The sequence below is a fragment of the Halorubrum trapanicum genome, from assembly GCF_017873555.1.
GTDB classification, from domain to species: Archaea; Halobacteriota; Halobacteria; order Halobacteriales; family Haloferacaceae; genus Halorubrum; species Halorubrum trapanicum.
On sequence record NZ_JAGGKE010000003.1, the window covers coordinates 169,834 to 279,997 of the forward strand.

Sequence of the window (110,164 nt, forward strand, 5' to 3'; positions counted from 1 at the left end):
TCGGTCTCGTCGGGGGCGTGCTCGCGGGGGACGGGTTCCCGTCGGTCGCGACGGGGACCACGGCGCGACTCGCCGGACGGCTCTTCGGCGTCGCCGCCGTCTATCTCACCCCCGCGGTCGTCACCGTCGTCGGCGTCGGCTACGTCGTCGCGACCGGGACGATCCCGAGCGCGCTGAGCGGCGTGGGACTCGCGACGCTCGCGACCGTCGCGCTCCTCGTCACGGTCGTCTGCGCGTACCTCTTCCCGTCGGCGGCGGCCGTGAGCGTTCGCGAGGGACTCCGCGCCGGCCTCCGACGGGACGCTCTCCGCGGGACCGCCTCCAGTTCGTACTTCCTCGCGTGGGTCGGCGCGACGGTCCTCGTGGTCGTCGCGTGGACCGCGCTCGCGACGACGGCCACGCGGAGCGTCGCCGCGCTCGTCGCGCTCGCGTGGAGCGCGTACGCCCACGTCGCCGCCGCGGCGCTGCTCACCGAGGGGGTCGGCCGGACCAAGTACTGGTGACCGGGACGAGCGAACCGTTCGAAAAAAACCGCGTCGACGCGTGACGCCGGTCAGAGATCGATCTGCTCGGCCGCGTCCTCCATCGACCGGTTGTGGAGCGCCTCGCCCGTGGCGCGGTCGAAGAGGTGGACCGCGTCCTCCGGGATCCGCGCGGTCACCGTGTTCCCCTCGCTGACACGGTTGAACCCGTCTATCGTCGCGACGAGCGCCTCCGCGTGCTCGGGGTCGGCGTCGGGGTCGAAGTGGAGGTACACCGTGTTCTCGTCGCCCATCGGTTCGACGACGTCGACGGTGGTCTCGAACTCATGGTCGCCCGCCTCGTCGACGAGCTCGACGGCCTCGGGGCGGATCCCCAAGACGAGGTCGGTCACGTCACCGAGATCCGACCGGACGTCCTCGTCGATCGGGTACTCGAAAACGTCGGCCACCAGCCGGTCGCCCTCCAGCGTCACGTCGAAGAAGTTCATCGACGGCTCGCCGAGGAAGCTCGCGACGAACTGGTTGGCCGGCTCGTGGTAACACTCCAGCGGCGTCGCGACCTGCTGGAGCTCGCCCGCGTCGAGGATGGCGATCCGATCGCCCATCGTCATCGCCTCCGTCTGGTCGTGGGTGACGTACACCGTGGTCACGCCGAGGTTGTTCTGGAGCCGCTGAAGCTCGGTCCGCATCTCCGCGCGGAGCTTCGCGTCGAGGTTGCTGAGCGGCTCGTCCATCAGGAAGACCTCGGGATCGCGGACGATGGCGCGACCGAGCGCGACGCGCTGCTGCTGGCCGCCGGAGAGGTCGGTCGGCTTTCGGTCGAGCAGCTCCGAGATGCCGAGCATCTCGCCCGTCTCGGACACCATCTGGTTGATCTCGTCGTCCGGGAGGTCGGTCGACTCCTCGAGACCGAACGACATGTTCTGCCGGACGCTCATGTGCGGGTAGAGCGCGTACGACTGGAACACCATCGCGATGTTCCGGTTCTGTGATTTCACGTCGTTGACGACGCGGTCGTCGATGCTGAGCGTGCCGGCGGTGATCGTCTCCAAGCCGGCGATCATCCGGAGCGTCGTGGACTTCCCGCAGCCGGACGGACCGACGACGACGAGGAACTCGCCGTCGTCGATCGACATCGAGACGTCGTCGACCGCGACGATCTCCTCGTCTCCGTCCTGGAACGTCTTCGTTATCGAGTCGAGTTCAAGCGTTGCCATATCTTTGAGTTGTGGTCGGTGTCGTGTAGTCGTTTTCGCGCCGCGCCGCGCCGCAGTCCGCACGCCCCCGTCTCGGGCGATGCCCGTCGCCGGACGAGTTTGGCGTGCGGGTCACGCCGCCACCCCCTCGGCGAACTCCTCGCCGAACAGGATGTACACCGCAAGCGTCGGCAGCGCCGCGAAGAACGCCCCGGCCATCCGGAGCGCGAAGTCCTGCCCCTCCAGCGAGGTCCCGAGACCCGCCAGGATCAACACGACGGGCGCCGCGGGGCTCGATTCCGTCGAGACGATCACCAGCGTGAAGAGGAGGTCGTTCCAGATCTGGGTGAACTGATAGATGAGGACGACCGCGAACATCGGTCCCGACAGCGGGAGGACGATCCGCCGGTACACCCGGCGGAGCGTCGCCCCGTCGAGGCGGGCCGACTCGATCATCTCCTCGCTCATCGTCTTGTAGTACGTCCGGAACAGGAGCGTACAGATCGGGATCCCGTAGGCGACGTGGGTGATCACCAGTTCGATGATGCCGGCGTAATCGTTCGGAATGCCGAGCGCCCAGACGAACGAGAGCGCCTCGCCGAGCTGGACCCACTGCGACCAGAACTGGGTCAGCGGGACCAGCACGGCCTGGTACGGGATGAATATCCCGGCGATGATCAACATCAGCACCACCGCCTTGTACGACTTCTTCCACGTCGGGATCGTCAGTCCGTACGCGGTGATGCTCCCGACGAACGCCGAGATAACCGTCGCGGGCACGGCGTACAGCAGGCTGTTCCCCATTCCGCGAAGCAGGGCGTCGATCGCCGACCCCCACTTCTCGAAGGTGAGTCCCGACGCTCCCGGCGGAGCGAACGGCGCCGTCTCGACGATCGCCGTGCCGGTCTTGAACGAGGTCACCAGCCCGGACTCGATGGGGACGAGGTAGAAGGCCGCCGCCAGCAGCAACACGATGTACAGCGCGGCGTCCTCGATCGTCACTCCCTCGAGATTCCAGCGGACATCTGTCGTCGCACCGCCGTCAGTTCGAAGTTCTCCGTCACTCATAGGTTGTCCCTCCGGTACTCGTACACGAGGTAGGGGCCGATGACGCCGAGCGCCATCGCGAACAGGACGATGGCGATCGCCGACCCGTACGCCCAGTTGAGGTTCGCGTACGCCTCACGCACCATCTTCGTCGCGAGGATGTCGGCGCCGTTCGGTGGCCGGTACCCCCCCGACAGCGAGTAGAGGAAGTCGAAGGCCTTCATGCCGAACACCATCAGCACCACGGCGGCGCTGATGGTCGCGCCCTTCAGCTGGGGAATGATCACGCGCCAGTACATCTTCAGGGTCGACGCGCCGTCGACCTTGGCGGCCTCGTAGTGTTCGCTCGGAATGGCTCGAAGCCCGGCGAGGTACACGACCATCGCGTACCCCGAGAACTGCCACATCAACGCGAAGATGACCGCGTAGAGGACGATGTTCTGGTTGCCGAGCCAACTCACCGGGCCGAGTCCGACGGTGCCGATGACGCTGTTGGCGATCCCGTTGTTGTAGTTGTAGATCCACAGCCAGAACTGCGCCGTCACCACGAACGAGAGGCTCATCGGCAGGAGGTAGATCGTCCGGAACGTGTTCTCGAACCGGATCCCCCTGTCTATCAGGATCGCCAACAGGAGACCGACCACGAGCGTCCCCGCGGTGAACGCGACGAGCAGAATGAGCGTGTTGATCGCGGCGTCGACGAACCCGGAGTCCGCGAGCGCCCGGGTGTACATCTCGAGGTCGAGATTCGAGTAGTCCGGCGCGTTCTCGAAGCGCTGGTAGTCGGTCAGCGAGATCAGCAGGTTCCAGATGACCGCACCGTAGACGAACAGTCCCATCAGCAGGAACGGCGGCAGCCAGAAGATAGACGACTCGATGAAGTCGCTCCCGAAGTGCCGGTCCAGCGCCGCTTCGACACGAGTCCGGAAGTCCCGGTCCGGTTCGGGCGCGGACCCGGCGGCGCCGTCGTTCACGACGCCGCCGTCCGTGCGGACCGCATCCTCGTCGTCCCCCAAGGAGGGCCTGATCGTCCGGTACAGTCGACGGTAAAAATCGAGCATCTGGTCGTGCTCAGTTCGACACCGCGTCCAGGAAGCCGGTCGTCGCCGCGTCGACGTTGTACGGGCCGGTGAACTCCGAGGAGATGACGTCGTTGAGCGCCGTCATCGTCTCGGAGGGAACGCCGAGTCCGTGCTGGAGGTTCGGCGGCCGGTACTCCGCGTTCGCGAAGTCCTCGGCCGTCTCCTGGAGGTACGGACCGAACTCGTCCATGCTCACGTCGGTCCGGGTCGGGATCGAACCCTTGTACTGGTTGAACGCGATCTGGGCCTCCGGACTGCCGGCGAACGCCGCCCAGGTCTTCGAGGCCTCGGGCGTCGGGTTGTTCGCCGGGTAGATGAACGAGTCGAAGTGGAGCGTGTACATCCCCTCCGTGCCGGGGAACGTCTTGAAGCCCCAGTCGTCCTCGTAGTCGAAGTCCTCGGCGTTCCGGAACGCGCCCGCCGCCCAGTTACCCTGGTGGATGAAGGCGGCGTCGCCGTTGATGATGTTCTGGTTCGACTCGGTCAACGCGATCGAGGACGCGTCGTCGCTGATGTAGTTCTCCAGGATCTCCGCCGTCGTCTCGAACGCCGACCGGACGGCCTCCTCGTCGCCGTTGCCCTCGAGGAAGTCCATGTACGGCTGGTAGCCGCTCTCGCCGAGCAACACGGCGCCCCACAGCTGGGTGGTCGTCCAGGTGCCCGCCATCGCGTGGGTCATCGGGATCGCGTCGGTCTCGTTCGAGACCGTCTCCAACGCGTCGATGAGCGCCGAGGGGCTGTCGAGCGAGCCGACGTCGACCCCCGCGTCCTCGACGACGGAGACGTTGTAGAAGAGGCAGTTCAGCCGGTGCGAACCGAGCGGCACGGCGCGGTAGCTGCCGTCCTGCTGGTGGAGTTCCGTGGCCTCCTCGACCATCACGTCCTCGAAGTCGTTCTCCTCCCAGACGTCGTCGACGCTGCCGAGGACGCCCTGGTAACGGAGCAGGTTCGGGCCGGGCCAGCCGGCGAACGCTCCCGGCGGGTCGTCGCTCTGGAGCCGGTTCGCGACCACGGCGTCGAGGTTCTGGTTACCGCCGCCCCCGATGGGGTTCATATCGAGACCGGTGTCGGGGTGCGCCTCGTTGAACGCCTCCTCGAGCGCCTCGGCCGCCGCGGCCCCGTCGCCGCCGGTCCACCCGTGAAGCACCTCGACCGGGTCACCGCTGCCGTCCCCCCCGTCGCCGCCGGAACAGCCGGCGATCCCCACGGTTGCGAGGCTTCCCGCGCCAGCTACGTAGTGGCGACGGGTGAGTCCGTTCTCCGAATCTGCGCTGTTGTCACGTGACATGTACCCACTCGTTCGGATGGACCATACTTAACGATTGATGTTCATTTACTCGGTGTACTATTAAAAAACACAGGCCAATTCAAAGCGCCGAAAGAGTCCTATAAGTCCGTTTGCGGCGGTGAAAACGACTGTCGGACCGTCACCGACACCCTAATTTTAAACGATTCGCATGGGGGCGATCGTAACGAATTGACGGCCGACTCCGGTTCGGGGCGCGCTCTCGGCGCTGCCGTCGAGAGCGCGCCCCGTCTCGGCGCGCCGACCGACCGATTCTTGACCGCGCGGCCCCCACTCGACGGTAATGCAGGGACCGCTGTGGATAGACACGCACGCGCCCGCCCTCGACGAGATCCGGCAGGACGAGGCCCGCGACCGCCTGCGCCGGGCCGTCGACGAGCCGATGAACCTCGTCGTCCAGGGACCGCCGGGGGTCGGGAAGACGGCGGCGGCGCGGGCGCTCGCCGACGCCTCCCACGCCGACCCGGACGCCGACCTGATCGAGATCAACGTCGCCGACTTCTTCGGCCGGACGAAAAAGGAGATCCGGACGGACCCGCGGTTCGAGGGGTTCCTCGAAGGGCGGAGCGGTATGGCGAAACGCGACATGATAAACCGCGTGCTGAAGGAGTCGGCGTCGTACGCGCCGATGTCCGGCGAGTACAAGACGGTCCTGCTGGACAACGCGGAGGCGATCCGCGAGGACTTCCAGCAGGCGCTGCGCCGCGTGATGGAGAAGCACCACCGGACCACCCAGTTCGTGATCGCCACCCGCCAGCCCTCGAAGCTCATCGCGCCGATCCGGTCGCGCTGTTTCCCGGTCCGCGTGCGCTCCCCGACGACCGACGAGACGATCGACGTCCTCGAAACGATCTGCGACCGCGAGGATGTCGACTACGACGGCGACGGACTGGAGTTCGTCGCCAGCGCGGCCGGCGGCGACCTCCGGGAGGCGATCCTCTCGGCGCAGGCGACCGCGGTCGAGGGCGACGAGATCACCATGTCGACCGCCTACGAGACGCTGGGCGAGGTCGGCGACGACGACGCGCTCCGCGAGGCGCTCGCCGACGCCCGCGCCGGCGAGCTGAAGGACGCGCGCTCGACGCTCGACGACCTCCTCGACGAGGGGTACGACGGGGGGGAGCTGCTCCGCGAGACCCTCCGGGTCGCCCGCGCCGGCTCCGAGTACGGCGGCGACGACCTCGCCCGGCTCCACGCGCTCGCGGGCGAGGCCGACCTCGACATGTCCGATGGGCTGGACGACACGACCCACCTCGTCCACCTGCTCGCGGCGTGGGCCGCGGGGCGGACCGAGCTCTCGCCCGCGCTGCGGGACGCGGAGGTCGGTCCGTGACCCGAACGCCGCCGCTCGCCCGGTTCCTCCCGTTTCCGGTGGTCGACGCCGCGTGGGACCTGGCGCTCGTCCCGGCGCTCGCGGGCGCCGTCGCGCTGCCCGTCCTCCCGCCGGTCGGGGTCGCGCTCGTCGCGCTCGCGCTCGGCGTCCTCTGGTTCCACCGCGACCCGGAGCGCGACCCGCCGACGGGCGAGGAAACGGTACTCTCCCCGGCCGACGGCACCGTCTCGGTGGTGCGCGAGGAGGGGTCGCGGCTCCGCGTCGGCGTGTTCATGAACGTCACCGACGTCCACGTCAACCGCGCGCCGCTCGCGGGCGAGGTCCGCGAGGTCCGCCACCGCCCCGGCGCGAACCGCCCGGCGTTCGACAAGGAGTCGGACCGCAACGAGCAGGTCGCGGTCGATTTCGGGGAGTACGAACTGCTCGTCATCGCGGGCTGGTTCGCCCGCCGGATCCACCCGTCGGTGGAGCCGGGCGACCGCGTCGAGCGCGGCGACCGCGTCGGTCACGTCTCGTTCGGCTCGCGCGCGGACGTGGTGTTGCCGGCGGACGTGACCCGCGAGGATCTGCTCGTCACCGAGGGCGACAGCGTCCGCGCGGGCGAGACGATCATCGCGGAGCGGCCGGGCGCGGCGTCGGATCTCGGATAACGGATCGCGCGCGAGCGACGCCCCGGTTCGGGCATACGCTTTTGTTTCGCGGCGGTGACGTTTCCCGCGTATGTCAGACGAGACCATCCACGAGTCGAGGCGGTCGCGGACGCGACAGGGGCTGGCCACGTACCTCCGGCGGATCGCCCGGGCGCTGGGCCGGGGCGATCCGGTGCCGGTCGACGAGGCCGGCACGGTGACGGTCGACGCGGCCGCGACCGGCGACGTCGAGGTCGAACTCGAACGTCAGGAGGGAACGGTTCACTTCGAGGTCGAGATGGAGTGGCCCGACGAGGCGGCGGCCGTCGACGAGGACGCGGCCGCGAGCAAGGCGACGTTCGAGCTGTACGCCGACAGCGCCGACGAGTACCGCTGGCGGCTCCGCCACGACAACGGGAACATCATCGCGGACGGCGGCGAGGGGTACGCCGACAAGCGCGACGCGGGGTCGGGGATCGAGAGCGTCCAGCGGAACGCGCCGGGCGCGCACGTGATCGACGTGTCCCGCGACGAGGAGGCGCCCGACGAGGGCGGCAGCGACGCCACCTTCGAGCTGTTCCGCGACAGCGCCGACGAGTACCGTTGGCGGCTCGTCCACGACAACGGCAACGTCATCGCCGACGGCGGACAGGGGTACGCCTCGAAGCAGAAGGCGAAACAGGGGCTTCGAAGCGTCAAGTCGAACGCGCCCGGCGCGGCCGTCGAGGAGACCGACGAGTAGCCGTCGGCGGCCGCACTCCCGCTCGCGGCGGTCTCCACGACCGCGGACCGCACCGCTTATTCGCCGGCCCTCACTATCTCGGGCCGACATGGACGCGCTCGACGCCAAGTACCCGTTCTTCGCGAGCGCCCGCGAGGCGGTCGCGGAGGCCGCGGTGTCGCTGCCGGAGCTCGTCGCGGCCGACGCGCCGGCCGTCGAACGCGCCCGCGAGCGCGTCGAGCGCGCCCTCCTCGAAGGGACGGTCGCCTCCGAGAGCGGCGCGTTTCCGGGCGAGTCGGCGTACGACACGCAGGCGGAGCTGCTCTCGTACCCCATCGCGCGGATCCTCGTCTCCCTGCTCGACTCCGCCCCCGCCATCGAGAAGTACGCCGCCGCGGAGGCGGCGACCGCGATGGAGCGGATCCGCCGCGACCTCGACACCGACGACGAGCTGCGGTCGGTGTCGTCCGCGACGGTCGCGCTCGACGACCTGCTCGCCGAGTTCGACCTCGCGGGCGCCGTGCGTCCCGACCCGGGCTCCCCGGCCGGGGTCCGCGGCGGCGCGGTCGGCGGAGGTTCGGGGGCCGGCAGCGGCGCGGCGACGGTCGGGAGCGGCGCCGGCCGCGACTCGGACCACTACCGGATCGCCGTCGGTCCGTACCTCCGGCTCACCTCGCCCGAGTGGGGCGACTCGTGGCGGCTCGTCAACCGCGCGCTCGCAGACGGGACAGTGCGCGTCTCTCGCGACGAGCTGCTCGCGGCGCTGGAGGCCGCCGTGGAAGACCGCGTCGCCGATGGGCTGCCCTTCGAGCTGGCGGCCGACGAGGGGATCGCCGCGGCGCTGGAGTCGCGCGTCGCCGACCTCCGCCGGCTGCTCTCCGAGCGGACGTACGCGGAGCCGCCGGACGTCGTCGCGCCCGCGCTGTTCCCGCCGTGTATGACGAACCTGATCGAGAAGGCGGAGCGCGACGCCGCCCTCTCTTCGGCCGAGTCGTTCGCGCTGATGGCGTTCCTCGTCGGCATCGGGATGACGCCCGACGAAGTCGTCGCCTTCTGCGCGGACACGAGCCTCGACGCGGAGGGGATCCGCTACCAGACCGAGTACCTGACCGACGAGCGGGGGACCCAGTACCCGCCGCCGACCTGCGAGACGCTCGCGAACTACGGCATCTGTCACAACGAGGACGACCACATGCAGGTCGCGGCCGATCCCCTCTCGTACTACGAGAAACGGGTGGGCGCGACCGACGAGGTGACCGACTGGCGGGCCGGTCGCGAGACGGACGAACCGAGCGAGGCGTAAATCCGATACGCCGCCCGAGGAGGGCGGAGAAGGAGCGGACGACGGCCCGGCGTCCCTACGACTCGTCGCCCGTGCGCATCAGGTACGTTCCGACGCCGGCCATCAGCAGGACGAACCCGGCCAGAAGCGCGACGAGCGCGAGCGCTCCCGCCTCCGGGAGAGCGCTCGATCCGCCGAAGGTAACCCCGATACCGACCAGCCCGGCGATGAACACCGCGGCCGCCGCCAGCGAAACGGTGATCTGCCGACGGAGCTCCGCGTCGATTTCCATGGCTGCGGCTTCCCGTCGCCGCTAAAAAAGGACTTCGATGGGCGCTCCGCCCGTCCCGTTCAGTTCGCCAGGTGAGTGATGTCCCGCCGCAGGCTGTACCCGCGCGGCACGCCGACGATTTTGAGACAGTCGCCGCACAACACCCGCTCGTAGTCGCGGTTGGTCTCCTTCTCCAACAGGGAGACGTCCGCGAGCGGGAACACCGACTCGCACCGATCGCACTCCGCCTTGTCGCCGTCGACGATCTTCATCAGCTCTCCGTTTCCGAGATCGGTATATAAACTCGCGGACGGCGTTATCACTCCGGATATCGAGTCCGATAAAAATCGGGTGGTCGGGAGTCGGTCGACGCGTCGGGGGTCGGCGGTCCTCCGGCGTTAGCCGAAGAGCTCGCCGAGACCCTCGCCGCCGTCGCCGTCTTCCTCGTCGTCGTCGGCCGCTTCCTCGGCGGCGTCGGCCTCGTCGGCCTCGTCGTCGTCGTCGGCCTCGTCGGCGGACGCGTCGCCGTCGGCGGAGCCGCCCGAAGCGGCGCCGGCGGCGGCGGGGGCCGCGGCGGCCGTCTCGATGGCGTCCTCGATGTCGACGTCCTCCAGCGCGGCGACGAGCGCCTTGACGCGGGACTCCTCGACGTCGACGCCGGCGGCTTCGAGCACGCCGGTGACGTTGTCTTCGTTGATCTCTTCGCCAGTCTCGTTCAGGATGAGCGCAGCGTAAACGTATTCCATTTGTGTGTACCTCGTGTTATCCGAACATCGCGCCGAGTCCGTCGCCGCCGTCGCCGCCGTCGTCGTCGGCGTCGTCGTCGGTCTCCTCGGCGTCTTCCGTTGCTTCGTCCGCCTGTTCCTCCTCCTCGTCGGCGTCGTCGTCGGCCGGCTCCGTCGCCGGCGCGGTCTCGACGCCCTGAAGCTCCTCGGGGAGCGCCTCCTCGTCGTCGATCTGCGTCGCGAGCGCGCGCAGCTGGGCGTCGGCCTTCCCGATCAGGTCGGGCACGACGTCCGGGCTCTCGATCTCCGCGAACAGGCCGACGGACTTCGCCTCGCCGGACGCCTTCGCGAGAAGGATGCCGGCGGTGGCGGCCGTCGGGTACGCGGCGTTGACCGAGAGGTTGCGCGCGGCGGCCGCGGCGGACTGGATGTCCGCGCGGTACTCGTCGACGTCGAGTTCGAGCTCGTCCGGCTCGAATAAGACGCCCTCGGAGTAGACGGCGCGCAGGTCGAGACCGACCTCCTTCGGCTCGATGCCGAGCTCGACGAGGACGTTCGCGAGGTCGTCGTCGACGACCTCGCCCTCCTCCAGCACGGTCGAGTCCTCGGTCACCTTGATCGAGCCGTCCTGGATGCGGGCGGCCGCGCCCACGGTCTGAAGCTCGCCGACGAACGGTCCCGGGTCGACGCCGGTGTCGCCCTCGGGGATCACGATGTCGTTGGGGGCCACCTCGCCCGCGTTGATCGGGGCGGGGGTCTTCGAGGCTTCGAGCTGCTTGAAGAGACCGAACGGGTTGTCGTTGGTGCCGACGAGCGCCACCTGACCGCTGACGTACTCCGTCAGCGCCTCGACCCCGTCGTCGACCTCCTCGAGCGCTCGGTTCGTGAGCGTGTTGCGGCTCATGCGGACGGCCGCCGAGCCGTGAAGCTCCCGGCGCATGGCCTGGAGCTGCCGGCTCGGAATGCCGGCCACGCCGACGATCCCGATGGACTGGTAGGAGTCGATGAACTCGACGAGTTCGCCGACCTCCTCGCGTTTCCACTCGGGGATCGTCTCGGTCTTGCGGACCGAGCTCATACGGGCACCTCCTTCGCGGGACCCATCGTGGTCTTCACGTAGATCCCGTCGATGTTGAGCGGTCCCTTCTCGAGGTCTGCTTCGAGTCGCCGGATGATAACGTCGATGTTGTCCGAGATCGCGTCGGCGCCCATGTCCTCGGCGCCGACGCGGGTGTGGAACGTGCGCCGGTCGCGCGACCGGAGCTGCACCGTGTTCTTCATCCGGTTGACTGTGTCGACGACGTCGTCGTCCGGCTGCAGTGGGGTAGGCATCTTCCCGCGCGGACCGAGGACGGTACCGAGGTACCGACCGATGTCCTGCATCAGGCTGGCTTCCGCGACGAAGAAGTCGGTATCGTCGGCCAGATCCTTTGCGCGGTCGTCGTCGTCTCCGAGGTCTTCGAGGTCGTCGCTGTCGAGCACTTCGTCAGCGACCTCCTCTGCGCGGACGGCGGTTTCGCCCTCCGCGAAGACGACGATCTGTGTCTCCTGCCCCGTTCCAGCCGGCAGCACGACGGACTCGTCGATACGGTTCGACGGATCGTTGAGGTCGAGGTCTCGCAGGTTGATCGCGATGTCCACGGTCTCGCGGAAGTTCCGCTCGGGCGCATCGTCGAGTGCGAGGGTTACGGCCTCTTGTATTGTGTCTGCCATTTTCACCTCCGTAGTACGCAGGTCGCTCCTACGGGTCAGTGAAACAGGCGAAGCCTGTCTCAACGGAGAATGGTTCATCGGAGGGTTAAAAGCGTCGAACTGCCTGTCTCCGTGTGAACCGGCGACAGGGCCGCTCCGCGGCGGTCGCGCGGTCGACCCCGGTGCCATCGTTCGCGGCCGCCGCCTCGGCGTCCCGCCCGCCGCCGTCGCCGTCGCGGATCGGGTTCGACGCTCGTCGAAGCCGAAAACGTCGGATAGGGGAACCCTTTTGACGGCGCTCGCCGACCCACGAGGTAATGACGCAGGGTGGTCCGCCGTGACGATGGACGACCGTATCGAGGACCTCCGCGAGCGCCGCGAGCGGGCGGCGAAGGGCGGGGGCGAAGACCGGATCCAGTCCCAACACGACAAGGGGAAGATGACCGCCCGCGAGCGGATCGACTACTTCCTCGACGACGGCACCTTCCACGAGTTCGACCGGTTCCGCACCCACCGCAACCACACGTTCGGGATGGAGGAAAAGCAGATCCCGGGCGACGGCGTGGTGACCGGCTACGGCGAGGTGAACGGCCGGAAGACGTTCGTGTTCGCGCACGACTTCACCGTCTTCGGCGGGTCGCTCGGCGAGGTGTTCGCCGAGAAGGTGTGCAAGGTGATGGACAAGGCGATGGACGTGGGCGCGCCCGTCGTCGGTCTCAACGACTCCGCAGGCGCCCGGATCCAGGAGGGGGTCGCCTCCCTCGGCGGCTTCGCGGAGATATTCCGGCGCAACACGGAGGCCTCGGGCGTGATCCCGCAGATATCGGCGATCATGGGGCCGTGCGCGGGCGGCGCGGTGTACTCGCCCGCCATCACGGACTTCACGTTCATGGTGAAAGACACCTCCCACATGTTCATCACCGGGCCGGACGTCATCGAGACGGTCACCGGCGAGGAGGTGAGCTTCGAGGAGCTGGGCGGCGCGGTGACCCACTCGTCGACCTCCGGCGTCGCGCACTTCGCCGAGTAGAGCGAGGAGGAGGCGCTCGACGACATCGCACGCCTGCTGTCGTACCTTCCCGCGAACAACGTGGCGGACCCGCCGCGCGTCGAGCCGTGGGACGACCCCGAGCGCGCGGACGACGAGCTCGCGGAAATCGTCCCCGACGCGCCCCGGAAACCGTACGACATGAAGGACGTGATCGGCAGCGTCACTGACGAGGGTTCGTTCTTCGAGGTCCACGAGAACTTCGCGAAGAACGTCGTCGTCGGCTTCGCCCGCCTCGACGGCCACTCCGTCGGCGTCGTCGCGAACAACCCCCGCGTGAACGCCGGCACGCTGGACATCGAGGCGAGCCAGAAGGGCGCGCGGTTCGTCCGGTTCTGTGACGCGTTCAACATCCCCATCGTCACCTTCGAGGACGTGCCCGGGTTCATGCCCGGAACCGATCAGGAGCACAACGGGATCATCCGCCACGGCGCGAAGCTGCTGTACGCCTTCTCGGAGGCGACCGTCCCGCTCCTCACCGTCATCACCCGGAAGGCGTACGGCGGCGCCTACTGCGTGATGTCGTCGAAACACATCGGCGGCGACGTCAACTACGCGTGGCCCACCGCGGAGATCGCGGTGATGGGACCGAAGGGCGCCGTCAACGTCCTCTACCGCGAGGAGCTGGCCGAGGCGGACGACCCCGACGCGCGCAGACAGGAGCTCATCGACGAGTACCGCGAGGAGTTCGCGAACCCCTACACCGCCGCCGACCGCGGCTTCGTCGACGACGTGATCGAGCCGACCGAGACGCGCGCCCGCCTCGTTCAGGACCTGAAGATGCTGAAGGGGAAGAGCTCGGATCAGCCCGCGAAGAAACACGGCAACATCCCGATCTGATGGCGGCCGACGACGAGGCGGCCGACGGCGAGGCGGCCGTCGGCGAACGGACGGCTCCGGAAACGGCCGCGCTCGCCGGCCTGTCGATCCCCGACGACGCCGGCGACGACGAGACGGCCGCCATCGCCGCGGCGGTCGCCGCGCACCTCAGAGACGGCGAACTCGCTGCCGCGGCCGCCGCGGCCGACGCGGACGACGGCCGCGACGAGGACCGGTGGGGACTCGCCGCCCGGATCGATCGGCTCCACCGCCGCCGAGTGCGCGTTCCCGCCGACGCGCCGACGGATCCGTGGACGGCGGCCCGTCGGAGCGACCGGTTCTGAGCGGTCGGCCACACTACGTCTGCGGACCCGATCGAGCGACCCGACAATAATACATTTCCTGACACGTCGAACGGAACTGCCGGACGCAGAGACGTCCGGCCGCGCGCATTCCCCCGACAGCGCGGCGTCAACCCGTCGCGCCGTCGACCCGGCCCTGAATCAGGGCGCGTTCGTAGATACGTCCACTGACATATATATCTGTGGTAAAGAGTCTCGCGGGCGGTCGTTCAGCGGGGGCCTTCGTTGCCGGACGACTCGTTAGCAGATCTCTCGTCGCCCGCGGTCTCGCTGGTCGACTCTCGCTCGTCGCCGAGGCTCGTCGGTCTGCCCCGGCCGCCGAACAGGCGGTTGAGTACGGCCGGGACGACGACCACGAAGGCGAGGAGCGCGCCGATCCGGATCGGCAGCGATGCGTCGGTGGCCACCGTGAGTCCGAGGTAGACGGCGGCGCCGACGAGGACCGACGGCAACACGTACGGGTTTCCCGCGTCGAGCATACCTCATCGTGGCGCCCGCGGTCCCCTTAACGGCCTCGGCACGGACCGACAGAGTTTGGTAGCAGTTCGTGGAAGAACCGACAGGAATGTTCGATAAGGTTCTCGTGGCGAACCGCGGCGAGATCGCGGTCCGGGTGATGCGGGCCTGTGCGGAGCTGGGCGTCGACACCGTCGCCGTCTACAGCGACGCCGACAAGCACGGCGGCCACGTCCGGTACGCGGACGAGGCGTACAACGTCGGGCCCGCCCGCGCGGCCGACTCGTACCTCGACGGCGAGGCCGTCGTCGAGGCGGCGCGGTCGGCCGGCGCCGACGCGATTCACCCCGGCTACGGCTTCCTCGCGGAGAACGCCGACTTCGCCGCGCGCGTCGAGGCCGCCGCCGGGATCACGTGGGTCGGTCCCGCGAGCGACGCGATGGAGCGGCTCGGCGAGAAGACCCACGCCCGTCGCGTGATGGACGACGCCGACGTGCCGATCGTCCCCGGGACGACGGAGCCGGTCACCGAGGTCGAGGCCGTCACGGAGTTCGGCGACGAGCACGGCTACCCCGTCGCGATCAAGGCCGAGGGGGGCGGCGGCGGCCGCGGGATGAAGGTCGTCGAGAGCGCTGACGAGGCCGCAGAGGCGCTCGAATCCGCCAAGCGCGAGGGCGAGGCGTACTTCTCGAACGACTCCGTCTATCTCGAGCGATACCTCCAGACCCCCCGCCACGTTGAGGTTCAGGTCGTCGCGGACGACCCGGCCGCGGGGTCCGGCGACGCGAGCGGCGACGCTGACGCCTCGGTGACGGAGACCGACGTGGTCCACCTCGGCGAGCGCGACTGCTCGCTCCAGCGCCGCCACCAGAAGGTGATCGAGGAGGGTCCCTCTCCCGCCCTCTCCGACGAGCTGCGCGAGAAGATCGGGGAGGCCGCCCGCCGCGGCGTCGCCGCCGCCGACTACACCAACGCCGGGACGGTGGAGTTCCTCGTCGAGGAGGACCCCGACCGCGACCCGGACGAACCGCTCGGTCCCGACACGCCGTTCTACTTCCTCGAAGTCAACACCCGGATCCAGGTCGAACACACCGTCACGGAGGAGCTGACGGGGATCGACATCGTCAAGGAACAGCTCCGGGTCGCGAGCGGCGAGGGCCTCTCCGTCTCGCAGGACGACGTGGAGCTGGAGGGCCACGCCATCGAGTTCCGGATCAACGCCGAGGACGCCGCGAACGACTTCCAGCCCGCCAACGAGGGGTCCCTTGAGACGTACGACCCGCCGGGCGGGATCGGCGTGCGCGTCGACGACGCGCTCCGGCAGGGCGACGAGCTGGTCACCGACTACGACTCGATGATCGCGAAGCTGATCGTGTGGGCCGGCGACCGCGAGGAGTGTCTCGCCCGCTCGAAGCGCGCGCTCACGGAGTACGATCTGGAGGGCGTCGTCACGATCGTCCCCTTCCACCGGCTCATGCTCGACGACCGGCGCTTCGTCGACGGCACGCACACGACGAAGTACCTCGACGAGGAGCTGGACGCCGACCGCGTCGCCGACGCGCAGGAGAAGTGGGGGACGGAGTCCGCCGCCGCGAGCGACGGCGACGACGAGGCGGTGACCGAGCGCGAGTTCACTGTCGAGGTGAACGGCAAGCGCTTCGAGGTCGAACTGGAGGAACGCGGCGCGCCCGCCATCCCGGTGCCGGAGGGCGACGCCGGGGGCGGCGGTGGCGGCCAGCAGCGCCCGCCGCAGGCGAAATCCGACGACGGCGACGACGGCGGCGTCGACGTCGCGGAGGGCGGCGAGGCCATCGACGCGGAGATGCAGGGAACGATTCTCTCGGTCGACGTGGCCAAGGGCGACGAGGTCGCCGCCGGCGACGTGGTCTGCGTGCTCGAGGCGATGAAGATGGAGAACGACGTGGTCGCCGAGCGCGGCGGCACCGTCGCGAGCGTCCACGTCGACGAGGGCGACAGCGTCGACATGGGCGACGTGCTGATCGTCTTGGAGTAGCCGGGGCGGCCGATTTCGTCGCCGCCCGTCGCCGAGCCGCGCTGATCGACCGACGGGATTTAACCGACCGCCCGAGAAGGAATCGGCATGGAGCCGGTCGACGACTGGCGCGCGGCGATCGCGGAGGCCGGGGAGCTGACCGGCCCGATCGCCGCGGCCATCGTCGAGGCCCACGGCGACCGCGGGCAGCGCGCGATCGAGGCCGTCGGCGAGGGGCGGGTGAAGGAGTACCGCGATTTCACCGTCGTCGTCGGTCACGAGGACGAGTACGTGATCGAGGACGGCGAGTGTACCTGCGCGGACGCGACGTACAACCTCGACCCCGACGACCCGGACGAGCGCTGCTGGCACGCCATCGCGGTCGATATCGCGGACGCGATCGACGCCGTCGACCACCACGACATGTGGTACTCCGAGGTCCGCGAGTTCCTGTGACGCTGTCCTCCCGCCCGTGAGCCGCCGCGTCGCGAATCCCCGCATCGAATCAGCCGCCGCTCGGCCGCGTGAATCGCCTGTTTTCACGAATCTCGGTCAGAGAGTCGAAAACGTTTACAACGGCGGCCGGTCTCCCCTACGGTATGGCGGACTGTCCACTCGCCGACGACTGCCCCAGCTTCGACGAACGGATCGAGGGGATGGGGTGCCAACACTACGGCAACAAAGGCGGCGCGGAGTGGTGTAACCACTACGACATGCCGATCTACGAGCTGAAACAGCAGCCGGTCCAACCCGGCGAGGTGGTCGTCGTCGAGGTCGACGACATCCACGAGAGCGGCGCCGGCGTCGGGCGCACCGACGACGGGTTCATCGTCCTCGTCGACGGCCTCCTCCCCCCGGCGCGCGCCGAGGTCAAGATCCACCGGGTGAAATCCAGCCACGCGACGGCGGAGAACGTGATCGAGCGCCTCCCCGACGACCCGGACGCGGAGGAGTCCGACGACGAGACCGCGGACGCCGACGCCGACGCGGACGACGAGGAGCGTAGCCGCCGCGACCGCACGGACCGCGAACGGCTCGGCAGCCGCGAGAACTTCTGGGGCAAGTGACGGCTCCCGGGGCAGCCCCGCCCCACGGACAGTCCGGACGCCGTCGATTCCCGCCCGATCCGCGCTTCCCCCACCCGCGCCCGCCGCGCGAAACCGCCGTTTTTTGACCGCCCGGCCCGTCGGTGAGCCTATGGTGGCAGACGACGAGCGGCCGGACCCGGCGGACGTCGACGCCGACTCGATCCTGGAGCGAGCCGGGTTCGACGCCGACGAGAGCGTGCTCACCCGCCGGCAGGCGGAGGTGCTGGCGCTCCGCGAGCGCGGGCTTCGGCAGTCCGACATCGCGGACCGGCTCGGCACCTCGCGCGCGAACGTCTCCAGCGTCGAGGCCAGCGCCCGCGACAACGTCGAGCGCGCCCGCGAGACGGTCGCGTTCGCGGAGGCGCTGTCGGCCCCGGTCCGCGTCGAAATCGAGACCGGGACCGACCTCTACGACGCGCCGAAGCGCGTGTACGACGCCTGCGACGAAGCCGGCGTGAAGGTGAACCAGACAGCGCCCGAACTGATGCGGGCGATCGGCGACCGCGCGGGCGACGCGGTCCGCGGCCGCGAGGTCCGTCGCCGGCTGTTCGTCACGGTCGCGGCGGACGGACAGATCCGGGTCCGACGGCCGTAGCGCCGACCGCCCGGCCGCTTCATCGGCTCCTTACTCGCCGTCGATCCGTTCCGCGACGCCGACCAGCGTCGCGCCCGCGGTGACGGTCGCCTCACGGGCGACCGAGTACGCGATCCCGTCGCGGTCGGCGCACGCGACCTGGAGCGTCTCGAACGTCGTCGGGTCGAACACCTCGCCGACGCGATCTCCCTCCGTCACCCGGTCGCCGACGGCGAGGTCGGGTTCGGGGACGAACAGCCCCGAATCCTCGGCGATCACCCGTCCGAGGTGGTTGCGCGCGACGACGCCGTCCCACGGATCGGGGTCGCCGTCGAGCAGCCCTTCGCGCCTGAGGACGCCGAACATCCCCCGAACGCCGGTCTCGACCGCCGCCGAGACGACCTCCTTGCTGTGGGCGAGTTCCGGCGTGATCGTCGGAATGTCCTCGCGCGTGGCCGCGACTCTGAGCTTCCCGGCGAACCCCCGCTCGTCCCACTCGGTGTCGGCGTCATCGCCGGCCGCCTCCGCGAGCAGCAGGTCGGTGCCGAACGCCTCAGCCAGCCCGCGACAGGCCTCGTCGCCGCGCATGTACACCGTATGCGTCGCCATCGACGGCGAGCCGGTGTGGAGATCGACGATCGCGTCCGCCTCGCTCGCGAACGCCCAGAGCCGGGCCGCCATCCGCTCGTGGAGCGACCCCTCGGCGTCCCCGGGCCAGCAGCGGTTCATGTTCGGCTGCCGCGAGTCGAGCGACTCCGGGGTCGTGTACGAGACGCGGTCGAAGGTGAGCGGGTCGGCCACGGGGACCGTCACGAGCGTCCCGGCGAGGTCGGCGGCGGTCGGTCCGTCTCCGCCCCCGGCTTCGGCCGCGTCGCCGACGAGCCGGTCGTGGAGCCGCCGGAGGACCGCGGCGCCGTTCACCTCCCGGCCGTGCTGGGCCGCCTGCGCGTACACCACGGGCGCGTCGCCGGGCGCGTCGAGTTCGGGACCGTCGTCGCCGTCGACGAGTTCGCCCTCGCCGTAGGCGTGGACGGTCGTCCGGATCGGTACGCCCGACGGGAGCCGCGCGAGGGTGAGGCTGCGACTGGTGTGCATGCGCCCGACTCGGGACGGCTCGGGGTTATACGTCGGGGGTGCGGGCGCGGAGCGGTCGCGGCGCTCTCGGTTTCACGGCGCTCTCGGTCCCTCGGCCGTCGGGACCGCGGACGCTAAGGCCGTGGCCCGCGCATCCCGTCCCATGCGGGTCACCCTCCTCGGGACGGGCGACACGACGGGGACGCCGACCGTCGGCTGCGACTGCGACACCTGCGAGGCGGCCCGCGAGCGCGGGGTGTCGCGGTCGCGCTTCTCCGTCCACGTCGCCAACGAGCGCACCGGCGAGTCGCTGCTCGTCGACTTCAGCCCCGACTTCAGACAGCAGTTCCTCGCGGCCGACGTTCCCCTTCCCGACGCCGGGCTGGTGACGCACATCCACTTCGACCACCTCGACGGGCTGGGGAACGTCTACCGGCTCGTCGACGGGCTGCCGGTCCACGCGCCCGCGGAGACCGACCCGGCGACCGACGAGAGCGTCGCGGAGACGATCCGCGACAAGTACGACTACCTCGAAGACCGGATCGGCGTCCACGCCCGCGACCCGTTCGAGCCGTTCGAGACCTGCGGGTTCGAGGTGCGGTTCGTCCCCGTCGACCACCCGCCGCTCTTGTGTTACGGCGTCGCGATAGAGGACCCCGAGACGGGCGCGAAGCTCTCGCTCACCGGCGATACCAGCTACGACGTGCCCGAATCCTCCCGCGAGGAGCTGTCCGACGCCGACCTGCTGCTCGCCGACGCCATCGTGCCCGCGTCCCTCTGCGAACACCACCCGATCGGCGGGCGTCACGAGGGTCCCGACGGCGTTCCGCGTACCTTCGGGACGAAACACATGACCCGCGAGGGCGCGCTCGCGCTCGCGGCGGACCTCGACGCCGACCGGACGCGGCTCGTCCACCTCGCGCACTACTACCCCGCCGACGAGGCGTTCGAAGAGCCGCTGGCGGTCGACGGGGAGGTGTACGAGCTGTAGGCTTTTGCCTCGCTGGCACGTAGCACGGTCGAGATGGGACCGAGACGCGGCGTCGGCGAGCGAGTCCGCGACGCGCTCGACCGCCTGGAGCCGCCGCCGCGCGCGGTCGACTGGTCGCTGTTCGCCTTCGTCGTCGCCGAGGCGGCCACCGGGCTGATCTCCTTTACCGTCGGCGTCCCCGAGGGGTGGCCGCTGTTCTGGCTCCACCGCGCGCTCGGGGCCGGGATCGTCGCGCTGCTCGCGTGGAAGCTCGCGCGCGTCCGCCGCAGACTCACCGACCCGGCCCTCTGGCGGCGGTCGACCGCGCTCTCCGTCCTGACGCTCGTCGCCGCGCTCGGCGCGCTCGGAACCGGCGTCGCGTGGGTGTTCGGTCTCGACGTGCGGCTCTCCTACTGGACGCTCCTCTCGGTCCACGTCGGCTTCGGCCTCGCCTTGGTCCCGCTCGTGGCCGCGCACGCCGCCACCCGGTTCCGGCTCCCCCGCCGCGTCGACTTCGAGCGCCGGCGGACCGCCGTCCGCTACTTCGCGCTGCTGGCCGCGGGCGGGGCGACCTATCGGCTCCAGCAGGGAGTCAACGACGCGCTCGACACCGCCGGCGCCGACCGCCGGTTCACCGGATCGCAGCCCCGCGAGGGCGCGGGGAACGCCGCCTTCCCGATCACCTCGTGGGTCGCGGACGACCCCGACCCGATCGACCGCGACGACTACCGGCTCCGAGTGGACGGCCTCGTGAGCGACCCCGTCGAACTGACCGCCGCAGACCTCGCCGCCGGCCACGAGATGGAGGCCCTGCTCGACTGTACGAGCGGCTGGTACACGGTGCAAGAGTGGGGCGGGATCCGCGTCGGCGACCTGCTCGACGCGGCCGGAGAACTTGACGCCGACGCGGCCTACGTCCGGTTCACCTCCGTGACGGGGTACCGCTGGAGCCTCCCGATCGACGAGGCCGAAGAGGCCCTGCTCGCGACCCGCGTCGGCGGCGAGCAACTGAGCCACGGGCACGGTGCGCCCGCGCGGCTGGTCGCGCCCGATCGGCGGGGGTTCCAGTGGGTGAAGTGGGTGACGCGCGTGGAGGTCCGCTCCGAGTACGACCTCGGGCAGTGGGCCGTGACGCTGGTGAGCGGGTTCGAGTGAGCGGCGGCCACGTTCACGACCGCGGAGCGCCCGGTTACTCGTACTCGCTCCCGACGACCTCGCGGATGCGCTCCGCGGTCACCGGGCCGACGCCGTCGACCTCCAGCAGGTCGTCCTCGGGCGCGGTCATCACGGCCTCGACGGTGCCGAAGTGTTCCAGCAGGGTCCGCGCCGTGACCGGGCCGATGTCTGCGATGGCGGAGACGACGTACTCCTGCTGTTCCGCCCGGGTCTTCGTCGTCTTCTCGCCGTGGACGCTCACCTCTCGGTCGCGCGTTTCCTGCTCCCGCTTGGCGACCGTCGCGAGCAGTTCGGTGGTGTCCTCCTCGTCTTCGGTGCGGAGCACGCTCACGTCGAAGTCGACCGCGAGCGACGCGAGCGCGCCGCGGATCGCGTTCGGGTCGATGTCGCGCTGGCCGTAGAGGTTCGTCCCCTCGACGACCATCACGGGGCGGGCGTACGCCCGCGAGAGCTCGCCCACCTGCTCGAACATCGAGCGGTCGGAATCGAGCATCGAGTCGACGAAGTCGGCCGCCGACTTGCGCTCGACCGCGACGCGGTCGGAGAGCACGTAGTCGCCGACCGCGAGCGTCTCCAGCCGAGTGACCAGGCCGTCTCGCGTCGAGAGGTCCTTCGCGATCGAGGAGTCGAGCTCGCGCTGATCGACGACGACCTCGACCCCCTCGTCGACGCCGGCGGTGGCAACGACGCCGTCCTCGTCGGCCGCCGCATCCTCGTCGGTCGCGACGGCCTCGTCGCTCTCCCCGCTCTCGTCGTCCTCCTCGTCTTCACTCTCGCTCGCCTCCGCCGCGAAGTCGGTGAGTCCGGCGTCGGCGTCCTCAGCGTCTCCGCCGTCCGCGTCGCCCGACTCGTCGCCCCCGCCCGCGCTCTCGTCGACTTCGGTGCCCGCGTCGCCGCCCTCGCTCCCGGACCCCCCGCCGAACGCGTCGAGGCCGGCCTGCCCGTCGTCGCCGACGGAGTCCTCGATGTCGTCGGTGGCCTCCTTCAGCTCGGCGAGCTGGCTGGCCATCTTCTTCTCGCGGCGGCGGGAGATCCAGAAGAACGCCTCGTCGCGGGTGTCCTCGGCCATCAGGACGACCACCTTCCCCTCAGCCTGTCGCCCGGTCCGACCCTTGCGCTGGATCGAGCGGATCGCGGTCGGGACGGGCTCGTAGAAGCAGACGAGGTCGACCTCGGGCACGTCGAGTCCCTCCTCGGCGACCGAGGTGGAGACGAGCACCTCGAACTCGCCGGCCTTGAACTCGTCGAGCGTCTCCTGCTGTTGTTTCTGGCTCATCCCGTCGGAGCCGTCCTTGTCGCCCTGGCCGACGAACTTGCGGGTGTCGAAGCTCGCGGAGAGGAACTCCACGAGCGCCTCGGCGGTGTCGCGGGACTCCGTGAACAGGATGGCGCGCTCGCCGCCGTCGATCCCGAGCGTCTCGGCCAAGAGGATCCGGGCCTTCGAGAACTTCGGGTGAAGCCCGTCGAACGACTCCGCCTTCCGCATCGCTTCTCTCACTTTTGGGTCGGCGACCATGCGCTGGCTCGCCTTCGAGGCGCCCGACGAGCGCGCGGCCTCGCGCTGGCGCTCGAAGTAGCGCCGGACGGACTCGACCGACTGCGTCTCGACCAGCTCGGTCGCGCGCCGGAGCTTCATCACCTCGGCGTGGGTGCTCATTCCCTTGTACCCGTCCGACTGGTCGTTGTCCATCATCTGCTTCAGCTTCCCCCGCATCTTGTTGAGGTCCTTCTGCGAGAGGTCGGGGTTCGCCGTGTTCGTCACGCCGAGTTGCTTCAGCTTCTCCAACCGGTCCGTGATCACCTCGTTGAGCGCGTCGCGGATCTCCAAGACCTCGTCGGGGAGCGTCACCTGCTCCCACTGGACGTCGGTGTCGTGGGTGTACTCGTCGACGTCGGCGTCCGCCTCGGTCATCACCTCGACGTTCACCAGCCCGAGGTTCTCACAGACCGTCTCGATCTCCTCGGTGTCGCCGCCGGGCGAGGCGGACATGCCGGTGACGAGCGGGTCGGCCGCGTCGGCGTGGTAGCGCTCCGCGATGTAGACGTACGCGTAGTCGCCGGTCGCGCGGTGGCACTCGTCGAAGGTGAGGTGGGTCACGTCGGAAAGCGAGATCCGGTTGCCGACGAGGTCGTTCTCGACGACCTGCGGGGTCGCGATCACGATCCGGGCGTCCTCCCAGAGCGCGGCGCGGTCGTCGGGATTCACGTCGCCGGTGAACACGACGATCTCCTCGTCCGGAATCGAGAGCGCCTCGCGGTAGAAGTCCGCGTGCTGCTGGACGAGGGGTTTGGTGGGAGCTAAGAAGAGGGCCTTTCCACCTACCTCGTTGAGCCGCTCGGCGGTGACGAGCAGGCTGACCGTCGTCTTGCCGAGACCGGTCGGGAGACAGACGAGCGTGTGTTCGTCGGCGGCGGACGCCGCCAGCTGGAGCTGGTAACGGCGCTCCTGGAGGAAGTCGTCGACGAGCAGGGGTCTATCGATGCCGGCGGCCTCGGTCGCCATCGACGGCTCTTGACCGGCACCGGCCTAAAGACTTCGCGAAGCGGGGTGAAAGTTATCGGTCGCCGGACCGCTCCTCTCGGAGCTCCTCCGGCACGTCCTCGTCGACCAGCTGCGCCCACTCCGCGAGCCGGTCGCCGGATCTGGTCTGCGTACTCATCACGCGACGGATCTCCGTGGTACACCTTAACAGTTTCTCCGATTCTACACGATTTGCCATGGGTTGGGTCGGGTCCGTCTCTCGCCCGGCCGCGACACGCACCGGTTTGTCCCGCCCGCGACGCGCGTCGATTCCGCTCGGACCGACTCGCACTCCTTTTACCGCTCACGCGTCTCGGACAGGCATGAGCAACCTCGACGAGTTCCTCGCGGGCGAGCGGCTCGACGACGTGGTCTTCTACGTGAGCGACGCGTACCTCGACGACGACTCCCGACTCCGGGAGGTCGGGTCCGAGACGGACGGCGGCGTGCGCCTGATCCTCGACGGCGAGACCGGGCGGTCCGCGTTCCAGGCCGGCACGGGCATGGGCGCGATGGAGTTCGCGAAGACGGCGATGGACGCGGAGGGCGAGATCGCGCGCTCGCTCGACGACGGGGCGTGCCCGTTCGCGGAGAGGGATTCCGGAGAGGACCACGAGATCCGGTTCGTCTTCGCGTTCGCGGAGGCGCAAAACGAGGAGGTCGGCGGTCTCTACGCCGAGGGCGACGTGGTCCACGCGTACGCTCACTGTACCTGCGGCGAGAGCTACTCGCACAAGTGGGTCATCGGCGAGCGCGATGACGATTGACATCCTCCTCCGCCTTCAGGCGGAGGAATCCCGAGCGGTGGGAGTTTCAGGTTTGCAACCATGTTTTCTGCCACTTTGCGGGAACCCGTTTAACCCAGTCGTCGTAGTCAGTGGCTGTCTGGCGGTGCCAAACCGCCGATACTCCTATCCTCAGTATCGGTGACTTCCATCTGTTGTTTTTGCCAGCAGGGAGTCGCTGACACGTCGGCGGACTCAGAGTTATCGTGAGGCTTGCTCAACCAACAGGCACGAGACGAACGCGTCTAGCATTCGTGTTCACCGTGTTGGCGTTTCGGATATTGTCTCATTAGTGGCGGGGAGACCGCCTCCAAAGGTCGTTCGGAATCGCTCCGTTCCGACCTGACCCTACCGGTATGGACGATGCACTAGTGAGTAAAAGTACGGATTGGAAACTCCGAACTGTCGTCAAACGGAGGCTGTTGAACGTACTGTCGGATTCATCCTGCGCCTAAACGCGCAGGTATTCTCCTTGATTTTCTATAAGATCGGCAGCGAGCGCGACGACTGAAAGACGAGTAACCGCGCGGCGGCCGCGCTCAGTTCGGCGCTACTCCTCTCCGGGCGCGTCGTCTTCCGGTACCGCGCCCTCGACGAGCGACTGATCGCCGTACCGCTCGCGGAGGTCCTTCTTCGAGAACTTCCCGGTCGCGGTCTTCGGCACCTCGTCGATGAACTCCACCGCGTCCGGCACCCACCACTTGGGGTACTCCTCGCGGAGGCCGGTCTCGATCCGGTCGACGAGTTCCTCGCGGTCGATGCCGTCGGCCACGACGACGAAGGCGACGGGACGCTCCTGCCAGCGCTCGTGGGGCACGCCGACCACAGCCGCCTCGCTGACGCCGTCGTAGGCCATGATCGCGTTCTCCAGCTCGACGCTTGAGATCCACTCACCGCCCGACTTGATCACGTCTTTCGTGCGGTCGACGAGCTGCATGTAGCCGTCCTCGTCGACGGTGACCACGTCGCCGGTCTTCAGCCAGCCGTCGACGAACTCCGCCTCGCTCGCCTCCGGGCGCTTGAAGTACTCTTTCGTGACCCACGGGCCGCGGATCCGCAGCTCGCCGAAGTCCTCGCCGTTCCACGGGACCTCCTCGCCGTTCTCGTCTATCACCTCGAACTCCAGTCCGGGCGCGACGAGCCCCTGCTTCGAGCGCTTGTTCACCTGCGTCTCGTAGTCGGCGTCGCGCAGGTCGCTCTTGAGGTGTGAGACGGTGCCGATCGGCGACAGCTCCGTCATCCCCCACGCGTGGAGCACCTCGACGTCGCGCTCGTCGTACCACTCGATCAGCGCCTTCGGCGCGGCCGCGCCGCCGATGATCACGGTGTCGAGCGTCGAGAGGTCGACCTCGTTTCCCCCCTCGACGTACTCGCGGAGGCCGAGCCACACCGTCGGCACGCCCGCGGAGACCGTCACGCCCTCCTCCTCGATCAGCGCCGCGAGGTCCACGGGATCCGGCGAGGGACCGGGGTAGACGTGCTTCGCGCCCGCGGCGGCCGCGGTGAACGGCATCCCCCACGCGTTCACGTGGAACATGGGGACGACGGGCATCACCACGTCGGAGTCCTCCATCGGGATCCCCTGCGGCGTCTGGGAGGCCATCGTGTGGCTCCACAGCATCGACTGGGTGTACTCGACGCCCTTCGGCTTCCCCGTCGTGCCGGAGGTGTAACAGAGACCGGCGGGCTGGTCGCCGTCGAGGTCGGGCCAGTCGTACTCGGTCGAGTAGTCGCCGATGAACTCCTCGTAGGCGGGCGCGTCGAGCGCGTCGATCCCCTCCGACCCCATCGCGACGAAGTCGACGCCGTCGAACTCCGCGGCGCCCTCCGCTGCGCCCGCGATCTTCTCGGCGAGCGACGGGTCGACGAAGACGATCTCGTCGTCGGCGTCGTCGACGATGTACTGGATGTGTTCGTCGGGCAGCAGCGGGTTGATCGTGTGGAGCTGTGCCCCGGTGTTCGGGACGCCGAAGTACGTCTCGAAGTGGCGGGTGTGGTTCCAGCAGAACGTCGCGACGCGGTCGCCGCGCCCGATCCCGTAGTCGTCCAAGGCATTGGCGAGTTGGGCCGTCCGGTCAGCGTACTCGGCGTAGGTGTGTCGCGTGCGCCCCTCGTGGGTGCGCGAGACGATCTCGGTGTCCGGGTACAGTCGTTCGGCGCGCCACATGAACGGTCGTAGGGTCTGCGCGTGTCCGCCTGGCATACCTCACACACCACGGAGTCGGGAACTATGAACGTTATCATGATTGATCATGGTGTTCGTGGCCAATCCGGGAATGCTCGTCCCGCCTCGACAGGTCGTTTATAAGTGGTTGATTGCGGATCGATGTCGAACACCGCCGAAGCCCCAGCCGCTCGGCCGTACGATGGTGGCTCTTATAAATAGACGCTCGACATGAACGCCCCTTCGAGTCCCGCCCCGCACGGCACCGCACCTCACACCTCCCCAGCCTCGTCGCTCGCTGCTCGCGGTTTCACCGCTCGCAATCGAGGTGCTCGCTTCGCTCGCACCTCGCACCGCTCGCGACTCCCTCGCGCGTGCTCCTCGCGCCCTGTCGGGCGCTCGGAGGCACGCGCCACCGCACATAACTGGCTTCAAAAGGACTGGTTCGGGCGATTATCCCCGAAACAGGCTCGCGTGGACGGGTGCGTGGTCGGAGTCGGGTCGGGGGTCGTCGCCGTCGTCGCCGCCCTCGTCGGAGACGGCGCGCCCCTCGACGCCGTCGGCGAGGAAGTCGCGGACCGGCGGACCGACGTGTTCGGGTTCGACGAGGAACGCGTCGTGGCCGTGGTCGGAGTCCACCACGTGGTGCGCGACCGGGATCCCGGACTCGCGGAAGGCGTCGGCGAGGGAGGCGGACTGCTCGACGGTGAAGTGCCAGTCGGCGGTGAAGCTCAGCAACAGGGCCTCGCCCTCGAAGGCGGCGAGCGCGTCGGCGTCGGTGCCGTGGCCCGCGGCGAGGTCGTACTCGTCCATCGCGCGCGTGAGGTAGAGGTAGCTGTTCGCGTCGAAGCGGTCGCCGAACCCCTCGGCCTGGTAGTCGAGGTACGACTCCACCTCGCGGTACGGGAAGAAGCCGGCCGTCGGCTCCGGCGGCAGCCCGAGGTCGCCGTCCTCGCGCGTCAGCGAGTCGCGGCCGGCCGACCGCCGCCCGAATTTCCGTTCCATCGACGCCTTCGAGAGGTACATGATGTGCCCGATCTGGCGGGCGATGGCGAGTCCCTCGGTCGGGGCGGGTCGGTCGTCGCCGTAGTAGTCGCCGCCGTTCCAGTCCGCGTCCGCGCGGATGGCGCGGCGCGCGACCGCGTCGAGCGCGAGACACTGCGCGTCGAGGCGCCCGGCGGTCGCGATGGCCACCACGCGGTCGACGTCGTCCGGGTACCGCTTCGCCCACTCCAGGGCGTTCATCCCGCCGACGCTCCCGCCCACGACCGCCCGCAGCCGCCCCACGCCGAGGTGGTCGAGTAGCCGCCGCTGCGCGCGCGCCCAGTCTTCGACCTGGACCGGCGGGAACGCCGTTCCCCACCGGTCGTGGTCGGGCTCCTCGCGCAGGTCGAGGTCGGCGGGCCGCTCGCTGGCCGGTCCCGTCGTCCCGTAACAGGAGCCGGGGACGTTCGCGCAGACGACGTAGTGCTCCGTCGTGTCGATCGCCTTCCCCGGCCCGACGACGTCGTCCCACCACGCGCGGGCCTGCCCGGCCTGTCCGGCCCCGGTGGTCTCGGCGTCGCGCTCCGGATCGGGCGACCGCGCGACGTTCTGGCTCCCGGTGAGTGCGTGGCAGATCAACACGACGTTGTCGCCGTCGAACTCGCCGTGGGTCTCGTAGGCCACCTCGAAGTCCGGGACCGACTGCCCGCACTCGAAGGTGAACTCGCCGAGCGAGGCGACCCCGTGGTCGGTCGGTGCGGTGCTCACCGGCTTACACCTCCGAGTCGCTCGCGGCTTGCTCGCCCGCGGCCAGCCCCGCGTCGAGGTCGGCGATCACGTCCTCGGAGTCCTCGATACCCACCGAGAGGCGGAGCATCTCCGGGTAGACGCCGGCGGCCCGCTGTTCCTCGGCGTCCATCTGCGCGTGCGTCGTGGAGGCCGGGTGGATGACGAGCGTCTTCGCGTCGCCGATGTTCGCGAGGAAGCTGGTCAGCTCGACCGCCTCGCAGAAGGTCTTGGCGGCCTCGTAGCCGCCGTCGACGCCGAAGGTGACCATCCCGCCGAAGCCGTCGAGGTACTCGGCGGCGTTGCCGTGGCTCTGGTGGTCCTCGAACCCGGGGTAGCTCACCCAGTCGACGCGGTCGTCCTCGCGGAGGAACTCGGCCACCCGCCGCGCGTTCCCGCAGTGGCGCTCCATCCGCAGCGGGAGCGTGTTCAGTCCCTGAATCGTCTGCCACGCGTCGAAGGGGGACTGCTGGCCGCCGGTGGGGCGCACGCCGCGCTGGCGGACGACGTTGGCGAAGGCCGCGTCGCCGAACTGCTCGACGAAGTCGATCGGGAACGCGGGCGACTCGCCGTCGAGTTCGTCGTAGTCGGCGTCGGGGTGGTCCCACGGGAACTGCCCGCCGTCGACGACGACCCCGCCGACCGTGGTGCCGTTGCCCGTGATCCACTTCGTCGTCGACTCCCAGACGATGTCGGCGCCGTGTTCGATCGGGCGACAGCAGTACGGCGTCGCGAAGGTGTTGTCGACGACTAGCGGGACCGCGTGCTCGTGGGCGATCCCGGCGAGCCGCTCGAAGTCGGGCGTGACGAGCGAGGGGTTCGCGATCGTCTCGACGTGGACGAACGCGGTGTCGTCGTCGATCGCGTCCCCGTACGCGTCGTAGTCGAGCGTGTCGACGAGCCGCGCCTCGATCCCGCGGCGGTCCGCGATGCTGGTGAGGTACGCGGCCGTGCCGCCGTACATCTCCGAGCTGGCGACGACGTTGTCGCCCGCGCTCGCGAGAACGGTCGCGATCGCGTCGAACGCGGCCATCCCCGAGCCGGTCGCGATCGCGTCCGACCCGCCGGAGAGGTCCGCGAGCCGCTCTTCTAAGACGTTCACCGTCGGGTTCGAGAGCCGGGAGTAGATGTGCCCCTCCGCCCGGAGCGCGTACATCTCCGCCGCCGTGTCCGCGTCGTCGAAGACGTACGACGTGGTCTGGTGGATCGGCGTGGCGCGGGCGCCGGTGGCCGGATCGGGCTCGGCGCCGGCGTGGAGACTCCGGGTGGAAAACCCACGTGTCATGTTTGTTGCTCATACGGTCGCGCACTTCTATAACCGTCAGTTACGGCAATTGATGCCCCCTTCGGCGCGACGCCCGCGTCGTTCCGCCGAGCGCGCCACGCCGCCTCGATTCAGCCCGCCGAAGCGTGCGTTTATGACCGATCGGGCGCCAACCGGTGGTAATGGCAGTCGCCGCCCCAGTCCCCGACCTCGCCGACCGCGCGACCGACTGCGCCGACCGACTGCGCGAGGCCGGCCGGGTGCTGCTCGCGTCGCACATCGATGCCGACGGGATCACGAGCGCCGCGATCGCGTCCACCGCGCTCGCGCGGGCCGGGATCGACCACGAGGTCGTCTTCGAGAAGCAGCTGGACGCCGACTCGATCGCCGGGATCGCCGCCCGCGAGTTCGACGTCGTCTGCTTCACCGACTTCGGCTCCGGCCAGCTCGACGTGATCGCCGACCACGAGGAGCGCGGCGACTTCGTCCCCGTCATCGCCGACCACCACCAGCCCGCCGACCGCGACACGCGGTACCACCTCAACCCGCTGCTCGAAGGGATCGACGGCGCGAGCGAGCTGTCGGGCGCCGGCGCGAGCTACCTCCTCGCCCGCGCGCTGGAGGGACCCGACGGCGACAACCGCGACCTCGCCGCGCTGGCGGTCGTCGGCGCGGTCGGCGACATGCAGGACTCGGCGGACGGTCTCGTCGGCGCCAACGAGGCCATCGTCGCCGACGGCGTCGACGCCGGCGTCCTCGACGCCCGGACCGACCTCGACCTGTACGGCAGACAGACCCGGCCGCTCCCGAAGCTGCTGGAGTACGCCTCCGACGTGAAGATCCCGGGCATCACCAACGACGAGGCGGGGGTCATCTCCTTTCTCACCGATCTCGACGTGGACGCGAAACGCGACGGCGAGTGGCGCCGCTGGGTCGATCTCGGCGCCGCGGAGCGCCAGCGGGTCGCCTCCGCGCTCATGCGCCGCGCGGTCGCCTCCGGCGTCCCGTCCGACCGGATCGAGTCGCTCGTCGGCACCGCCTACACGCTGGTCGACGAGGAGCCCGGCACCGAACTGCGGGACGTCAGCGAGTTCTCCACGCTGCTCAACGCGACCGCGCGCTACGAGCGCGGCGACGTCGGCCTCGCGGTGTGTCTCGGCGACCGCGGCGACGCGCTCGCGGAGGCCCGCCGGCTGCTCCGCACCCACCGGAAGAACCTCTCCGAGGGGCTTCAGTGGGTCAAAACCGAGGGCGTCACCCACGAGGAGCACCTCCAGTGGTTCGACGCGGGGTCCCGCATCCGCGAGACCATCGTCGGCATCGTCGCCGGCATGGCGGTCGGCTCGCCCGCGGTCGACCGCTCGAAGCCGGTGATCGCCTTCGCCGAGGAGAGCGCCGCGGAACTGAAGGTGTCATCGCGCGGCTCGCACGCGCTCGTCCGCCAGGGACTCGACCTCTCGACGGTGATGCGCGAGGCGAGCCAGTCCGTCGGCGGCGACGGCGGGGGACACGACGTGGCCGCGGGCGCGACCATCCCGACGACCGAGCGCGACGCGTTCCTCGCGGCGGCCGACGAGCTGGTCGGCGAACAGCTGGGATAGCGAAAACGGAACGGCGAACGGTTCGCGAAGCGCGCGTCGGGCTGCGGTGTCAGACGCCGTCGAGGCGGTGAGACACCGACGAGACGCTCAGGCCTCGCCGAGGTCGCGAAACATCGCGCGGTAGTCGTCGGTCGACAGCGACTCGCCGAGGTCGTCGATGTCGGCGTCTAAATCCTCCAGCCGCTCGACGAGTTCGGCGTACGCCTCGTTCCCCTCGCGCTGGGCGGCCGGCTTCTGCGAACTCAACACGGCGCGCTTGCTGGCGAGCGCGGCGGCCTCCCGAACGAGGTCGTCGTACTCGCTGCGCGTCAGGAGCGTGTCGATGGCCGTGAGTAGCTTCGAGCGACTCACCGGCTTGGTGAGGTACAGATCGAACCCCATGTCGATGATGTCGAAGTCGGGTTCGACCGCGGTGACCATCGCCACGCGACAGTCGTACCCCTCCTCGCGGATGTGTTCCAAGACGTCGTCGCCGCTCCCGTCCGGGAGGCGCCGGTCGAGGAGCACCACGTCGACGGCGGCGTCGACTCGGTCGATCGCCTCGGCGGCGGTCTCGGCGACGTCGACGGCGTACCGCTCTTCGAGGAAGCCGGCGTACAGCGCCGCGATGTCGGGCTCGTCCTCTACGACGAGTATCGACGGGTCGCTCACCGTCGACCACCGCCGGGAGCGACGAGACACGCTTCACCGGGCATACACGAACGAGCGGCATGTCGAGAGATAAAACTGTCGCCGTCCGCTCGGCCGATGCGCTGAACCGTCTTTTATATACTCCGGCCGCCAAAGGGGAGACGAATGTCAGAACTCGTCTCCACCGGGGTCGAGGGGCTCGACTCCATTCTCACCGGCGGCATCACCGAGCGGTCGACGGTCCTCGTCTCCGGGAACCCGGGCACCGGCAAGAGCATCTTCGGAATCCAGTACCTCCATCACGGCGTCTCCGAACACGGCGAACGCGGCGTGTACGTCTCCTTCGAGGAGGACGAGGCCGACATCCGCGGCGCGGCCGAGTCCGTCGGCTTCGAGGGGTTCGACGAGATGGTCGACGACGGCGACATCGTCATCCTCGACAAACGCGAGATGCTACGCGAGACCGACTTCTCGACCGCGGTCGACCGCCTGCTCGACACCGTCGAGGACGGCGACTTCGACCGGCTCGTCCTCGACTCGCTGTCGATGTTCCAGCTCTTCTTCGACGCCGAACAGGAGAAGCGCACGTACCTGCTGAAGTTCTCGGACATTCTCAAGGCGAACGGACTCACCTCGCTGCTCATCAACGAGCAGGGCGCGGTCTTCCCCGACACCGAGGTCGGCTTGGAGAACTTCCTCACCGACGGGAACATCTACTTCATCCAGACGCCGACCGACTCCGGCGTCAACCGCTACGTCTGGGTGGCGAAGATGCGGAAACAGGACATCGACACCGACATCTTCCCCATGGAAATCGGACAGGGCGGGATCACGGTCCACGAGCGCGCGGGCGGCTTCTCGATGATGGGCCGGTCCGACGACCAGCCGTCGTTCTGACGGTTCGGGGGCCGGCCACCTCGTTACTCTCTCGACGAGAGGTCGCGCCAGACGTCGTCGAGGCGGTTCTTCACCGCCGACCGCTCCTCGACCTCGACGGTGAGTCCGTCGCGGAAGTCCACCTCGACCCCGTCGACCTTCCGGCGGTACACCTTCACGCGCCGGTGTTCGTCCGAGAGCGGCCGGTCGTGTAGCTCGAGGAGGTCCGCTTCCTCCAGCTCGTTTATCCGTCGGTAACACGTCGCTATCGGCACGTCGAGCTGGTCGCTGAGGTCCTGCGCCGACTTCGCGTCGCCCGTCGCCGTCAGGATGTCCGTGTTGTATTTGTTACCGAGTACGGTGATCAGATCGTCCCCCACCATTCACGTTATCGAGATTGATTTCCGGGTGGTAAAAGGATACCGGTGGGCGTCAGACGCGCGTCATATCTCTCGTTGTGCGTTTTCTCGCGGTATCGTCCGTTTCCGTCGCCCGCAACCCCCTCGGCTGTCTTCCCCACGACAGGGATGTTATCGCCACTGATACCCGCCACCGTGGGTTTATTATCCGCGTTCGAGCAGGACGAGTATGGAGCTCATCGAGGGGTTGTACCTGATGACGACCACCGTGCTGGCCGGCGCGAGCGCGACGCTCGTCGCGTTCGCGGTCGCGGCGTACCGGTCGTCCGGCCGCACGGCGATGGCGTACCTGGCGGTCGGCTTCGGACTCGTCGTCCTCGCGGCGGTCGGCACGCCCGCGGCCGCATTTCGCACGGAATTCGGCAACGCCGAGGCGCTGCTCTTGGTCAACACCGGCCTGCTGGCGGCGTCGATGGCCCTCGTCGCCGGGAGCCTCGCGGTCTACGAGCCGGGAACCCAGGAGTTCGTGATCCCCGAATCGGAGCTGTCGCGGCTGCGCGACAGGTAAGAAGAAAACGCGAAGCGCAGGACGCCGCCTCTACACCTCGGTCGCGGTCGTCGTTCCTCTGTTTGGTTCTTTCCTCGTTGCCCTCGATCGTCACACTGTTTCCCGAGTTCGTGATTCCGCCCGTCATTCTGGGTGGCAGCCGCGTTCCCGCCAGATCCAGCGCTGAGAACTCCGCTTCGATTTCGTTATTTGATTCTGTAATTATCAGAACCAAATAAACACGAAAACCGCATGACGTGAGTTGTTTATCAACTCGGATAACCGGGGACGTGATCTTAAGTAGGAAATCCCCATCGCTATCGATAACGCCCACCGGGCAGGCCGGGGGCCGACGCAACACAACCAATGTTCGAAACCATACTGGACGAGGAAGAGCGCGGTCAAGTGGGGATCGGGACCCTCATCGTGTTCATCGCGATGGTGCTGGTGGCGGCGATCGCCGCCGGCGTCCTGATCAACACTGCCGGGTTCCTCCAGACGCAGGCGGAAGCAACGGGCGAAGAAAGTACAGCGCAGGTGAGCGAGCGGCTGAATGTCATCAGCCAATCCGGAGTTGTCTCCGATGACGCCGCAGGTTCCGGTGAGAAAGGTATCGGATCCCTTGAGTTTGTCGTCGCATCAGCGGCCGGTGCGGGCAACGTCGATCTCGACGAGGTGACGGTCGAACTAGTCGGAACCTCCGGGCAAGAAACGTTCCAGCTCGACGAGAGTCCGCCGGCGACTAATGAGATATTCACCAAGGCTGGTGACAGCAACGTTCTGACAGATAATAGCGATCGTGCTGAGGTCACGGTCGATCTTGAATCGATACCCTACGCGCTCACCGAGGGTGATTCCCTCACGGTGACGTTCACGACTTCGGCCGGCGCGTCGACGACGACCGAAGTCCGCGTTCCGACCACGCTGGTCGGTGATAACGGCGATTCGGTGAGGCTATAACAATGTTCGAATTCATCACTAACGACGACCGCGGCCAGGTCGGTATCGGCACGCTCATCGTGTTCATCGCGATGGTGCTGGTCGCCGCCATCGCCGCAGGCGTCCTGATCAACACGGCTGGATTCCTCCAGTCACAGGCGGAATCAACCGGTCAAGAGAGTACGGACCTTGTGTCCGAGCGGATCGAAGTGACGAGCTCCGTCGGTATCGTTGGCCCTAGCGGTGCTGCCGATAGTCCATCCACGTTGAGCGAGGTTCGTGTGACGGCAGTCGGCGCACCCGGTGCGGATGACATTGATTTGACTGACACGACGATTCAGGCTGTTGGGCCTGGTGGGCAAGAGAATCTCGTGTTTACTGACAATACTGTTGACGACAGTGTCTCAGTTCCCAGTGCTGACACCGTCGTGGTTTCAACCCAAATTGCTGAGGGGCAACAGACCGTTGAGGTCGGAGTGGGCAGCTTCAGTAGTTACAGTGGTAGTGGTGAGACTCTAGAATTAACTGATGGTTCTAATACAGTCACAAAAGAGATTACGTCTACTGAGGCAGACAGTACGTTCACTCTCGACATTAGTGAGCTAGACACGTCGACGACTGGGTCTGCAGCCATTACAACGAGTATCACTGGTGGAACTACCCTCACTGAGCCGAGCGATATCGATATTGTAAGCACTACTCCTGACCGTTCAGTCTCGGTGCCTAGTTCTGACACCGTTGTGGTTTCAAGCGAAATTGCTGAAGGGCAACAGACTGTTGAGGTCGGAGTGGGCACCTTCACTAACTACGGTGGTAGTGGTGAGACTCTAGAATTAACCGATGGTTCTAGCACAGTCACGAAAGAGATTACGTCTACTGAGGCAGACAGTACGTTCACTCTCGACATTAGCGAGCTAGACACATCGACGACTGGGTCTGCAGCCATTACAACGAGTATCACTGGTGGAACTACCCTCACTGAGCCGAGCGATATCGATATTGTACCTAACAGGCAGGATATCAGCAAACTCGGTCCCAATGAGTTTGCTGTCGGATCTGATGGTTCCTTTGTTTCGGATCCCGTTCTCGACGGAGAGAACCAGTACACGATTCTGCTGAATCCGTCATCCGGAGCCTTCGATGACACTGACGGCGCCTTCGGAGAGGGCGACGACGCGACACTCGACATCGTCTCGCCTGCCGGCGCGACGACGCAGGTCGAACTGACCGCGCCCGACCTCTTCAGCGAGGAGGGCGAAGCAGTTCGCCTCTAAGCGCAGCCGCACAGACAACCAACTGCTTCTTCCGCGGAGACCGGCTCCGCGGCGGGAACCCGCCGCAACACCTATTTTACGGCGCGCGCTACCACAACTCATGAGTGACGACGACGCGCTCCCGGCCGACCCCGAGGAACTCGACTTCACCGACGACGAGAACGTCGTCGAGATCGGGGAGGGCCGCTACGTCGTCGGGACGAACGGCCGCCCCAACGTCGGCCGCTCGCGGGGGCAGCGCCGCGCGCCGCCCGACGACGACTCGGGGTTCACGACGGCCGATCCGGCGAACCCCGACGAACGTCGGCCAGCGGGCGACGACCCGCGGGCGAGCGCGGCCGGTCCCGGCGTCGGCGAGCGCGGCCAGCCCGCCGGTGGGCAGTCCGGTTCCGGACAACCAGCCGGTGGTCAGCGTGGCGGCCAACCCTCCGACGGGCAACCGGCCGGTGACGGACAGCCGCCGCCGAACGCCGCGCAGGGGCAGCGCCGAAACCGGTCCGCGGCGGGTGACGACGCGATCGACCGACAGGCGGTGAGCCGGTGGCTAGCGGACTCCTTCGACGGCGACGGGTTCGACTACGGCATCGACGCGACGCTCTACGCGAACGGCGACACCACCCGCCAGCGGATGGTGTCGAACGACGTGACGGCGACGTTCGACACGCTCATTTCGTGGTTCGCGTCGAACGCCGGCCCGAGTTCGCCGACGCCGGAGGCGATCGGGCTGCTGCTCGCGGCCTCCGAGACGACGGTGGATATTCCGCCGGTGATGATAAAGCGGTTCGCGGCGAGTCAGGGGCTCTCCGCGAGCGACAGCATCGGTGACCTGGTTCGCGCCGCCGAGGAGGAGGGCGGGTTCAGGATCGACTGAGCCGGGGAACGGGAAGCCCTACAGCAGGAACAGCAGTGCGGCGCCGATCAGTGCGAATATCGCGTATATCCCGACCATCACTTCGCGTTTCAGTGAGCTACCGAGCGGCTCGGCGGTGAGCCGCCGGATCGGCGGGAGGATCGCGATCCCGGCGAGGATCAACGGGAAGGCGCCGATCGCCGGGACGAGGGTGAGCGCGACGACGACGGTTCCGTACCCGACGACGTAACAGCCGCGCCGCCAGAGCTGCTCGCGGTCGCTGAGATCGGCCATGTCCGCGAATCCGTCGGAGTCGCCGGTATCGCCGCCGCCTCCGGAGACCTGCTCTGCCTGTCGCTGAACGTACTCGTCCAGCTCCTCGGCCGCGTCCTCCGTCTGTGGGGCGCCACACTGTGCGCAGTACCGGGCCTCTTCGGCTATCGACGCTTCACATCGGGGACACGATGGCATCCTGATCGAAAGCGTACGCCGGCCGGGCTTAATTCTTCGGGGAACGGTCGAACGACTTCCCCCGACGCAGTCGGTCGTTCTGTGGGTTGTTCGGTCTTTTCCCGCCCGCTCTGTTCACAGATGTGATAATCGGGTGGGTACGCTTTAGTCGGTGAACGTCGGAGCGATGAACAACTGATACGCTCCGTTACCTCTGCGGGGCCAAACACTCTCCACGCCACGATGACATCTAAATCCGACGACAATACGGACCGGCCCGAGCGGTCAACGGCGGCCGCAGACAGCGGTGAACCCGCCGCAGAAAGTGCCGACGGAATCCTTTCCTTTCGCCCTCGACGGGCCGGAACCGTCCGGGTTGGACTGACTATCGTCTCCGTCCTCTTCGTCTTGTTCGCTGTCGCGGCCGCTGGTCCGGCAGCGGGATTCTCGATGGGTGACTCCGCGTCGTCGGACAACGCCCGAGGGACCACCGCCGTCACCGCCGATCTGACGGATCGGACCGGTCCGGCGGATCGCCACGAACTCAGCGGTTCGTTCTCCCGTCCGACGTACACCGGTATCGCGGGTGACCCCGTTGATATCAGGTACACGGCCAGCAACTCCAACGGAAGCGCGTACCTGTTGATCGGTGGGAATCGACTTACCGACACGGGACAGTCTATCGGGTACACCGACGTCGTGAAACTGGACGGAGATTTTGACGGAACGATCAACACTCGACTTCTCGGAACCGACGAGGGGACCGCCGCCAGTTGCCGCGAGGCCGACTGTGACCTCGAGTTCCGCGACGAGGACGGTAATCTCCTTGGAGACGATCTCGACTCGCTTCGGAGCGCGACCAGTGCCGGTGGCCTCGCTCGCCCGCTCGTCCCCCAACGATACCGACTCGCGATCACCAACGGGACCTTCGTCGTCGAGGATCCGGGAGTCGTGACCCCGGTCGAGACTGCCGCCTCGTCGGACCTCCTGTTGACGAAACCGACGTTCCACGACGAAATTGAGGTGTTCACCACTGCTGACCCGGATGATCTCGAAGGCGGAGGCGGCGGCGAATCCCTTAGTGCCCTCGAACAGAACGGCCTCGACCGCACTGCGGTGACGAAAGGTGACCGCGTCGTCCTCGGCTTCGAATCGACCGGTATCTGGGGGGCGCTGTCGCACTTCGCCGACGAAGAAGGCGAAGATACGATTCAGGCCGGTCAAGAGGTCAACCACTCCGTCCTGACAAACATTTTAGATGCTAAAGAAGGTGTCACCCTCCGAGTTCGACAGACGAACCCGGGCATGAACGAGCCACGGTCGATACTCGACCTCGCCGACGCCGACCCCGAGGATGTCACTCTTCTCCTCGCCGACGCGGAGGAACTGGAGACCGGTGACTCGGCGCCGGGGCGGTTCTACCTCGTCTTGGACACGAGCGACGGAGGGGCGTTCACCGAGGCTCCGGAACCGGGCGACGAGTACGCCGTCGAGTTTGCCTTGGAGGGTACTGAGGGACAACGGTACGCGTTCGCCGACGACAGCGGGGAGCCGCCAGCGGCGTTCGAACCGAAACACGAAGCGCCCGAACAGTTCCCGTACTGGGAGACCGCCGACGGAACCGTGAGCGCGGAGGCGTCGTTTTCGATCCAGGAGCGGTACTTCGAGTACGACCACGTCACCGACGACGGCGAGCTCCTCGTCGAGGCCTCGGGCGGAGAGGTGACCGGGACGACAACGATACTACCGCCGATCGAAATGTCCGCCACCTTCGTCGACGACAAGCGCGACGAGCAGTTCCGGTCGGAGTCGCAGTTGGAGGTCTCCGACGGGAACTTCTCTATCGGCGCCGATCTCGGGGACGCCGATCCGGGGACCCGTCTGAACTACGAGCTGTACGAGGGGACGACGCTCCGCGACAGCCGCACAGTGGTCGTCGTTGACGACACCGACAACCCGGATCGGCTCGCGATCGAGAGCGTCCCCGAGAACGTCACCGTCGCGAAGGGTGGGAACCTCTCCGCGCTCGGGATCGAAGTCCGCAACGCCGGCGGACTGGAAGGAGAGGGAACGCTCGCGCTCGATGTCGACGACGGGAACCTGACGACCGCTCGCGAACTGACGCTGTCGTCGAACGAGTCGCGCACCCTCGGCTTCCCGTCTGCGACCACCCGTCTCGACCCCGGTGAGTACCCCTTCACGGTCACGCTCGACGAGGACCGTCGGAACGGAACGCTGATCGTCGCGGAGAACCCAGCCAGGACGACGATCGACGACGATGACGGCGAGGGCGACGGAAGCGACACCGACGGCTCGGCGGATTCTTCAAATACCGACCAGAACTCCACAGACACCGACCCGAACTCTACTGACGCTGACCAGAACTCTACTGACGCTGACTCAACGGGGTCCACAAACCCCGACGGGAACTCGTCGGACCCGGTCGGTGACTCCGGCGGTCGCGACGGCGAGGACGAGTCGCCGACCTTCCTCCCGTTCGGGATCGGCACCCGGGAGACGTTCGTCGGCACGGTCGTCGTCGGTGTGATTCACATCCTCGGCCACTGGGTGTAACTTCCAACGTCTCTGATTACTGATGTTCTCGTCTGCGACCACCACTGTCGGGTGAGGGCCCGTTTCGACCGTTCGCCGCTTCTCCGTCTCTCCCGTCTATTCTCATCGATGAGAACCGCGGGGGAGCGATTAAGTGGTCGCCCTGCCCCGCTTCAGACAACAATGGCTACGCGGGTACTCATCGCCGACGACTCGGAGTTCATGCGGAACCTCCTCCGGGAGATCCTCGAAGGCGAGTTCGATATCGTCGGGGAGGCGGAAAACGGCGTGGAGGCGGTCAACATGTACGAAGAGCACGGCCCGGACCTCGTGATGATGGACATCGTGATGCCGATCCGCGACGGGATCGAGGCGACCACGGAGATCCTCGAAGACAACCCCGACGCGACGGTGATCATGTGTACCAGCGTCGGGCAGGAGGAGAAGATGAAGGCGGCGATCAAGGCGGGCGCGGAGGGGTACATCACGAAGCCGTTCCAGAAGCCGAACGTGCTCGACGCCATCGGTTCGGCGGTATAATGCGGGTCGACGTCCGCGCGCTCGGCGCCTGTAACCGCCTCGCGGAGCAGGGGGCGAAGCAGGCCGCCGGCGCGCTCTCGGATCTCACCGGGACCGACCTCGCGGTGGAGGTGACGGGCGCGAGCGTCGCCAGCGGCGAGGACCTCGCTGAGTCGTTCGCGGGCCGGGAGTCCATCGGCGTGAGCGTCGGTCTCCGCGGCGGGCTGGACGGCGAGGCGGTCCTCGCGTTCGACGCCGTCAACGCGGACGCCCTGCTCTCGCTTCTGCCCGGCGGGGGGTCGATGGAGCGGAGCGCGGTGACGGAGGTCGGCAACATCGCGCTGGGCGGCTTCCTCGACGGCTGGGCGAACTACCTCGGGAAGGCGATCGACATGACGCCGCCGCGGTACTTCGAGGCGGACGGCGCGGCGGTGCTGCCGGACGGCGCGCTCGCGGGCGACGGCGTGTTCCTCTTCGAGAGCCGCCTGGACGCGACGACGACCGACCTCGACTTCTCCATCTACATGCTGCCCGACTCGGGACCGTTCCGCGACCTCATCGTCGGGAAGACCGCGCCCGCGGCGACGGCCGGCGGCGAGGCGAACGGCGGCACGACGAGCACGGCGGTGCCCTACGAGTCGCTGTCGACGTTCTCGTCGCTGGCGAAGGAGGGGTCGGCGAACGCCGCCGACAACATCGCGATGATGACTGGGCTGGAGACGAGCGTCGACGTCAGCCGGCTCCGGTTCGTCCCGCTCGCGGACGTGCCCGCGGAGGTCGGCACCGAGCCGCACGCGGGCACGGTGTTCGAGCTTCAGGGGGAGCCGAGCGGCTACCTCGCGATCCTCTTCGAGGAGTCCTCGGCGGCGGCCGTCGCGGACGCGATGCTCCCGATGGACCCCAACGAGCCCCTCGGCGACATGGCAGAGAACGCGCTCTGCGAGCTGGGAAACGTGATGACGAGCGGGTTCATCGACGGGTGGGCGAACGTGCTCGGCACGACGATCACCCACTCGCCGCCGGAGTTCGTCCACGACATCGGCGCGTCGACGATCAGCCCGCTCGTCGCGAAGCTGAGCGAGCGACAGGACTACGGGTTCGTGATCGACACCGCGATCCGGACGGAAGGGATTCAGGCGCGGTGCGACGTGTACGCGCTCCCCGACGAGCGCGAACTGGCCCGGGCGCTCGACCGGCTCTCGGAGTCGTGACCCGCTCGCTCTCCGACGATCGGCCGGACGATCCGGCGGGGAACACGGGGAGCGACGGCGACGCGGTCGCCGACGCGGAGCCCGCCGCCGTCACCGGCGGGGCGGCGGCCGACGATCCCGGCCGGATCAAGGTCGGCGTGGGCGAGCTCGCGGTCACGAGCGACGACGCGATCCTGACGACCAGCGGGCTCGGTTCCTGCGTCGCGGTCGCGCTCGCCGACGAGCGGGCCGGGGTCCGCGGACTCCTCCACGCCATGCTGCCCGCGGGCGACGGGCGGACCACCGCGGTCTCGCGGCCCGCGAAGTACGTCGACACCGGGATCGACTCGCTGATCGCGGCGCTCGACGACGCCGGCGCCGACCCCCGACGACTGGAGGCGCGGGTCGCCGGCGGCGCCGAGATGCTCGATCTCACCGACGCTGTCGGCCCGCGGAACGTCGAACGGGTCGGCGAGGTGCTCGACGCGGCGGGCGTTCCTATCGTCGCCAGCGACGTCGGCGACGCGGTGGGCCGGACGGTCCGGTTCGGCCCGAACGGCCGCCTCGTCATTCGGGCCGCGGACGGGTTCGAGCGGGCTATCTGACCGCGGTTCGGTCGCCGATCCGGATTCCCTCTCCTCCCGATCTCCCTCGTTCCGGGCCGGACAACGAGCGATACTCACCTCGTGACGTGCTTTCTCACGGTTGATATTTTGAGGGGTGAATTGAAGTAGCTTCTGCGGGTCGTAGACGATAATGGGCCTCGAACTACCGGTGTGGGGAGCTCCAACCGCCGCCTGGGCAGTCGCCACGCTGGGGCTCGTCGGTGCGAGCGTCCTCGACAGGTTCCTCGACGACGACGGATCCGACGACGACGGTTCCGGTGGTATGGGTGGCGACGACGACCCCTTCGGCGGCGACATGGGCGGCGGAGGGATGGGCGGTGGCGGCGGTGGCGGCGGCGGGATGGGAGGTGGCGGCGGCGACGGTTTCGACGACTTCGACGGGATGGACGAGTGGGACGACGAGTTCGACGAGGGCGGCGGCGGCGGTGGCGGCGGTGCCGCCACCGACGAGCTGGAAAACCGGCTCGACGAGCTGGAAAACGAGGTCGCCTCGCTCTCTTCGACCGTCTCGACGGTCCGGTCGGAAAACGAGGAGATCTCCGCCGCGGTCGACGACATCGAGGAGGACGTCCGTAACCTCCTCGACATCTACGAGATGGTCACCCGCGGCATCAATCCCTTCGTCGACGACGGCGGCGGCTTCGACAGCGTCGAGGGCGGCGGCGAGGGGTCGTTCGGCATCTTCGACGACGACGAGGGCGGCGAGGAGGAGGACCTCGACGAGGACGTCGCGAACGCGGACGCGGACGGGTTCTTCGACGACGACCTCCTCGACGAGGAGGAGGCGGACGGTTTCGACGACGAAGCGGACGACGAGTTCGACGACCTCGACGATGATCTCGACGGCGACGACGAGTTCGACGACCTCGACGACGACGAGTTCGATGACCTCGACGACGACTTCGAGGAACTGGACGACGACAGCACGGACGACGCCGCGTCCGAGACCGAAACGGCGGACGACGGAGACGACATGAACGACGATGGAAAGAGCTTCAGCGAACTGAAAGAAGAGTACGACTCCGGGGAGGCCGACTGGGCCGAGGAGGGCGACGACGCGGACGACGACCCGTTCGAGGACGGGGACGACTCGTTCGCCGACCCCGGCGACGAAACGGGCTCGTTCGACGACGAGACCGCCGACGACGGCTTCGGGGGCGACGACCTCGGGGGCGGCGTCGAGGACGACGGCTTCGACGAACCGGCGGACCCCGAGCCGGCGGCCGACCCCGAACCGGCGGGCGCACCCGACCCCGCGCCCGACCGACGGCCCGGCGGCGACCCCGCCGAGGCGTCCGGCGGCTTCGAGTACGTCGGCGAGGACGACCTCTCGGGCGGGAGCGGCCGCGGCAAGCCGTACCTCACCGAACTCCCGGGCGACTACGTCGGCGACCTCCTCGTGATGGAGTGGCTGGAGTTCCTCGTCTCCGAGAGCGACGTCACCGACGCGGTGCGTGCGATCAACTACTACGAGCGGATCGAGTGGATCGGTCCCGACGCCGCGGCGCGGCTCCGGGACTTCCTCTCCGGGTTCGGCACGATCGACCGCAACCTCGTCGATCGGCCGGGCACCGACCGGCTCGTCCGCGAGCACCACACCCGCAGCCTCCGGTACGTGACCCAGCTCAACGGCACCAGCAGCCATACGGTGCTCTTGGACCGCTGGGACGACCTAGCCGGCGGATCGCTCGTCGGCGGCCCCGTCGGCGGTCGTCGCGGCGGGCGGGACAATTCCGGACGCAACGGGCGTAACAACCGCAACGAGCGCAACAACCGCAACGGCCGCGACGGCCGCACCGACCGCAACGAGCGGCCGCCTGCGGACCGGAACGGCCACGACGCGTCCGGGCGCAGCGACGCGCCCGACGCCCGCGAGCGACGCGCGAACGGCGCGGACCACGCCGACGACGCGGCGGATCGCGGCGACGCGCGACCCGAGGCCGACGCGGACCGCCGCGACGGTCACCGCGACGACCGGCGCGACCGGAACGGTTCCACCCGGCCGATGAACGACCCGAATCCCCGTTCCGACCGCGCCGATCCGGCCGACGGAGGGTGGGGAGATGGGCGTTAGCGTCTCCGCGTCCACGGCCATCATCGTCGCGGGGCTGTTCTTCGCGTTCACGACGTTCTACCCCGTGGCGGCCAACGGGCTCGACCGCGTCTCCGACGCCCAACACGGCATCAACGAGCGCGCGCTCGAACGGCAGAACACGGACTTCGCGGTGACGAACGCCACTTTCGACGCCGACACCGAGACCCTCACGGTCAACGCCACCAACGAGGGGTCGGTCGGTCTCGTCGCCGACGACGCGACGCTCGTCGTCGGCAACGAGTACGTCGACGTCGGCGGGCCGAACGCCTCTACGACCGTCGACGGCGACGGCGACACCGCGCTCTGGCTCGGCGACGAGACGCTCTCGGTGACGGTCACCGACACGGCGACGGATATCGGGGACGGCACGCGCGTCGTCCTCGTCGTCGAGTCGGGCGTCCGCGACGCCGCGACCGTGACGGAGGTGAGCGCATAGATGGCCAGCGTTCCCGTCTCGCACCTCATCCTGTTCATCGCGAGCCTGGTGATCGCCGCCGGCGTCGTCGGCACGATCACCACCGGCGTCGACCGCGTGAGCGCGGCGGTCGACGACGCCGGTCTCGACGCGACCGAACAGCTCCGGACCGACGTGACGGTCATCTCGGACCCCAGCGCCGGGGTGTACAACGCGAGCGGCGACGACAACGTGACGCTGCTGATCAAAAACACCGGCACCTATCGGTTGGCGCCGGACGGGTCGGACCTCGACGTCGTCTTCGACGGCGCGTACGTCGGGCCGGGCGCGACCTCCGGGACGTTGGTCTCCGCGGACGGCGCGAACGCGTGGGGCCGCGGCGACGTGCTCCGGCTCACGATCAACGTGGACCAGATCGAGGGGTCGAACGGCGAGCTCGCCGACGGCGACCACCGGGTGTTCCTCTCGGTGAACGGCGACGAGGAGCTGTTCCAGTTCCGCGTGGAGGGGGGGAGCTGAGATGCCTCACGACAACCTCCTCTCTCTGGGACTCGGCGACCGCGACCGACTGAACAAGGAGCTGGGCGGCGGCATCCCGCGCGGGAGCATCGTCCTCATGGAGGGCGACTACGGGGCCGGCAAAAGCGCCATCTCCCAGCGGTTCGCCTACGGGCTGGTCCAGGAGGGCGCCTCGGTGACGATGATGTCGACGGAGCTCACCGTCCGCGGCTTCATCGACCAGATGCACTCGCTGGAGTACGACATGGTGAAGCCGCTCCTCCAGGAGGAGCTGCTCTTCTTGCACGCTGACTTCGACTCCGGCGGCGCGTTCTCCGACGGCGACGGCGAGCGCAAGGAGCTGCTCAAGCGGCTGATGGACGCCGAGGCGATGTGGAACTCCGACGTGGTGTTCCTCGACACGTTCGACGCCATCTTCCGGAACGACCCCACCTTCGAAGCGCTCGTCCGGAAGAACGAGGAGCGACAGGCGGCTCTGGAGATCATCTCCTTCTTCCGCGAGATCATCTCGCAGGGGAAGGTGGTGGTGCTCACCGTCGACCCCTCCGCGGTCGACGACGACGCGATCGGTCCGTTCCGCTCTATCGCCGACGTCTTCCTCCAGCTCGAGATGATCGAGGTCGGCAACGACATCCGGCGGCAGATCAACGTGAAGCGGTTCGCGGGCATGGGCGAACAGGTCGGCGACACGATCGGGTTCTCGGTTCGTTCCGGAACCGGTATCGTGATAGAGAGCCGCAGCGTCGCCTAACACATGAGCCGGGGACGCACAGTCGGTCCGGGCGACCGGACCGCGACCACCGCGACGACGGGGCGTGGGAGATGACCGAACACGGGACCGCCAAACCGTCCGAAGAGCTCCGAAAGGCCGCCATGCGGCGGCCCCACCTCCGGGAGCACCTCCGCGAGTTCAAACAGATCACCGGGGAGTTCCCGCAGTTCATCGATGAGCCGAAAGACGAGTACGAGTCCGCGCGCCCGAACGTCATCTACCCCGTCGGCGGTCCCATCTACAGCCACATCTACGGCGACCTCGGCCAGGACACGAAGTACTACGCCATCGAGCCGGAGGTCACCGGCCCGCAGGTGGAAGTACTCAACGAGGTGAAAAACCGGCTGCTCACGGCCAGCGGCCAGCACACCGCCCCCGACAACGAGGCGGAGTACGACGACCTCATCGAGGAGCTCCTCGAGGAGGTGACCCACGTCGACGACACCGCCTCCGGCTGGCGCCGCGGGCTCTCGAAGATCCGCAACTTCGGGAAGCTGTCGGTCACCGAGGAGACCTACGAGAACATCCGGTACCGACTCAACCGGGACATCGTCGGGCTTGGTCCCCTCGAACCGGTGATGCGCGACCCGGCCAACGAGGACATTCACGTCATCGGTCCCAAGGAGTGTCACGTCGACCACGGCACCTTCGGGATGCTGGAGACGACCGTCGACTTCGGCACGCCCCAGGAGTTCGACAACTGGCTGCGCAACATGGGCGAGCGGATCGGCGACCCCCTCTCCGACTCCGACCCCATCGTCGACTCCACGCTGCCGGACGGGTCGCGTATCAACATCATCTACTCCGACGACGTGTCGCTGAAGGGGTCCTCGCTCACGATCCGACAGGGCGAGGAGGTGCCGCTGTCGATCAACCAGATCACCAACTGGGGGACGCTCTCGCCCGAGCTGGCGGCGTACCTCTGGCTCTGTCTGGAGAACGAGCAGACGGTGTTCGTCGTCGGGGAGACGGCGTCCGGGAAGACGACGACGCTGAACGCCATCCTCTCGTACATCCCGGACGACTCGAAGATATACACCGCGGAGGACACGGCCGAGGTCATCCCGCCGCACAGCACCTGGCAGCAGCTGTTGACCCGCGAGGGCGGCGGCGAGGGATCCTCGGACGTCGACATGTTCGACCTGGTCGCCGCCGCGCTGCGGTCGCGCCCCGACTACATCATCGTGGGGGAGGTCCGGGGCGCCGAGGGACGCATGGCGTTCCAGGCGGCCCAGACGGGACACCCGGTGATGCTGACGTTCCACGCGTCCGACATCGTCTCGATGATCCAGCGGTTCACCTCCGAGCCGATCAACGTCCCGGAGACGTTCATGGACAACGCCGACGTGGCGCTGTTCCAGAACCGCGTGAAACAGGGCGATCAGGTCTTACGGCGGGTGACGAGCGTCCAGGAGATCGAGGGGTACTCGAAGGAGATGGAGGGAGTCGTCACCCGCGAGGTGTTCAGCTGGGACCCCGTCGAAGACGAGATCGTCTTCCAGGGGATGAACAACTCCTACGTGCTCGAAGAGCAGATCGCGACGCTGTTGGGCTACGCCGACACCCGCGACATCTACGACGACCTGGACTTCCGGGCGGAGCTGATCGAGCGCATGATCCAGGAGGGTATCCTCGGCTACCACGAGGTGAACGACGCGATCAACTCCTTCCAGCGCGACGGCGTCGAGGGACTTCCCTTCGACATGCACCGGAACACGAGGTAGCGACGATGAGGGCGAGCAAGGCGACAGAAGCGAGCAAAGCGACGGGGGTGCGCTAACGATGGCGGTAAAGGAGATGGGCAACGGGCTCGCGACCGCCGCCAAGCTGACCTCCGAGGTCATGGAGTCGTACGACCAGCTCGACATCTCCAAGCGGAAGTACGTGGGGCTGGTGCTGATTCCGGCCGTGCTCATCTTCCTCGCGAGCGTCGTCGGGCTGGTCGCGCTCCCGCTCCCGATCGCCGCCCGGGTGCCGATCCCGATGTTCGGCGCGCTCGTGCTGTTCGCGGCCGTCATCTATCCGAAGATCTACCTCTCCAGTTTGGAGACGAAGATCGACAACCAGCTGCATCTCGTGATGACGCACATGACGGTGCTGTCGACGACGAACATCGACCGGATGGAGGTGTTCCGGACGCTGGCGAAAGAGGAGGAGTACGGCGTCGCCGCCGAGGAGATCGGCCGCGTCGTCCACCTCGTCGACACGTGGAATCAGAGCCTCGACGACGCGTGTCGCCGTCGGGCACAGGAGGTCCCCTCCGACGCGATGGCCGACTTCTTCGACCGCCTCGGCTACACGATGGGCGCGGGGCAGTCGCTGGAGGAGTTCCTCGTCTCCGAGCAGGACGTGATGCTCGCGCAGTACGAGACCCGCTACGAGTCCGCGCTCTCGAACCTGGAGGTGATGAAGGACCTGTACATGTCGATGATCCTCTCGATGACGTTCGCGCTGGTGTTCGCGGTCGTCCTCCCGATCCTCACCGGCAACGACCCGACCGCGACGGTCGCGGCCGTCATCGTGCTGTTCGTCTTCGTCCAGCTCGGCTTCTACGCGATGATCCGCGCGACGTCGCCGTACGACCCGATCTGGTACCACCCGGACGAGCGGGCGCCGGGCGACCTCAAGCTGTGGGGCTCGCTGATCGGCGGCGGCGCCCTCTCGTTCCTGCTCATCGGGATCACGGCCGCCGGGATGTTCGGGCACGGTCCCGGGCTGCCCGGACTCCTCTTTTTCCTCGACGACGTCCGGCTGCCGCTGTACCTCTCGGTTCCCATCTCGCCGCTCATCATCACCGGGGTGATCCTCCGGAGCGAAGAGCAGGCGATCACGGCCCGGGACGGTGAGTTCCCGTCGTTCGTGCGCGCGCTCGGCGCGACCGAGAGCGCGAAGCAGTCGACGACCACCGACGTGCTCACGACGCTGCGCGACAAGAACTTCGGCGAGCTCTCCGCCGCCATCGAGCGGCTCTACCGCCGGCTCAACATGCGGATCAGCACCGAGGGCGCGTGGCGAGCGTTCACGCGCGACACGCGCTCGTATCTCATCCAGAAGTTCTCCGAGATGTACCTCGTCGGTCGGCGGATGGGCGGGGACCCGAAGATGCTCGGCGAGCTGATCTCGAAGAACATGAACGCGGTCAACCAGCTGCGCGAGCAGCGCCGGCAGGCGGCGATGACGTTCATCGGGCTGCTGTACGGGATCACGGCGGCGGCGACGTTCGCCTTCTTCATCGGGCTGGAGATCGTCGCGATCTTAGCCGACCTCACCGCCGACTTCGGGCTGGAGGAGATGGATATCGGCCAGATCGTCTACCCGGGCGCCTACGACATCCCGCTCATCGAGTACCTCCTGTTGACCGTCGTGCTGTTCAACGCGGCGCTCTCCTCGCAGATGATCCGCCGGATCGACGGCGGCAACCCCGCGAACGGCTACATCCACTTCGTCCTCCTGACGTGGCTCGGCGCGGGCACGGCCATCGCGACGCGGACGCTCGTCAACGCGATCCTGTCGATCTAAAGCGTGAAGTCGGCGTCGCCGCTGCGCGGCAAAAGCGCGCCGTTGCGGCGGAAATCGCACCGCTGCGGACGGGTCAGATCGACCGTCCGCGGCTCCGGCAGGCTTTAACGCACCGAGCGGTAATTCCCGGGTATGGACTGGAAGACAGATTGGGGGTTGCGTGGACGGATGGCGTTCACGATGTTCCTCCTATTCGCCCTCTACGTCGTGTTTGTCGGCGCCCTCGTGACGTTCCTCGACGTGGGTAACATGACGATACTACTCATGCTCGGCGGGTTCTCGCTCGCCCAGTACTTCTTCAGCGACAAGCTCGCGCTGAAGAGCATGGGCGCCCGCGAGGTCGACCCCGACGAGTACCCCGACCTCCACCGGCGGATCGAGCGGCTGAGCCAGCAGGCCGACCTGCCGAAGCCGACGGTCGCGGTCGCGAACACGCAGGTGCCGAACGCGTTCGCGACCGGCCGGAACAAGAAGAACGCCACCGTCGCGGTGACGACCGGCCTGCTGGAGAGCCTCGACGAGGACGAGCTGGACGGCGTGCTCGCCCACGAGCTCGCCCACGTGAAGAACCGCGACGTGATGGTGATGACCATCGCCTCGTTCCTCTCGACTATCGCCTTCTTCATCGTGCGGTGGGGGTGGCTGTTCAGCGGCGACAACCGACAGGGTGCGCCCGTCATCGTCGCGATCCTCGTGTCGCTCGTGGTGTGGGTGGTCTCGTTCCTGCTCATCCGGGCGCTCTCGCGCTACCGCGAGTACTCCGCGGACCGCGGCGCGGCGCTGATCACCGGGAAGCCCGGCGCGCTCGCCTCGGCGCTGATGACGATCGACGGCCGGATGGACAAGGTGCCCAAGGAGGACCTCCGCGAGGAGGCGGAGATGAACGCGTTTTTCATCATCCCGATCAAGGCCGGCTTCGTCGGGAAGATCGCCTCGACCCACCCGTCGACGGAGAACCGCATCGAGCGGCTCCGCGAGCTGGAAAAGGAGATGGAGACGGCCTGATACGGACTTGAATTGGAGTTTTTAGTCGGTTGTTTATAAGTCGTTGAGTATGGCTTGACGACGAACACCGTCGAATCCCCAGTCGATCATTTATAAGTCGTTGATTGCGGCTCGACGATGAACACCTCCGAAGCCCCAGCCGCGAGGGCGGCGCACGCTCGCTGCGCTCCTCACTCGGTCGCTCACTCCGTTCACTCCCTCGTTGCGGTGCTTACGTCGCCTGCGCCGCCCTCGCGACTGCCCCTTCGAGTCCCGCCCCGCAGAGCGACCGCACCTCACGCCTCCCCAACCTCGTCGACGGTCCTCCGCTTCGCTCCGGACCGCCGACTCCCTCGCGCGTGCTGCTCGGCCGCGGGGCGGCCTCACAGGCACGCGCCACCGCCTCGTTCATTTATAAGTAATCGCGGGGGAGTCGCGCCGCTGGTCGGTGTGAGCGGACTGAGGGGAGTAAGCCCCCTTCGGTTCGTCCCGACATTCGGCTGAGCGTCCGCGCCGTGGCCGGACTACCTTGTGGCGCGGACTTGCACCGGCGAGGATTCGCCGTTCCATCCGTTCCCGCCCGTCGGCCCTCCTCGGGTTAGCTCCCTTCCCTTGCGGGTCGGTTCGCGCGAATCATCGGTCGGGGCGGGGGGTGTCGTTGCTGTTCCAGAGCCAGCCGTCTCCGACTCCGGGCGTGTGCCCGGTCGCCTGTCCGGCCGGTGGGGGGACTTTCCTCATGCCAGAGGCACGGGAGTCGGGCTCCCTCTGTCCGTTTCGGCCTTTCGCCCGCCGGCGAATAAGCGGTTCGGTCGGCCGACTTTCTCCGCAGACGCCGCGAACGCCGCGAGAGCGGTGCCACAAGGGAAGCGTTCAAGTCGTCAGCAGCGTAATAGACTTCCATGTCCGAGGCTCAGACCGTTCAGCTGTCGTACGACGACGGTGCACGAGCGGTCGAACTCGCGCGGGAAGCGGTCGAGTCGTTCGTCCAACACGGACAACGCGAACAACCCGGAAGCATGCGCGAGGCGTTCTACGCCCGCACCGGCGCCTTCGTTCGCCTCCAGTCGACCCGCGGACGCGGCCGCCTCCGCGGCTGCGCCGGCGCGTGGGAGACCTCCGACCAGCTCGGCCACGCCATCGTCGAGGCCGCCATCAAGGCGGCGTCCGACGACTCCTGCGGCTCCGAGGTGGAGCCGAAGGAGCTGGACAACATCACCGTCTCCGTGTTCGTCGTCTCGAACACCGTCCTCACGAACGACCCGCTCGAAGACCTCGAAATCGGCACCCACGGCGTCGCCGTCGACAGCGGCAACGCCCACGGCTGGCTCTACCCGACGGTCCCCGTCGAGAACGGCTGGTCCGGCGCCGAGTTCCTCTCGCGCGCCTGCCGGAAGGCGAAGCTCTCGCCCACCGCCTGGCAGGAGGAGGACACGATGGTGACGCTCATCGAGGGGCAGGTGTTCCGAGAGCGCGCCTGCCGGAAGGCGAAGCTCTCGCCCACCGCCTGGCAGGAGGAGGACACGATGGTGACGCTCATCGAGGGGCAGGTGTTCCGAGAGCGCGCCGACGGCGGCGCCGTCGAGGAGCTGTAGCGGTCCAGCAGTCCTCTCCGGTCCCGCGTTCCGACGGTCCGAACACGGATTCTCCCCCGCTCGCGCCTCCGATCCGCTCCCCGTTTTACCTCTCTCGACCCGGCTCCTCGCGCCCGTCGAGTTCTTAGGCCGTCCTAAAAACCGGTGGCTTTTTGATGTTTTAGGTTAGCCTAATCCGTATGAGACACGCGGTCAACGCACTCGTTCGGCCCGCCGGCGGTGATCCGCGGTGACCGTCGAGACCCACGTCGACCGCGCTCGCGACCGAGTGGCCGCCGAGCGCGACGCCGCCGCGGACGAGCGACGGGCCTACGAGCGGTTCGGGTCGGCCGTCGCATCGATTCCCACGGCATCCGATCCGACGGCTTCCGACGAGGAGACGGGCGTCGGCGCGGGAACAGAAATCGGTTCGGGAACTGGAATCGGCACCGGAACAGGAGTCGGCGCGGGACCGAGCGCCGGCGGCGTTCGCGCGGCCGTCGGGGGACGGAACGCCTCGTCGACCGACGGCTGTCGCCGGGTCCGCGAGGCGTTCGCCGAGACGGTGCGGTCCCACAGCGTCGCCGACCTCGACGCCGACGAGCCGTTATTGGCCACGATCCGCGAGGAGCTGGGCGACGCCGTCGCGGTCGCGCTCTCGCCGAAGACCGACCACGAGTTCACCCCGCGGGTCGCGTCCGCGATCGGTTCGGCCGTCGACGACCGCATCGCGGAGCTCGCGGTGTTCGACCGGACGCTGGAGCGCGAGGCGGCGTCGCTCCGGTCGGCCCACGAGGCGATCCGGGAGATCACCGACTGGCTGGCGACCGCGGACGAGACGCCCCTCTCGACGCTCGGGTTCGACGATCTGTGCCGCCGCCACGGGGCGCTCGCCGAGCGGATCGAGACCTGCGAGTCGCTGCTGGCGGAGCGGCAGGCGGACCTCGACCGGACCGCCAGCCGCGGCGCCGCGGTCGGGATCCGACACCGGTCGGTGACCGCGTACCTGTACGCCGACTTCCCGGTGTCGCACCCGGTCCTCTCGACGGTCGCGCGCCTCGTCGAGACGCTCTCCGAGTGCCAGCGAGCGGTCCGCGACCACCTGACGCGGAGGGCGTGACCGTGTCGGACTCGCCGCGCCGCGCCCGAGCGGACGGCTGGGCGTGGGCCTGCCTCGCCCTGTTCGGTCCCGGCGACGAGAGCGCCGACTCACCGAACGACGGGACGAGCGACGACGAGGCGCGGCACGACGACTCGACCATCCCGGAATGACGCGCGAGACGGAGTACCTGCTCGCGTTGTACATCGCGGAACACCGGTCGTCGCCGCCGGTCTCGCCGGGACGGATCGCGGACGCGGTCGGGCGCTCGCCGGCGGCGACGACGGAGATGCTCCAGCGGCTCGACGACCGCGGGCTCGTGACCCGCGAGCCGTACGACGGCGCCGCGCTCACCGACGCGGGGAAAGAGCGCGCCGCCGACCTCCACGAGACGTACGTCGCGCTCTCGTGGTTCTTCCGCGACGCGCTGGGACTCGACGCCCACGAGCGCGAGGCGATGGAGATGGCGGGGCTGGTGAGTCCGACGGTCGCCGACCGGCTCGTCGAACTGCTGCTCGACGACGTGCCCGGCGAGCCGCCGGACCCCGGAGCGCTGTCGCTCCCGCGGTCGGACGCGGACTGAAAAGATTCGATCGTCGCGCGGTCGACGGCTCCTGGGCGCGGTCGACGAGCCGACTCCCTCGCTCAGTTCGTCGCGGAGTCGACGACGAGCGAGTCGTCTTCGAGGTAGTGCTCGATGTGGTGGGCGTGCTCTTCGAGCGTCTCCAGCTGCTCGCGGAGCATCTCGCTGGTCGCGTAGTCGCCCAGGCCGTCGGCGAGCGCGACGTGTTCGCGGTAGCTCTCGATGATGTCGCCCATCATCTCAAGGTCGTTCGCGAGCGACGTCCGCACGTCGTACACGTCCTCGTCTTCCGGCTCCACGGTCGCCTCGTCGGCGAGCGTCGTCATGCTCGCGTGCGGCACGCCGCCGAGCGCCTGGAGCCGCTCCGCCAGCTCGTCGGCCGCGGCCTCGACGTCCTCGTACACCTCCTGGAGGAACACGTGGACCTCGAGGAACTCGGCGCCCTCGACGTTCCAGTGGTGTTTGTGGAGCTGGTGGTAGAGGACGTACGCGTTCGCGAGGTCGCCGTTCAGCGCCTCGATTATCTGTTCCGCCTTCTCGGTGTCGAGCCGCAGCGCGTTCTCGTCGACGGTCCCGGCCCGCTGGCGAGTGGACTTCTGGGTGCTCATTACGTCTCGAACCACGCGCTCCCTCGACTTATATCTTATCAATAAACAAACAGCTTTTCGTGTCGCCTAAAACTCGATTGTATGGCGGTGATGGGGGCTATACGGTGCGATCCGGCCGAAAAGGTATGTTGTTTGAAACTACCGATCGCTCCCGTATCCGACCGCCTCCGCGTCGGCGAGCGCCCGCTCCGTCGCCGCCGACAGGTCGAACGCGTCGCCGTCGACGACCTCGCCGTCGCGGATCACCGGCTCCGTGAGCGGCTCCGCGCCCTCGGGTCCCGAGCGGTCCGCGAGTCCGACCGCGTGGGCGCCGTCGGCGGTGCGGTAGACCGCTTTCGCGCCCGAGAGCTTGCCCCGCTTGGCCGCCGGCTCGCCGTCGACGGCCACGAGGTCGAGCGCGAAGTCGACGGGGTCCGCGTTGGAGACGTAGCCGCCCACGCCGAACCCGTCGACGACGTCGCGCAGCGCGCGGAGATCCGCGGGACCGAGTCCGCCGGAGACGTACACGTCGACGTCCTCGTGGCCGCGCGCGTCGAGTTCCCACTGGACCTCTCGGACGATGTGACGGAAGTCGCCGCGCCGGGATCCCGTCGTGTCGAGGCGGACGCCGTCGAGGTCGTCGCCGAGCGTCTCGACCGCGCGGAGCACCTCGTCGACCTCGTCGGAGTAGGTGTCACACAGCGCGATCCGGGGCGCGTCCTCCGGGACGCCCTCGTCGTAGGCGCGCCACGCGGCCTCCTGTGCGCCGCGCCCGAAGCAGATGGCGAGCGCGTGCGGCATCGTCCCGGACGCCTCGCGGCCGATCAGGTCGCCGGCGGCGACGTGCGAGAAGCCGTCGAACCCGCCGAGGAGCGCCGACCGCTCGACCGCCGCGGTCATCGCGGGGTGGACGTGGCGCGCGCCGAACGAGAGGATCTGCGACTCCGGCGCGGCGACCCGGCAGTCGAGCGCCGCCGTCGCCATCCCGGACGCGTGCGAGAGGAACCCGAGAAGCGACGTCTCCAGCCGCGCGAACGCGAGGTACGGTCCCTCGATCCGCATCACCGGGCCGCCGTCGAACAGCCGTCCCTCCGGGATCGCGTCCACGTCGACGCCGCGGCCGGACAGCAGCTCGACGGCGTTGCCCAGCCCGGCGAACAGCTCGAACTCCCCGTCGGGGAACTGGTCCGCGGTCACCTCGGCGACGACGCGGGGGTTCCGGCCCGCCGCCTCCAGCGCCGTCTCGGTCCGCTCGAAGTACGCGTCGGTCGCGCGTCCCTCTCGGACCGCGGCCGCGTCGACGATGTCGAACTCGCTCATGCCCGACGGTTCGGCCGCGGGAACGAAAAGCCACCCGTGTCGCGGCGGACCCGCGACGACCCCGCTCCGGGAACCGGCGGCTTACGTCGCCCTGCGCGCGGACAGCCCCAGCGCGGCCACGAGGGCGACGAGCGCCGCCCCGACGCCGAACCCGGGCGCGCTGTTGCCGGTGCTGTTGTCGTCGCCGTCGTCCCCGTCGTCGCTCCCGTCACCGCCGTCGCTTTCGTTTTCACCGCCGTCGGCGTCGCTCCCGTCACCGCCGTCGCCGCTCCCGTCGCCGTCGTCGCCCCCGTCACCGCCGTCGCTCCCGTCTGCCCCGTCGGTGTCTGGGAGCGCGAGGTCGGCGTCCGGCCGGAGTTCGAGGACGCCCTCGGGGGACGGCGCGTGGGTTATCGTCACGCTCGTCCCGTCGCGCTCGACGCCGTACGCGCCGGGGAAGTCGCTGTCGTCGCCGATGGTGTACACGGTCTCGTCCGCGTAGTCGCCGTCGCCGTGGGCCGTCAACATCCGGACGTAGGCGTCGCGGAACGCGGCGGCGTCCGCCTCGGTCTGCCACTCCGTCGCCCAGACGTAGCCGTCGCGGTCCCCGTTCCGGTAGGGGTACAGCTCGTCGCCCGCCCACCCGTCGGTCACGGGGTGCGCGTAGTTGTAGGTCGCCCGGGTTTGGAGCTGTGCGTCAGTTTGGAGGTGGATGTTGTAATTCTGTGCGACGGATCGCTCGGGATCGAGAATCGAGTACTCGTATCCGCCATCGAACTGTACTCCAGCGCTCTGATACCAGAACATCACGAACATCGACGCCTCGCCCGCGGTCTCCGCGCCGTCGACACCCTGGTCCGGGTACGTCTCCCACCCGTCGGTCGCGGCGTCCTCGAAGCTGACGTTGCTCGTCCGGTAGTCGGGGTCCCGGTGGATGACCTCCGCCGTCGACCCCGGCGGGTCGTTCATCGTCTCGTTGACGGCCGCCCACCCGCCCTCGTCGACGAGTTCGCGGACGTAGAGCGCGCCGTCACCGTACGGCTGGAGGACGGTCTGGAGGATACCGACGTTGTAGCTCGTCGAGCCGCCACCGCCGCCGCCCTCGGGCGCCTCGGCGCAGGTCCAGTTGTCCGCACAGCGGGCCGCGTACCGCTCCTCGACGTGGACCGCCTCCCCCTCGACGATCCCGTCGACCGCGAGGTCCCCGTCCTGGGTGACGCCGACGTAGCGCGGGTCGGTGAGGTCGTGGTACTGGTCTTGCATCGCGTGGAGCAGCTCGTGGGCGAGCGTCGAGGGATCGATGTCCGGGGACTCGCCGTCGGGGACGACGATGACGATCCGGTCTTCGGCGGGCGAGTAGAAGCCGGAGACCGCGCCGCCGAACACCGAGTCGATCTCGTCGTTGGCGTTCGTCTCGTCGCCGACGACGAACAGCGCCCGCCACACCTGGTCGTTCCAGCGCCGGAACGCCTCGGAGCTGTTCCCCCCGCTCGCGGTGTCGTCGGCGTACTCGCTCCGCGAGACCGTCTCGACCGGCACGTCCTCGCGGAAGGGGCGCTGCCGGACGTGTTCGACGCGCGCCATCGTCAGGTCCGTCAGGGCCTCCAACTGCGTCTCGTTGAGGCCGTCCGTCTCCTCGAAGTCGACCGACTCCTCGTAGTGGGTCCCGTTCCAGCAGCCGACGAGATCGGTTCCGTCCCCCGGCCCGCACTCGTCGGCGGACGCGGAGGGCGTTTCGCCCGGCGCTGCCGGCCCGCCGCCGGACGCGGCGGAGACCGAGCCGGCGTCCGGGGCCGCGGCGGCGCCGGCGGTGAACGCGACACACAGGACGGCGACCGCGGCGACGGCGGCGGCCGCGGTCGAGAGGGTGAGGACCCGTCGCATACGAGTCGTATCGGACGCCCCGGTAAGTAGTTTGTCGGTTCCTTCGGCGTCGCGGCCGGCGGATTTTTCGGTCCGGTTCGGCCCTCCGCGACGGACCGCCGCCGACGTGATCGGGGACCGGGACGACGGTTTTTGAGGAGCGCGCTCTAACCCCCGGTATGGCGTTCGATCCGACCAAGACCGCGGTGGTCGTCGTCGACATGCAAAACGGGTTCTGTCACCCGGACGGGAGCCTCTACGCCGAGGCGAGCGAGGCGGCGATCGAGCCGGTGACGGCGCTCGTTGAGCGCGCCCGCGACGCCGGCGCGTCCGTCGTCTACACCCGCGACGTACACCCGCCGGACCAGTTCGACGACACCCACTACTACGACGAGTTCGACCGGTGGGGCGAACACGTCGTCGAGGGGTCGTGGGACGCCGAACTCGTCGCCGACCTCGACGTGCGCGACGACGACCGCGTCGTCGAGAAGCACACCTACGACGCCTTCTATCGGACCGATCTGGAGGGGTTCCTCGACGCGCACGGGATCCGCGATCTCCTGATCTGCGGCACGCTCGCGAACGTCTGCGTCCTCCACACCGCGGGCAGCGCGGGACTCCGCGACTACCGTCCGGTCGTCGTCGAGGACGCGCTCGGCTACATCACCGAGGAGCACCGCGAGTACGCCGTCGACCACGCCGACTGGCTGTTCGGCGAGACGACAACCCGCGACGAGGTCGGCTTCGCGTCCGAGTAGGACCCGAACCTCGATTATCACGCGCGACAACCGGCGTGTAACTCTTTTCACCGCTCGCCGGAACCGCGAAGCATGGACATCTCTCGGCGCGGCGTACTCGGCGGTCTCGGCGCGGTCTGTGCGGTCGGCGCCGTCGGCTTCGCGGGCGCGACGCAGGTGACGGACGGCGAGGCGCTCGACGGCGTCGGCGGCGACGGCCCGGGACCGGCGGACGGCAACGCCGCCGGCGAAAGCGGTGACGACCGGCCGTCGTCGGCCGCCGTCGCTCCCGACGCGCCGTTCGTGGCCCGGCTCAGCGGCGACGACGGGACCGACACGCTGCTGTTCGACGCGAGCGACCTTGACCGCGTCAAGGGCGTCTTCTCCCAGGACGGCGAGTACCTCGTTCAGGTTGTGCTCTCCGACGCGGGCGTCGAGTCGTTCCGAAGCCGTCTCGAAGACGCGGGCGCGACCGACGACCCGGCGGCGTTCGTGGTGTCGATGTCGCTCGATGGGACCGAAGTCCGACGCGTCGAACTCAACCGGGAGACGGTCGACGAGCTTACCGGCTCCGAGTGGGAAGGCGTGCTGACGCTCCCGTTCGGTGAGGAGTCGGTCGCCCGGTCCGTGTACGACCGACTGGCCGACGACGAGTGATTGGTCGCCGGACCGACCGAAGCGGCTGACTGGTCAGGGTCCACGGGGCGGATGCCGTCGGATGCGGTGCGGGTCGTCGGACAGTGTTTTGATCCTGCGGCCCGTGTCTCCGCCATGACCGACGGAACCGCGGAGGACGGCGGCCGCCCGTGCCCGGTCTGCGAGACGCCGATGTACCATCGACACTGTAAGTACGTCTGCCCGTCTCACGGCGTCGTGTACGACTGTAGCGACACGTTCTACTAATCTCGACCTCGCGTCGCGCACCCGAGAGTCGCCGGAATTATCAGGGGTGACGGAGAACCAGACTGGGTCGTGCGAACTGTTATGTTCTTGGAGGCCGATTTTTCTTTTATGATGGGCGACCCGTATGAGACCCTCCACGCCGACCTTCCGAGGTCAGCATGGTAGAGCAAAAGCAGGTTGTCCGGAGCAAGCGGATCCAGCGCCGCACCGGGAAGACGTTCCACGTCGCCACCCGGCTGCTGCCGCAGCGGATTCGCCATCCGACGTACGTGCTGTACGGGTTCTTCCGGATCGCCGACGAGGTCGTCGACGCCGAGGACACCGCGCCGCCGGCCGGACAGCGGGCCGAACTCGACCGACTCCGGGCGGCCGCGCTCGGCGAGGAGCCGACCGACGACCCGGTGTTGGAGGCGTTCGCCGAGGTGTGCGACCGCAATGGGATCCGCGACGAGGACGTCCACTCGTTCGTGGACGCGATGGCAAGCGACATCGACACCGACCGGTACGAGACCTACGCGGACCTGGAGGCGTACATGGACGGCTCCGCGGCCGCCGTCGGGCGGATGATGACGGCGATCATGGACCTCGACCCGGAGATCGAAGCCGAGGCGCTCCCCTACGCCACGAAGCTCGGCGAGGCGTTCCAGATGACGAACTTCCTCCGGGACGTGCGCGAGGACGTCGTCGAGCGCGACCGGATCTACCTCCCGCTGGAGACGCTCCGCCGCCACGGCGTGAGCGAGGGACAGCTGCTCGAGTTGGAGTTCGACGAGGGCATCGCGGCCGCGATCCGCGAGGAGATGACTCGCACCGAGCGCCTCTACGAGGAGGGGGTCGCAGGGATCAAGTACCTCCCCGAGGACTGCCAGCTCGCGGTGCTGCTCGCGGCGGTGCTGTACGTCGACCACCACCGCCTCATCCGTAATCGCGGCTACGACACGGTGTCGGCCACCCCGGAGCTGTCGTTCGCCCGGAAGCTATCGCTGCTCGTCCGCACCCGCTGGAAGTGGCAGTGGAACAGGGACCCCGAGGCGGTGTTCTACGACATGTGTACCGACTTCGAGCCCAGCCGGGACCGCCGCCACGGCCACGGTCCCCACGGCGCGGGCGTCCCGCAGACGGACTGAACGCCCCACATGGACCGATCCCGGTTCGTCGCCCTCGCGGTCGCCGCGTTCGGACTCGTGTTCGTCTCCTTCCTCCTCCGCGGTATGACCAGGCTGGTGGCGCCCTACGAGGTCGCCGTCGCCGTGTCGGCGCCCGTCTTCCTCGCGGCGGCCGCGCTGTTGGCCGGTCTCTTCGTCCTCGCCCTCCTCGACGTGACCGGGATCCGCCCGCTGGGGTGACCCGGCGGCCCGATTCCGCCCGGCGCGACGCCCGCTCGGTCGACGACACCGACTTGACCGAGTCGGAACGCCCTTGCCCCACCGACTCCGTGTACTCGTATGGACGTACGAACCGTCGCGGACCTCTCGCCGGCCGAGCGGCGCGCCTTCTTCCAGCGCGACGCCGGCGTCGAGGGGGTCCGCGAGGACGTGCGAGGCATCGTCGAGCGGGTCCGCGAGGAGGGTGACGTCGCGGTCCGCGAGTTCGCCGAGGAGTTCGACGGCGTCGCCGTCGGCAACGTCGACGTGACGGACGAAGCGGAGCGGGCGCACGACGAGCTGGCCGACGCGGACGACCCGATCCTCGACGCGGTCCGGGAGGCGGCCGCGAACATCCGCGAGTTCCACGAGCGTCAGCGCCCCGAGGACTGGCGCGACGACTTCGGCGGCCGGGAGCTGGGGCGGCGCTTCCGCCCCATCGACCGCGTCGGGGTGTACGTGCCCGGCGGCGCGGCCGCGTACCCCTCCAGCGCGCTGATGGGCGTCATCCCCGCGGTCGTCGCGGGCGTCGACCACGTCGCGGTCGCGACCCCGCCGGCCGACGAACTCAACCCGGTCACCCTCGCGGCGATCCACGAGGCGGGCGCGGACGCGGTGTACCAGGTCGGCGGCGCGCAGGCTATCGCCGCGCTCGCGTACGGGACGGAGACGGTGACGCGGGCACAGAAGGTGGTCGGCCCGGGCAACAAGTGGGTCACCGCCGCCAAGTCGATCGTGCAGGGCGACGTCGAGATCGACTTCCTCGCCGGGCCGAGCGAGGTGCTCGTCCTCGCCGACGAGACGGCCGACCCCGAACTGGTCGCGGCCGATCTGGTCGCGCAGGCCGAACACGACCCGAACGCCTCCGTGGTCGCGGTCACCGCAGACGCCGACCTCGCCGACGCGGTCGCCGACGCGGTCGACGCGCAGGCCGCCGAGCGCGAGCGCGAGGAGACGATCCGGGCCGCCCTCGACAACGACGCCTCCGGCGTCCTCCACGCGCGATCGATGCCCGAGGCCGTGCTGTTCGCCGAGGAGTACGCCGCCGAGCACCTCTCGATCGTGGCCGACGACGACGAGGCGCTGTTAGACCGGATCACGAACGCCGGTTCCGTCTTCCTCGGCCCGTACTCGCCCGTCGCCGCCGGGGATTACGCGGCCGGGACGAACCACGTGCTGCCGACGAACGGCGGCGCGAAGCGGTACGGCGGGCTCTCAGTCGACACCTTCCTCCGGTCGTCGACGGTCCAGCGGCTCGATCGCGACGCCCTCGACGACCTCTCCGAGACGATCACGTCGCTCGCGGACGCCGAGGGACTCGAGGCCCACGCCGAGAGCGTCCGGAAGCGGTTCGAGTAGGTCGGCCGGCCGTTCGCCGTCTACCGAGCCTCCTTCTCCGTCCGCCGAGCCGCCTTCGCCCACCGAGCCGCGTCTTCGTCCGCCGCCTCGTCTCCGGAGCGATATATACCGAGTTATACGACACTTTTCCACTCGTAGCGGTCCGATCGGTACGTTCCGGTTTGGACCGTCACGAACCGGTACGACACGCCATATTCGGCTCATAGCAGCCTTCTTGCCCCGAAAAACGGGCTATCAATCCGTAATGGTGGACCACACCGGGAGACGGCACGAATCGAGTTCCAGGCGGCGGTTCCTTCTGGCCGGGGGCGCGGCGGCGATCACCGGACTCGCCGGGTGTTCCGGCGGCTCGGGAAGCACCGGCGGCGACGGCGGCTCCGGCGGAGACGGCGCCTCCAGCAGTACGAACTCCGCCTCGGGCGACGGCGGCTCCGGGGAGTCGGGCGACCCGCTGCTGGCGGACGCGAGCGAGTTCGACCCCGAGAGTCCGAACTGGGAGGAGAACAACTACCTCTCGACCCCCCTCATCGACGCGGGCTACGAGCGCGGGAGCCGCACCGACTTAGAGAGCATGGGGAGCCGCGAGGTCGACGAGGTCCCGCACGGCGAGCCGGTTCAGGAAACTCCCGACGACGAGAGCGAGTGGCTCGAACCCGACACGCTCGTCTTCACCGAGAGCCCGAGCGAGGACGTCCAGGGGCGCTACGAGGAGGACTTCCAGGCGGTCTTCGACCGTATCGAGGAGGAGACCGGTCTCCCGGTCGAGTACAACCGCGTCAACAGCTACGCCGCCTCCGTGGAGGCGATGCGCTCCGAGCGGGCCCACATCGCGAACTTCTCGACGGGGACGACGTGCTTCGCGGTGAACCTCGCCGGGGCGGTCCCGTTCACGGCCGGCATCGCGCCGGACGGCTCGTTCGGCTACCGGCTGTTCGCGACGACGCGGGCCGACGCAGACGGGATCCAGAGCGTCGAGGACTTCGCGAACGACGACGTGCGGATGGCCCACGCGGAGCCGGCCTCGAACTCAGGCCACCAGGCGCCGTCGGCGCTGTTCGACCAGTACTTCGACGTGACCGCCGGCGAGGACTACGAGATCAACTTCTCCGGCGGCCACTCGCAGACCACGCGCGGCATCGCCGCCGGCGACTACGACGCCGGGCCGATCTGCTCGACCTGCTTCCTCGACACCGTCGAGGCCGACAGCAACCTGAGCTTCGACGAGTTCAAGGTCGTCTGGGCGTCGAACCCGTTCCCCAACGGGCCGGTCGCGTACCGCTACAACCTCCACCCCGACATCCAGGAGGGGATCCGGAACGCGTGGCTCGACTCCGACTTCGCCGGGACGGCGTACGCCGAGCGCACCGGGTACGAGGAGTACGTCCCGATCGAGTACCGGCGCCACTGGTACGATATCATGGTCATCCAGCGGTACAACGACGTCGAGTACACGCAGGGCGCGCTGAGCGAGTGAGACGCGGATGACGCTGGACGTCACCGGTCTGCGGAAGACCTACGAGAGCGGCGACGAGGCGCTGAAGGGCGTCGACCTCACCGTCGACGGCAGCGAGACGACCGCGATGATCGGCCCGAGCGGCGCCGGGAAGAGCACCTTCATCAGGTGCGTCAACCGGCTCACCGAGCCGACCGCGGGGACGGTCGAACTCGACGGGACCGACCTCACCGCGCTCGACGACGACGGCCTCCGCGCGGCGCGCCGCGACATCGGAATGATATTTCAGGAGTACAACCTCGTCGAGCGGCTCACCGTGATGGAGAACGTGCTCACCGGGCGGCTCGGCTACGTCTCCGCGTGGCGCGCGTTCCGCCGGAACTTCCCGCCGGAGGACGTCGAACGCGCCTACGAGGTGTTAGAGCGCGTCGGTCTCGCGGACATGGAGAACAAGCGCGTCGACGAGCTGTCGGGCGGGCAGCGCCAGCGCGTCGGCATCGCCCGCGCCGTCGTCCAGCAGCCGAAGATCCTGCTCGTCGACGAGCCGACCTCCAGCCTCGACCCCGAGACGTCGAACACGGTGATGCGGCTGCTCACGGAGATCGCCGCCGAGCGGGAGGTGCCCGTGCTGATCAACATCCACGAGGTCGACCTCGCGGTCGACCACGCCGACCGCATCGTCGGACTCCACGACGGCGAGGTCGTCTTCGAGGGGTCGGCGGACGATCTGGGCGACGACGCGCTCGACCGCGTGTACCGCGGCGGCGACCCCCCGGAATCGCGCGAGCCGACCGCGTCCGAGTCCGAGGCGGTGATTGAGGACGGCGCCGCGAACGACTCGGTCGTCCGGGACGGCGTCGTCTCGGCGGACGGTCGCGCCCCGGACCGGTCGACCTCGGGTGGGTCCTGAGATGGCGACCGAACGGCGCAGTTGGCGGCGACCGACGGCGTTCGGCCGGCGGGAGTTCAAGTGGGCGGCGTACCTCGCGGTCGTCGGCTTCTTCCTCTGGTCGGCGTGGGGGATCGGCGCCGATCCGGCGCGGATCGCCCGCGGGTTCGGCCGCGGGCTGACGCTGCTCGGCGACTTCCTCCCGCCGGAGGCGACCCCGCGACAGGCGCAGCGGATCGTCGACAAGATGGTCGAGAGCGTCGCCATGGCGATGATATCGACGGTGACGGGGATCGCGATCAGCGTCCCGGTCGCGTTCATGGCCGCGGAGAACCTCTCGCCGAAGCCGCTGTACTACCTCAACCGCGGGTTCATCTCGCTGTCGCGCGCGCTCAACGCGATCATCGTCGCAATCCTCGTCGTGAAGGCGGTCGGACTCGGTCCGCTCGCCGGGATCATCACGATCACCTTCAAGACGGTCGGCTTCTTCGCGAAGCTGCTCGCGGAGGACTTAGAGGACATCGACATGGGGAGCGTCGACGCCGTGCGGGCGACGGGCGCGTCCCCGGTCCAGACGCTCGTGTACGGCGTCGTCCCGCAGATAATCCCCAGATTTGCGGGCCTGTCGGTGTACCGCTGGGACATCAACATCCGGACCTCGACGGTCGTCGGCATCGTCGGCGCGGGGGGGATCGGCTCCGTGCTGCTCACCGCGTTCAACCGCTACTCCTTCCAGTACGTCTCCGCTATCCTCGTGGCGATCATCGCGGTCGTCCTCGTCGCCGAGGGAGTCAGCGCGGCCGTCAGACGGAGGTACCAATGAGCGAGGTCGACGCCGCGCGCTCGTGGCGGCGGTTCGACCGGCGCCGCCGGATCGGCCGATTCGTCGGGGTGCTCGCCGCGCTCTCCGTCTTCGTCGCCTCGTGGCGCTTCCTCGACACCGGGATCACGAACGTCGAGACCGTCCCGCGGGAGATCCGCGACCTCCTCACGCGGATGTACCCGCCGGACGTGGCGTACGCGCCGGAGATCGTCGACCCGCTCGTCGAGACGCTCCACATCGCGGCGCTCGGCACGCTCGGCGCCTTGGTGCTCGCGGTCCCGGTCGCGCTGCTCGCGGCGGAGAACACGACGCCGAACGCGGTCACCTACTGGCTCGGGAAGCTGGTCGTCACCGTGAGCCGGTCGGTGAACACGATCGTCTGGGCGCTGATCTTCGTCGTCGTGTTCGGCAGCGGTCCCCTCGCGGGCGCGGTCGCCATCGCGTTCCGGTCCGTCGGCTTCCTCGGGAAGCTGCTGGGCGAGGAGATAGAGGAGATCGACTTCGGGCAGGTGGAGGCGGTCCGCGCCGCCGGCGCCTCCTCGACGCAGGTGCTGCTGTACGGCATCCTCCCGCAGGTGAAGCCCGCGCTCGTCGGTCTCAGCGTCTACCGGTGGGACATCAACGTCCGCGACTCGACGATCCTCGGGTTCGTCGGCGCCGGCGGGATCGGCGTCCAGCTGTTCCGCGCGGTCAACGCCTTCGCCTGGCAGTCCGTCTCGATGATCCTGATCGTGATCCTCGGCGTCGTCCTCGCCAGCGAGGGACTCTCGGCGTCCGCACGGAGGATGACGAGATGACCGCGCTCGGCGACGGGGCGGTCGTCCTCTTCGACATGGACGGCGTGGTCCTCGAAGGCAGGGAGACCGACCCCGCGGTCCGCTCGCGCGCGCTCGACGACGCGCTCGACGACCGCGGGCTAACCGCCTCGGCGTCGCTCCGGCGGCCCTTGGAGCGCGCCGCCTACGACGACGAGTTCCGGGCCGCCTGCGAGGAGCTCGGCGTCGACCCTCCGAGGTTCTTCCGGGCGCGCGAAGAGCGGACCGCGAAACGAGCCGTCGAGCGCCTGTCGGCCGGGATGCGACGCCTCCACCGCGACGCGGACGCGCTCGACGCGCTGGCCGACCGCGCGCCGATCGGTCTCGTGAGCAACAACTACCACCCGACCGTCGAGTTCGTCGTCGACCACTTCCGGCTCGACGCGTTCGCGTTCGTCCGCGGCCGCGACCTCGGTCCCGACGGGTTCCGGCGGCGGAAGCCCGACCCGCACTACCTGAACGAGGCGCTCGACGCGCTGGACGCGACCGGCGGGATATACGTCGGCGACCGCGCGACCGACGTTATCGCCGCCGAGCGCGCGGGACTCGACAGCGCGTTCCTCAGGCGCGACCACAACGCGGGCCGCGCCCTCGACGTGGAACCGACCGTGGAGATCGGGAGCCTCCGGGAACTCGTCGATCTCGTCGATTCCGGGGCGATCGGTCCCGAAAGCGAGAGGTCCTGAAACTGGGACCGCGGTTCGCCGGTTTCCTCCGACCGTCTCGGTCGTCCGAACTGCTCCCGCCGGCAGGGTTTTGAGTGTCCGCGCCGAACGCGTTCGCATGAGTACCGAACCGGCCGACACCGGGAGCGAGGGGAACGACCCGGCGATCGAGGTGACCCCGGACGCCGCCGAGGAGGCGCTCTCGCTTCTGGAAGGCGAGGGCCTCGACACCGACATCGCCGGACTGCGGCTGTTCGTCCAGCAGGGCGGCTGCGCGGGGCTGTCGTACGGCATGCGATTCGACACCGAGCCGGAGGACGACGACCTCGTCGTGGAACACCACGGGCTTCGGGTGTTCGTCGACCCCGCGAGCAAGAACTACATCGGCGGGAGCACGCTCGACTACGAACACGGGCTTCAGGCGGCCGGCTTCGAGGTCGAGAACCCGAACGTCGTCTCCGAGTGCGGCTGCGGCGAGTCGTTCCGGACGTAGCGGTTTCGCCTGCGGCCCGGGTTTCGTTTCCCTTCCTGCTCCGCGAGTCGTGAGTCCGCCGCTTAAGTCGCTCCGCCGGGTAGCGGGAGCCATGAGTCTGGAAGCGTCGACGACGCCGAGCGGGGAGCGGGTGTACACCGACCGGTCGCGAACCGAGCGCGGGGCGGACGGTCCCTTCTACCTCGTGTTCGAGGACGAGGCGGGCGAGTCCCGCTGGGGGTTCCGCTGTGGCAACTGCGAGTCGTTCGACACCGCGATGGACACGATGGGACGGATCCAGTGTACCGAGTGCGGAAACCTCCGGAAGCCGGACGAGTGGGACGCCGCCCACGAGTGAGGTGTCCGCGGCTCTCCCAGGCGTTCCGGCCGGTGCTCTAATTCTCCGCGACCGAAATCGTGAGAAAGTTTATCACGGTTGGCGCCGAATCTCGGCGTAGATGGCCACCGCGAGCATCCCCCCGACGACCGAGGCCAGAGACGTCTTCCGCGAACTGGGATACACCGTCTCCGAGGGCGGACGAGAGTTCGTCGCGGAACGCAAGTGGCGGCGCGTGCTCGTGACGGTGCTGTGTCTGGACGACGACGACCTCGATCCGTATCTCGCGGACGGCGGTGACACACCGCGGCTCCGGTGTTTCGTCACGTGGCGCGACCGCGCGGCCGACCTCCAGGAACGGCTCGTCTCCGCGAAACCCCCCTACGACTGGGCGGTCATCGGCATCGACCGCGACGGCGAGGACTTCGCCGTGATGGAAGGCGCGCCGGGAAGCCCGTAATCGGGGACGGCGACCCCGCGTCTCCGCCGCCCGTCTGTTGACTGACCGCCGCCCGTCCTTCGAGCGACCGGTTTCGTGAACGCTCGTGCGACGCGCGGCCTCTCCGTCTCGACGCCGCTCAGCGCTTGGCTTCTCTGACGCGCTTGCGGACGTCGCTCATCGCCGCGTCGACCGTGTCCGTGTTCGTGGAGCCGACGCCGATCGTGTCGCCGCCGGAGGTCCGGATCTCCAACACGCTGCGGCGCCCGTCCTGGTGGGACTCCACCGCCGAGATCTGGTCGTAGTACAGCTCGCGGTTGCTCCCGCCGGCGACGCTCTCCCGGGATTTCATGTCGAACTCCGCGCCCTTGTTGACGTTCACCGACGCGTCCGTGACGACGAGCGTGTTCGTCTTGTACGTCTTCGACGGCTCCACGAGCGGCGGCGAGTCGCCCATCCCGTAGGTGAGGCTGTACGTGTTCGCGGAGTCGACCTCGATCCCGCGGGCCCCTTTCCGCTCGGACTCGGAGATGAACCGCGACAGGAACGAGTCGTAGTTGTCGTTGATCGTCCGGGTACCCCAGACGTAGACCGCGCCGCCGGCCAGTATCCCGAGCACGAAGAACGTCCCGACGGCGTCGATCGCGGCCCCGACGATCGTGAACAGGACCGTCACGGCGATGATCGTTATCTTGGGATTCCAGCCGAGCTTCCACTGTATCTCGTTAACGTCTTCTTCAACAGACATCACGATCATCTGATAGAACTGCGTTATTAAGCCTACGCAAGCCCACATATATTGCTACGATTATAATTACATACGTCTGAAACTTATACGCCTATTCGAACTAAATCGGTCCTAAGACGGGTTTAATGGTTGTCTGAGCGCGATCTTGAGATTCGTGTACTGATATATTTTAAAAATAGTCGGCATTCAAATACTTACTATCTGCCTGTGTGATCCGTATTTAACGCTGATAGGTCCGCTCCCGGCCGTGTCGCGTCTCGGCGCGTCCGAGGACGCGTATTTTTATCCCCCCGTGTTCCCTACCAGCACGCGACATGGTATTCAAGAAGATAACGCTGATCGGGACGAGCGACGAGAGCTTCGACGCCGCGGCCGACGAGGCCATTGACCGCGCCGAGGACACGCTGGAGAACGTCTACTGGGCGGAGGTCGAGGAGTTCGGGGTCGAGCTTCAGGGGGACGCCGACCGCGAGTATCAGGCCGAAGTCGAGGTCGCGTTCGAACTCGAAGGCTGAGCGGAACGCGGTTTTTGATCGTTTGTAGGCGATAGCGCACACCGCGACCGTCCAGTCATCCGTCTCTGTGGCCACGGCGAACACTCCCGAAGCCCCAGCCGGGAGGACTCGCGCACCTCGCTGCGGTCCTCAGTCGCTCGCGTTGCTCGCTCCTTGCGGTCCTTACGTCGGTGTGCTTCGTCCTCCCGGCTGCCCCTTCGATTCCCGCCCCGCCCAGCAACCACACCTCGTGCCTCCCCAGCCTCGCGGTTCGCTCGGGGCTCCCTCCGGTCGCCCCTCTCTCACCGCGTCCCTCGCGCGTGCTGCTCGGCCGCAGAGCGGCCTCGCAGGCACGCGCCACCGCACCGCCTCGTTCATTTATAAACGATACCACGGCGGCCACCTATTTACCCGACCGCGCCTACGACCCGGCAATGACCGCTTCACGCGCGCCGGCCGAGCCGACGGTCCGGGAGTTCGAAGCGACGGTCGACCGCGTCGACGGCCGCGAGGTCGTCCTCGACGAGACGTACTTCTACCCCGAGTCCGGCGGCCAGCCGGCCGACAGGGGGACGCTCGACGGCCACCTCGTCGACGACGTGGTCGAGCGGGCGGGGGAGGTCGTCCACGCCCTCGACCCCGACGCCGATATCGATCTCGTACCGGGCGACGAGGTCACGGGCCTCGTCGACGACGCCTTTCGCACCTACTGCGCCCGGGCGCACACCGCCTCGCACGTGCTGTACGGCGCCGCGCGCCGGATCGCCGACGACCTCGGCTACGCCGGCTTCGACATCTCCGAGACGAAGGTCCGCGTCGACCTCACGACCGCCGAGCCGCTGGACGACGGCGACCTGATCGAGCTGGAGCGACTCGCCAACCGCGCCGTCTGGGACTCGCTGCCCGTCTCGTGGGCGACCCACTCGGCCGACGAGGCCCGCGCGATCGACGGGATCGCGTTCAACACCAAGACCGAGGAGGGCGCGATGCGCGGCGACGCGGTCCGCGTCGTAACGGTCGGGAGCGACGCGGCGGCCGGGAGCGACGCGGCGGCCGGGAGCGACGTGGCCGCCGGGGGCGACGCGGCGGCGGACCCGGACGCCGACCCCTGGGACGTCGCCGCCTGCGGCGGCACCCACGTCGAGAACACCGCGGAGATCGGCCCGATAACGGTGCTGGACCGGTCGAACCCCGGAGAGGGCGTGACCCGCGTCGAGTTCGCGGTCGGCCCGACCGCGATAGACCAGATCGGCGCGGTCCACGGCGCCGCGCTCGACGCCGCGACGACGCTCGACGCGCGCGTCGGCGACCTCCCGGACGCCGTTTCTCGGCTCCGCGAGGAGACCGACCGACTTGAGGCGGCCCTGCGAGACGCCCGCGAGGAGCTGCTCGCCGCCCGCCTGCGCGAGTTCCCGACCGCCGAGGTCGACGGCGCGCGCTGGGCGATCGGGACCGTCGACGACGCCGACCCGAACGAGCTCCGAGAGCCGGCGACCTCGGCGGTCGGGGGCGACGACGACCTCGACGCCCTCGCCGCGGTCGGCACCGGCGACGCTCCGTTCGTCGTGGTCGCGGTCGACGGCGACGCGATCGACGCCGACACTGAAATCGACGCCGGCGACGCCGTGGACGCGGTCACCGACGAGTTCGGCGGCGGCGGCGGGGGAGGCCCGACGTTCGCGCAGGGCGGCGGGCTCGACGCCGACCCCGAGGCCGTCGCGGCGTGGCTCCGCGAGCGATGACCGGCAAGCTCGGTCCCGACGCGCTCGCGGCGGCGCTCGCGGCGACCGGCGCGGCCGACGGCGCGGTGACGCAGGGACCGGCCTACGGCGAGGACGCGGCCGCGATCGACCTGACCGGCGCCGGGGAGACCTTGGTCGTCGCGGCCGACCCCCTCTCGCTGGCCGCGGAGTCGGTCGGAACGCTCGCGGTCCACGTCGCCTGTAACGACGTCGCGGCCAGCGGCGCCGACCCGCGATGGCTCACGCACACCCTGTTCCTCCCCGACGACGACCCCGCCCGGCTCCGGACCGTCGCCGATCAGGTCGACGCGACCGCGCGCGACCTCGGCGTCGCGGTCGTCGGGGGCCACACCGAGGTGCTCGACGCGCTCGACCGTCCCCTCTGCTCGATGACGGCGCTGGGGACGACGGACCGCTTCGTGTCGAGCGGCGGCACGGAGCCGGGCGACCGGCTCCTGCTCACCAAGGGGGCGGCGATCGAGGCGACGGCGATCCTCGCGACCGACTTCCGCGAGGAGTGTCGCGAGGCGGGCGTCCCGGCCGCGACGCTCGACGCCGCCGCCGGGTTCCTCGAGGAGGTGAGCGTCGTCCCCGACGCGGCCGCGGTCCGCGACGCCGCGACCGCGCTCCACGACCCGACCGAGGGCGGCGTGGCGACCGCGCTCCTCGAGATGGCGTCCGCGAGCGAGACCGTTCTCGCCGTCGAGCGCGACGCCGTCCCGGTCCGGCCCGAGACCCGGGCCTGCTGTGACGCGCTCGGCGTCGACCCCCTCGCGACGTTCGGCTCCGGCGCGCTGCTGGCGGCCGTCCCGCCGGAGCGGGTCGAGGACGCGCTCGGCGCGCTCGACGCGGCCGGGATCGAGGGGGCGGCGATCGGCGTCGTCGAGTCCGCCGAGGGCGGCGAGAGCGGCGATGGGGCGGCGGGGACCGTCCGGATCGACGGGGAGCCGCTCGCGGGGCCGCCCCGGGACGAACTGTACCCGCTCTGGGAGGCGCGCGAGGCGGGGGAGTAAGGCGAGTCGACGCCGCAATCCCCTTCCGATCGCTCACCTTTTTCGGTGAGGGAGCGAAGTCGGTGACATGACCGGAGCACGCGTCGGGTCGGCGCTCACCGACGAGCAGGCGGCGATCCGCGACCTCGTCGAGGAGTTCGCGGCCGAGGAGGTCCGACCGACGGCCGCGGCGGCGGACGAGACGGAGACGTTCCCGGAGGACGTGTGGGACGGGCTGGCGGAACTCGGCCTGACGGGGCTGACGGTCCCCGAGGAGCACGGCGGGTTCGGCGCCGACGAGACGACCTACGCGGTCGTCAACGAGGCGCTGGCTCACGGGTCGCTCGCGGTCGCCACCGCGCTCTCCGTCCACTGCCTCGCGACCTCCTGTCTCGCCGAGTTCGGCACGGACGAACAGCGCGAGACGTGGCTCCCGGAGATGGCGGAGACGGGCCGGCCGGTCGGCATGTTCTGTCTCTCCGAGCCGCACGCCGGCTCGAACCCGGCGGAGATGTCGACGACCGCGACCTACGACGCCGATACCGACGAGTATGTCCTGAACGGCGAGAAGCAGTGGATCACGAACGGGCGGCGGGGCGGCGTGGCCATCGTCTTCGCGAAGGTCGCGCGCGAGGACGGCGACGGCGGTCCCGACGAGACCGACGACGCGATCACCCAGTTCCTCGTCCCGGCGGACACGGACGGCTTCGAGGTCGGTAAGAAGGAGGAGAAGCTCGGGCTGCGCGCGTCGGACACGACCGGGATCACGTTCGACGACTGCCGGGTCCCCGCCGAGAACCGGCTCACCGAGCCGGGGAAGGGGCTTTCGGCGGCCTTCCGGACGCTCACCGAGGGCCGGATCGGCATCGCGGCGCAGGCGGTCGGCGTCGCGCAGGCCGCGCTCGACGAGGCGGAGTCGTACGCGACGGAGCGCGAGCAGTTCGACCGGCCGATCGCGGACATCCAGACGATCCGGCACAAGGTCGCGGAGATGTCGACGGACGTATCGGCCGCGCGGCTGCTCGTCCGCGAGGCCTGCCGGCAGGCGGAGGCGGGCGAGGACTACCGCGTCGCGGCCTCGAAGGCGAAGTACCGCGCCAGCGAGGCCGCCACCTCGGTGACGAACGAGGCGGTCCAGATCCACGGCGGCTACGGCTACACGACCGAGTTCGACGTCGAGCGCCTCTACCGCGACGCGAAGATCACGGAGATCTACGAGGGGACGACCGAGATCCAGAAGACGATCATCGCCCGGGGGGTGTTCGGCGAGTGACCCCCGGATTCGACGAGGAACCTGTCGTCTCCGACTCGCCGCTCGCCGGGTACGACGCGGTCGTCTACGACCTCGACGGCACCCTCGTCGAACTCGCGGTCGACTGGGACGCCGTCGCGGACGCGGTCCTCGACGTGTACGCCGAGCGCGCGCTCATTCCGCCGACTGAGGAGCTGTGGAAGCTGCTCGGCGCGGCCGACGAGTACGGGATCCGCGCCGAGGTCGAGGAGGCGATCGCGCTCCACGAGCGCCCTGGCGCTCGCGAGTCCGCGCGGCTCCCGCTCGGGGATCGACTGAGCGAAACCGCGGACGGCGGCGGTCCGCATCCCCCCGCGGGCGTCTGCTCGCTCAACTGCGAGGAGGCCTGCCGGATCGCGGTCGAGACCCACGGACTCGACGAGGCCGTCGTCTCGGACGCGATCGTCGGTCGAGACACGGTCGAGAGCTACAAGCCGGACCCGGAGTCGCTGCTCGCGGCGATCGATCGACTCGGCGCGGCGCCCGAGGACGCCCTGTTCGTCGGCGACTCGCGGAGCGACGCGGTCACCGCCGAGCGCGGCGGCGTCGACTTCGCGTGGGTCTCGGATCTCCTCGCCGAGTAGCGCGCGCCGAGAAGGGAGGGCCGGCGCCCGCGCTCAATCGTCTCTTTCCGCTTCGGCGTCTGTGTCGTCTCCGCCGGCGCCGTCGGCCTCGTCCGAGTCGCCACCGTCCGAGTCGCCCTCGCCCGCCCCGTCCTCGCCCGCCCCGTCCTCGCCCGCCCCGCCGTCGCCCGCCTCGGTCCGTCTCGCGTACAGCGCGACGGCGACCGCGGTGACGAACCATATCGGGGCGCCGACCCGGACCGCGAACGCGGCGCGCGCCCCCCACGACTCCAGCGTCACGAGCGTCGACAGCAGGGCCACGGCGGGGGCGCCGACGAGGATGGTGACGACGAACGTCGTCTGCATCACCCACGCGTAGTCGACCCCCTCGTACTCGGCCCGCTCGACTGGTTGCACGCGACGGACTCGGGGGGCGAGCGGCAAATCGGTGGCGGTCGGCGATCCGGGGCGGTCGCCGCCGGATCGTCGAGTGCGTCCGGGGAACCGCCGCGCCGCCTTTCCGGTTCCCGACGATTTTACGGCGTCGCGGGGGTGACTCCGAGGCATGACCACGACGCGGGGACTCCGGGAGGGCGACGATCCGATCACCATGCTCACCGCCTACGACGCCCCGACGGCGGCGGTCGTCGACGAGGCCGGGATCGACGTGGTCCTCGTCGGCGACAGCATGGGCAACGCCGCCCTCGGCTACGACTCCACCCTCCCCGTGACGTTCGACGAGGTCGCGAGCCGGACCGCGGCGGTCGCCCGCGCGACCGAGGACGCGCTCGTCGTCGCCGACATGCCGTTCCTCTCGTTCGGCGTCGACGAGGCCGAGTCCGTGCGCAACGCGGGGCGCCTGCTGAAGGAGGCGAACGCGGACGCGGTGAAGATCGAGAGCGGCCCGCACACCGTCGAGACGACCCGGCGCATGACCGAGGTCGGGATCCCGGTGATGGCGCACCTCGGCTTGACCCCCCAGCACGTGAACCGGCTCGGCGGCTACACCAGACAGGGGACCGAGCAGGACGCCGCCGAGGAGATAATCGACCTGGCGGGGGCGCACGCCGACGCCGGCGCGTTCGCGCTCGTGTTGGAACACGTGCCGGCGAACCTCGCGGGCGCGGTGACCGAGGCGCTGGAGATCCCGACGATCGGTATCGGGGCGGGACCGGACTGCGACGGACAGGTGCTGGTGATCAACGACGCGGTCGGGCTGGGCGAGTGGTCGCCGCCGTTCGCGAAGCGGTTCGGCGACGTGCGCGGGGAGATGGTCGACGCCGTCGTGGCGTACCGGGAGGCGGTGACGAGCGGCGAGTTCCCGGCCGCGGAGCACTCGCACGTCGAGGAGGACCTGGACGACCTGTACTGATCCGCGCCGATCGCGTCACGCGCGATGGCCGACTCGGACGCGACTCAGACCGGGAGGACCCCGAGAACCGCCGGGAGGTCGCTCGGGTCCACCCGCGTCACCGTGACGTAGAGGGCGGTGAACAGCACGGCGTTGTGAAGCCCGTGGAGCAGCGCGGGGACGACGAGGTTCTCGGTGTACTCGTACACCGCGCCGAACACGAGGCTCGGCACGAACAGGATGGAGACGGTCGTCAGCCGCGCGGAGAGACCGCCGGTCAGCGCCATCACGTGGATGGTCGCGAAGATGGCGGCCGAAAGCAGGATCGACGGGACCGCCGGCAGCGACTCCCGGAGCCGTCCCTGGACGACGCCGCGGTAGAGGATCTCCTCGCAGGGACCGATGACGAGGAACGACGCGGCGATGAGAAGCGGGATGATCGACGGGTTTCCCATCGCCAGCTCCGCGCTCTGATTCGCCGCGGTCTCCGTGCCGAGCAGCTGAACGATCGTCGAGACCGCGAGGATCAGGATGAGGATCACGACCCAGCTGCCGAGCACGATCCCGATCTCCTTGAGGCTCGGCACCCGGACGCCGAGGTACGAGACGATCCCCTCGCGGTCGAAGCCGCGCCACGCGAGGTAGCCGACCGCCAGCCCGCCGAAGGCGACGTACTGGCCGAAAAACAGCGTGAGTGCGACGTTCGCGGTCAGGGAGAGGCCGCCGGTCAGCGCGTCGATCGCGAAGACCGCGACCCCGCTCGCGAGCGCGATCAGCGGTCCGAGCACGCCGAGGACCAGCGCGGTCGCGACCGCGATACCGGGCGACCCGCCGCCCCGTCCCGGACCGTCGGCGTCGTCGGAGACGGGGTCCGAGTCGATGTCGTCGAACTCGTCGCGAACCCCGCCGTCCGGGGTCAGGTCGCCGCTGGAGGGATCTGTCATTGCCTCGGGTAGGACCCGCCCGGCAAAATGGTTGTCCGTGTCGGAAGCCGGCGCGTCTCCGAGGACCGCGGTGACGACGCCGCCGCGACCCGCACCGCCGGACTACCGGTGGAGCAGTTCGTACCACAGCACCGCGGTGACCGCCCGCCCGTCGCGCAGGCCGTCGTCGACGACCGCGGCGAGCAGGTCGTCGTACGGCACCGTCTCGACCGCGATCGACTCGTTGTGGTCCAGCTCGCGCTCGGCGGTCGGCTCGCAGCCGGTCGCCAGCACGTGGTGGTGGACCGAGTTCGCCATCCCGTTCGTCGGCTCGACGGTCGTCAACCGCTCGAAGGCGGCCGCCTCGTACCCCGTCTCCTCGGCGAGCTCGCGGGCCGCGGCGCGCTCGATAGCGTCCGTGGTCTCGGGATCGCCGTTCTCCGAGTCGCTGTCCTTCGGTTCCCCGTCCTCCGGCTCCATCGTCCCCGCGGGGATCCCGCGGTTCACCCGGCCGACCGCCTGCCGCCACTCGTCGATGACGACGACGTCGCCGTCGGGGGTCAGTGGGAGCACCACGACCGCCGGCGGCTCGTCGACGTAGTGGAACCCGTCAGTCTCGCCGTCCGGAAATCGCACCTCGTCCCGGCGCACGTCGAAGCCGGGGCAGGCGTAGTCGACGGCCGAGTCGAGCGTCTCCCACGAGAGGTCGTCCATGCGTCCGGGTCGGCGCTCGGGCACCTAAATCCCCGCACTCCGCGGGGGCGCTACTCGGCGGGAGCGTCCCGTCGCCGGTCTCGGGCCTCGTCGACCGCCCGGCTCGCGGCCGTCCCGACGACCCACGCGACCGTCCCCAACGCGAGGGCCTCGACGCCGACGAAGACGAGTCCGTCGAGTTCGACGAGCGCGGCGACGCGCTCCCCGAGGGGTCGACCCGGGAGACCCAGCAGGTAGTGGTCGGCGTTGCTCCCGAGCAGCGCCCCGTAGACGGCGACCCACGCGAGCGCGATCCCGGCCCGCCGGTAGGCGAGGACCGCGGCCGCGAGGACGCCGAGGGCCGCGGCGTCGACCGCGAGGAACACGACCCCGCCGGCGTGAGCGAAGACTCCCAGCGCGTAGGCGGCGAAGGAGACGAGAAAGCACAGCGGCGGGACGAGGAGTCGATGCCGACGCGGCGAGCCGTTCGGGTTCGAGCCGAGGAGGACGCGGCGAGCGAGGGACATACCCGCGAGTCGTTTCGACCGCGTATTGAATCTACGCGTCAGCGCGGCTCACGACCAGTCGCCGAGCGACGCCTGCCCCTCGTCGGTTCCCCGTCGCTCGCGGTCCGCCCCCGATCCGGACTCGTCGCCCTCGCGGTCCGGCGGCCCGTCGACCCAGTCGGTGAGCTTGCCGCCGTCGCCGCTCTCGTTCCGTGCCTCTCGGTTTCCGCCGTGCGCTCGGTCGCCGTCGGCGGCGTCGGCGGCGGCGTCGAACCCGCCGAGCGTCGCCTGGTCGGTCTCGGCGAAGTCGAGCTTGGAGACGCGCACGCCGAGCTTGCGGACCCGCGTCTCGTCGAACTCGGCGAGTAAGTCCAGCGCCACCTCCTCGACGAGGTCCGGGTCGTCGACGGGACCGGGGAGGCTCCGGGCGCGGGTGTTGACGTCGAACGGCGGCTCCACCGCCTTGATCCCGATGGTCTGATACAGGCAGCCCCGATCACGGGCGCGGCGGGCCACGTCGACGGCGAGCGCCGACACCGTCTCCCGCTTCGTCGACTCGTCGGCGGTCGTCGGTAGCGCCGACTCCCGCGAGAGGCTCTTCGGGAGGCCGGTCGGCGTTACCTCGCGGTCGTCGTCGCCCGCGGCGCGCCGCGAGAGCTCCGGCCCGCGCTCGCCCAGTTCCTCGACGAGTCGGTCGCGGTCGGCGGCGGCGAGGTCGCCCGCGGTCTCGATCCCCAGCTCCGCGAGGGTCTCCTCGGTCACGGGACCGACCCCGTGGACGTCGGCGGTCGGCAGCGGCGCGAGGAACTCCGCGACCGACCCCGGCGGCACGACGACCAGCCCGTCGGGCTTGTCGGCGTCGCTGGCGACCTTCGCGGCCGACATGTTCGGCGCGACGCCGACGCTCGCCGGCACGCCGGCCTCCCGCTCGATCCGGTCTTTCACGTGGCGAGCGTACCCCTCGGCGAGCGTCCGCGCCTCGGCGGGCCCCGCCGCGCCGCTCGGCGGCGGGTCCGGGGCGTCGGTGTCGCTCCGATCGTCGTCGCCACCGTCCGCCGTCCCGCCGCCGCCCCCCGCGACCGCCCACGAGGTCCGGTCGGTGACGTCGAGGTACGCCTCGTCGATGCTCACCTCGCGGCGGGTGTCGGCGCAGTCGCGCAGGACCGCCTTCACCTCGCCCGCCACCTCCTCGTAGAAGTCGAGGTCGACGGGGAGGTACCGCCCCGTCTCCTCGGGGGCCGGCGCGTCCGGGTCGTCGGGGTCCGCGTCGACGCGGCGGGGGAGCAGCTCCAGCGCCTTCGAGATCGGCATCGCGCTCTCGACGCCGAACTCGCGGGCCTCGTAGCTCGCGGTCGCGACCGCCCCGATCGACTCGCCCGGCTCGTACCCCATCCCGACCACGACGGGTTCGCCCGCGAGGTCGGGGTGACGCAGCCGCTCGCAGGAGGCGTAAAAGCAGTCCATATCGACGTGACAGACGACGCGGTCGGGGGCGTCGCCGTCCTCGTCGCCGGCGCCGGGGAGCGTCTCCCCGGAGACTGGCGTCCCGCCGTTCATCGCGTTCGGCTCCGCGCTCCGCGGCCTTAAGAACCGGCCACGCGCGCCGGAAGTGGAACGCGGGTCTCCCCAGACTCCGATTTCGGCGGCCTTCGGCGCGGATGGCGCAGATCGTCGCCAGCTCAGATCCAGATCCGATAGCCGGGTCGGTAGTCGTTTATATAGAGCAAGGAGAATACCCGCGCCTTTAGGCGCGGGATGAATCCGACACTCTGACCGCCAATCCACGACGACACCCCAGCCGGATATTCCACGTCCAGTCGGTAGTTTTAACCTATATTGTTACATAACGTGTTATGAAGTCAGTACGATGTTAGAGACGACCCGCACCTATGTCGCACGCATCACGAACCACCAACAGGTTCGTGATGACCTCGATCAATGTGGGTTCTCTACATCCAAACTGTGGAACGTCGGACGCTACTACATCCAACAACGATGGGACAAAACCGGTGAGATACCTGACGAAGCCGAATTGAAGTCGGAGTTGAAAGACCACGAACGCTACAGTGACCTCCATTCGCAGTCAAGTCAGCGAGTTCTCGAAGAGCTTGCTGAGGCGTTCACGGGCTGGTACAACTCCGACGACGGCAACAACCCACCCGGCTACCGGAAACGTGGCGACGACCACCCGCGCTCCACCGTCACGTGGAAAAAACGAGCCATCAAGCACGACACGAAACACGGTCAACTTCGCCTCTCGAAAGGCTTCAACCTGAAAGAGTCGCGGTCTGACTTCATCCTCGCAGAGTACGAAACGCGCCCCGACGTAGAAGTCGAGAACATCCAGCAGGTGCGTGCCGTCTGGAACGGCGACGAGTGGGAACTCCACCTCGTCTGTAAGAAAGAGATACCCGTCAAAGACGCACCCGGCGACAACACGGCAGGTATCGATCTCGGCATTAGCAACTATCTCGCCATCGACTACGAAGACGGGGCGAGTGAACTGTATCCGGGGAACGTGCTGAAAGAGGACAAGCACTACTTCACCCGCGAGGAGTACCAGACCGAAGGCGAGAACGGCCCAAGCAAGCGTGCGAGGAAAGCCCGGCAGAAACTCTCCCGGCGTACAGACCACTTCCTTCACACACTCTCGAAACACATCGTTGAACGCTGTGTCGAAGAAGGAGTGGGGAAGATTCTGGTTGGCGACCTCAGCGACATCCGCGAGGATGAAAACGGCGATTCGCGGAACTGGGGTGCGTCGGGGAACAAGAAACTCCACGGTTGGGAGTTCGACCGATTCGCTCATCTCCTCGAATACAAAGCCGAGGAAGACGGTATCCTCGTTGACCGTGTAGACGAGGAGAACACGAGTAAGACGTGTTCGTGTTGCGGACAGATTCGTGACAGCAACCGAGTGGAGCGTGGTCTGTACGTCTGTTCGTCGTGCGAGACGACGATAAACGCAGACGTAAACGGTGCAGTAAACATCCGCCGAAAGATAACTCAGAGTCCCCCGACAGGGGATATGAGTAACGGCTGGTTGGCACAGCCCAGAGTCTTCCTGTTCGACCGCGAGAGCGGACGGTTCACACCGAGAGAACGAGAAGACTGTAAACCGTAATATCCCAACGCTCGGGATTCCGCCGGCTTTAGCCGGAGGAGGATGTCAATCCGTGCGCCCGTCAGTCACCCCATGCCCGCAGCGATCGACGTGTTACACGTCGACGACGATCCGTCGGTCCTCGATCTCACGGAGGCGTACTTCGAGCGGGAGCTGGACTCGGTGACGGTGACGAGCGTGACCGACCCGGAGACCGCGCTGGATCGACTCGACGAGGGCGCCTTCGACTGCGTCGTCAGCGACTACGACATGCCCGCGACGGACGGGCTGGAGTTCTTCGACGCCCTCCGCGAGCGCCACCGGAAGCTCCCCTTCGTGCTGTACACCGGCAAGGGGTCCGAAGAGATCGCGAGCCAGGCGCTCAACGCCGGCGTCACCGGCTACTTCCAGAAGGGCGGTCCCGAGCAGCTCCGCCGGCTCGCGAACCGCGTCGACCAGGCCGTCGACGAGTACCGGACCAAGGAGATCGCCGAGCGCTACTCGACGGTCATCGAGGCGCTCGGCTACCCCGTCTACGTCGTCGACGAGACCGGCGCCTTCCGGTTCGTCAACGAGCCGTTCGCCGAACTCATCGGCTACGACCGCGAGGAGATCGTCGGCCGGACGCCCGCGTTCATCAAAGACGACACCGCCGTCGCGGAGGCCGAAGACCGACTCGGGACGATCCTCTCGGACGGGGAACCCGACGTCCAGCACTTCGCGGTCGACATCGTCCCGAGGGAGGGCGACCCGATCCCCTGTCGGGACCACATGGCCGCGCTGCCGTACGAGGGCGACACCTTCGACGGCAGCGTCGGCATCCTCCGCGACGTCTCCGACGAGTGCGAGCGGCGCGAGGAGCTGGAGACGAAGACCCGCGCGCTCGACGAGGCGCCGGTCGGGATCACCATCACGGACCCCGAACAGGACGACAACCCGATGGTGTACGTCAACGACCGGTTCGTCGAGATGACGGGGTACAACCGGGAGGAGTCGATCGGCGTCAACTGTCGGTTCCTTCAGGGACCCGACACCGAGGAGGCGTCGGTCCAGCAGCTCCGCGAGGCGATCGACGCCCGGGAGCCGACGAGCGTCGAGCTGTTGAACTACCGGAAGGACGGGACGGAGTTCTGGAACCGGGTGAGTGTCGCCCCGATCCGCGACGCGGACGCCACCGTCACGCAGTGGGTCGGCTTCCAGGAGGACATCACGGCGTTCAAAGAGCGGGAGACCGCCCTCGAACGGCAGAACGACCGGCTCGACTCCTTCGCCAGCATCGTCTCGCACGACCTGCGGAATCCCCTCAACGTCGCGCAGGGGCGCGTCCAGCTGGCGCGCGAGGCGTCGGACGACGCGGAGAACCTCGACGCCGCCCTCGACGCGCTCGACCGGATGGAGTCGATCGTCGAGCGCACGCTCGCGCTCGCCCGAGAGGGCGAGACGGTCGGCGACCCGGAGCGCGTCGACCTCGCCGAGATCGTCGACGACAGCTGGTCGACCGCCGACACCGCGAGCGCGACGCTCTCCGTCGAGACCGAGCACGAGGTGCTCGCCGACCCGGACCGGCTCCGGAACCTCTTCGAGAACCTGATGCGCAACGCGGTCGACCACGCGGGCGAGGACGTCTCGCTCCGCGTCGGCGACCTCCCGGACGGGTTCTTCGTCGAGGACGACGGCCCGGGGATCGACCCCGCGGTCGCCGACTCCCTCTTCGAACCCGGCGAGAGCGGGGCCGCCGGCAACACCGGATTCGGGCTCGCGATCGTCCAGGAAATCGCCACCGCGCACGGCTGGACCGTCGAGGCGACGGCCGGCGAGGAGGGCGGCGCGCGGTTCGAGGTCCGCGGCGTCGACAGGCACGCGACGGCGACCCGCTGAGCGCCCCGAATCCGCCGATAACCGGGGTTTTCGCCCGAAACCGGATCGACTCCCTTCGTTCATAAACGCCTTTATCTTTCGTTCCGAACGTCGAGTGAATGGGACTTCTCTCCGGCGTCACCGACACCGACCGGCGCGTGATCGTGTTGGCGCTCGCGCGGATGGTCGGCGCGGCCGGGAACTCCTTTCTCATCGTCGTCCTCCCGCTGTACATCACCAGCGACGTGGTCGACATCGAGGGGCTGCTCGGCGCCGAGGTCGGGGTGGGTGCGGCCGCGGTCACGCTCACCGAACCGCTGCTCATCGGGATCGTCCTCTCGCTTTTCGGCTTCCTCAACAGCCTCTCGCAGCCGTTCACGGGGAGACTGTCCGACCGCGTCGGCGCGCGGCGTCCCTTCGTGCTCGCCGGGATCCTCCTCCTCGGCACCGCGAGCGGCCTGTACACGGTCGCGACGAGCTACCCGGCGTTGGTCGCGCTGCGCGCGATCCAGGGGCTGGGCGCGGCGCTCATCATCCCCGCGACGGTCGCCCTCGTCAACGAATACGCCGCGAGCGACACCGACCGCGGCGGGAACTTCGGCGTGTACAACACGTTCAGGCTCATCGGGTTCGGGTTCGGGCCGGTCGTCGCGGGCGCCGTCGTCGAGGGCGGGCCGTACGACCTCTCGGCCGTCGGACTCCCGGTCCTCGACGGGTTCGACGCCGCCTTCGTCGCGGCCTGCGCGGGGGCGTACCTCAGCTTCGCCCTCGTCTTCCTGCTCGTTCACGACGCCGACGACACGGCCGAGGCGGGCGACGACGTCTCGATCCGGGTCCGCGGCGAGGACCGCCTGCTCGACCCGGTGTTCACGCTGGGACTCGCCACCGTCGCGATGGGCGCGTGTATCGCGCTGTTCGCGACGCTCCAGAACCAGGTGAACGTCCGGCTCGACCAGCCGCCCGTGTGGTTCGGCGCGCAGTTCGCGGCCGTGACGATCGCCAACGTGATCTTCCAGGTCCCGGTGGGCCGCGCCAGCGACCGGATCGGCCGCCGCCCCTTCCTGCTCGCCGGGTTCGTCCTCCTCATCCCGACGACGTTCCTTCAGGGGGTCGTGACGGAGCCGGCGCTGATGATGCTCGTCCGGCTCGGACAGGGGGTCGCGGTCGCGTGCGTGTTCGCGCCGTCGCTCGCGCTCGCCGGCGACCTCGCCCGCGAGGGCGAGTCGGGGACCACGCTCTCCGTGCTCACGATGGGGTTCGGCTTCGGCGTCGCCCTCGGCCCGCTGGCGTCCGGCTGGCTCTACGGCTTCGGCTTCGTCGTCCCCTTCGCCGTCGGGGCCGCGGCCGCCGCGCTCGCCCTCGTCGCCGTGTTCACGCAGGTCGAGGAGACGCTGGACGTCGACGACGAGCCGGCCGCCGCGGCGGGCGCGGACTGAGAGAGGAGCGGCCACCCCTGCCCGGCGCACTTTTATTTCGGTTCCCCCCGTCGACGTCCTCAGCCGACGACAGCACGGAACGCCTTCGATCAGGACTCCCGCTCTCGTTTCTGTTTCCGCTTACACCAGTCGAACAGCTCCTGTCGCAGGTCGTCGTCCGTTTCGCCGAATACGCTTCCGAGGCGATATCCGAGGTTGTCCCACGTGAGAGTCTCCGGCGGTGGCCCCTCGGAGTACTTCGACGACGCCGCGTCGTCGCTGAGGTCTTTCACAGCCGCAGTCCAGCCTCGTTTAAATGCCCCCTGTCGGTCGCTTCCCGGATCGCTCTGTCGAACGTCCCCAAGGGGAATCGTCGGATCGTCTCCCATACCGTCCTCCGTGCGGTCCAATCGAAAAAAAGCCCGGCGGCGGTCGGCCGATAACTGTCCTCTCTGTGTTCCCGGGTTGTTTCCCAGCAGCCGCCACGCGGTCAACAGAGCCATACCGGTCGCGGTCGAAGCGCCCCGCGTGCCGAGCGACCGCCTCCGCTGCGTCGACTGTCGTGAGCCGATCCCCGCCGACGCGCGGATCTGCCCGCACTGCCGGACCATCCAGCCCTCGCCGCTGCTCGACGTGGGCGTCGTCGTCGCCGGCGTGTTCGCGCTGCTGTTCGGCGTCGTCCTCGCGGTGATGACCGTCGGGACGACCCGCCTCCTCGGGTTCCTCCTGCTCGTCGTCGGCTTCGGACTGGCCGTCGGCGGCTACACGCGATATATCGACCGACAGGCCGCGAGTCGAGCGCGGTGAGACCGCTCGCCTCCCCGCGATCGCCTTTCGCGTCGTCTCGCCTGCGACAATTTAAGTGCGAGCGCCCGCCACGATACGGACATGCTCACCCCACTCACCGGCGGCTTGGTCCTCGCGGGGCTGGCGCTCGCGTTCGTCGGCGCGGCGGTCTCCGTCTACGCGGTGACGCTGACGGGGCTGCTCGTCGGCGCCGGCGCCGGCTACCTCTTCGCGCCGAACGTCGTCGGTCTCGTCGCGGTCGACGGGGCCGTCCTCACCGCCGGCGCGGTCGCGCTCGGCGGCCTCCTCGGCGGGTTCCTCGCGTACGCCGGCCTCTCGTTCGCCGTGCTGGGAATCGGCGGCGTCGTCGGCGGGTTCGCCGGGCGGTTCGCCGTCGGCCCCTTCTACGCGGCGGACGCGGCGGGGATCGAGGGGACGGCGCTGCTCGTCGGCGCGACGCTCGCGGGGGTCGCGGTCGGTGCCCTGTTCGGGTTCGTCCTCACGCGGACGACGCTCGTGATCGCGTCCGCGCTCATCGGCGCGGCGTTCGCCTCGCGGTCGCTCACGCCGGCGAACTTCGAGGCGGCCGCCGCGGAGACGACCGTCGAACCCCTCCTCTTCGACCTCTCGGCGCCCGCCTTCCTCGCGGTGTTCGTCCTCGGGGCGCTCTCGCAGCTGGGGCTGTTCCGGTTCGGCTACGTGACGAAGCTGGTCGGACTCCTGCCGGGCGCGCGCCGGTGGACGGCCGACGACGACCGCGACGGCGATGCGGAGGCGGCCTGACCCCGCGGCCTCGCCGCCCGCTCGTCGCCGCCTTCCCGGGGCGCCGGCAGGCGGTCAGTCGTACTCGTAGAAGCCGCGACCGGTCTTCTTGCCGAGGTCGCCGGCCTCGACCTTGCGCTTGAGCAGGTAGGCGGGCTTGTAGCGGTCGCCCAGCTCCTCGTGGAGCGTCTCGCTGGCGTCGAGCGCCACGTCGAGCCCGATGTGGTCGGCCAGTTCGAGCGGTCCCATCGGGACGTTCGTGCCGAGTTTCATCCCGCGGTCGATGTCGGCCTTGTCCGCGACCCCCTCGTCGTACGCGCGGATCCCCTCGTTTATCCACGGCATCAGAATGCGGTTGGTGACGAAGCCGGGCTTGTCGTCGGCCTCCCACGTCTCCTTGCCGAGGTCCGCGGCGAACGCGTGCGCGAAGTCGACGACCGCGGGATCGGTGCGCTCGCCGACCACGACCTCGACGCCGTCCATGATCGGGACGGGGTTCATGAAGTGGAGACCGACCACGTCGCTCGCGCGGTCGGTCGCGCTCGCGACGCTCGTGATAGACAGCGTGGAGGTGTTCGTCGCGAGGACGACGTCGTCGTCGGTGACGCGGTCCAGGTCGGCGAACACCTCGCGTTTCACGTCGAGGTCCTCGACCACGGCCTCGATCACCACGTCGGCGGCCGCGAGGTCGTCGAGCTCGGTCGTCCCCGCGATTCGGTCGCGGATCGCGCCCGGCTCCTCGTCGAGCGCGTCCTTCCCGGCCAGCCGGTCGAGGCTGTCCTCGACGCTGTCGAGGCCGCGCTCGACGTACTCGGTCTCGACGTCGCGCATCACCACGTCGTAGCCCGCCGTCGCCGCGACCTGCGCGATCCCGTTGCCCATCGTCCCGGCGCCGACGACGCCGACGACACCGATCTCGGAGAGTGCTCGCATGCGAACCGCTGCCGCGCCGCGGGTGGTAAGTATTGCGAAACCCGCGCTCGACGCCGACCGCCGGCTGAGAAATTAACAATCTGAGTAGTAACGAGTGGTCGAAGCTGATCTCAAGATATTCGCCACGAACGACTTTCTCCGGTGTGTTTCGTTTCTTTACGACTACCCCGTTCACCGTAGTCCTTTTTACGGATGTAACTGAACTACGAACTGATGCTTCCTCACGCCGCCGACGACATCTCGCGCGACGGCAAGTCGCTCATCCTCGCGTACGACCACGGGCTCGAACACGGGCCGGTCGACTTCGAGCCGAACCCGGCCACCGCCGACCCCGAGCGGCTGTTCGAGCTCGCCACCCACGACGCGGTCACCGCGCTGGCGGTCCAGAAGGGAGTCGCCGAGGCGTACTACCCCGACTACGAAGACGACGTGAACCTGCTGTTGAAGCTGAACGGCACCTCGAACCTCTGGATGGGCGAGCCGGACAGCCCCGTCAACTGCTCGGCCGAGTACGCCGCGGGACTCGGCGCCGACGCGGTCGGGTTCACCCTCTACGGCGGGTCGAACCACGAGGTGGAGATGGCCGAGGAGTTCCGGAAGGCACAGGAGACGGCCCGGGAACACGGGATGGGCGTCGTCATGTGGTCGTACCCGCGCGGTCAGGGGGTCAAAAACGACACCAGCCCCGACACCATCTCCTACGCGGCCCGGCTCGGGCTGGAACTCGGTGCGGACCTCGTGAAGGTGAAGTACCCCGGCTCCGCCGAGGCGATGGGCGAGGCCGTCCGCATGGCCGGACCGACCGACGTGGTGATGTCCGGGGGAACGATGCGCGACGACGTCGCCTTCCTCCGGACCGTCTCCGACGCCATCGACGCGGGCGCCCGCGGGCTCGCGGTCGGCCGCAACGTCTTCCAGCGCGACCACCCCGAGCGCATCCTCGACGCGCTGGAGGCGGTCGTCTTCGAGGAGGCGGACCCCGAGGCGGCGCTCGCGACCGCGGAGCGCGCCGACTGATGGCCGACCCCGACTCCGCCCCGGACGCCCGCGCCGTCCCGGACGGCGGCACCGCCGAGGGCGATCCGACCGTCGCGGCCGTCTTCGACGCGGTCGCGGCGACGGCCCCCGAGATCCGCGCCGCGCTCCCCGGCCGCCGCGTCGAGAGCGGGACGGAGAACGCCTCCGGCGAGTCGGTGCTGGCGGGGGACCTCTACGCCGACGAGCTGCTCGGCGAGGCGATCACCGCGATCGACGGCGTCGGCTCCTTCGTCAGCGAGGAGCGCGAGGCGGCGGTCGACGCGGGCGGCGAAGTCGGGAGCGGGGCGGACGACGCCTACGCCGTCGCGATCGACCCCCTCGACGGCTCCTCGAACCTCCGGTCGAACAACGCGATGGGGACGGTCGTCGGGGTGTACGACGCCCCGCTGCCCGCGAGCGGCCGCGACCTCGTCGCCGCCGGTTACGTCCTCTACGGCCCGATCACGACGATGGTCGTCGCCGACGAGGCGGGCGTCCGCGAGGAGGTGATCGAGCGCGACGGCGACGGGGTCGAGCGATCGGTCGTCGAGACCGAACTGACGCTGCCGGACACGCCGACCGTCTACGGCTTCGGCGGCCGCGTCCCGGACTGGCCCGCCGACTTCCGCGCGTACGCCCGGGCGGTCGAAGACGAGCTGAAGCTCCGCTACGGCGGCGCGATGGTCGGCGACGTGAACCAGGTGCTCACCTACGGCGGGGTGTTCGCGTACCCCGCGCTCCGGAGCGCGCCGGCGGGGAAGCTCCGGCTCCAGTTCGAGGCGAACCCGATCGCCTACGTCGTCGAGCGCGCGGGCGGGGCCTCCTCCGACGGCGCCGGGTCGCTCCTCGACGTCGAACCCGAGGCGCTCCACCAGCGCACGCCGCTGTACGTCGGCAACGAGGCGCTGATCGAGCGGCTGGAAGCGGCTCTCGACGCGGACTGAGGGAGAACGGCGTCGCGAATCAGGGCGGGCAGTGCCACGGATCAGGGCGGGCAGCGCCACGGATCAGGGCGGGCAGCGCCACGGATCAGGGCGGGCAGCGCCACGGATCGAGTGTGGATTCGCCTGCCGCCCGACGCGAGCGCGTCGATCCCGCATGGAAAACTGTTTAGGATCCACCGCAAATCTTGCGTCCATGAAAGTCCACGTCGGCGCGGCGGCGACCCCCGAGGAGGCCGAGGCGATCGCGAAATCGCTCGCGGAACACCTCGGCGTCGACGTCGACGTCCACATCGAGGGCGAGGAGCCGGCGGCCGCGAGCGCCGAGCCGCCCGAGCCGAGCTACCCGCTCGACGACGACCTCGGTCCCACGGAGCGCGAGCGCGACCTTCAGGCCGAGATCGACGACATCCGACAGGGCGGGCCGGAGAAGTACCGCGACCGGCTCGAAGCGCAGGAGAAGCTGTTCGTCCGGGACCGCCTCGACCTCTGGTTCGGCGGCGAGGGCGGGACCCGCGGCGCCGGCGACGCGAGCGCGGCCGACGGCGACCCCGCGGGCGTGAAGTTCGAGGACGGGAAGTTCGCCGCGTTCGACGACTGGCACCCGAACGCGCCCGGACGCGGCGGCGACGCGGACGAAGACGGGGACAACGACGAGGGCGACGGCGACCGCCTCCCGGGCGACGGCCTGCTGACGGGCGCCGCCGAGTTCGAGGGGCGCGACGTCCACTTCATGGCCAACGACTTCACGGTGAAGGCGGGGTCGATGGCGTCGAAGGGCGTCGAGAAGTTCCTCCGGATGCAAGGGCGCGCCCTGAAGACGGGGAACCCGGTCCTCTACCTGATGGACTCCTCGGGGGGGCGGATCGACCAGCAGACCGGCTTCTTCGCCAACCGCGAGGGGATCGGGAAGTACTACTACAACCACTCGATGCTCTCCGGCGCGGTGCCGCAGATCTGCGTGCTCTACGGGCCGTGTATCGCCGGCGCCGCCTACACCCCCGTCTTCGCCGACTTCACTGTGATGGTCGAGGGGATGTCGGCGATGGCGATCGCCTCGCCGCGGATGGTGAAGATGGTCACCGGCGAGGAGATCGAGATGGACGAGCTGGGCGGCCCGCGAGTCCACGCGGAGGAGTCCGGCTCCGCCGACCTCGTCGCGCGCGACGAGGAGCACGCCCGCGAACTGGTCGCGGACCTGATCGGCTACCTCCCGGATCAGGCGGGCGAGAAGCCGCCGAGACGCGAGACGGTGCCGCCGAAGTTCTCGCCCGAGGGGATCGACGAGCTGATCCCGGAGTCGCCGAACCGCGCGTACGACGCCCGCGACCTCCTCGACCGGGTCGCCGACGCGGAGTCCGTCTTCGAGCTGAAGGAGGGGTACGGCGAGGAGATCGTCACGGCGTTCTGCCGGATCGACGGCCGTCCCGTCGGCGTCGTCGCCAACGACCCTGCGGTCCGCTCGGGCGCCATCTTCCCGGACGCGGCGGAGAAGGCCGCGGAGTTCATCTGGACCTGCGACGCCTACGAGATCCCCCTGCTGTACCTCTGTGACACGCCCGGCTTCATGGCCGGGTCGGGGGTCGAGAAGGACGCGATCTTAGAGAAGGGGAAGAAGATGATCTACGCCACCTCCTCGGCGACGGTCCCGAAACAGACCGTCGTCGTCCGGAAGGCGTACGGCGCGGGGATCTACGCGATGGGCGGGCCGGCCTACGACCCCGAGAGCGTGATCGGGCTCCCGTCCGGCGAGATCGGTATCATGGGACCGGAGGCCGCGATCAACGCCGTCTACGCGCGGAAGCTCGCCGAGATCGACGACCCCGAGGAGCGCGCGGCCGAGGAGGAGCGGCTCCGCGAGGAGTACCGCGAGGGGATCGACGTCCACCGGATGGCCAGCGAGGTCGTCATCGACGAGATCGTTCCCCCCTCCGACCTCCGCGCCGAACTGGCCGCGCGGTTCGACTTCTACGAGGACGTTCGGAAGGACCTCCCGGACAAAAAGCACGGGACGGTGCTGTGACGTGATCGACACCGACGCCACGGCTCCAGACTTCGTCGCGCCCGCGGTCGCCCCGGAGGCCGACGGCGACGGAACCGGCACCCGAGCCGCGACCGAACTGGCCCTGTTCCGGCTCGTCGAGGCGCACGACGCCGTCGTCTGCTGTACCGCGCCCGCGACGTTCGTGCCCACGTGTACGGCCGCGTTCGTCGCGGTCCGCGACGCGGGCTGGCACGCCCGCGACGACCTCGCCGTCGTCGCCCTGACGGGCGACTCGCTGTACGCGGGGTTCGCGTACGCCGACCGGTTCGACCTCCCCTTCCCGATCGTCACCGACTTCCGCGGCGGCGTCGCCGACTCCTACGACCTGCTCGCGGACTCGTGGGAGGGTCACTCGGATATCCCACGGCGCGCGACGCTCGTGATCGACGGCGACTGGACGGTCCGGTTCGCGGCGGCGACGGATGACCCCCTCGACCGCGCCGACCCCGCCCCGGTCCAGCGCGCGACCGAGACGCTGCGCGACCTCGGCGTCGACGCCGAGCGCCCGCGGGTGGCGTACGACGGGGAGTGGTGAGGGTGCGACGGAGTGGTGGGGGCGCCGCGGTCGACGACCCGTCCCGCGGCGCCCGCCGCAGGCGTCGCCGTGGTTATTTGACGCCCCCGCGCCGAGGGAGCGACATGGAAGCCGCCTTCGCGGAGTACCTCGACGAGTTCACGCGCCGGGACTGGGAGACGCTCGACCCGGACGCGGTCACCGATCCCGTCCGGATCGCGGTCGTCGGCCTCGGCTGGTTCGCCCGCGAGTGGGCGCTGCCCGGCATCGAGCGCTCGGCGTACACCGAGGCGACCGTCGTCACCGACGTCGACGCCGACGCGGTCGACGCGGTCGCGGCCGAACGCGACGTGACGGGCGTGACGCCAGAGGCGTTCCGCTCCGGCGCCGTCGCCGACAAGTACGACGCGGTCTATATCGCCACGCCGAATGCGACCCACCTGGAGTACGTCGAGGCCGCCGCGGACCAGGGGAAGGCCGTCCTCTGCGAGAAACCGCTGGAGGTCACGCCGGAGCGCGCCCGCCGGCTCGTGGCGGCGTGCCGCGACGCGGACGTCCCGCTGATGGTCGGCTACCGGATGCAGACCGACCCCGCCGTCCGGCGGCTCCGCGACCTCCTCGACGCGGGCGTCGCCGGCGATATCGTCCACGTCCACGCGACGATGTCGCAGACGATGCTCGGCGAGCTCGGGAGCGACACGGACCAGTGGCGGCTCGACCCCCAGCTCTCCGGCGGCTGCGCGGTGATGGATCTCGGCGTCTACCCGCTCAACACGACCCGGTTCGTGCTCGGCGCGGACCCGGTGCGCGTGTCGGGTCGGACCCGCTCGGAGCACGAGGCGTTCGCCGACATCGACGAGCACGCCTCGTTCCGGCTCGCGTTCCCGGGCGACGTCGACGCCTTCTGTACGGTGAGCCAGAACGCCCAGCACGCGAGCCGGCTGGAGGTCACCGGCACCGAGGCCCGACTAATCTTAGACCCGGCCTTCTACGAGCGCGAGGACCGGGGCTTCGCCGTCGTCCGCGACGGGACGCGGGTCGACGTGGACTTCGAGCAGGTCCACCAGATCGAAGCGGAGTTCGCGTACTTCGGCCACCACCTGCTCGCGGGCGAGCCGTTCCACGCGGACGGCGAGCACGCCCTGACGGACATGGAAGCGCTCGCCGGCGTCTACGAGTCGGCCGAGACGGGGGACCCGGTAGATCTCGGCGGCGACTGATTCCGCTTCGGATTACTGCTCGATCCCGTACACGTCGCTCGTCCAGTCGCGGGCGGGCGTGTCGTACACCGGCGCGTCGCGGTCGCGCTCGTCGAGGCGGCGCCGGTCGTCGTCGTCGAGCTCCCAGTCCGTCTCGGCGTTGGCCCGGACGTGCTCCGGGGTCGACGACCGCGGCAGCGGGACGACCCCGCGGTCGAGCGCCCACCGGACCACGACCTGCGCGGGGTGCTTGTCGTACGTCTCGGCCAGCTCGGCGACGACCTCGTCGCCGAACACGTCCGTCCGCGCGAGCGGCGCCGCGGCCTCGATCACGGTGTCGGACTCGCGGCAGTAGTCGACCAGATCCGGCCGCTGGAACCACGGGTGGAACTCGATCTGGTTGACCGCGATCGGGGCGTCCGAGACGTGATGCGCGCAGCTCAGCTGGTACGCGCTGAAGTTCGAGACGCCGACGTCGCGGACGAGCCCGCGCTCGCGCAGCGCCGCCATCGCCCGGAGCGTCTCGCGCAGCGAGATGGCCGGATTGGGCCAGTGGATGAGGTACAGATCGAGGTAGTCGGTGCCGAGGCGGTCGAGCGACGCCTCGCACGACTCGATCACCGACTCGTAGTTGAGGTTCTTCGCGAGCACCTTCGAGGTGAGGAAGACGTCGTCGCGGTCGACGTCGCTCGCCGCGAGCGCCTCGCCGACGGCTTCCTCGTTGTGGTACCCCTCCGCGGTGTCGATGTGCGTGTACCCAGCGTCGAGCGCCGCGCGCACGCTGTCGGCTGTCTCGCCGTCGTTGAGGTCGTACGTGCCCAGTCCGAGCGCCGGCAGCTCGGCGCCGCTCGGGAGCGTCTTCGTTGGTACGGTCACACGACGGTGTTCGGCGGATCGCCGATTGAAAGTACCGGTCGGGGAACCCGCCACCGTCGCGGTTCTCGATGCCCGCGTAGCGGTATGTAAACCGCAGGCGCCGTTTCCCGATCGCTTATAAATGACAAGGGGGTGGCGCGTGCCTGCGAGCGGCCGCCCTTGGCGGCCGCGAGGCAGCACGCGCGAGGGAGTCGGTGGTCCGGAGCGAAGCGGAGGACCACCGACGAGGCTGGGGAGGCGTGAGGTGCTGTGCGGAGCGGGGCGGGACTCAAAGGGGCAGCCGCGAGGCGGGCGCAGACGACGCAAGCACCGCAGGGAGCGAGCGGAGCGAGCGACCGAGGAGCACAGCGAGTGTGCGCCCGCCTCGCGGCTGGGGCTTTGGAGGGGTTCGCCGCCGATCCGAGTCAATTATTTATAAACGAGCGGCCGGGATTTGGCGTGTCCTCCGCCGAGCCGTTGTCCGCTTATAAACGACTGATTACGTACAAATCCCTCTCGGAGATTTTCCTCGCTTCGTTCGCAAAATGTACCGGCCGAGACTCCCGTGAGCGGAGCGAACGGGAGTCAGGCCGGGGCACGACTGAAAGGAGTGCACCGGCCGAGATTTGAACTCGGGTTGCAACCATGGCAAGGTTGCGTGATACCACTACACTACCGGTGCGTGCTTCGCATTCGATCGTAGCCCGGGTCGGAGATATAAGGGTTCCGAACGACGGTCGGCGGAAGGGTCATCGGTGCCGCGTCCCCACACGCATCCGTACTCGAACGATGACCGACCTCCCCGACCGCATCGACAGACGCACCGCCCTCCGCGCGGCCGGCGGTCTCGCCGGAGCGACCGCTCTCCCGACGCTCTCGGGCTGTCTCGGAGGCGGGAGCGACGGCGACTCCGACGGCTCCGGTGGAACGGACGGCGACGACGCCCCGCCGGACGCCGGCGCCGACGTGGACTACGCGGTCGAGACCGTCGCGGAGGGGTTCGAGAACCCGTGGGGACTCGCCTTCCTCCCGGACGACGGCCGCCTGCTGGTCACCGAGCGTCCCGGACGGCTCTCGCTCGTCGACCCCGCGGACGGGACCGTCGAGGCGGTCGCGAGCGCGCCCGAAGTGTTCGCCGAGGGGCAGGGCGGCCTGCTCGACGTCGCGGTCCACCCCGACTACCCGGACGACCCGCGCGTCTACCTCACCTACGCGGCGGCGAACGACGCGGGCGAGGCGGCGACGCACGTCGGGAGCGGGCGACTCGCGCTCGACGGGGGGGACGCGCCCGCGCTCGACGGCTTCGAGCCGATCCGCGTCGCCGAGCCGTTCCGCGACTCCGCGAACCACTTCGGATCGCGGGCGACGTTCGGTCCCGAGGGGGCGCTGTTCGTCACGGTCGGCGACCGGCGCGACACCGACTTCGGACCCGACCACGTCTCGCAGGACCGCTCGAACGAGCTGGGCGCGACGCTGCGGCTGACGCCCGACGGCGACGCGCACCCGGACAACCCCTTCGTCGATGACCCGGACGCGGCCGACGCGCTCTACAGCTACGGCCACCGGAATCCGCAGGCGATGGCGGTGCGCTCCGAGACAGGCCGGATCTGGCAGTGCGAGCACGGTGAGGAGGACGGCGACGAGATTAACGTGATCGAGCGCGGCGGCAACTACGGATGGCCGATCGCGAGCGAGGCGTGCCGCTACGGGACCGACGAGCCGCTCGCGCCGGGCCACGACGAGCGCGACGACGCCATCGCGCCGGTCCACTACTGGCCCTGCGGCTCCGGCGGCTTCCCGCCGAGCGGCGCGGTCTTCTACGAGGGCGAGGCGTTCCCCGAGTGGCAGGGGGACCTCCTCGCGGGTACGCTCGCGGCGCAGTATCTTGGCCGGTTCACCGTCGACGGCGACGGCCGCGACGCGGCCGTGACCGAGCGCGACCCGCTGCTCGACGACCGCGGCTGGCGGGTGCGCGCGGTCGCCGTGGAGCCGGCCACCGGACACGTCTACGTCGCGGTCGACGACGCCGACGCGCCGGTGGCTCGGATCGTCCCGGCCTGACTCGTCCGAGCCTGTGACCGTCCCGGCCTGATCCGGATCGGGTCGCACCCGGGCCGGGCCTCCCGCCCGTGTGATCGACTCCCTCGATATTCGGCGCCGAATCCCCCGCCAAACCCCGTGTGAACGCGGCACAGCCCGAAATCGGGACCGCTATCCTTTTACGGTGCCGTCCGAAATCGAGGTGTACAGTCTCGCCACGATGCGTACCGAAGACGGGCTCACGATCTGTGTTCCGTCTTCGGTCGTCCGGGAGGCCGAGGACGACCGCGAGGCGACTCGCAAACTCGGCTACGTCGCCCGTGCGGCGGCGGTGTTCCGGGCGGATCGGCTCGTCGTCTTCCCCGACGCGGAAGGCGACGGTCGACGGGGCGGGGAGTACGTCCGAACCGTACTGGGGTACGCCGCGACGCCGCCGGAGCTCCGGAAGGACCTCTGGGGGCAGCGCGACGAACTCCGGTACGTCGGCGTACTCCCCCCGCTCCGCGTGCCGTGGCGGACCGGCTCGACCCCAAGCGGGGGAGAGTCGAAAACACAGGGACTCGTGACCGAGGTCGGACCTGAAGGCCGCGTCCGGGTCAATTCCCCGCTGCGGGAACACCCGATCTCCCTGCTCGTTCCCTCCGGAATGGAGGTCGAGCAGGGGGAGCGCGTCACCATCAGGGTCTCTTCGAGAGAACCGGTCCGCGCCCGCATCGCCGGGAAGCCCGAGGAGGGGTTCCAGGTCGTGGCCGCGGACCTGTCGGAAGCGCTCGCCGGCGACGGACTGTCCGTCGCGACGTCGCGACACGGAGAAGCACTCTCCGTCTCGCGGCTCGGCGACCTCGTCTCGGACGCCCGCGAGGCCGGCGGTTACACCGTCGCCTTCGGCGCGCCCGAGCGGGGGCTTCCGGAGATGCTCGGGCTTTCGCCCGACCGCATTCGGGCGGCCGTCGCCGACGGCCGCTCGGTCGAACCCGATCCGGGGTTCGACCTCTGGCTGAACACGATCCCGGCACAGGCGAGCGAGGTCGTCCGGACGGAGGAGGCTCTGTTCGCGACCCTCGGCTCGCTCACACTCACGGAGTAAACACATGCCACAACCAAGCCGACCACGAAAAGGCTCGCTGGGCTACGGCCCGCGCACCCGCGCTGACAGCGAGGTGCCGCGCATCCGTTCGTGGCCAGAAGACGATGGGGCCCCTGCGCTGCAGGGATTCGCCGGCTACAAAGCCGGGATGACCCACGTCATGATGGTCAACGACGAGGCGAACTCGCCGCGTGAAGGGATGGAAGAGGCCGTCCCCGTCACCGTCGTCGAGACGCCGCAGATGTACGCCGTCGCCCTGCGCGCCTACGAAGAGACGCCGTACGGACAGAAGCCGGTCGCGGAGGTCTGGAGCGGCGAGTTCCACGAGGAGCTCGACCGCGCGCTCGACCTGCCGGCGGAAGACACATTCGAGGAGGACGCCGACGAGCTTCGCGCGCTGCTCGACGACGACGTCGTCGACGACGTGCGCGTCATCACGCACACGGCCCCCTCGGACCTCTCGAACGTCCCCAAGAAGAAGCCCGACGTCATGGAAACGCGCGTCGGCGGCGGCTCCCTCGAGGAGCGCGCCGACTTCGCGCTGGACCTCGTCGCGGACGGCGGCGCCCACGAGTTCGGCGACGTCTTCCGCGCGGGCCAGTACACCGACGTCTCCGGCATCACGAAGGGGAAAGGGACCCAGGGTCCCGTCAAGCGCTGGGGCGTTCAAAAGCGGAAGGGCAAACACGCCCGCCAGGGATGGCGGCGCCGGATCGGTAACCTCGGTCCGTGGAACCCCTCCCGCGTGCGCTCCACCGTGCCCCAGCAGGGGCAGACCGGCTACCACCAGCGCACCGAGCTCAACAAGCGCCTCATCGACTTCGGCGAGGGCGACGACGCCTCCGTCGACGGCGGCTTCGTCAACTACGGCGAGGTCGACGGCGAGTACGCGCTCATCAAGGGCTCGCTGCCCGGACCGGACCAGCGCCTGCTGCGACTCCGCCCGGCCATCCGGCCGAACGACCAGCCGCGCCTCGACCCCGAGGTCCGGTACGTTTCCACCGAATCCAACCAGGGATAACCAATGAACGCAACAGTACACGACCTGGACGGCGACGAGGCGGGCAGCGTCGAGCTGCCGGCCGTCTTCGACACCGCGTTCCGACCGGACCTCATCGGTCGCGCGGTCGGCGCCGCTCAGGCCAACCGAAAGCAGGCCTACGGGGCAGACGAGTTCGCCGGGCTGCGGACGCCCGCCGAGTCGTTCGGCTCCGGCCGCGGGCTCGCGCACGTGCCGCGTTCCGAGAACGTCGCCCGTCGCGTCCCGCACGCCGTGTCGGGCCGCGCCGCGCACCCGCCGAAGGCCGAGAAGGACCAGACGAAGAAACTGAACGACAAGGAGCGACAGCTCGCCATCCGGTCGGCCATCGCGGCCACGACCGACGCCGAGCTGGTCGCCGAGCGCGGTCACGCGTTCGACGAGGATCTCGACCTCCCGCTCGTCGTGAGCGACGAGTTCGAGGACCTCGAGAAGACGCAGGAGGCCCTGGGCGTGCTCGAAGCCGTCGGCGTCGACGCCGACATCGAGCGCGCCGAGGAGGGCCGCTCCGTCCGCGCCGGACAGGGGAAGGCCCGCGGCCGCAAGTACCGCCAGCCGAAGTCCGTCCTCGTCGTCACCAGCGAGGAGCCGTCCCGCGCCGCCCGCAACCTCGCGGGCGTCGACGTCGCGACCGCGGGCGAGGTCAACGCGGAAGACCTCGCGCCGGGCGCGCACCCGGGCCGACTCACGCTGTGGACCGAAAGCGCCGTCTCGGAGGTGGCCGACCGATGAACTCGCTCATCGAGCATCCGATCGTCACCGAGCAGGCGATGAACGAGATGGACTTCAACAACAAGCTGCTGTTCCTCGTCGACGTCGACGCGACCAAACCGGAGATCAAGTCCGAGGTCGCCGAGCGCTACGACGTGGGCGTCGTCGGCGTGAACACGCAGGTGACACCGCAGGGCGAGAAGAAGGCAATCGTCACCCTGTCTGAAGACGACGACGCGACCGAAATCGCCTCGCGCATCGGGGTGTTCTGAGATGGGACGACGAATTCAAGGACAACGGCGCGGACGCGGCGGCCCGACGTTCCGGGCCCCCTCCCACCGTTACAAGGCGGAACTGTCGCACAAGAAGCTCGAAGACGTGGACACGATCACCGGTGAGATCGTCGGGATCGAACACGACCCCGCCCGCTCGGCCCCGCTCGCGGAGGTCGAGTTCGAGGACGACGACCGTCGGCTCGTGCTCGCGCCGGAAGGCGTGCGCGTGGGCGAGACGATTCAGGTCGGCGTCTCGGCGGAGATCAAGCCCGGGAACACGCTCCCGCTGGCCGAGATCCCCGAGGGCGTCCCGGTCTGTAACGTCGAGAGCAACCGCGGGGACGGCGGGAAGTTCGCGCGCGCCTCCGGCGTGTCGGCGACGCTTCTCACCCACGACCGCGACGTCGCGGTCGTTCAGCTCCCCAGCGGCGAAGTGAAGCGCCTCGACCCGCAGTGCCGCGCCACGATCGGCGTGGTCGCGGGCGGCGGCCGGACGGAGAAACCCTTCGTCAAAGCCGGCAACAAACACCACAAGATGAAAGCGCGCGGGACCAAATACCCGCGCGTGCGCGGCGTCGCGATGAACGCCGTCGACCACCCCTTCGGCGGCGGTGGTCGCCAACATCCCGGCCAACCGAAGTCCGTCTCGCGGGACGCCCCGCCGGGACGCAAGGTCGGTGACATCGCATCCAAGCGCACCGGACGAGGTAGCAACAAATGAGTTCAGACTACCGAACCGGCCGCGAGGGCAAGGAGTTCGCCTACCGCGGTCACTCGCTCGACGAGCTGCAGGAGATGGACGTAGACGAGGTCGCGGAACTGCTCCCCGCACGCCAGCGGCGAAGCATCGTTCGCGGACTCGGCACCGAACAGCAGAAGCTGCTGGAGACGGTCCGGAGCCGCGACAAGGAGACGACGGCGGACGACCCGATCCGGACGCACCTGCGCGACATGCCGGTCCTGCCGGAGTTCGTCGGCGTCACCTTCGCCGTGTACAATGGCCACAGCTTCGAGCGCGTTCAGGTCGAGCCCGAGATGATCGGGCACTACCTCGGTGAGTTCCACCTCACGCGAAGCACCGTCGAACACGGTCAGGCCGGCATCGGCGCGACCCGGTCCTCGAAGTTCGTGCCCCTCAAGTAACCCATGGGAATCAACTACAGCGTCGAGGCCGACCCGGAGACCACCGCCAAGGGGATGCTCCGCGACCGGCCCATCAGCGTGAAGGACAGCAAGGAGATCTCCCGAGAGATCAAAGGCGAGACGGTCGCCGACGCGGAGGCGTTCCTCCAGGAGGTCATCGACGAGGAGACCTCGGTGCCGATGCGCCAGCACAACGCCGGCGCGGGTCACCGCTCCGACATCGACGGCTGGGACGCGGGACGGTACCCCGAGAAGGCCGCCAAGGACTTCCTCAAGCTCTTGGAGAACGTCAAGAACAACGCCGACGAACAGGGGTTCGACGGCGAGGAGATGATTATCAAACACGTCGCTCCCCACAAGGTCGGCGAGCGACCCGGCCGGAACCCCCGCGCCGCGGGCGCGACGGAGTGGAACACCACTCTCGCGGACGTCGAACTGATCATCGAGGAGCCGGAGGCTGACAACTAATGGCTGACGAACACCAATTCATCGAGGACGGCCTGCGCCGTTCCCAGATCAACGAGTTCTTCGCGGACGAGCTCGGCCGCGCCGGCTACGGCGGGATGGACGTCGCCCAGACGCCGATGGGCACGCAGATCGTCCTGAAGGCCGAAAAGCCCGGCATGGTGATCGGGAAGGGCGGGAAGAACATCCGCAAGATCACCACCGAGCTGGAGGACCGCTTCGACATGGACGACCCGCAGATCGACGTTCAGGAGGTCGACGAGCCGGACCTGAACGCCCAGATCGTCGCGGACCGTCTCGCGAACGCCCTCGAGCGCGGCTGGTACTTCCGGAAGGCCGGTCACACGACGATCGACCGGATCATGGACGCGGGCGCGCTGGGCGCCGAGATCGTCCTGTCCGGGAAGGTCACCGGCGCGCGCTCGCGCGTCGAGAAGTTCAACCGCGGCTACATCAAGCACAACGGCGAACCCGCAGAGGAGGTCGTCGACCACGGCCAGGGCGTCGCCGTCATGAAGCTCGGGACGATCGGCGTCAACGTGAAGATCATCCCGCCGGGGGCGACGCTCCCGGACGACTTCGAGGTCCGCGAGGACGCCGACGTGCCGGAGGTCGAGCAGGCGGCGGCCGCGGGCGACGACGAGGGCGTCGAGGCCCTCCTCGAAGAGGAGCCGGAGGAGGTCCCCGATGTGGGCGACGACGAGGACGTCGACGTCCCCGACGAGGACCCGTCCGAGGTCATCGACGAGGAGGTCGTCGAGGAAGTCGTCGAGGAGACGCAGGAGACGGCGGCCGAGGCGACCGACGTCGCGGCGGAGGAGCCGGTCGGCGACGACGTCGAGGCCGACGAGCTGGACGAGCTCGACGAAGAGATCGAGTCCGAGGCGGCCGACCTCGTCGCGGAGATGGAGGCGGCCGACGAGGAAGACGAGGAGGACGAATAAATGGCGATTCTCTACACCGCCGAGATCCGCGACATGACCGCGGCGGAGCGGCAGGTCGAACTCGAGGAGCTCGAGACCGAGCTGCTCAACTCGAAGGCGCAGCGGGCGGCCGGCGGCATGCCGGAGAGCCCGGGCCGCGTCAACGAACTGAAGAAGACGATCGCGCGGATCAAGACGATCCAGGCGGAAGAAGGCGACTTCGACGAGGACGAACAGTAAGATGATCTCCCCCGACAACCTCGCCAGGCACGAACTCGTCGGCCTCCCGGTTCGGGTGGTCGACGCCGACAGCGACGCCCACGTTGGCGTCGCCGGTCGCGTGCTCGACGAGACGTTCGGCACCCTCGTGGTCCGGACGGGGTCGGGGGACAAGCGCGTGCCCAAGTCGGGCGCGACGTTCGAGTTCGGCGTCGTCGAGACGCCGACCGCTCGCACAGATGAAGCCGCCGGCGACGGGCAGTCGCCGGGGTCCGCGTCCCAACTCGGGTCGGATACTACGGGGGTCCGCCCCCGTCAGTCTGGCCCGTCCGGATCCGTAAGCGCCGTCGACGGTGACGGCGCGGGTCCGGCGAGCCGACGAGGCGAGTGCAAAGACGCGGTCTACGCGACGGTGGATGGCGATCGGTTGCGATATCGACCCGCCGAACGCACCGAACGAGGTGCCACACAATGGCGATAGGAATCGACGTACCCACGCCTCCGGAGCCAGACAACCCGGAGGATTACGACTACGAGAAGTGCCCGTTCTACGGGCAGCTCTCCGTCCGCGGCCAGACCCGCGAGGGAACGGTCGTGTCGACGGATATGGAAAAGACCGTCATCGTCGAGCGAGAGTACGACGTGTTCGTACCGAAATACGACCGGTACATGAAGCGTCGCTCGCGCATCCCGGCCCACGTGCCGGGCGTGCTCGACTCGCTCGAAGTCGGTGACGAAGTGACAATCGCGGAGACGCGACCGCTCTCGAAGACGAAGTCCCACGTCGTCGTCGAGATCCTGGGTGATCAGTGATGGAGGCGCTCAAGGCCGACGTCACGCAGGGGCTCTCGAAGGGCTCGCTGATCACGTGCGCCGACAACACCGGCGCCCGTGAGCTGAAGGTCATCTCCGTGTCGGGCTACTCCGGCACGAAGAACCGCCACCCGAAGGCGGGGATCGGCGACAAGGTGACCGTCTCGGTCACCAAAGGGACCCCGGAGATGCGGCGGCAGGTGCTGGAGGCGGTCGTCGTCCGCCAGCGCAAGCCGATCCGCCGTCCGGACGGCACGCGCGTGAAGTTCGAGGACAACGCGGCCGTCATCATCGACGACCTCGAGGAGCCGCGGGGCACGGAGATCAAAGGCCCCGTCGCCCGCGAGGTCGCCGAACGGTTCGGGAGCATCGCCTCGACCGCGACGATGATCGTCTAACTATGACGAAACAGCCACGCAAACAACGAAAACGGTCGGAGACCGCGCCGCTCCACGAGCGGCAGAATCAGGTCCGGGCCACCCTCACCGAGGATCTCCGCGAGGAGTACGGGCAGCGGAATGTCCGCGTCAACGCCGGCGACACCGTCGAGGTGCTTCGCGGCGACGCGGCCGGCACGGAGGCGGAGGTCGTCTCCGTCGACCTGTCCGCCGAGCGGATCACGGTCGAGGACGTCACCGTCGAGAAGGCGGACGGGGAGGAGGTTCCCCGCCCCATCCCGGCGAGCAACGTCCGGGTGACCGAACTGGACCTCGAAGACGAGCGCCGCGAGGCGCGGCTCCAGGAGGATAACGAATGACGCGACACCAGAAGCGACTGTCAGTACCGAACTCCTGGCCGGTCGAGCGCAAGACGGACACGTTCACCGTGAAGGCGGGCGCGGGCCCGCACGGCGAGGCGGGCGTTCCGCTCGTCGTCCTGCTGCGGGACGTGCTCGGTTACGTCGACTCGACGAAGGAGGCGCGCTACGCGCTGAACCACGACTCGATCCTCGTCAACGGGGACGCCATCTCGGACGAGCAGCGTCCGATCGGGATGTTCGACATCCTGGCGTTCCCCGAGCGCGGGGAGTTCTTCCGCGTCTTCCCCGACGAGGGCGGTCGGCTCGCGCTGACTTCCGTCGACGAGGAGGCCGCGGGCAGCCGGCTCGGGAAGATCACGAACAAGACCGTCGTCCCCGGCGGAGCCGTCCAGCTGACGCTCCACGACGGGACGAACGTCCGCGTCGACGACGACGCGGACTACGAGACGAACGACTCGATCGTCGTCGACAACGAGACGAAGGAGATCGTCGCCCACTTCGAGTACGAGGAGGGTGCCCTGGTCACCGCCGTCGCCGGCCAGCACGCCGGCCAGATCGGCGATATCGACGATATCGACGTGACGCTCGGCTCCGGAGACAACACCGTGACCGTCGCCAGCGAGGACGGCGGCTACGAGACGGTCGAGGAGTACGTCGTCGTCATCGACGAGAACTTCACCGGCGACGACGCCGACGAGGCGGGTGATTCGGATGAGTGAAGCCGAGAGCGCCGACCACGAGATGCGCGAGCCGTACCTCGAGAAGGTCGTCGTCCACATGGGCGTCGGGCAGGGCGGTGAACCCCTCGCCGACGCCGAGGAGATCATCGAGGAGATCACGGGCCAGCAGTCGGTCCGGACCACCTCGAAGCGCACCATCGCCGAGTTCGGGATCCGCAAGGGCGACCCGATCGGCGTCAAGGTGACGCTGCGGGGCGAGGACGCGCACGCGTTTCTCGCTACCGCGCTGGAACTGGTCGAGGTCGGCCGGAGCCAGTTCGACGACACGGGCAACCTCAGCTTCGGGGTCGAGGACCACACCGACTTCCCGAGCCAGGAGTACGATCCCAACACCGGGATCTACGGTCTCGACGTGACGACCACCATCGTCCGTCCCGGCTACCGCGTCTCGAAACGCGACAAGGCGACGGGGACGATCCCCGCTCGCCACCGGATGACAGCCGAGGACGCGGCCGCGTTCCTCGAAACGAACTTCGACGTCGAGGTAACCGAATGAGCGAAGCGAACAACGACACGGGCGAGCACGCCGCGAAGCGCACCGACTCCCGGCACACGTGCCGGCGGTGCGACCGCGAGCAGGGACTCGTCGGCAAGTACGACATCAACCTCTGCCGGCAGTGCTTCCGCGAGGTCGCCCGAGACATGGGATTCGAGAAGTACAGCTGATCATGACGGGAAACGATCCATTCACCAACGCGCTCGCCGGCATGGACAACGCCGAGAGCGTTGGCCACCTGTCGTACACGGTAGAGCCCGCTTCGAACATCATCGGCTCCGTCCTCGAGGTCCTCTACGACCGCGGGTACGTCGACGGCTTCGAGTACGTCGACGACGGGAAGGCCGGGAAGTTCGAGGTCGAACTGAAAGGCGCGATCAACGAGTGTGGCGCCGTCAAGCCCCGCTACTCGGCGGGCGCGGACGAGTTCGAGAAGTGGGAGAAGCGATACCTCCCCGCCCGTGACTACGGGACGCTCATCGTCACGACGAGCCACGGCGTCATGAGCCACTACGAGGCCCGCGAAGCGGGCATCGGCGGCCAAGTGATCGCATACGTCTACTAACAATGAACAGAGTCGAAATCGAGATTCCGGACGACGTCTCCGCCGAGACCGACCACCTCGAACTCACCGTCGAGGGACCCAACGGGAGCGTCACGCGACGCCTCTGGTACCCCGACGTCGACGTTGCGGTCGAGGACGGCGCGGTGGTCATCACCGCCGAAAACGAGGACGCGAAGACCAACGCCACGGTCGGCACCTTCGAGAGCCACGTCGCCAACATGATCCACGGCGTCACCGAGGGCTGGGAGTACGCGATGGAAGTGTACTACGCCCACTTCCCGATGCAGGTGACCGTGGAGGGCGACGAGGTCGTCATCGAGAACTTCCTCGGGGAGAGCGCCGCGCGGCGCACCCCGATCCGCGGAGATACTGAGGTACAGGTCGACGGCGAGACGGTCACGCTGACGGGCTCCGACAAGGAGGCCGTCGGGCAGACCGCCGCCGACATCGAACAGCTGACGAAGGTGACCGACAAGGACACGCGCGTCTTCCAAGACGGCGTGTACATCGTCGAGAAACCCACCGGAGGTGCCTAACCGATGGCAGACGAACTGGAAGACATCAGCGGTGTCGGTCCCTCGAAGGCGGACGCCCTTCGCGAGGCCGGCTACGAGACGGTCGAGGACGTGAAGGCCGCCTCCCAGTCGGAGCTCTCCGAGGTCGACGGCGTCGGCAACGCGCTCGCAGCGCGTATCAAGGCCGACGTCGGCGGGCTGGAGGTCGACGAGGAGGCGGACGCGGAGATCGAAGACGAGACGGACGAGGAGGAGTCGGTCGAGGAGACCGACGAGACCGACTCCGTCGAGACGGAGCTTCGCCCCCGCGGGCACGCCGACAAGACGCCGGAGCTGGACGACGAGACCGCTCGCGCGCTCGCACAGAAGCACCGCGAGGGGAAACCGCAGTTCAACCGGCAGGACTACCACAAGAAAAAGCGGATCCCGACGTCGTGGCGCAAGCCGCGCGGCGGGCTCTCCAAGCAGCGCCGCCGCATGAAGTCGAAGGGACCGGTCGTCGAGGCCGGCTTCCGTTCGCCGACGGCGTCGCGCGACCTACACCCGAGCGGCTTCGAGGAGGTCCGCGTTCACAACACGGACGACCTCGAGGGCGTCGACGGCGACACGCAGGCGGTGCGTATCGCCTCGAAGGTCGGCGGTCGCAAGCGCGAACTGATCGAAGACGAGGCGGAGGAGCGCGAGATCCGCGTGCTGAACCCGACCTACGTCGAAGTGGAGGTCGACGATGAGTGACCTGAAGGCGCAGAAACGGCTCGCAGCGGACGAGATGGACGTCGGCAAGGGCCGCGTCTGGCTCGACCCCGAGGCACAGGAGGAGATCGAGGACGCCATCACGCGAGAGGACGTCCGCGAGCTCATCGAACAGGGAACGATCCGCGCGAAGGACGAGAAAACGAACTCGCGCGGTCGCGCCCGGGAGCGCGCCGACAAGCGCTCCTACGGGCATCAGTCGGGCGCCGGTACCCGGAAGGGTCGATCCGGCGCGCGGCAGAACACGAAAGACGACTGGAAGGCGCGCATCCGCGCACAGCGGGCCCGCCTGAAGGAGCTTCGCGACGAGGAAGACGTGCTCGACGCCTCCGAGTACCGCACGCTCTACAACAAGGCGAGCGGGGGAGACTTCGAGGACGTCGCCCGTCTCGAGGCGTACATTCGGACGCAGTACGGTTACGAGGTGACGGACTAATGGCGACAGGACCACGATACAAGGTGCCGATGCGGCGCCGCCGCGAGGTCCGGACGGATTACCATCAGAGGTTGCGCCTGCTGAAATCGGGCAAGCCTCGCCTGGTCGCTCGGGTGAGCAACGCTCACGTCAGGGCGCAGCTGGTGACCCCCGGATCCGACGGTGACGAGACCCACGCGGCCGCCTCCAGCGAGGAGCTCGGCGAGTACGGCTGGGACGCCCCCACGGGCAACCTCCCCAGCGCGTATCTCACCGGCTTCCTCGCGGGCGCCCGCGCCGTCGACGCCGGCCTCGACGAGGCCGTCCTCGACATCGGGCTCAACACGGCGACGCCCGGCAACAAGACGTTCGCGGTACAGGAAGGAGCGATCGACGCGGGCCTCGAGATCCCGCACAACGACGACGTGCTGGCCGACTGGTCGCGCACGCGCGGCGAGCATATCGCCGACTACGCCGAGCAGCTCGACGAGCCGCTGTACAGCGGTGAGTTCGACGCCAGCGAGCTACCCGAGCACTTCGATTCCGTGCTCGCGACAATCCAGGAGGACCATGAGTAGACACAACGACGGCTGGGAACCACGGACGCGACTCGGCCGCAAGGTACAGGACGGTGAGGTTACGTCGATGGAACAGGCGCTCGAATCCGGTCTCCCGCTGAAGGAGGCCGAGATCGTCGACCAGCTCCTTCCGGGGCTGGAAGACGAGGTGCTGGACATCAACATGGTCCAGCGGATGACCGACTCGGGCCGCCGCGTGAAGTTCCGCTGCGTGGTCGCCGTGGGTAACCGCGACGGCTACCTCGGTTACGCGCAGGCCCGAGACGATCAGGTCGGCGGCGCCATCCAGAAGGCGATCGACGTCGCGAAGCTCAACATCATCTCGGTCGACCGCGGCTCCGGTTCTTGGGAGGACCAGCCCGGCGGCACCAACTCCCTGACCCGGACGGCGAAGGGGAAGGCCGGCTCCGTCACCGTCGAGATCAAGCCCGCCCCGCAGGGGCTGGGCCTCGCGGCCGCGGAGACGGTCCGCAACATTCTGGAACTCGCCGGCGTCGAAGACGCCTGGACGAACTCCGACGGCAACACGCGCACGACGGTGAACCTCGCGAAGGCGACGTTCAACGCCTTGGAGAACGCGGCGCAGTCCCGCACGCCCCAGCACGCGCGCGAAGTCCACTACGACGAGGTGAGCGAGTGATGCAGGCGATCGTACAGCTCCGCGGCGATGTCAACCTCGAGTACGGCGTCGAGGACACGCTCGACATGCTGAACGTCGGGCGCGTCAACCACGCGACGTTCATTCCCGAGACGGACTCCTACCGCGGCATGATCACGAAGGTCAACGACGTCGTCGCGTTCGGGGAACCGAGCGTCGAGGCCGTCGCGAGGACGATCGCGTTGCGCGGCGAGCCGCTGGAAGGCTCTGCCGACGTCGACGACGAATGGATCGACGACAACACCGAGTACGCCGACCTGGAGGCGCTGGCCGAGGCGCTCGTCGACGAGGAGACGACCCTGCGCGATCAGGGTCTCTCGCCGACGCTCCGACTCCACGCGCCCCGCGGCGGTCACGAGGGAATTAAACACCCCGTGATCGAGGGCGGCGAACTCGGGGAACACACCACCGAGGAGATCGACAGTCTCCTGGAGGCGATGCGATGACGAGTAAGAAACGACGACAGCGCGGCTCTCGGACGCACGGCGGCGGCACGCACAAGAACCGGCGCGGCGCCGGTCACCGCGGCGGCCGCGGCGCGGCCGGTCGCGCGAAACACGAGTACCACAACTACGGCCCGCTCGGCAAGCACGGGTTCAAGCGACCCGAGGACGCTCAGACGGAGGTCCTCGAAGTGAAGATCCAGAAGCTCGACGAGGACGCGGCGCTGTACGCCGCCGAGGGTCTCGCCGAGGAGGACGGCGACGCGTACGTCTTCGACGCGCGCGATGTCGTCGAGGACGGCTACGAGGCGGACGTCGTGAAGGTGCTCGGTGGCGGACAGGTCCGCCGCGAGCTTCACGTCACGGCGGACGCGTTCACCGCCGGTGCGGTCGAGCTCATCGAGGAGGCCGGCGGCGAATCGACCCTCTCCGAGCGCGCCGAGGAGGCCGCTGACGAACCGGAAAACACTTCCGACGACGAGAACGACGAGGCGTAATATGAGCTGGAAGGAGGCCGCCGAACCGGTGCTCTCGCGGATGCCCGTCGTAGAGCGGCCCGCGGGACACGTCCCGTTCAGACGGAAGCTCATGTGGACGGCAGGGATCCTGATCGTCTACTTCTTCCTGACCAACATCAACCCGTTCGGGTTGGATGTCGGTCAGAGCTCCGACTTCTTCGGGCAGTTCCGGTCGGTGCTCGCCGGCTCGTCCGGGTCACTGTTACAGGTCGGTATCGGACCGATCGTCACGGCGTCCATCGTTCTCCAGCTTTTGGGCGGTGCGAACCTCCTCGGACTCGACACGGAGAACGACCCGCGTGACCAGGTCCTCTATCAGGGCCTCCAGAAGCTGCTCGTGGTCATCGTCACCGCCCTGACGGCGGCGCCGATGGTGTTCACCGGGGGCTTCCTTCCGGTCGACGGCGCCGTCGGTGACGCGCTCGGGATCGGCACGTTCGGCGTTCAGGGGCTGATATTCGCGCAGATCTTCGTCGGTGGCATCCTCATCCTGTTCATGGACGAAATCGTGAGCAAGTGGGGCGTCGGCTCCGGTGTCGGGCTGTTCATCATCGCGTCGGTGAGCCAGCAGATCGTCGGCGGCTTCTTCAGCTTCTCCGCGCTCGGCGCCACCGGCTTCTTCGCGAGCTGGTACGGCGTCATCGTCGGCGACGTGCCGGCCTCGCTGTCGCCGTTCACGGCTGAGGGGCTCCAGAACCTGCTGTTCGATCCGGGGAACATTCTGGCGCTTTTCACCACGGTGTTCATCTTCGGGATCGTCGTGTACGCGGAGTCGGTCCGCGTCGAGATCCCGCTGTCGCACGCCCGCGTGAAAGGCGCCCGCGGACGCTTCCCGGTGAAGCTCATCTACGCGTCCGTTCTGCCGATGATCCTCGTTCGCGCGCTACAGGCGAACATCCAGTTCCTCGGCCAGCTGCTCTCCTCGCAGTGGGCGGGGATGCCGGCGGCGCTCGGCGTTTACAGCGACCAAGGGCAGCCCATCGCGGGCCTGTTCTACTACCTGAACCCGATCCAGAGCCGCAACCAGTGGATGTGGTTCCTCGGCGAGCTCGAGGCGGCATCCATCGAGCCGTGGATGATCGCGGTCCGACTCGGAGTCGACCTCACGTTCATGATCGTCGGCGGCGCCATCTTCGCGATCTTCTGGGTCGAGACCACCGGTATGGGACCCGAGGCGACCGCGAAACAGATCCAGAACTCCGGGATGCAGATTCCCGGGTTCCGCCGGAACCCACAGGTCGTCGAGAAGGTCATGGAGCGATACATCCCACAGGTGACCGTCATCGGCGGTGCCCTCGTCGGGCTGCTCGCCGTGATGGCGAACCTGCTCGGCACCATCGGTCAGGTCTCCGGGACCGGGCTGCTGCTCGCGGTCTCTATCACGTACAAGCTGTACGAGGAGATCGCCGAAGAGCAGCTGATGGAGATGCACCCGATGATGCGCCAGATGTTCGGTAACGAGTAACGAACATCAGCGCTTCTTTACATTTTTCTCGACTCTGAGCGACCGCTCCGTACTCAGCTGTGCCCTATCCGAGAGTGGTCGCAGTGACCGACTCGGACGACGCTTTCGGCCAACTTGACGAGTCGACCCAGTTTACGACGAGATACGAGGGCGGATGCGACGCGGGAACCGTCTCACAGTGTCGATACTGCGGTGAGACGCATACCCGGACCGACGGTCTGGAGGCTCATCGCCTCATCACAGACACGGGACCACCAGTAGTCTTTTGCGAGTTGGTTGGCAAGGTCAGGTGTGAGTCTCACTTCGGACGACTTCGAGGAGTTCGTTTCCTCGGATCCCGCTGATGACGAGACGGTCCCGCTCGGACAGGCACTCTCAGAGCTGGGACTCGATGTCGGGGGTGACACCGTCGAAGCCGTTCGTGACGTCCGCGAACGGTTATGAGTACTCCTCGACACGAACGTTCTCGTCGCAGTAGTTACTCGGGATACCCATCGGTCTGATTTTAACGCTACTCTCGATTCGAGTAGGTCAGGCCGGGGACGGAGCGGTTGTCGGTCCTCGAAGCGGTGGCGGGCGTCCTTCTGCCGACGCGGAGCGGCACGTCACCGGGACGCAGCGTGGTGCGCTCGAAACCAACACGGGTGGGACTCGGATCCACAGTCTCCCGACCGAGCCGATCGGTTTTAGCCGCGCTCGTCCGGCCTGTCCATCGATCCCGTCGGAGCCGGCTACGAGTCGTCGCGTCGCTTCGCCGCCTCGTCGGCTCCGTCGTCGCCCTCCTCGGCGGCTTCTTCGACCTTTTCGCCGACGGTTTCTTCGACGGTCTTCTCGACGGTTTCCTCGACCTTTTCGCCGACGGTTTCTTCGACGGTCTTCTCGACGGTTTCCTCGACCTTTTCGCCGACTGTTTCCTCGACGGTCTCTTCGACGGTTTTCTCGACCGTTTCCTCGACGGTTTCGCCGACTTTCTCCTCGACGGTTTCGCCGACCTTCTCCTCGACAGTC

Annotated in this window: 121 protein-coding genes, 1 tRNA gene, 1 other RNA gene and 3 pseudogenes (2 of these 126 running past the window's edge); 92 read left to right on the forward strand and 34 right to left on the reverse strand. The window is 68.8% G+C overall.

Going from position 1 to position 110,164, the window contains the following annotated elements; all coding sequences use genetic code 11:
- Positions 1-503, forward strand: the 3' portion of a protein-coding gene (locus J2744_RS05035; RefSeq protein WP_209545335.1) for a hypothetical protein. Its footprint begins 178 nt before the window's first position; only the last 503 of its 681 coding nucleotides appear in the window; its start codon lies off the left edge, out of view; its stop codon occupies positions 501-503.
- 50 nt (positions 504-553) lie between these two features.
- Here the strand turns inward: J2744_RS05035 and J2744_RS05040 are convergent, their stop codons facing one another.
- The 4 genes from J2744_RS05040 to J2744_RS05055 all read right to left on the reverse strand — a co-directional run bounded on the left by J2744_RS05040 (position 554) and on the right by J2744_RS05055 (position 4,954).
- Positions 554-1,699: an ABC transporter ATP-binding protein gene (locus J2744_RS05040; RefSeq protein WP_209545344.1), complete on the reverse strand. Its 1,146-nt coding sequence runs from the start codon at positions 1,697-1,699 to the stop codon at positions 554-556.
- A 111-nt stretch (positions 1,700-1,810) separates the two neighbouring features.
- Entirely contained in the window at positions 1,811-2,746 is a 936-nt protein-coding gene (locus J2744_RS05045; RefSeq protein ID WP_209545346.1) for a carbohydrate ABC transporter permease, read from the reverse strand.
- On the reverse strand, positions 2,743-3,786 hold the full coding sequence (locus J2744_RS05050) for a carbohydrate ABC transporter permease (protein WP_245203198.1): 1,044 nt from the start codon (positions 3,784-3,786) through the stop codon (positions 2,743-2,745). The genes J2744_RS05045 and J2744_RS05050 overlap by 4 nt, the downstream gene beginning before the upstream one ends.
- 10 nt (positions 3,787-3,796) lie before the next feature.
- Complete coding sequence (locus J2744_RS05055) at positions 3,797-4,954, reverse strand: ABC transporter substrate-binding protein (RefSeq protein ID WP_209545709.1); 1,158 nt, start codon at positions 4,952-4,954, stop codon at positions 3,797-3,799.
- Between the two features lie 442 nt (positions 4,955-5,396).
- Here J2744_RS05055 and J2744_RS05060 point away from each other — a divergent pair, with 442 nt between their 5' ends.
- The 4 genes from J2744_RS05060 to J2744_RS05075 all read left to right on the forward strand — a co-directional run bounded on the left by J2744_RS05060 (position 5,397) and on the right by J2744_RS05075 (position 9,099).
- Positions 5,397-6,446: an AAA family ATPase gene (locus tag J2744_RS05060; protein ID WP_209545348.1), complete on the forward strand. Its 1,050-nt coding sequence runs from the start codon at positions 5,397-5,399 to the stop codon at positions 6,444-6,446.
- On the forward strand, positions 6,443-7,096 hold the full coding sequence (locus J2744_RS05065; protein WP_209545349.1) for a protein sorting system archaetidylserine decarboxylase: 654 nt from the start codon (positions 6,443-6,445) through the stop codon (positions 7,094-7,096). Before J2744_RS05060 ends, J2744_RS05065 begins: the two co-directional genes overlap by 4 nt.
- A 70-nt stretch (positions 7,097-7,166) precedes the next feature.
- A complete protein-coding gene (locus tag J2744_RS05070) occupies positions 7,167-7,817 on the forward strand; it encodes an HVO_2922 family protein (RefSeq protein WP_209545351.1) in 651 nt (216 codons plus the stop codon).
- An 88-nt stretch (positions 7,818-7,905) separates the two neighbouring features.
- Complete coding sequence (locus J2744_RS05075; protein ID WP_209545360.1) at positions 7,906-9,099, forward strand: DNA primase; 1,194 nt, start codon at positions 7,906-7,908, stop codon at positions 9,097-9,099.
- Between the two features lie 55 nt (positions 9,100-9,154).
- On the opposite strand, the gene J2744_RS05080 is transcribed toward J2744_RS05075, so the two are convergent.
- From J2744_RS05080 to J2744_RS05100, 5 genes are all read right to left on the reverse strand, one after another.
- Positions 9,155-9,370, reverse strand: coding sequence for a DUF7472 family protein (locus tag J2744_RS05080; RefSeq protein ID WP_209545362.1), 216 nt, complete (start codon positions 9,368-9,370; stop codon positions 9,155-9,157).
- A gap of 59 nt (positions 9,371-9,429) precedes the next feature.
- A complete protein-coding gene (locus tag J2744_RS05085) occupies positions 9,430-9,621 on the reverse strand; it encodes a hypothetical protein (protein ID WP_209545364.1) in 192 nt (63 codons plus the stop codon).
- Between the two features lie 126 nt (positions 9,622-9,747).
- Positions 9,748-10,095, reverse strand: a complete 348-nt coding sequence (gene rpl12p / locus J2744_RS05090; RefSeq protein ID WP_209545366.1) for a 50S ribosomal protein P1 — start codon at positions 10,093-10,095, stop codon at positions 9,748-9,750.
- A gap of 16 nt (positions 10,096-10,111) precedes the next feature.
- Positions 10,112-11,152, reverse strand: a complete 1,041-nt coding sequence (locus J2744_RS05095; protein ID WP_209545368.1) for a 50S ribosomal protein L10 — start codon at positions 11,150-11,152, stop codon at positions 10,112-10,114.
- Complete coding sequence (locus J2744_RS05100; RefSeq protein WP_209545370.1) at positions 11,149-11,787, reverse strand: 50S ribosomal protein L1; 639 nt, start codon at positions 11,785-11,787, stop codon at positions 11,149-11,151. The genes J2744_RS05095 and J2744_RS05100 overlap by 4 nt, the downstream gene beginning before the upstream one ends.
- A gap of 322 nt (positions 11,788-12,109) precedes the next feature.
- On the opposite strand from J2744_RS05100, the pseudogene J2744_RS05105 reads away from it, so the two are divergent.
- Positions 12,110-13,654 (forward strand): annotated as a pseudogene (locus tag J2744_RS05105) (acyl-CoA carboxylase subunit beta).
- Complete coding sequence (locus tag J2744_RS05110) at positions 13,654-13,977, forward strand: hypothetical protein (RefSeq protein ID WP_245203200.1); 324 nt, start codon at positions 13,654-13,656, stop codon at positions 13,975-13,977. The pseudogene J2744_RS05105 and the gene J2744_RS05110 overlap by 1 nt, the downstream one beginning before the upstream one ends.
- Positions 13,978-14,204: 227 nt before the next feature.
- Here the strand turns inward: J2744_RS05110 and J2744_RS05115 are convergent, their stop codons facing one another.
- Positions 14,205-14,474, reverse strand: a complete 270-nt coding sequence (locus J2744_RS05115) for a hypothetical protein (RefSeq protein WP_209545372.1) — start codon at positions 14,472-14,474, stop codon at positions 14,205-14,207.
- Between the two features lie 86 nt (positions 14,475-14,560).
- On the opposite strand from J2744_RS05115, the gene J2744_RS05120 reads away from it, so the two are divergent.
- From J2744_RS05120 to J2744_RS05135, 4 genes are all read left to right on the forward strand, one after another.
- Positions 14,561-16,465: an ATP-binding protein gene (locus tag J2744_RS05120; RefSeq protein ID WP_209545374.1), complete on the forward strand. Its 1,905-nt coding sequence runs from the start codon at positions 14,561-14,563 to the stop codon at positions 16,463-16,465.
- An 87-nt stretch (positions 16,466-16,552) separates the two neighbouring features.
- On the forward strand, positions 16,553-16,900 hold the full coding sequence (locus J2744_RS05125) for a hypothetical protein (protein WP_209545376.1): 348 nt from the start codon (positions 16,553-16,555) through the stop codon (positions 16,898-16,900).
- Positions 16,901-17,043: 143 nt separating this feature from the next.
- Positions 17,044-17,511, forward strand: coding sequence for a TRAM domain-containing protein (locus J2744_RS05130; RefSeq protein WP_209545378.1), 468 nt, complete (start codon positions 17,044-17,046; stop codon positions 17,509-17,511).
- 130 nt (positions 17,512-17,641) lie between these two features.
- Positions 17,642-18,127, forward strand: a complete 486-nt coding sequence (locus J2744_RS05135) for a Tfx family DNA-binding protein (protein WP_209545380.1) — start codon at positions 17,642-17,644, stop codon at positions 18,125-18,127.
- A 30-nt stretch (positions 18,128-18,157) separates the two neighbouring features.
- On the opposite strand, the gene J2744_RS05140 is transcribed toward J2744_RS05135, so the two are convergent.
- Complete coding sequence (locus J2744_RS05140; protein ID WP_209545382.1) at positions 18,158-19,201, reverse strand: succinylglutamate desuccinylase/aspartoacylase family protein; 1,044 nt, start codon at positions 19,199-19,201, stop codon at positions 18,158-18,160.
- Between the two features lie 142 nt (positions 19,202-19,343).
- Between J2744_RS05140 and J2744_RS05145 the strand changes: the two genes are divergently transcribed.
- Both J2744_RS05145 and J2744_RS05150 read left to right on the forward strand, forming a co-directional pair.
- Positions 19,344-20,171 (forward strand): MBL fold metallo-hydrolase, encoded by an 828-nt coding sequence (locus J2744_RS05145; protein ID WP_209545384.1) that lies wholly within the window; start codon positions 19,344-19,346, stop codon positions 20,169-20,171.
- A 33-nt stretch (positions 20,172-20,204) separates the two neighbouring features.
- On the forward strand, positions 20,205-21,305 hold the full coding sequence (locus J2744_RS05150; RefSeq protein ID WP_209545386.1) for a molybdopterin-dependent oxidoreductase: 1,101 nt from the start codon (positions 20,205-20,207) through the stop codon (positions 21,303-21,305).
- A 34-nt stretch (positions 21,306-21,339) separates the two neighbouring features.
- Here J2744_RS05150 and J2744_RS05155 read toward each other — a convergent pair whose 3' ends face one another.
- Positions 21,340-23,829 carry a DEAD/DEAH box helicase gene (locus tag J2744_RS05155; RefSeq protein WP_209545388.1) on the reverse strand — a complete coding sequence of 830 codons (2,490 nt, stop codon included), beginning with the start codon at positions 23,827-23,829 and terminating at the stop codon, positions 21,340-21,342.
- 341 nt (positions 23,830-24,170) lie between these two features.
- On the opposite strand from J2744_RS05155, the gene J2744_RS05160 reads away from it, so the two are divergent.
- Positions 24,171-24,614, forward strand: a complete 444-nt coding sequence (locus tag J2744_RS05160) for a DUF5807 family protein (protein ID WP_209545390.1) — start codon at positions 24,171-24,173, stop codon at positions 24,612-24,614.
- A gap of 568 nt (positions 24,615-25,182) precedes the next feature.
- Here the strand turns inward: J2744_RS05160 and J2744_RS05165 are convergent.
- The 3 genes from J2744_RS05165 to J2744_RS05175 form a co-directional block, all read right to left on the reverse strand.
- On the reverse strand, positions 25,183-26,835 hold the full coding sequence (locus tag J2744_RS05165) for a long-chain fatty acid--CoA ligase (RefSeq protein ID WP_209545392.1): 1,653 nt from the start codon (positions 26,833-26,835) through the stop codon (positions 25,183-25,185).
- Positions 26,836-27,249: 414 nt separating this feature from the next.
- Positions 27,250-28,548, reverse strand: a complete 1,299-nt coding sequence (gene metX, locus J2744_RS05170) for a homoserine O-acetyltransferase MetX (protein ID WP_209545394.1) — start codon at positions 28,546-28,548, stop codon at positions 27,250-27,252.
- A 4-nt stretch (positions 28,549-28,552) separates the two neighbouring features.
- Complete coding sequence (locus tag J2744_RS05175) at positions 28,553-29,851, reverse strand: O-acetylhomoserine aminocarboxypropyltransferase/cysteine synthase family protein (protein ID WP_209545396.1); 1,299 nt, start codon at positions 29,849-29,851, stop codon at positions 28,553-28,555.
- A 161-nt stretch (positions 29,852-30,012) separates the two neighbouring features.
- On the opposite strand from J2744_RS05175, the gene J2744_RS05180 reads away from it, so the two are divergent.
- Positions 30,013-31,431 carry a single-stranded-DNA-specific exonuclease RecJ gene (locus J2744_RS05180; protein WP_209545398.1) on the forward strand — a complete coding sequence of 473 codons (1,419 nt, stop codon included), beginning with the start codon at positions 30,013-30,015 and terminating at the stop codon, positions 31,429-31,431.
- Between the two features lie 87 nt (positions 31,432-31,518).
- Here the strand turns inward: J2744_RS05180 and J2744_RS05185 are convergent, their stop codons facing one another.
- Positions 31,519-32,082, reverse strand: coding sequence for a HalX domain-containing protein (locus J2744_RS05185; RefSeq protein ID WP_209545407.1), 564 nt, complete (start codon positions 32,080-32,082; stop codon positions 31,519-31,521).
- Between the two features lie 144 nt (positions 32,083-32,226).
- Between J2744_RS05185 and J2744_RS05190 the strand changes: the two genes are divergently transcribed.
- Positions 32,227-32,958: an RAD55 family ATPase gene (locus J2744_RS05190; RefSeq protein ID WP_209545410.1), complete on the forward strand. Its 732-nt coding sequence runs from the start codon at positions 32,227-32,229 to the stop codon at positions 32,956-32,958.
- Between the two features lie 23 nt (positions 32,959-32,981).
- Here J2744_RS05190 and J2744_RS05195 read toward each other — a convergent pair whose 3' ends face one another.
- On the reverse strand, positions 32,982-33,320 hold the full coding sequence (locus tag J2744_RS05195) for a helix-turn-helix domain-containing protein (protein ID WP_004597591.1): 339 nt from the start codon (positions 33,318-33,320) through the stop codon (positions 32,982-32,984).
- Between the two features lie 205 nt (positions 33,321-33,525).
- Here J2744_RS05195 and J2744_RS05200 point away from each other — a divergent pair, with 205 nt between their 5' ends.
- From J2744_RS05200 to J2744_RS05215, 4 genes and pseudogenes are all read left to right on the forward strand, one after another.
- Positions 33,526-33,864 carry a hypothetical protein gene (locus J2744_RS05200; RefSeq protein ID WP_209545413.1) on the forward strand — a complete coding sequence of 113 codons (339 nt, stop codon included), beginning with the start codon at positions 33,526-33,528 and terminating at the stop codon, positions 33,862-33,864.
- Between the two features lie 345 nt (positions 33,865-34,209).
- Entirely contained in the window at positions 34,210-34,803 is a 594-nt protein-coding gene (locus J2744_RS05205; RefSeq protein WP_209545415.1) for an archaellin/type IV pilin N-terminal domain-containing protein, read from the forward strand.
- Between the two features lie 2 nt (positions 34,804-34,805).
- A pseudogene (locus J2744_RS15580) lies at positions 34,806-35,504 on the forward strand (archaellin/type IV pilin N-terminal domain-containing protein); the annotation flags it as partial.
- 652 nt (positions 35,505-36,156) lie between these two features.
- Positions 36,157-36,927, forward strand: coding sequence for a DUF7500 family protein (locus J2744_RS05215; protein ID WP_209545417.1), 771 nt, complete (start codon positions 36,157-36,159; stop codon positions 36,925-36,927).
- An 18-nt stretch (positions 36,928-36,945) separates the two neighbouring features.
- On the opposite strand, the gene J2744_RS05220 is transcribed toward J2744_RS05215, so the two are convergent.
- Positions 36,946-37,377, reverse strand: coding sequence for a zinc ribbon domain-containing protein (locus J2744_RS05220; RefSeq protein WP_209545418.1), 432 nt, complete (start codon positions 37,375-37,377; stop codon positions 36,946-36,948).
- Positions 37,378-37,641: 264 nt separating this feature from the next.
- On the reverse strand, positions 37,642-38,592 hold the full coding sequence (locus tag J2744_RS15480; RefSeq protein ID WP_321169788.1) for a hypothetical protein: 951 nt from the start codon (positions 38,590-38,592) through the stop codon (positions 37,642-37,644).
- A gap of 69 nt (positions 38,593-38,661) precedes the next feature.
- Here J2744_RS15480 and J2744_RS15485 point away from each other — a divergent pair, with 69 nt between their 5' ends.
- The 11 genes from J2744_RS15485 (at position 38,662) to htpX (ending at position 50,569) form a co-directional block, all read left to right on the forward strand.
- Positions 38,662-39,930 carry a BGTF surface domain-containing protein gene (locus J2744_RS15485; protein ID WP_321169789.1) on the forward strand — a complete coding sequence of 423 codons (1,269 nt, stop codon included), beginning with the start codon at positions 38,662-38,664 and terminating at the stop codon, positions 39,928-39,930.
- A gap of 162 nt (positions 39,931-40,092) precedes the next feature.
- A complete protein-coding gene (gene cheY, locus J2744_RS05230) occupies positions 40,093-40,449 on the forward strand; it encodes a chemotaxis protein CheY (protein ID WP_209545422.1) in 357 nt (118 codons plus the stop codon).
- Positions 40,449-41,639: a chemotaxis protein CheC gene (locus J2744_RS05235; RefSeq protein ID WP_209545430.1), complete on the forward strand. Its 1,191-nt coding sequence runs from the start codon at positions 40,449-40,451 to the stop codon at positions 41,637-41,639. Before cheY ends, J2744_RS05235 begins: the two co-directional genes overlap by 1 nt.
- The gene (locus J2744_RS05240) at positions 41,636-42,223 is read left to right on the forward strand and encodes a chemotaxis protein CheD (RefSeq protein ID WP_209545432.1); all 588 of its coding nucleotides are present in this window, start codon (positions 41,636-41,638) and stop codon (positions 42,221-42,223) included. Before J2744_RS05235 ends, J2744_RS05240 begins: the two co-directional genes overlap by 4 nt.
- Before the next feature lie 151 nt (positions 42,224-42,374).
- Positions 42,375-44,318: a FlaD/FlaE family flagellar protein gene (locus J2744_RS05245; protein WP_209545433.1), complete on the forward strand. Its 1,944-nt coding sequence runs from the start codon at positions 42,375-42,377 to the stop codon at positions 44,316-44,318.
- Complete coding sequence (locus J2744_RS05250; RefSeq protein ID WP_209545436.1) at positions 44,308-44,775, forward strand: flagellin; 468 nt, start codon at positions 44,308-44,310, stop codon at positions 44,773-44,775. The genes J2744_RS05245 and J2744_RS05250 overlap by 11 nt, the downstream gene beginning before the upstream one ends.
- Complete coding sequence (locus J2744_RS05255; RefSeq protein WP_209545437.1) at positions 44,776-45,273, forward strand: flagellar protein G; 498 nt, start codon at positions 44,776-44,778, stop codon at positions 45,271-45,273.
- Position 45,274: 1 nt separating this feature from the next.
- Complete coding sequence (locus tag J2744_RS05260; RefSeq protein ID WP_121598109.1) at positions 45,275-46,024, forward strand: ATPase domain-containing protein; 750 nt, start codon at positions 45,275-45,277, stop codon at positions 46,022-46,024.
- Between the two features lie 71 nt (positions 46,025-46,095).
- Complete coding sequence (locus tag J2744_RS05265; RefSeq protein ID WP_209545439.1) at positions 46,096-47,769, forward strand: type II/IV secretion system ATPase subunit; 1,674 nt, start codon at positions 46,096-46,098, stop codon at positions 47,767-47,769.
- Between the two features lie 58 nt (positions 47,770-47,827).
- A complete protein-coding gene (gene flaJ, locus J2744_RS05270; protein WP_209545449.1) occupies positions 47,828-49,564 on the forward strand; it encodes an archaellar assembly protein FlaJ in 1,737 nt (578 codons plus the stop codon).
- A gap of 132 nt (positions 49,565-49,696) precedes the next feature.
- A complete protein-coding gene (gene htpX, locus J2744_RS05275) occupies positions 49,697-50,569 on the forward strand; it encodes a zinc metalloprotease HtpX (RefSeq protein WP_209545451.1) in 873 nt (290 codons plus the stop codon).
- Between the two features lie 436 nt (positions 50,570-51,005).
- On the opposite strand, the gene rnpB is transcribed toward htpX, so the two are convergent.
- Positions 51,006-51,318, reverse strand: an RNA gene (gene rnpB, locus J2744_RS05280) — RNase P RNA component.
- Between the two features lie 129 nt (positions 51,319-51,447).
- Here rnpB and J2744_RS05285 point away from each other — a divergent pair.
- The 4 genes and pseudogenes from J2744_RS05285 to J2744_RS05300 all read left to right on the forward strand — a co-directional run.
- A pseudogene (locus J2744_RS05285) lies at positions 51,448-52,020 on the forward strand (TIGR00296 family protein); the annotation flags it as partial.
- Positions 52,021-52,369: 349 nt separating this feature from the next.
- Positions 52,370-53,239 carry a DUF7260 family protein gene (locus J2744_RS05290; protein ID WP_209545453.1) on the forward strand — a complete coding sequence of 290 codons (870 nt, stop codon included), beginning with the start codon at positions 52,370-52,372 and terminating at the stop codon, positions 53,237-53,239.
- A gap of 2 nt (positions 53,240-53,241) precedes the next feature.
- Positions 53,242-53,391: a hypothetical protein gene (locus J2744_RS05295; protein WP_209545455.1), complete on the forward strand. Its 150-nt coding sequence runs from the start codon at positions 53,242-53,244 to the stop codon at positions 53,389-53,391.
- On the forward strand, positions 53,388-53,801 hold the full coding sequence (locus J2744_RS05300) for a metal-dependent transcriptional regulator (RefSeq protein ID WP_209545457.1): 414 nt from the start codon (positions 53,388-53,390) through the stop codon (positions 53,799-53,801). The genes J2744_RS05295 and J2744_RS05300 overlap by 4 nt, the downstream gene beginning before the upstream one ends.
- Before the next feature lie 62 nt (positions 53,802-53,863).
- On the opposite strand, the gene dpsA is transcribed toward J2744_RS05300, so the two are convergent.
- The 3 genes from dpsA to J2744_RS05315 all read right to left on the reverse strand — a co-directional run bounded on the left by dpsA (position 53,864) and on the right by J2744_RS05315 (position 57,571).
- Positions 53,864-54,409 (reverse strand): DNA starvation/stationary phase protection protein DpsA, encoded by a 546-nt coding sequence (dpsA, locus tag J2744_RS05305; RefSeq protein ID WP_209545459.1) that lies wholly within the window; start codon positions 54,407-54,409, stop codon positions 53,864-53,866.
- A 138-nt stretch (positions 54,410-54,547) separates the two neighbouring features.
- The gene (locus J2744_RS05310; protein ID WP_209545461.1) at positions 54,548-55,708 is read right to left on the reverse strand and encodes a nicotinate phosphoribosyltransferase; all 1,161 of its coding nucleotides are present in this window, start codon (positions 55,706-55,708) and stop codon (positions 54,548-54,550) included.
- A gap of 81 nt (positions 55,709-55,789) precedes the next feature.
- Positions 55,790-57,571, reverse strand: coding sequence for an Hvo_1808 family surface protein (locus tag J2744_RS05315; protein WP_209545464.1), 1,782 nt, complete (start codon positions 57,569-57,571; stop codon positions 55,790-55,792).
- 158 nt (positions 57,572-57,729) lie between these two features.
- Between J2744_RS05315 and J2744_RS05320 the strand changes: the two genes are divergently transcribed.
- From J2744_RS05320 to J2744_RS05380, 14 genes are all read left to right on the forward strand, one after another.
- On the forward strand, positions 57,730-58,308 hold the full coding sequence (locus J2744_RS05320; RefSeq protein ID WP_209545465.1) for a cysteine hydrolase family protein: 579 nt from the start codon (positions 57,730-57,732) through the stop codon (positions 58,306-58,308).
- 72 nt (positions 58,309-58,380) lie between these two features.
- A complete protein-coding gene (locus tag J2744_RS05325) occupies positions 58,381-58,944 on the forward strand; it encodes a hypothetical protein (protein ID WP_209545466.1) in 564 nt (187 codons plus the stop codon).
- A 114-nt stretch (positions 58,945-59,058) separates the two neighbouring features.
- Positions 59,059-59,190, forward strand: coding sequence for an HVO_2523 family zinc finger protein (locus J2744_RS15400; RefSeq protein WP_280921406.1), 132 nt, complete (start codon positions 59,059-59,061; stop codon positions 59,188-59,190).
- Between the two features lie 158 nt (positions 59,191-59,348).
- Positions 59,349-60,317 (forward strand): phytoene/squalene synthase family protein, encoded by a 969-nt coding sequence (locus tag J2744_RS05330; protein ID WP_209545468.1) that lies wholly within the window; start codon positions 59,349-59,351, stop codon positions 60,315-60,317.
- 9 nt (positions 60,318-60,326) lie between these two features.
- On the forward strand, positions 60,327-60,536 hold the full coding sequence (locus tag J2744_RS05335; protein WP_209545470.1) for a hypothetical protein: 210 nt from the start codon (positions 60,327-60,329) through the stop codon (positions 60,534-60,536).
- Positions 60,537-60,635: 99 nt separating this feature from the next.
- A complete protein-coding gene (gene hisD, locus J2744_RS05340; RefSeq protein ID WP_209545472.1) occupies positions 60,636-61,913 on the forward strand; it encodes a histidinol dehydrogenase in 1,278 nt (425 codons plus the stop codon).
- A 244-nt stretch (positions 61,914-62,157) separates the two neighbouring features.
- Entirely contained in the window at positions 62,158-63,387 is a 1,230-nt protein-coding gene (gene phnD, locus J2744_RS05345; RefSeq protein ID WP_245203202.1) for a phosphate/phosphite/phosphonate ABC transporter substrate-binding protein, read from the forward strand.
- A gap of 7 nt (positions 63,388-63,394) precedes the next feature.
- On the forward strand, positions 63,395-64,276 hold the full coding sequence (phnC, locus tag J2744_RS05350) for a phosphonate ABC transporter ATP-binding protein (protein ID WP_209545474.1): 882 nt from the start codon (positions 63,395-63,397) through the stop codon (positions 64,274-64,276).
- A 1-nt stretch (position 64,277) separates the two neighbouring features.
- Positions 64,278-65,078 (forward strand): phosphonate ABC transporter, permease protein PhnE, encoded by an 801-nt coding sequence (gene phnE, locus J2744_RS05355; protein ID WP_209545475.1) that lies wholly within the window; start codon positions 64,278-64,280, stop codon positions 65,076-65,078.
- A complete protein-coding gene (gene phnE, locus J2744_RS05360; protein WP_209545477.1) occupies positions 65,075-65,875 on the forward strand; it encodes a phosphonate ABC transporter, permease protein PhnE in 801 nt (266 codons plus the stop codon). The genes phnE (J2744_RS05355) and phnE (J2744_RS05360) overlap by 4 nt, the downstream gene beginning before the upstream one ends.
- Positions 65,872-66,579, forward strand: coding sequence for an HAD family hydrolase (locus J2744_RS05365; protein ID WP_209545479.1), 708 nt, complete (start codon positions 65,872-65,874; stop codon positions 66,577-66,579). Before phnE (J2744_RS05360) ends, J2744_RS05365 begins: the two co-directional genes overlap by 4 nt.
- Positions 66,580-66,676: 97 nt before the next feature.
- Positions 66,677-67,051: a HesB/IscA family protein gene (locus J2744_RS05370; RefSeq protein ID WP_209545481.1), complete on the forward strand. Its 375-nt coding sequence runs from the start codon at positions 66,677-66,679 to the stop codon at positions 67,049-67,051.
- Positions 67,052-67,142: 91 nt separating this feature from the next.
- The gene (locus J2744_RS05375) at positions 67,143-67,388 is read left to right on the forward strand and encodes a DUF5816 domain-containing protein (protein WP_209545484.1); all 246 of its coding nucleotides are present in this window, start codon (positions 67,143-67,145) and stop codon (positions 67,386-67,388) included.
- Positions 67,389-67,488: 100 nt separating this feature from the next.
- Entirely contained in the window at positions 67,489-67,827 is a 339-nt protein-coding gene (locus J2744_RS05380; RefSeq protein WP_209545486.1) for a DUF7116 family protein, read from the forward strand.
- A 118-nt stretch (positions 67,828-67,945) separates the two neighbouring features.
- Here J2744_RS05380 and J2744_RS05385 read toward each other — a convergent pair whose 3' ends face one another.
- Positions 67,946-68,554: a hypothetical protein gene (locus tag J2744_RS05385; RefSeq protein WP_209545489.1), complete on the reverse strand. Its 609-nt coding sequence runs from the start codon at positions 68,552-68,554 to the stop codon at positions 67,946-67,948.
- 314 nt (positions 68,555-68,868) lie between these two features.
- Between J2744_RS05385 and J2744_RS05390 the strand changes: the two genes are divergently transcribed.
- From J2744_RS05390 to J2744_RS05410, 5 genes are all read left to right on the forward strand, one after another.
- A complete protein-coding gene (locus J2744_RS05390) occupies positions 68,869-69,069 on the forward strand; it encodes a dodecin (RefSeq protein WP_209545491.1) in 201 nt (66 codons plus the stop codon).
- A gap of 413 nt (positions 69,070-69,482) precedes the next feature.
- A complete protein-coding gene (locus tag J2744_RS05395) occupies positions 69,483-70,790 on the forward strand; it encodes an alanine--tRNA ligase-related protein (protein ID WP_209545493.1) in 1,308 nt (435 codons plus the stop codon).
- Positions 70,787-71,803 (forward strand): AIR synthase family protein, encoded by a 1,017-nt coding sequence (locus J2744_RS05400; protein ID WP_209545714.1) that lies wholly within the window; start codon positions 70,787-70,789, stop codon positions 71,801-71,803. Before J2744_RS05395 ends, J2744_RS05400 begins: the two co-directional genes overlap by 4 nt.
- A 67-nt stretch (positions 71,804-71,870) precedes the next feature.
- Positions 71,871-73,055 (forward strand): acyl-CoA dehydrogenase family protein, encoded by a 1,185-nt coding sequence (locus J2744_RS05405; RefSeq protein ID WP_209545495.1) that lies wholly within the window; start codon positions 71,871-71,873, stop codon positions 73,053-73,055.
- Positions 73,052-73,657: an HAD family hydrolase gene (locus J2744_RS05410; RefSeq protein WP_209545497.1), complete on the forward strand. Its 606-nt coding sequence runs from the start codon at positions 73,052-73,054 to the stop codon at positions 73,655-73,657. Before J2744_RS05405 ends, J2744_RS05410 begins: the two co-directional genes overlap by 4 nt.
- Before the next feature lie 33 nt (positions 73,658-73,690).
- On the opposite strand, the gene J2744_RS05415 is transcribed toward J2744_RS05410, so the two are convergent.
- Positions 73,691-74,053 carry a DUF5822 domain-containing protein gene (locus J2744_RS05415; RefSeq protein ID WP_209545498.1) on the reverse strand — a complete coding sequence of 121 codons (363 nt, stop codon included), beginning with the start codon at positions 74,051-74,053 and terminating at the stop codon, positions 73,691-73,693.
- 148 nt (positions 74,054-74,201) lie between these two features.
- Here J2744_RS05415 and panB point away from each other — a divergent pair, with 148 nt between their 5' ends.
- The gene (gene panB / locus J2744_RS05420; RefSeq protein ID WP_209545499.1) at positions 74,202-75,008 is read left to right on the forward strand and encodes a 3-methyl-2-oxobutanoate hydroxymethyltransferase; all 807 of its coding nucleotides are present in this window, start codon (positions 74,202-74,204) and stop codon (positions 75,006-75,008) included.
- 44 nt (positions 75,009-75,052) lie between these two features.
- On the opposite strand, the gene J2744_RS05425 is transcribed toward panB, so the two are convergent.
- From J2744_RS05425 to J2744_RS05440, 4 genes are all read right to left on the reverse strand, one after another.
- Positions 75,053-75,931: a CPBP family intramembrane glutamic endopeptidase gene (locus J2744_RS05425; protein WP_209545500.1), complete on the reverse strand. Its 879-nt coding sequence runs from the start codon at positions 75,929-75,931 to the stop codon at positions 75,053-75,055.
- Positions 75,932-76,033: 102 nt separating this feature from the next.
- Positions 76,034-76,624 (reverse strand): NUDIX hydrolase, encoded by a 591-nt coding sequence (locus J2744_RS05430; RefSeq protein WP_209545501.1) that lies wholly within the window; start codon positions 76,622-76,624, stop codon positions 76,034-76,036.
- A 50-nt stretch (positions 76,625-76,674) separates the two neighbouring features.
- Positions 76,675-77,130, reverse strand: coding sequence for a hypothetical protein (locus J2744_RS05435; protein ID WP_209545502.1), 456 nt, complete (start codon positions 77,128-77,130; stop codon positions 76,675-76,677).
- Between the two features lie 48 nt (positions 77,131-77,178).
- Positions 77,179-78,666: a DNA polymerase Y family protein gene (locus J2744_RS05440; RefSeq protein ID WP_209545503.1), complete on the reverse strand. Its 1,488-nt coding sequence runs from the start codon at positions 78,664-78,666 to the stop codon at positions 77,179-77,181.
- A 310-nt stretch (positions 78,667-78,976) separates the two neighbouring features.
- On the opposite strand from J2744_RS05440, the gene J2744_RS05445 reads away from it, so the two are divergent.
- From J2744_RS05445 to J2744_RS05455, 3 genes are all read left to right on the forward strand, one after another.
- Positions 78,977-80,233, forward strand: coding sequence for an RNA-guided endonuclease InsQ/TnpB family protein (locus tag J2744_RS05445; RefSeq protein WP_209545505.1), 1,257 nt, complete (start codon positions 78,977-78,979; stop codon positions 80,231-80,233).
- A gap of 72 nt (positions 80,234-80,305) precedes the next feature.
- Positions 80,306-82,090, forward strand: coding sequence for a hybrid sensor histidine kinase/response regulator (locus J2744_RS05450; RefSeq protein ID WP_209545507.1), 1,785 nt, complete (start codon positions 80,306-80,308; stop codon positions 82,088-82,090).
- Positions 82,091-82,188: 98 nt separating this feature from the next.
- Entirely contained in the window at positions 82,189-83,505 is a 1,317-nt protein-coding gene (locus J2744_RS05455; protein WP_209545509.1) for an MFS transporter, read from the forward strand.
- Positions 83,506-83,594: 89 nt separating this feature from the next.
- Here J2744_RS05455 and J2744_RS05460 read toward each other — a convergent pair whose 3' ends face one another.
- The gene (locus tag J2744_RS05460; protein WP_209545511.1) at positions 83,595-83,873 is read right to left on the reverse strand and encodes a hypothetical protein; all 279 of its coding nucleotides are present in this window, start codon (positions 83,871-83,873) and stop codon (positions 83,595-83,597) included.
- A gap of 139 nt (positions 83,874-84,012) precedes the next feature.
- On the opposite strand from J2744_RS05460, the gene J2744_RS05465 reads away from it, so the two are divergent.
- Entirely contained in the window at positions 84,013-84,291 is a 279-nt protein-coding gene (locus J2744_RS05465) for a zinc ribbon domain-containing protein (RefSeq protein ID WP_209545513.1), read from the forward strand.
- A gap of 81 nt (positions 84,292-84,372) precedes the next feature.
- A complete protein-coding gene (locus J2744_RS05470) occupies positions 84,373-85,053 on the forward strand; it encodes a phosphate ABC transporter permease (RefSeq protein ID WP_209545515.1) in 681 nt (226 codons plus the stop codon).
- Between the two features lie 54 nt (positions 85,054-85,107).
- On the opposite strand, the gene J2744_RS05475 is transcribed toward J2744_RS05470, so the two are convergent.
- On the reverse strand, positions 85,108-85,965 hold the full coding sequence (locus tag J2744_RS05475; protein WP_209545517.1) for a 3-hydroxyacyl-CoA dehydrogenase family protein: 858 nt from the start codon (positions 85,963-85,965) through the stop codon (positions 85,108-85,110).
- A gap of 213 nt (positions 85,966-86,178) precedes the next feature.
- On the opposite strand from J2744_RS05475, the gene J2744_RS05480 reads away from it, so the two are divergent.
- The 5 genes from J2744_RS05480 (at position 86,179) to gfo6 (ending at position 91,701) form a co-directional block, all read left to right on the forward strand.
- On the forward strand, positions 86,179-86,982 hold the full coding sequence (locus J2744_RS05480; protein WP_209545519.1) for a class I fructose-bisphosphate aldolase: 804 nt from the start codon (positions 86,179-86,181) through the stop codon (positions 86,980-86,982).
- Positions 86,982-87,926, forward strand: coding sequence for a class 1 fructose-bisphosphatase (locus J2744_RS05485; RefSeq protein WP_209545520.1), 945 nt, complete (start codon positions 86,982-86,984; stop codon positions 87,924-87,926). The genes J2744_RS05480 and J2744_RS05485 overlap by 1 nt, the downstream gene beginning before the upstream one ends.
- A 193-nt stretch (positions 87,927-88,119) precedes the next feature.
- Entirely contained in the window at positions 88,120-89,946 is a 1,827-nt protein-coding gene (locus tag J2744_RS05490; RefSeq protein ID WP_209545521.1) for an acyl-CoA carboxylase subunit beta, read from the forward strand.
- A 1-nt stretch (position 89,947) separates the two neighbouring features.
- Entirely contained in the window at positions 89,948-90,502 is a 555-nt protein-coding gene (locus tag J2744_RS05495; protein ID WP_209545522.1) for a redoxin domain-containing protein, read from the forward strand.
- Positions 90,503-90,606: 104 nt separating this feature from the next.
- Positions 90,607-91,701 carry a D-xylose 1-dehydrogenase Gfo6 gene (gfo6, locus tag J2744_RS05500; protein ID WP_209545523.1) on the forward strand — a complete coding sequence of 365 codons (1,095 nt, stop codon included), beginning with the start codon at positions 90,607-90,609 and terminating at the stop codon, positions 91,699-91,701.
- 12 nt (positions 91,702-91,713) lie between these two features.
- On the opposite strand, the gene J2744_RS05505 is transcribed toward gfo6, so the two are convergent.
- The gene (locus J2744_RS05505; RefSeq protein WP_209545524.1) at positions 91,714-92,556 is read right to left on the reverse strand and encodes an aldo/keto reductase; all 843 of its coding nucleotides are present in this window, start codon (positions 92,554-92,556) and stop codon (positions 91,714-91,716) included.
- 590 nt (positions 92,557-93,146) lie between these two features.
- Positions 93,147-93,217: transfer RNA gene (locus J2744_RS05510), tRNA-Gly, on the reverse strand.
- A 107-nt stretch (positions 93,218-93,324) separates the two neighbouring features.
- Between J2744_RS05510 and J2744_RS05515 the strand changes: the two genes are divergently transcribed.
- From J2744_RS05515 to J2744_RS05645, 27 genes are all read left to right on the forward strand, one after another.
- A complete protein-coding gene (locus J2744_RS05515) occupies positions 93,325-94,596 on the forward strand; it encodes a PQQ-dependent sugar dehydrogenase (protein WP_209545525.1) in 1,272 nt (423 codons plus the stop codon).
- A 199-nt stretch (positions 94,597-94,795) separates the two neighbouring features.
- The gene (locus tag J2744_RS05520) at positions 94,796-95,662 is read left to right on the forward strand and encodes a putative RNA uridine N3 methyltransferase (protein WP_209545531.1); all 867 of its coding nucleotides are present in this window, start codon (positions 94,796-94,798) and stop codon (positions 95,660-95,662) included.
- Between the two features lie 4 nt (positions 95,663-95,666).
- Positions 95,667-96,683, forward strand: a complete 1,017-nt coding sequence (locus tag J2744_RS05525) for a 50S ribosomal protein L3 (RefSeq protein WP_209545532.1) — start codon at positions 95,667-95,669, stop codon at positions 96,681-96,683.
- A gap of 3 nt (positions 96,684-96,686) precedes the next feature.
- The gene (gene rpl4p / locus J2744_RS05530; protein WP_209545533.1) at positions 96,687-97,433 is read left to right on the forward strand and encodes a 50S ribosomal protein L4; all 747 of its coding nucleotides are present in this window, start codon (positions 96,687-96,689) and stop codon (positions 97,431-97,433) included.
- Complete coding sequence (locus tag J2744_RS05535) at positions 97,430-97,684, forward strand: 50S ribosomal protein L23 (RefSeq protein ID WP_209545534.1); 255 nt, start codon at positions 97,430-97,432, stop codon at positions 97,682-97,684. Before rpl4p ends, J2744_RS05535 begins: the two co-directional genes overlap by 4 nt.
- 1 nt (position 97,685) lies before the next feature.
- A complete protein-coding gene (locus J2744_RS05540) occupies positions 97,686-98,408 on the forward strand; it encodes a 50S ribosomal protein L2 (protein ID WP_209545535.1) in 723 nt (240 codons plus the stop codon).
- Complete coding sequence (locus J2744_RS05545; protein WP_004599532.1) at positions 98,405-98,830, forward strand: 30S ribosomal protein S19; 426 nt, start codon at positions 98,405-98,407, stop codon at positions 98,828-98,830. Before J2744_RS05540 ends, J2744_RS05545 begins: the two co-directional genes overlap by 4 nt.
- 3 nt (positions 98,831-98,833) lie before the next feature.
- On the forward strand, positions 98,834-99,298 hold the full coding sequence (locus J2744_RS05550) for a 50S ribosomal protein L22 (protein ID WP_209545537.1): 465 nt from the start codon (positions 98,834-98,836) through the stop codon (positions 99,296-99,298).
- Positions 99,298-100,239 (forward strand): 30S ribosomal protein S3, encoded by a 942-nt coding sequence (locus J2744_RS05555; RefSeq protein WP_209545539.1) that lies wholly within the window; start codon positions 99,298-99,300, stop codon positions 100,237-100,239. The genes J2744_RS05550 and J2744_RS05555 overlap by 1 nt, the downstream gene beginning before the upstream one ends.
- Entirely contained in the window at positions 100,240-100,458 is a 219-nt protein-coding gene (rpmC, locus tag J2744_RS05560; RefSeq protein WP_209545541.1) for a 50S ribosomal protein L29, read from the forward strand.
- Position 100,459: 1 nt separating this feature from the next.
- The gene (locus J2744_RS05565; RefSeq protein WP_209545543.1) at positions 100,460-100,918 is read left to right on the forward strand and encodes a ribonuclease P protein component 1; all 459 of its coding nucleotides are present in this window, start codon (positions 100,460-100,462) and stop codon (positions 100,916-100,918) included.
- On the forward strand, positions 100,909-101,250 hold the full coding sequence (locus J2744_RS05570) for a 30S ribosomal protein S17 (protein ID WP_137687253.1): 342 nt from the start codon (positions 100,909-100,911) through the stop codon (positions 101,248-101,250). Before J2744_RS05565 ends, J2744_RS05570 begins: the two co-directional genes overlap by 10 nt.
- Positions 101,250-101,648: a 50S ribosomal protein L14 gene (locus J2744_RS05575; RefSeq protein ID WP_004597429.1), complete on the forward strand. Its 399-nt coding sequence runs from the start codon at positions 101,250-101,252 to the stop codon at positions 101,646-101,648. Before J2744_RS05570 ends, J2744_RS05575 begins: the two co-directional genes overlap by 1 nt.
- A 2-nt stretch (positions 101,649-101,650) precedes the next feature.
- Entirely contained in the window at positions 101,651-102,007 is a 357-nt protein-coding gene (gene rplX / locus J2744_RS05580; RefSeq protein WP_004597427.1) for a 50S ribosomal protein L24, read from the forward strand.
- On the forward strand, positions 102,004-102,729 hold the full coding sequence (locus J2744_RS05585; protein ID WP_209545545.1) for a 30S ribosomal protein S4e: 726 nt from the start codon (positions 102,004-102,006) through the stop codon (positions 102,727-102,729). The genes rplX and J2744_RS05585 overlap by 4 nt, the downstream gene beginning before the upstream one ends.
- The gene (locus J2744_RS05590) at positions 102,722-103,246 is read left to right on the forward strand and encodes a 50S ribosomal protein L5 (RefSeq protein WP_209545547.1); all 525 of its coding nucleotides are present in this window, start codon (positions 102,722-102,724) and stop codon (positions 103,244-103,246) included. Before J2744_RS05585 ends, J2744_RS05590 begins: the two co-directional genes overlap by 8 nt.
- Positions 103,243-103,416, forward strand: coding sequence for a 30S ribosomal protein S14 (locus J2744_RS05595; protein WP_004597423.1), 174 nt, complete (start codon positions 103,243-103,245; stop codon positions 103,414-103,416). The genes J2744_RS05590 and J2744_RS05595 overlap by 4 nt, the downstream gene beginning before the upstream one ends.
- Positions 103,417-103,418: 2 nt before the next feature.
- The gene (locus J2744_RS05600) at positions 103,419-103,811 is read left to right on the forward strand and encodes a 30S ribosomal protein S8 (RefSeq protein WP_004597419.1); all 393 of its coding nucleotides are present in this window, start codon (positions 103,419-103,421) and stop codon (positions 103,809-103,811) included.
- Positions 103,812-103,813: 2 nt separating this feature from the next.
- Complete coding sequence (locus tag J2744_RS05605; RefSeq protein WP_209545549.1) at positions 103,814-104,347, forward strand: 50S ribosomal protein L6; 534 nt, start codon at positions 103,814-103,816, stop codon at positions 104,345-104,347.
- Between the two features lie 3 nt (positions 104,348-104,350).
- The gene (locus J2744_RS05610) at positions 104,351-105,061 is read left to right on the forward strand and encodes a 50S ribosomal protein L32e (protein WP_209545551.1); all 711 of its coding nucleotides are present in this window, start codon (positions 104,351-104,353) and stop codon (positions 105,059-105,061) included.
- On the forward strand, positions 105,054-105,515 hold the full coding sequence (locus J2744_RS05615) for a 50S ribosomal protein L19e (RefSeq protein ID WP_209545552.1): 462 nt from the start codon (positions 105,054-105,056) through the stop codon (positions 105,513-105,515). Before J2744_RS05610 ends, J2744_RS05615 begins: the two co-directional genes overlap by 8 nt.
- Positions 105,515-106,072, forward strand: coding sequence for a 50S ribosomal protein L18 (locus J2744_RS05620; RefSeq protein ID WP_209545554.1), 558 nt, complete (start codon positions 105,515-105,517; stop codon positions 106,070-106,072). Before J2744_RS05615 ends, J2744_RS05620 begins: the two co-directional genes overlap by 1 nt.
- Positions 106,065-106,712: a 30S ribosomal protein S5 gene (locus J2744_RS05625; protein WP_209545556.1), complete on the forward strand. Its 648-nt coding sequence runs from the start codon at positions 106,065-106,067 to the stop codon at positions 106,710-106,712. Before J2744_RS05620 ends, J2744_RS05625 begins: the two co-directional genes overlap by 8 nt.
- Positions 106,712-107,176, forward strand: a complete 465-nt coding sequence (locus tag J2744_RS05630; RefSeq protein ID WP_209545558.1) for a 50S ribosomal protein L30 — start codon at positions 106,712-106,714, stop codon at positions 107,174-107,176. Before J2744_RS05625 ends, J2744_RS05630 begins: the two co-directional genes overlap by 1 nt.
- Positions 107,173-107,670 (forward strand): uL15m family ribosomal protein, encoded by a 498-nt coding sequence (locus tag J2744_RS05635; RefSeq protein WP_209545562.1) that lies wholly within the window; start codon positions 107,173-107,175, stop codon positions 107,668-107,670. Before J2744_RS05630 ends, J2744_RS05635 begins: the two co-directional genes overlap by 4 nt.
- Before the next feature lies 1 nt (position 107,671).
- Entirely contained in the window at positions 107,672-109,156 is a 1,485-nt protein-coding gene (gene secY / locus J2744_RS05640; RefSeq protein WP_209545565.1) for a preprotein translocase subunit SecY, read from the forward strand.
- A gap of 291 nt (positions 109,157-109,447) precedes the next feature.
- Entirely contained in the window at positions 109,448-109,600 is a 153-nt protein-coding gene (locus J2744_RS05645; protein ID WP_209545567.1) for a hypothetical protein, read from the forward strand.
- Between the two features lie 287 nt (positions 109,601-109,887).
- Here J2744_RS05645 and J2744_RS05650 read toward each other — a convergent pair whose 3' ends face one another.
- Positions 109,888-110,164 carry the final stretch of a hypothetical protein gene (locus tag J2744_RS05650; protein WP_209545568.1) on the reverse strand. 512 nt of this gene lie beyond the right edge of the window, so 277 of the gene's 789 nt are visible here — the last part of the coding sequence; its start codon lies off the right edge, out of view; its stop codon occupies positions 109,888-109,890.

Excerpts from the sequence above, each read along its gene's own strand:
- J2744_RS05040 (WP_209545344.1), bottom strand. The coding sequence starts at position 1,699 with ATGGCAACGCTTGAACTCGACTCGATAACGAAGACGTTCCAGGACGGA.
- J2744_RS05045 (WP_209545346.1), bottom strand. The coding sequence starts at position 2,746 with ATGAGTGACGGAGAACTTCGAACTGACGGCGGTGCGACGACAGATGTC.
- J2744_RS05050 (WP_245203198.1), bottom strand. The coding sequence starts at position 3,786 with ATGCTCGATTTTTACCGTCGACTGTACCGGACGATCAGGCCCTCCTTG.
- J2744_RS05060 (WP_209545348.1), top strand. The coding sequence starts at position 5,397 with ATGCAGGGACCGCTGTGGATAGACACGCACGCGCCCGCCCTCGACGAG.
- J2744_RS05070 (WP_209545351.1), top strand. The coding sequence starts at position 7,167 with ATGTCAGACGAGACCATCCACGAGTCGAGGCGGTCGCGGACGCGACAG.
- J2744_RS05075 (WP_209545360.1), top strand. The coding sequence starts at position 7,906 with ATGGACGCGCTCGACGCCAAGTACCCGTTCTTCGCGAGCGCCCGCGAG.
- J2744_RS05080 (WP_209545362.1), bottom strand. The coding sequence starts at position 9,370 with ATGGAAATCGACGCGGAGCTCCGTCGGCAGATCACCGTTTCGCTGGCG.
- J2744_RS05085 (WP_209545364.1), bottom strand. The coding sequence starts at position 9,621 with ATGAAGATCGTCGACGGCGACAAGGCGGAGTGCGATCGGTGCGAGTCG.
- rpl12p (WP_209545366.1), bottom strand. The coding sequence starts at position 10,095 with ATGGAATACGTTTACGCTGCGCTCATCCTGAACGAGACTGGCGAAGAG.
- J2744_RS05095 (WP_209545368.1), bottom strand. The coding sequence starts at position 11,152 with ATGAGCTCGGTCCGCAAGACCGAGACGATCCCCGAGTGGAAACGCGAG.
- J2744_RS05100 (WP_209545370.1), bottom strand. The coding sequence starts at position 11,787 with ATGGCAGACACAATACAAGAGGCCGTAACCCTCGCACTCGACGATGCG.
- J2744_RS05110 (WP_245203200.1), top strand. The coding sequence starts at position 13,654 with ATGGCGGCCGACGACGAGGCGGCCGACGGCGAGGCGGCCGTCGGCGAA.
- J2744_RS05115 (WP_209545372.1), bottom strand. The coding sequence starts at position 14,474 with ATGCTCGACGCGGGAAACCCGTACGTGTTGCCGTCGGTCCTCGTCGGC.
- J2744_RS05120 (WP_209545374.1), top strand. The coding sequence starts at position 14,561 with ATGTTCGATAAGGTTCTCGTGGCGAACCGCGGCGAGATCGCGGTCCGG.
- J2744_RS05125 (WP_209545376.1), top strand. The coding sequence starts at position 16,553 with ATGGAGCCGGTCGACGACTGGCGCGCGGCGATCGCGGAGGCCGGGGAG.
- J2744_RS05130 (WP_209545378.1), top strand. The coding sequence starts at position 17,044 with ATGGCGGACTGTCCACTCGCCGACGACTGCCCCAGCTTCGACGAACGG.
- J2744_RS05135 (WP_209545380.1), top strand. The coding sequence starts at position 17,642 with ATGGTGGCAGACGACGAGCGGCCGGACCCGGCGGACGTCGACGCCGAC.
- J2744_RS05140 (WP_209545382.1), bottom strand. The coding sequence starts at position 19,201 with ATGCACACCAGTCGCAGCCTCACCCTCGCGCGGCTCCCGTCGGGCGTA.
- J2744_RS05145 (WP_209545384.1), top strand. The coding sequence starts at position 19,344 with ATGCGGGTCACCCTCCTCGGGACGGGCGACACGACGGGGACGCCGACC.
- J2744_RS05150 (WP_209545386.1), top strand. The coding sequence starts at position 20,205 with ATGGGACCGAGACGCGGCGTCGGCGAGCGAGTCCGCGACGCGCTCGAC.
- J2744_RS05155 (WP_209545388.1), bottom strand. The coding sequence starts at position 23,829 with ATGGCGACCGAGGCCGCCGGCATCGATAGACCCCTGCTCGTCGACGAC.
- J2744_RS05160 (WP_209545390.1), top strand. The coding sequence starts at position 24,171 with ATGAGCAACCTCGACGAGTTCCTCGCGGGCGAGCGGCTCGACGACGTG.
- J2744_RS05165 (WP_209545392.1), bottom strand. The coding sequence starts at position 26,835 with ATGCCAGGCGGACACGCGCAGACCCTACGACCGTTCATGTGGCGCGCC.
- J2744_RS05175 (WP_209545396.1), bottom strand. The coding sequence starts at position 29,851 with ATGACACGTGGGTTTTCCACCCGGAGTCTCCACGCCGGCGCCGAGCCC.
- J2744_RS05180 (WP_209545398.1), top strand. The coding sequence starts at position 30,013 with ATGGCAGTCGCCGCCCCAGTCCCCGACCTCGCCGACCGCGCGACCGAC.
- J2744_RS05190 (WP_209545410.1), top strand. The coding sequence starts at position 32,227 with ATGTCAGAACTCGTCTCCACCGGGGTCGAGGGGCTCGACTCCATTCTC.
- J2744_RS05195 (WP_004597591.1), bottom strand. The coding sequence starts at position 33,320 with ATGGTGGGGGACGATCTGATCACCGTACTCGGTAACAAATACAACACG.
- J2744_RS05200 (WP_209545413.1), top strand. The coding sequence starts at position 33,526 with ATGGAGCTCATCGAGGGGTTGTACCTGATGACGACCACCGTGCTGGCC.
- J2744_RS05205 (WP_209545415.1), top strand. The coding sequence starts at position 34,210 with ATGTTCGAAACCATACTGGACGAGGAAGAGCGCGGTCAAGTGGGGATC.
- J2744_RS05215 (WP_209545417.1), top strand. The coding sequence starts at position 36,157 with ATGAGTGACGACGACGCGCTCCCGGCCGACCCCGAGGAACTCGACTTC.
- J2744_RS05220 (WP_209545418.1), bottom strand. The coding sequence starts at position 37,377 with ATGCCATCGTGTCCCCGATGTGAAGCGTCGATAGCCGAAGAGGCCCGG.
- J2744_RS15485 (WP_321169789.1), top strand. The coding sequence starts at position 38,662 with ATGAACGAGCCACGGTCGATACTCGACCTCGCCGACGCCGACCCCGAG.
- cheY (WP_209545422.1), top strand. The coding sequence starts at position 40,093 with ATGGCTACGCGGGTACTCATCGCCGACGACTCGGAGTTCATGCGGAAC.
- J2744_RS05235 (WP_209545430.1), top strand. The coding sequence starts at position 40,449 with ATGCGGGTCGACGTCCGCGCGCTCGGCGCCTGTAACCGCCTCGCGGAG.
- J2744_RS05245 (WP_209545433.1), top strand. The coding sequence starts at position 42,375 with ATGGGCCTCGAACTACCGGTGTGGGGAGCTCCAACCGCCGCCTGGGCA.
- J2744_RS05250 (WP_209545436.1), top strand. The coding sequence starts at position 44,308 with ATGGGCGTTAGCGTCTCCGCGTCCACGGCCATCATCGTCGCGGGGCTG.
- J2744_RS05255 (WP_209545437.1), top strand. The coding sequence starts at position 44,776 with ATGGCCAGCGTTCCCGTCTCGCACCTCATCCTGTTCATCGCGAGCCTG.
- J2744_RS05260 (WP_121598109.1), top strand. The coding sequence starts at position 45,275 with ATGCCTCACGACAACCTCCTCTCTCTGGGACTCGGCGACCGCGACCGA.
- J2744_RS05265 (WP_209545439.1), top strand. The coding sequence starts at position 46,096 with ATGACCGAACACGGGACCGCCAAACCGTCCGAAGAGCTCCGAAAGGCC.
- flaJ (WP_209545449.1), top strand. The coding sequence starts at position 47,828 with ATGGCGGTAAAGGAGATGGGCAACGGGCTCGCGACCGCCGCCAAGCTG.
- htpX (WP_209545451.1), top strand. The coding sequence starts at position 49,697 with ATGGACTGGAAGACAGATTGGGGGTTGCGTGGACGGATGGCGTTCACG.
- J2744_RS05300 (WP_209545457.1), top strand. The coding sequence starts at position 53,388 with ATGACGCGCGAGACGGAGTACCTGCTCGCGTTGTACATCGCGGAACAC.
- dpsA (WP_209545459.1), bottom strand. The coding sequence starts at position 54,409 with ATGAGCACCCAGAAGTCCACTCGCCAGCGGGCCGGGACCGTCGACGAG.
- J2744_RS05310 (WP_209545461.1), bottom strand. The coding sequence starts at position 55,708 with ATGAGCGAGTTCGACATCGTCGACGCGGCCGCGGTCCGAGAGGGACGC.
- J2744_RS05315 (WP_209545464.1), bottom strand. The coding sequence starts at position 57,571 with ATGCGACGGGTCCTCACCCTCTCGACCGCGGCCGCCGCCGTCGCCGCG.
- J2744_RS05320 (WP_209545465.1), top strand. The coding sequence starts at position 57,730 with ATGGCGTTCGATCCGACCAAGACCGCGGTGGTCGTCGTCGACATGCAA.
- J2744_RS05325 (WP_209545466.1), top strand. The coding sequence starts at position 58,381 with ATGGACATCTCTCGGCGCGGCGTACTCGGCGGTCTCGGCGCGGTCTGT.
- J2744_RS15400 (WP_280921406.1), top strand. The coding sequence starts at position 59,059 with ATGACCGACGGAACCGCGGAGGACGGCGGCCGCCCGTGCCCGGTCTGC.
- J2744_RS05330 (WP_209545468.1), top strand. The coding sequence starts at position 59,349 with ATGGTAGAGCAAAAGCAGGTTGTCCGGAGCAAGCGGATCCAGCGCCGC.
- J2744_RS05335 (WP_209545470.1), top strand. The coding sequence starts at position 60,327 with ATGGACCGATCCCGGTTCGTCGCCCTCGCGGTCGCCGCGTTCGGACTC.
- hisD (WP_209545472.1), top strand. The coding sequence starts at position 60,636 with ATGGACGTACGAACCGTCGCGGACCTCTCGCCGGCCGAGCGGCGCGCC.
- phnD (WP_245203202.1), top strand. The coding sequence starts at position 62,158 with ATGGTGGACCACACCGGGAGACGGCACGAATCGAGTTCCAGGCGGCGG.
- phnC (WP_209545474.1), top strand. The coding sequence starts at position 63,395 with ATGACGCTGGACGTCACCGGTCTGCGGAAGACCTACGAGAGCGGCGAC.
- phnE (WP_209545475.1), top strand. The coding sequence starts at position 64,278 with ATGGCGACCGAACGGCGCAGTTGGCGGCGACCGACGGCGTTCGGCCGG.
- phnE (WP_209545477.1), top strand. The coding sequence starts at position 65,075 with ATGAGCGAGGTCGACGCCGCGCGCTCGTGGCGGCGGTTCGACCGGCGC.
- J2744_RS05365 (WP_209545479.1), top strand. The coding sequence starts at position 65,872 with ATGACCGCGCTCGGCGACGGGGCGGTCGTCCTCTTCGACATGGACGGC.
- J2744_RS05370 (WP_209545481.1), top strand. The coding sequence starts at position 66,677 with ATGAGTACCGAACCGGCCGACACCGGGAGCGAGGGGAACGACCCGGCG.
- J2744_RS05375 (WP_209545484.1), top strand. The coding sequence starts at position 67,143 with ATGAGTCTGGAAGCGTCGACGACGCCGAGCGGGGAGCGGGTGTACACC.
- J2744_RS05380 (WP_209545486.1), top strand. The coding sequence starts at position 67,489 with ATGGCCACCGCGAGCATCCCCCCGACGACCGAGGCCAGAGACGTCTTC.
- J2744_RS05385 (WP_209545489.1), bottom strand. The coding sequence starts at position 68,554 with ATGTCTGTTGAAGAAGACGTTAACGAGATACAGTGGAAGCTCGGCTGG.
- J2744_RS05390 (WP_209545491.1), top strand. The coding sequence starts at position 68,869 with ATGGTATTCAAGAAGATAACGCTGATCGGGACGAGCGACGAGAGCTTC.
- J2744_RS05395 (WP_209545493.1), top strand. The coding sequence starts at position 69,483 with ATGACCGCTTCACGCGCGCCGGCCGAGCCGACGGTCCGGGAGTTCGAA.
- J2744_RS05400 (WP_209545714.1), top strand. The coding sequence starts at position 70,787 with ATGACCGGCAAGCTCGGTCCCGACGCGCTCGCGGCGGCGCTCGCGGCG.
- J2744_RS05405 (WP_209545495.1), top strand. The coding sequence starts at position 71,871 with ATGACCGGAGCACGCGTCGGGTCGGCGCTCACCGACGAGCAGGCGGCG.
- panB (WP_209545499.1), top strand. The coding sequence starts at position 74,202 with ATGACCACGACGCGGGGACTCCGGGAGGGCGACGATCCGATCACCATG.
- J2744_RS05425 (WP_209545500.1), bottom strand. The coding sequence starts at position 75,931 with ATGACAGATCCCTCCAGCGGCGACCTGACCCCGGACGGCGGGGTTCGC.
- J2744_RS05430 (WP_209545501.1), bottom strand. The coding sequence starts at position 76,624 with ATGGACGACCTCTCGTGGGAGACGCTCGACTCGGCCGTCGACTACGCC.
- J2744_RS05435 (WP_209545502.1), bottom strand. The coding sequence starts at position 77,130 with ATGTCCCTCGCTCGCCGCGTCCTCCTCGGCTCGAACCCGAACGGCTCG.
- J2744_RS05440 (WP_209545503.1), bottom strand. The coding sequence starts at position 78,666 with ATGAACGGCGGGACGCCAGTCTCCGGGGAGACGCTCCCCGGCGCCGGC.
- J2744_RS05445 (WP_209545505.1), top strand. The coding sequence starts at position 78,977 with ATGTTAGAGACGACCCGCACCTATGTCGCACGCATCACGAACCACCAA.
- J2744_RS05450 (WP_209545507.1), top strand. The coding sequence starts at position 80,306 with ATGCCCGCAGCGATCGACGTGTTACACGTCGACGACGATCCGTCGGTC.
- J2744_RS05455 (WP_209545509.1), top strand. The coding sequence starts at position 82,189 with ATGGGACTTCTCTCCGGCGTCACCGACACCGACCGGCGCGTGATCGTG.
- J2744_RS05460 (WP_209545511.1), bottom strand. The coding sequence starts at position 83,873 with ATGGGAGACGATCCGACGATTCCCCTTGGGGACGTTCGACAGAGCGAT.
- J2744_RS05470 (WP_209545515.1), top strand. The coding sequence starts at position 84,373 with ATGCTCACCCCACTCACCGGCGGCTTGGTCCTCGCGGGGCTGGCGCTC.
- J2744_RS05475 (WP_209545517.1), bottom strand. The coding sequence starts at position 85,965 with ATGCGAGCACTCTCCGAGATCGGTGTCGTCGGCGTCGTCGGCGCCGGG.
- J2744_RS05480 (WP_209545519.1), top strand. The coding sequence starts at position 86,179 with ATGCTTCCTCACGCCGCCGACGACATCTCGCGCGACGGCAAGTCGCTC.
- J2744_RS05485 (WP_209545520.1), top strand. The coding sequence starts at position 86,982 with ATGGCCGACCCCGACTCCGCCCCGGACGCCCGCGCCGTCCCGGACGGC.
- J2744_RS05490 (WP_209545521.1), top strand. The coding sequence starts at position 88,120 with ATGAAAGTCCACGTCGGCGCGGCGGCGACCCCCGAGGAGGCCGAGGCG.
- gfo6 (WP_209545523.1), top strand. The coding sequence starts at position 90,607 with ATGGAAGCCGCCTTCGCGGAGTACCTCGACGAGTTCACGCGCCGGGAC.
- J2744_RS05515 (WP_209545525.1), top strand. The coding sequence starts at position 93,325 with ATGACCGACCTCCCCGACCGCATCGACAGACGCACCGCCCTCCGCGCG.
- J2744_RS05520 (WP_209545531.1), top strand. The coding sequence starts at position 94,796 with ATGCGTACCGAAGACGGGCTCACGATCTGTGTTCCGTCTTCGGTCGTC.
- J2744_RS05525 (WP_209545532.1), top strand. The coding sequence starts at position 95,667 with ATGCCACAACCAAGCCGACCACGAAAAGGCTCGCTGGGCTACGGCCCG.
- rpl4p (WP_209545533.1), top strand. The coding sequence starts at position 96,687 with ATGAACGCAACAGTACACGACCTGGACGGCGACGAGGCGGGCAGCGTC.
- J2744_RS05535 (WP_209545534.1), top strand. The coding sequence starts at position 97,430 with ATGAACTCGCTCATCGAGCATCCGATCGTCACCGAGCAGGCGATGAAC.
- J2744_RS05540 (WP_209545535.1), top strand. The coding sequence starts at position 97,686 with ATGGGACGACGAATTCAAGGACAACGGCGCGGACGCGGCGGCCCGACG.
- J2744_RS05545 (WP_004599532.1), top strand. The coding sequence starts at position 98,405 with ATGAGTTCAGACTACCGAACCGGCCGCGAGGGCAAGGAGTTCGCCTAC.
- J2744_RS05550 (WP_209545537.1), top strand. The coding sequence starts at position 98,834 with ATGGGAATCAACTACAGCGTCGAGGCCGACCCGGAGACCACCGCCAAG.
- J2744_RS05555 (WP_209545539.1), top strand. The coding sequence starts at position 99,298 with ATGGCTGACGAACACCAATTCATCGAGGACGGCCTGCGCCGTTCCCAG.
- rpmC (WP_209545541.1), top strand. The coding sequence starts at position 100,240 with ATGGCGATTCTCTACACCGCCGAGATCCGCGACATGACCGCGGCGGAG.
- J2744_RS05565 (WP_209545543.1), top strand. The coding sequence starts at position 100,460 with ATGATCTCCCCCGACAACCTCGCCAGGCACGAACTCGTCGGCCTCCCG.
- J2744_RS05570 (WP_137687253.1), top strand. The coding sequence starts at position 100,909 with ATGGCGATAGGAATCGACGTACCCACGCCTCCGGAGCCAGACAACCCG.
- J2744_RS05575 (WP_004597429.1), top strand. The coding sequence starts at position 101,250 with ATGGAGGCGCTCAAGGCCGACGTCACGCAGGGGCTCTCGAAGGGCTCG.
- rplX (WP_004597427.1), top strand. The coding sequence starts at position 101,651 with ATGACGAAACAGCCACGCAAACAACGAAAACGGTCGGAGACCGCGCCG.
- J2744_RS05585 (WP_209545545.1), top strand. The coding sequence starts at position 102,004 with ATGACGCGACACCAGAAGCGACTGTCAGTACCGAACTCCTGGCCGGTC.
- J2744_RS05590 (WP_209545547.1), top strand. The coding sequence starts at position 102,722 with ATGAGTGAAGCCGAGAGCGCCGACCACGAGATGCGCGAGCCGTACCTC.
- J2744_RS05595 (WP_004597423.1), top strand. The coding sequence starts at position 103,243 with ATGAGCGAAGCGAACAACGACACGGGCGAGCACGCCGCGAAGCGCACC.
- J2744_RS05600 (WP_004597419.1), top strand. The coding sequence starts at position 103,419 with ATGACGGGAAACGATCCATTCACCAACGCGCTCGCCGGCATGGACAAC.
- J2744_RS05605 (WP_209545549.1), top strand. The coding sequence starts at position 103,814 with ATGAACAGAGTCGAAATCGAGATTCCGGACGACGTCTCCGCCGAGACC.
- J2744_RS05610 (WP_209545551.1), top strand. The coding sequence starts at position 104,351 with ATGGCAGACGAACTGGAAGACATCAGCGGTGTCGGTCCCTCGAAGGCG.
- J2744_RS05615 (WP_209545552.1), top strand. The coding sequence starts at position 105,054 with ATGAGTGACCTGAAGGCGCAGAAACGGCTCGCAGCGGACGAGATGGAC.
- J2744_RS05620 (WP_209545554.1), top strand. The coding sequence starts at position 105,515 with ATGGCGACAGGACCACGATACAAGGTGCCGATGCGGCGCCGCCGCGAG.
- J2744_RS05625 (WP_209545556.1), top strand. The coding sequence starts at position 106,065 with ATGAGTAGACACAACGACGGCTGGGAACCACGGACGCGACTCGGCCGC.
- J2744_RS05630 (WP_209545558.1), top strand. The coding sequence starts at position 106,712 with ATGCAGGCGATCGTACAGCTCCGCGGCGATGTCAACCTCGAGTACGGC.
- J2744_RS05635 (WP_209545562.1), top strand. The coding sequence starts at position 107,173 with ATGACGAGTAAGAAACGACGACAGCGCGGCTCTCGGACGCACGGCGGC.
- secY (WP_209545565.1), top strand. The coding sequence starts at position 107,672 with ATGAGCTGGAAGGAGGCCGCCGAACCGGTGCTCTCGCGGATGCCCGTC.